Consider the following 115343-nt stretch of genomic DNA (forward strand, 5'->3'; position numbering starts at 1 on the left):
AAGCTAATGTTGTAAAACACATGGCTAGTAAAAATTTATTACCAGTCCTCATACCACTTTGCTCAAGGGTTAACTTTCTCTTATTTTTAGACATGAAATAGCCAAAAAATAACATACCAAAACTTTGAATGCTTACATAGTAGGGCGGGGGGAACTTTATGCCCAGTAAAGTAGGTTTAACAACGCGAGCAATAAATAAAGTTAAGGATAAAAACATTTGAAAGTAAAAAGCCCAAAACATGACCGAAATAAAACAAAGCAGACCTATCACCATTGTTTGATTGGCTTGCTTCGTGGGTTCATGAATATAAGTTAATACGAGATAACTTAATGATAATAAAACAACAAAGCCAAATGCTAAATCAGCAAAATGTGGATAAAATAAGATAAAGAAGGAAAGAGACCAAAGAATAGCAATCAATAAAGCAGCTTTAATTATCTTATTTGGAGAATATTGATATTGTTGATAATCTCTAATTTTATAGTACTTAGAGCCCATAATAAATACTAAAGCTGCAATAACCATACCGATAGCAGCACTTGTAAAAGCAACAGGCCAACCAAAGTAGAGATTTAAGTAACTTGGTAGGGTGGTGCCTAATATAATCCCTGAAGTTATACCCATGTAAAAAATAGTAAATCCACTCTCTCTTTGTGGTGAATCAGTATCATAGGCGTTTCCTAAAAGAGAAGAAATATTAGGTTTAAGTAATCCGGTGCCGACAGCGACCCCTGCTAAAGCTGTAATTAAGCCTTGCGTAGAAGTAACAAAAGCTAAAGCAATATAACTAATAAATAAAAAGAAAGCACCGGTAATGATAGTTCGTTTTTGACCAAGCAATTGATCAGCAATCCAACCACCAATAATGGGTGAAAGATAGGTAAGTGCTGTAAACGAACCTACTAAGGCGTAAACCTGTTTGTCTGGCCATTTAAAATGTAATGCCATATATAATGCAAGCAGAGACTGAACAACATAAAAGCCGTAACGCTCCCACATTTCGGTTGCAAAGAATACGCGTAATGCTGGTGGTTGTTTAATAGTATTTTCCACGTAAGTTTATTTTTATAACTGGAATAATGTTATATTAACATAAATGTTTGTCTATTTTGTACGCTGCTTGTAAAAAATAATTATCTCTTTGATGCCTGAAAATATTCTTTCTAATGCAAAGAGAAGGTTAGCTATTATGGTAAATTAAACATTTTGATATCTTAAGTTTATTTTTACGACTTATTTCGGTTAAATGATTTTACTTTTCTCTTTAAAGGAATCTTTTTAATTAATAATTTTCAATTGATCTCTTATGCGAATGAGTCAATAATTTGCAACTAATGAAAATAAGGATGATTTATAACTATGGAAAGTGAAAAAAGGCAGATAAAAGCTAAAACTGGCTTAACACTAGAAGCTAAAAGTTGGCTAACAGAGGCTGCTTTAAGGATGCTTTGTAATAATCTTGATCCAGACGTTGCTGAAGCGCCAGAGTCTTTAATCGTCTATGGAGGTTTAGGACGTGCAGCACGTAATTGGGAGTCATTTGATAAAATTGTTGAAGTACTTAAGCAATTAGATGACAACCATACTCTCCTTATTCAATCTGGAAAACCTGTAGGCGTATTTCCAACTCATAAAGATGCACCACGTGTTTTAATTGCTAATTCTAATATTGTACCTCATTGGGCAACTTGGTCTCACTTTAATGAATTAGAACATAAGGGCTTGATGATGTATGGGCAAATGACAGCAGGAAGTTGGATTTACATTGGCTCCCAAGGAATTGTTCAAGGCACATATGAAACATTCAGTGCTGCGGCTAAAAAACATTTTAATGGTGATTTAAAAGGTCATTGGATACTCACGGCAGGACTCGGTGGCATGGGAGGCGCGCAACCTTTAGCAGCTGTTATGGCTGGTGCTAGTATGCTTGCTGTTGAATGTGATTTAAGCCGTATTAAAAAACGCCTACAAACACGCTATCTTGATTGTTATACAGATAATCTTGATGAGGCTTTACAATTAATCGCTGACTCTTGCCAGAAAAAAGAACCCTTATCAGTAGGGTTATTAGGAAATGCTGCTGAAATATATCCAGAGTTATTGCATCGAAAAGTAAAGCCTTCTTTAATTACAGATCAGACAAGTGCCCATGACCCTCTAAATGGTTATTTACCTAAGGGTTGGTCATTAGAAAAAGCAGAATTTATGCGCAAAACATCACCTGATGAAGTTGTTAGCGCTGCAAAGCAATCTATGGCTCTACAAGTAAAAGCCATGATTGGTTTTAAAGAGCAAGGTGTCGCTGTATTCGATTATGGCAATAATATCCGTCAGATGGCTTATGAAGAAAATGTTAAAAATGCATTTGATATTCAGGGCTTTGTACCGGCTTATATAAGACCCTTATTTTGTGAAGGCATTGGACCTTTTCGTTGGGTAGCACTTTCTGGTGATCCTAATGATATTTATGCAACAGATAAAAAAGTAAAAGAATTAATTCCGGATGATAAGCATTTGCATCGTTGGTTAGACATGGCTCGAGAAAAAATTGCCTTTCAAGGCTTACCCGCAAGAATTTGTTGGTTGGGTCTTAAAGATAGAGCGCGTATAGGGCTTGCTTTTAATGAAATGGTAAAAAATAAAGAAGTAAAAGCACCAATTGTTATAGGGCGCGATCATTTAGATTCAGGCTCGGTTGCCAGTCCTAATCGTGAAACAGAAGGGATGCGAGATGGTAGCGATGCTGTTTCTGATTGGCCATTTTTAAATGCGTTATTAAACTGCGCAAGTGGCGCAACGTGGGTTAGTATTCACCATGGTGGTGGGGTTGGTATGGGGTTTTCTCAGCATGCAGGGGTTGTCATTGTGGCTGATGGCACTGAAGAAGCAGCAAGACGTCTACAAAGGGTGTTGCATAATGATCCTGCCACCGGTGTTATGCGACATGCTGATGCAGGTTATGAAATAGCTAAGCAATGTGCCAAAGAAAATCAATTATGGTTACCAATGTTATAAAGGGAGTTATCAGGATGGCAGAGTCTTTTGAGCTGAATCCGGGGCAATTAAATTTACAAGATATTTATTTCTTGCTAAACACTAGGGCAAAAATTACACTTAGCCCATCCTGCTTGCAACCGATTGAAAGCTCTAATAAAACGGTTAAAAAAATTATTGCTGATGAAAAAACTGTTTACGGTATAAACACGGGTTTTGGATCACTTGCTTATCAAAGAATATCCTCAGAAAAATTATATCAATTACAACGCAATATTGTTTTATCTCATGCATGCGGTTGTGGTGAATTATTAGATGATGATATTGTGGCCCTCATTTTATTATTAAAAATAAATGCCTTAGCTTGTGGTTATTCTGGGGTACGTAAAGAATTAATAGAAGCATTGCTAAGCCTTTATAATCAACAAATTTATCCTTGCATTCCTGCGATGGGATCAGTAGGCGCTTCAGGAGATTTAGCGCCTTTAGCACATTTATCTTTGCCTTTAATAGGCGAAGGAGAAGTGCGTTTTGAAGGCGAAATTTTATTATCAAAAGATGATAAAATAAGAGAGCGTATACCTGTTTTAGCTTTAGGCCCTAAAGAAGGTTTAGCGTTATTAAATGGTTTGCAAGTATCAACTTCTTTATGCCTTAAAGCGCTGTTTGATACAGACTTATTATTTAAAACTGCATTAATAGCTGGTAGCCTTTCTGTGGATGCTGCTAGAGGTAGTGATAGTCCTTTCGATGATCGTATACATCTTATTCGTGGTCATGAAACCCAACGTCTTGTTGCAAGTCTCTATCGATTATTTTTATCTGGCAGTCAAATTAGAGAGTCGCATCGATTATGTAATCGGGTCCAGGATCCCTATTCTCTTCGCTGCCAGCCCCAAATAATGGGTGCTATTTTACATCAAATACAATTTGTAGCGCAGACGTTGCAAATTGAAGCTAATGCGGTAACTGATAATCCTCTCGTGTTTGCAGCAGAAGGTGATATTTTATCAGGAGGAAATTTTCATGGTGAAATCATTGCTATGGCAGCTGATAATTTAGCTTTAGCAATAGCTGAGATTGGCGCAAATGCTGAAAGGCGTATAGCACTTTTAATCGATCATCATTTCAGTGGCTTACCTGCTTTTTTAGTCAAAGATTGTGGTCTAAATTCAGGTTTTATGATAGCTCATGTCACAGCCGCTGCTTGTGCTAGTGATAATAAAGCTTTAGCACATCCTCACTCAGTTGATAGTTTGCCTACTTCAGCCAACCAAGAAGATCATGTCTCAATGGCCACAAATGCAGCTAGACGTTTAAATAATATGATCTCTAATACCGCAACCATTTTAGCAATTGAATTATTAGCAGCCTGTCAGGGTTTAGAGTTCCATGCACCCTTACAAACCTCACCACTTCTTAAGGAGGTTTACGAAAAAGTACGTATACATGTTTCAGCTTTTGAGCAGGACCGCTATTTTGCGCCAGATATTGCCATAACTAAAGAAAAAGTTTTACAGGGCGAATTTAAAAATTATGTGACCGAAAATTTCTTCTAATAGAATTAAAGGATAATCGTGACTGATCAAGATGAGTTACTATCTAGTTTTGAAAATCATCAACGTTTATTTGCTAGTCATCCTTATTTACCGGTGGCAACTAGATTAAAGCATTTGCGCTTATTAAAAAAAATGTTACAACATCATGCCCTTGGCTTAGCAGAAACTATTAATACAGATTATATGCATCGTGCCCGTGAAGAAACGTTACTTCTTGAAATTTTCCCAACCATTAATGCTATTAATTATTGTTTAAAAAACTTAAAAAAATGGGTAAAACCTAGAAAAAGGAAAATAGATTGGTACTTTGGGACTGGAAAGGCACACATTATAGCGCAACCCATTGGTGTGATAGGAATTATTGCACCTTGGAATTATCCTATTTTTCTATCCATGGTGCCACTGGCATATGGCTTGGCTGCTGGTAACCAAGTCATGATTAAAATGTCTGAATTTACGCCCAATGTAGGACAAAAACTGCAAGAACTTATTGAGCTTATACCAGGCTTAAATGAGTATGTTAGTATCCATAATGGGGATATTGCTTATGCAGAAAAATTTACTAGCTTGCCATTTGCTCACTTATTATTTACTGGCTCTACATCAATTGGTAAAAAAGTAATGGCTACGGCCAGTAAAAATTTAACGCCGGTTACCTTAGAGTTAGGTGGAAAATCACCGACAATTATTTCTTCTTCCGCTAATGCTCGTTTTTTAAATAGAATTTTTATGGGTAAATTGTTTAATGCTGGTCAGACTTGCCTGGCACCGGACTTTTTATTAATTGCCAGAAAATGGGAAAACGACATAGAAAGATTAGCAACTCAATTTATGCAAAAGCATTACCCTGATATGACTGATAGTAAGCAGTATTCTAATATTATTTCTAATAAACATAGCGAAAGGCTTTTAAGTTTATTAGAAGATGCTCGCGCGAAAGGGGGCAATATTGTTCAACTGGGCGATTTAAAAGAAAGTAGGCGTGCTTTACCTCTTTACTTAATTTTTAATGCAAATTCAACCATGCAGCTTATGAAGGAAGAAATATTTGGGCCATTATTGCCTATCATTGTTTATGATACCTTTAAAGAGGCTGTAGATTTTATATCATCCTTACCCAACCCATTGGCTATTTATTATTTTGGCAATGACAATTTAGAAGTTAATCAATTACAATATGAAACATTATCAGGTGCTCTCGCTATAAATGATACAGTGACGCAAGCGGCTATTGATGATTTGCCATTTGGCGGCGTTGGCCAAAGTGGAATAGGGCGATATCATGGTCAAGAAGGTTTTGATACTTTTTCTAATTTAAAACCCATTTTTAAGCAGGGCAGGTTATCAGCAATCACATTCTTTTACCCACCTTATGGTAAATTATTGTATTATTTTCTTAAGCTTTGGGCTGGTATCCGTTTTTCAAAAAATAGTTTAGATAAGTAATTAAGCTATTGACATAGGTGTATGTTAATTATTATGACAGTTGAAATATTTACTGATGGCGCATGTAAAGGTAATCCCGGTCCCGGTGGCTGGGGCGCTTTGCTTAGATTTAATGGCCAAGAGAAAAAAATTTATGGTGGCGAGACCCTTACCACCAATAATCGTATGGAATTAACAGCGGCTATAAAAGCCTTACAAGCATTAAAACGACCTTGTACAGTAGAGCTATATACAGACTCGCAATATCTACGCCAAGGCATGACCACATGGCTTATGGGCTGGAAAAAAAATGGTTGGCGCAATTCTAAAAAAGAACCTGTCAAAAATGCGGATCTTTGGCAACAACTTGATGAATTAGCAAATCAGCATAAAATTAATTGGCATTGGGTAAGAGGACATAATGGTCATTATGAAAATGAATTAGCTGATGCTTTAGCAAATCAAGGCATACTTGAAGCTGTAAAATAACTAATTTAGGCTATTATTTAAATAAATATTTTTATTAGCAATGTAAAATTAGGTTATTCATTGCTAATCAATTAATTAATTTTTATCTTAGGATGTCTAATGCGGCAAATAGTTTTAGATACAGAAACAACTGGGATTGATCCCCAAAATGGGCATCGAATTATTGAAATAGGTTGTGTAGAATTAATTGATAGAAAGCTGACTGGTAATAATTATCATGTTTATTTAAATCCTGAACGAGAAGTAGATGAGGGGGCGTTTAAAGTTCATGGTATTAGTACGGAATTTCTTGCTGATAAACCAAAATTTTGTGACGTTGTCGAAGAATTAATTGCTTTTATCAAAGATGCAGAGCTTATTATTCATAATGCGGCTTTTGATATTGGCTTTTTAAATGCTGAGTTGACTTTACTTAAGCATCCTCACCAAATGCATAAGTATTGTAAAGTGCTAGATACTCTTTTGTTAGCTCGCGAGAAACACCCCGGGCAACGCAATAGTTTAGACGCCCTTTGTAAACGTTATGAAATAGATAATTCAAATCGTCAATTGCATGGCGCTTTGCTTGATGCTGAGATTCTAGCACTTGTCTACTTAGCGATGACTGGCGGTCAGACTAGTTTGTTTGAAGATAACCTTGAGCGCGTCGAGTCAGCAATTGTTGGTGCTACAGTTAATGAAGCAACACTTAAGAGCTCTTCACCCATTATTTATGCTACTGAACAAGAAATAGCTAACCATCAAGAATTTATTGATTTTTTAGTGAAGAAATCTGGTATTAATCATTGGGAAGATGAAAAGAATTAATTCAACTAGTTGTCATAAGAATTAGCAAAATAGTTGTATAGCCGGCTTTTTGACTAATTAAATCTATAATTTAGCTCCGTAGTTTTCCATTGTATTCATTTATTTTAATTCGTATAAAGAAGAGCAATCTTTAGCTTTTTTACTAGTGGTAGAACTATTGATTTAAATTAAAATTTTATGGATAGAGTAGAAATAAAAGTAGATATAGCCTATTTGCTATAATTCTTATATTGTTCCAATCTTAAAATACGGATATCTACTATGTCAGATATAACTATTATTGAGTTTTTGACTGCATTAGAATTTGCTCCTAGTATTTCTAAAATGGCTAAAAATTTAGGAATTTCTGGACCACGAGTTCAAGCACTACTTTGTCTTTTAGGAAATAATTTAGAAGGAGTAATGAAATTAAGTGAAGGCAGGATAGATGCATTGAAAGGGAACTTTAAAAATAAAAATTTATTTGATTATTTATTAAATAGGGATGATTTTGGTTTATTAAGTCAACAAGACTTATTAAAAATTTCACCATATGTGAATAAAAGTTTATTAGCAGCAGTGTTTTCATGCGCCCATGACACACTAGAAGGGGAATTAAAAAATAAAGGTTTAAGTATCGATAACCTTCAAAAAAGGTCTATAAATGGGAATGATTATATCCAGGTTCACAAATTTATTATATATGTAAATAATTTACGTATAACCAACCAATTATCAAATAATACTCTTAATTCCCAGTCTAGTTCTTTTGGCTCTAGAGGGTCAATTGTCTCATTTCAATCTACAAATGTGGAAGGAGTAGATTTAATTGAGGATAAGCTGGACTTTTTATTAAATCATTTATTAGATATAAATCTAGATGATATCGCAGCATTAGAATTTTGGATTGCAGATTTGACTAAAGCTTTAATACCCATTACTCAAGCAAATTCAACGCAGGCAGGTATTGTTAGGGAGATTTTTAAAGCCTTTACCCGATCGTCGCATGATCCTAATCCATTTATTGATAAGTTATTAAGGGATATTACCAGTAAATTAATTGCTCCGGCTCCGATCTTAAGTGCTTTAGGTGAGGGGTATGATCAATATGTAAAAACTTATAAGCGTCCATCTGGATTACCATTCCCCAATAGCATTTTTTTTATGAATAGTCAGACGAAAAATTATTCAAAAGGTGCTCCAGAAGATACCCCAGATTCATCTTCTTTTGAGCCTCCCGCGCAACTAATGCCAGATGCCTTTTCGGAAAAGGAGAGAAGACCTTCTAAGGTTAGGCGTTTTGATTCTTTTTTTTCGCCATCAACAGCTAACAATATTCTTTCAACACTTGCAAAGCTTGCATTGAAATTTTCAGCTATAAAATTTACATCTCCAAGCGCAGATGAGGAATTTGAAACTTGGCTTAAAGATTTAGGAGGATTATTGCAATCATTTGATATAGTTGAAGAAAAAACAAAAATTGAAATATTGGCTGCTGCTTTACCCTATAATTTCGATAACCCTGAATTTAGAACTTCATTACTTTTAGCGAATACAAAAACAACTGATGAGAATTTTTATTTATTAATTGAGGCGATGTTCTTTAAATATCCTTCTTTTAACAAGACCCCACCTCGTTGATATTATCGTTAATGAGATCGCATCACCTGTAAAATATTTCGGTTAAGTAGTATTAAGATCTAGTAGGGTAAATATTTAAGTGAAGCATTTCAAAATTAATTAAGACAAATACGGCATGAATAAATTTTCATCCTACCTAAATGGCGATTTGTTATTTAAAAATGAACTAAATTTAATTAAAAATTTTATAGATTGTTATATATTTTAAACTGAATTAAAACCAAGGAGGAAGTATCATGCTAACTGCAGACGAAGCAAAAAAGTTGTGGGATTTGGTGGAGCCTTTAGAAACAGCAATGTTGGTAACGTTGGAAAATAATATTTTACAAGCTCGCCCTATGTATTTAGCTCAAAAAGAGTTTGATGGAACATTTTACTTTTTTACAGAGCATCCCTCTGAAAAAACGGAAGCTCTGGAGCATAAATCGGAAGTATGTTTAGCTTTTAGTTCTCCTAAGTCACAAACGTTTGTATCTGTTTCTGGACAAGCATCCTTGTGCCAAGATAGAGGGTTAATTGCTAAATTATGGAATCCTTTTGTGGCTTCTTGGTTTCCGCAGGGGAAGGAATCACCTTTAGTCGCTTTGATAAAAGTTGAGTCTTTTCAAGCTGAATATTGGCAAGGAAAGGGTACAAAGGTTATACAGTTATTTAAATATGGCAAAGCTTACTTAACTGGCAAACGTCCTGATGTTGGAGAGCATGGACATTTGTAATGAATTAATTGTCATCAAGTAGCTTAGAAAGGCTACTTGATGGTTAGCTAAATTGTATAGTTGATTTAATTATGACGGTAAATCTGTCATTTCTTTAAAATAAGAACACGTGTATTTTTATAAATACCTATCGCTAATTAGCAGTTTCCAACTTATCAAATAAGTGCCAGCATAGACATATAAATTTTTAATACCTAATAGGAAAATTAAATTTATTGTTAATTCAATAACTTATTATTCATTATCTAAAAATAAATTATAAATTGAATATAAAGTAAGCAAATAGATTAAAAAATGTTCTATATTTAAGATAACTTCAATAAAGATAGGACTCATTATGGAAGCTGAGTTAAGAATAAGTCGTTTTGTGGTCTATTTTTTTTCCTTTTCTCTTATTTCCTATTCATCAGTAAGTTTTGCTAATACATTCATATTTAACCCGAAAAAATTAAGTTGGTCTGCTGTTAATCATAATGGTAAAGTAGTTCGCAGTGGTAAAGCCTCGGGAGGTAGTCGATATTGTAAAGATGTAAAAAGAGCCTGTAAAACCCCATCAGGTACTTATAGGGTTATTAGTAAACAAGGGCCAGAATGTCGCTCAAGTCGCTATCCTTTAGGTAAAGGCGGATCACCCATGCCTTACTGTATGTTTTTTTCAAAAAACTATGCTATTCATGGCTCCTATGATGTACCGAATTATAATGCTAGCCATGGCTGTATACGTGTAAGGCCTCATGATGCTAGGTGGTTAAGTAACAACTTCATTCAAATAGGCACAAAAGTTGTTATACATCCTTATTAACCTGGTAAAAATCATTAACTATTCATCTTCAATGCTAAAGGAAGAACCACAGCCACATGTGGTTTTAGCATTGGGATTGCGAATTACAAATTGCTCGCCTTGAATGCCTTTTATGTAATCTATTTCTGCTTCGTGTAGGAATTGATAACTCATTGAATCAACAAGTAATTTAACAGAGGATCTTCCATCTGAGCAAGACTGTGTAATCACTGTGTCATCAGGTTGAATCGTTTCATCAAAAGTAAATCCATACTGAAATCCTGAGCAGCCACCGCCTGTAATATAAACCCGTAAATTTAAATTAGGGTTATCTTCTTCCGCAATTAAAGAAGCGACTTTATTCGCAGCATTAACAGAGAAGTGGAGGCCTGCTTTAGGATGCTCTAGTGCGGTAGGTGATGCAGTAGCATTACTCATTATCTACTCCTGAAAAAAATAATTAGGAAAATTGCTATTAGGTATTAATTAATTCTTGTCAATTAATACTAATATACAGAACCAAAGTAATTAATAATTAATTATATTGTAACACTTAACCTGGATTTTTGTGCTTGTTCATCAATTATTTGCTTTTTTTATTAACGAATAACTTTCTCTATAATGGCGCCTCCTAAACATTGGTTACGGTCATAAAATACAATGTATTGCCCCGGTGTTACTGCTCTTTGGGGTGTTGAAAACATAACACAATGACCTGTATCTATAGCAGGTGATATAACGCAAGCCTGGTCAGGTTGCCTGTAACGTGTTTTAGCGTAGCAGGTTAAAGGAAGTTTATCTTCATAAAGGGCTAACCAGTGAATATTGCTACAAATTAATCCTTGTGCATAAAGCATAGGATGATCTTTACCTTGTGCGACAATTAATGTATTCGTTTCGGTATCCTTATCAACAACATACCAAGGCTCATCACCACTATCATAGCGTCCGCCAATACCTAAGCCTTGACGCTGGCCAATTGTGTAAAACATCAATCCATCATGCTGCCCTAACATCATTCCATCACTACTCATTATTTTGCCTGGTTGAGCTAAAATAAATTCATTAAGGAAGGATTTAAACCGTTTTTCTCCGATAAAACAAATACCAGTAGAGTCTTTTTTTTGAGAAGTCACTAAATTAAGGTTAGCAGCAAAAGAACGTATTTCTGATTTTAAATAATCCCCAACTGGGAATAAGGTTTTAGCCAAGGCTTCTTTATTAACAGCATTTAAAAAATAGGTTTGATCTTTATCTCTATCTTTAGCCTTAAATAAATTTCCATCTTCCACTTTGGCATAATGACCTGTAGCTATAAAATCGGCACCTAACGTAAGTGCATGATTTAAAAAAGCTTTAAACTTAATTTCTTTATTACATAAAACATCGGGATTAGGGGTGCGTCCAGCTTCATATTCCTGTAAAAAATGCGCGAAAACTCTATCCCAATATTCGGCAGAAAAATTAATAGTGTGCAGGTGAATACCTAATTGATTAGCTACGGCTTGTGCATCAGCTAAATCAATGGCAGCAGGACAGTAATTATCCTCGTCGTCTTGCTCCCAGTTCTTCATAAACAAACCTTCAACATGGTATCCTTGTTCCTTCAACAACCACGCTGCAACTGAAGAATCAACACCACCAGACATACCTACTATTACTTTTACTTTCATAAATTATGACGATTCTTAAGGGTTATATTTATACCCAAAACTATATTTTGATAGATTGTGGGCATATATTTAAGTTTCAACTCAATGAGGTTAGATATATACTATATTCTAAGTTGTTATCTAATTGTCATTTTGTCAAAAAAGAGAACATTAAATAAAATTAAATGTGTCATTATATAATATTTGAGACTTAATATGCTAATTGATCTTAAGACCCAAGCTAAACAACTTGAGAATCAAACTGTTGAAGTGTATGTAACGAAAAGATTACCCAATAGGATTCCTACCCCTTGTTCACTAAAATGTATTTATGAAGTTAAGCCGATAGATAATTATTTTCTCTTATCTATGCAAGTGAGTGGCACTATCGAAATCGAATGTCAACGTTGCTTAAATATGTTTTTATATGATTATAAAAACATAACAACGCTCGCCATTTGTAACTCAGAAGCTTCTGCTGAAAAATTAATGGAAAAATATGAGTGTATTGTAGCTAATAATTTTTTTATAGATCTGGTAGAATTAGTTACTGATGAATTACACCTTTATAGTCCGGAATATCATTTAAATATTGATGATTGTGATGCAGAAGTGAGCAAATTTATCCGATTTTCATCAATAAGTGATGATAAAGAGTAAGTAATACTTGGATTACAGTCAAAAAATATGTAATATTTCGCACCAATAAATACAAATTGCCTAGGAGTAACGCAATGGCCGTACAACAGAACAAAAAAAGTCGCTCTCGCAGAGATATGAGACGTTCACATGACGCTTTAAAAGCACCTACTTTAAGTGTTGATAGTACCACAGGTGAAACCCATCGTAGACATCATATAACTGCTGATGGTTACTATCGTGGTCGTAAAGTTTTAGATACCGATAACGTTTACGAAGACGAAAAAGAGTAACTCGCTTGAAAACTATTACCATTGCTATCGATGCGATGGGTGGGGATCATGGCCTAAAGGTTTTGATCCCCGCTTGTGTTCGCGCAGTAAAAAACAATCCTGACCTAAGATTATTATTAGTCGGTGATCAATCTCAAATTACAGCCCAACTTAAGAAGCAAGGGCATTTTAATCACGATCAATTTGATGTAATTCATGCTTCTGAAGTGGTAGCCATGGATGAATTACCTTCACATGCCATGCGTAATAAAAAAGATTCCTCAATGCGAGTAGCCATAAATTTAGTCAAAGATGAACGTGCAGCAGCTTGTGTTAGTGCAGGTAATACAGGTGCCCTAATGGCCACTGCCCGCTTTGTTCTAAAAACGCTTCCTGGCATTGATAGACCGGCCATTATTGCAGAGCTACCTACTTTACAAAGTAAGACCCGAGTAATTGATTTAGGTGCTAATGTTGATTCCTGCGCGGAACATCTTTTTCAATTTGCTGTGATGGGATCAGCGCTTATTCAAGCAATTGATAAAAAATCGAAACCTAAAATTGCTTTATTAAATATTGGTGAAGAAGAAATCAAGGGGAATGATAAGATTAAGCGTACTGCTCATATGTTAGCTAATTGTAGTTTATTAAACTATGTAGGCTATGTAGAGGGAGATGGCTTTTATTCTGGGGAAGTAGATTTGGTTGTTTGTGACGGCTTTGTTGGTAACGTTGCCTTAAAAGCAAGTGAAGGCCTTGCCAAGCTTATGTTAGCTATTCTAAAAGAATCCTTCGTAAAAAATTATTTGACTCGCCTAATGAGTATTCTAGCTTGGCCAGCCTTAAAGGGCTTAAAAATGCGTATGGATCCCGCACGTTATAATGGTGCTAGTTTGATAGGTTTAAATGGAATCGTAGTCAAAAGCCATGGTAGTGCGAAAGAACTCGCTTTTCAACATGCTATTGAAGAGGCTATGCTGCAGGTCAAAAATAATGTAGTTGATTTAGTACGCGATCAGATAAATGAGTTTATTAATCAAGGTTTACTATTATGATGCATGCAGTTATTAATGGCACAGGTAGTTATTTGCCTGAAAATAGACTTACCAATTATGATTTAGAAACTAAACTTAATACTTCACATGATTGGATTATCTCTCGTACCGGTATTAGTAGTCGACATATTGCATCTGATTATGAAACGACTTCTTATATGGCAGCCCAAGCGGCTAAGCAAGCTCTTAACTCTTCCACCATTAATGCTGATGAAATAAATTTAATTATTGTTGCAAGTTGCACCCCCGATAAATTTTTTCCTGGTATTGCTTGTTACGTACAAAATGCATTAGGCATCAAATCTTTTATTCCTGCACTTGATATTGGTGCTGCCTGTAGTGGGTTTGTTTATGCCATGGATATTGCTAAACAATATATTCAAACAGGCTCAGCAAAAAATGTGTTAGTTATTGGTAGTGAAGCCATGTCTCGTGCTGTTGATTGGACAGATCGTTCCACCTGTGTACTGTTTGGAGATGGCGCTGGCGCGGCTATCTTAAGTGCTCAAGAAAGGACGCCAGAAAACTCAGGAATAGTGGCGAGTGTTCTACATGCTTCTTATGATGCCAGTTCATTATTAACCTATCCAAATAGCACTTCTCTTGATAAAAAAGCTATAATTGGTATGCGAGGCAATGAAGTATTTAAAATTGCAGTTAATATGATGGGTGATATTGTTGATGAAGTTTTAGAGGTCAGCAATTTAACTAAAGCTGATATTAATTGGTTAATTCCTCATCAAGCTAATATCCGTATTATTCAAGGGATTGCTAAAAAACTAGAATTATCTATGTCACAAGTAATTGTCACTATCGAAAACCAAGGGAATACATCAGCTGCTTCTATACCCTTAGCGCTAGACTTAGCGATTAAAGAACAGCGTATTAAACGTGGTGATCTATTATTACTAGAATCTTTTGGTGGTGGGATGACCTGGGGTGCAATGGTTGTTCGCTATTAATAGATCTCTTTTAAAATGGGTCATTAAGACCAGTTTGAAAAGAAGTCTATTATAAAGTGGGTTAGATAAATTAATTTTTAAATCCCTTAAAACAGAGTAAAGATTGGTGAGGGATACCAATTAAAATTGAGGCTTTATATGTCAAAACTAGCATTTATATTTCCTGGCCAAGGTTCGCAATCTATAGGAATGTTAGCAGAGTTAGCTGAAAGTTACTCAATCATTCAAAAAACTTTTAGTATCGCTTCTCAAGCAGTGGGTTATGATGTTTGGCAGCTCATTCAACAAGGCCCTGAAGAAAGATTAAATCAGACCGAAATTACTCAAGTTGCTATGTTAACTGCAGATGTTGCTATCTTTAATTTATTATCTAGTTTAGAGATAAAGCAACCTACATGGATGGCCGGCCATAGTTTAGGTGAATATGCAGCTTTAGTCTGCGCTGACGCTCTTAACTTAGAGCAGGCTGTAAAATTAGTGGCAAAACGTGGTCAACTAATGCAAGAAACTGTCCCTCTTGGCCGAGGTGTTATGGCAGCTGTAGTTGGCTTGACTGATGAGCAAGTGAATCAAATTTGTGCAGACGTTAGTACGGACAAAGAGCAGGTTTCTGTAGCAAATTATAACTCTATAGGACAAGTTGTTATTGCGGGCCATCGTGCGGCCGTAGAGGAAGCTATTATTAAAGCAGATAGTCAAGGAGCAAGAATGGCTAAAATACTAGCTGTGAGTGTTCCTTGCCATTGCTCACTATTAAAAGATGCTGCTCAGGCATTCGAAGTATACTTAAATGAAGTATCTTTTAAATCGCCAAGCATAAATGTAATTAGTAATGTTGATTTAAGTGTTTATAAAACACCTTCACAAATTCGTTCTTTGTTAAAAGAGCAGTTATTTAAACCTGTAAGATGGGTTGAAATAATTCAACTTTTGAAAAGAGAAGGGGTGAGTCAATTTGTTGAATGCGGCCCAGGTAAAGTACTCTCAGGTTTAATTAAGCGTATTGATCGCGACTTAGTTGCATTTAATACTCTAGATAAAAATTCAATTGATTATGCTGTATCGCAAATTGAAGCTTACAAGGTCAATTAGTGATAAATGATTTATAAAACTTAATTTTTTAAGTTTAAATATACTTTGTATAGTAGGGGTTTATATGATTAGCCTAGAAGGAAAAATAGCTTTAGTAACAGGCGCTAGTCGAGGAATTGGAAAGGCTATTGCTCAAACGTTGGCGCAAAGAGGTGCCTATGTAGTAGGCAGTGCAACTACTCAAGAATCTGCGCTTACTATTAGTAAACATTTTAATGAAAGTAATTTAGCAGGTGAAGGGGTCACTCTTGATGTTACCAGCGCTGAGAGTGTAGAAAGCCTTATGGCGCAGCTTTCTGATGAGAAAAAAATTCCATCTATACTTATAAATAATGCTGGTATTACTGCTGATAATTTATTATTGCGTATGGATGATAATGAGTGGTATCGCGTCATTGAAACTAATTTGAATTCCATTTTTCGCATGAGTAAAGCTTGTGTTAAATCTATGTTTAGAGCAAGATGGGGCCGAATTATTACGATTGGCTCTGTAGTTGGTTCTAGCGGCAACTCAGGGCAAGCAAATTACACAGCTGCCAAAGCAGGCGTAATAGGCTTTTCAAAATCTTTAGCCCAAGAATTAGCAAGCCGCGGTGTTACTGTTAATGTTGTAGCCCCTGGGTTTATTGAGACTGATATGACTGATGCTCTACCGGATTTGGTAAAAGAAGAAATGCTTAAACGCATTCCGATGAAACGCTTTGGGCAAGTAAATGACATTGCTGAAGTTGTTGCATTTTTAGCATCTGATAGTGCAAATTATATTACTGGCGAAACTATTCATGTTAATGGTGGCCTATATATGGATTAATTAAATTTTAATGGGTAATCTGATAAACTTATATTAATTAAGCTTGCGTTCTGCAAAGAATTGAATAAACTACCCACCATATATTTTTTTAACCTTAAGAAAGGAAATACAAGTTATGAGTACAGTTGAAGAGCGAGTTCGTAAAATTGTTGGTGAACAATTAGGTGTTAAGGAAGATGATTTAAAAAATGATGCTTCTTTTGTTGAAGATTTAGGTGCTGATTCTCTTGACACAGTAGAACTCGTTATGGCTCTTGAAGAAGAATTTGAAACTGAAATTCCAGATGAAAAAGCAGAAAAAATCACGACTATTCAAGAAGCGATTGATTATATTGAATCAAATATGAATAAAGAAGAAGCTTGATAATTAAGGAGCTATTCGTTGAGTAAGAGACGTGTTGTAGTAACCGGGATGGGGATGGTAACCCCACTTGGCTTAAATGTAGAAGATACTTGGCAAGGTATTTTGGCTGGTAAAAGCGGTGTTGTGCCTGTAGAAGGGTTTGATACAGCTGATTTCTCAACCAAAATTTGGGCTAAAGTAAAAAATTTTAACATTGAAAATTATGTCCCTCTCAAAGAAGCTCGGAAAATGGATATGTTTACGCAATATGGGCTAGCTGCAGCCGATGAAGCTATAGCCAGCTCTGGTCTTGTTATTGATGATGATCTAAGCTTGCGTGCAGGTGTGGCTGTTGGGGCAGGTATTGGTGGTATAGAAACAATTACTAATAATCAAGAAAAATTGATGGCAGGCGGGCCCCGCAGAGTTTCTCCCTTTTTTATACCTGCTGGTATTATTAATATGGTTGCAGGCCAGATATCAATCAAATATAAATTAAAAGGTCCTAATATATCGGTAGTAACTGCTTGTACCACTGGCACACATAATATAGGCCTTGCAGGTAGAATGATTGCTTATGGTGATGCTGATATTATGATTTGTGGTGGTGCTGAAATGACTACCACTCCTTTGTGTTTAGCTGGTTTCTCTTCTGTTAAAGCGCTTTCGAAAAGAAATGATGAGCCAGAAAAAGCTTCACGTCCCTGGGATAAAGACAGAGATGGTTTTGTCATGGGAGAGGGTGCTGGTGTTTTAGTTTTAGAAGAATATGAACATGCTAAAGCACGTGGTGCAAAGATTTATGCTGAATTAGTAGGATTTGGCATGTCTGGTGATGCTTTCCATATTACAGCCCCAGACGATGATGCAGATGGCGCATCTCGAGCCATGTTAGCGGCTATTCAAGATGCCAATATAGCGCCTAGTGAAGTCAACTATATCAATGCGCATGGAACATCAACTTATTTAAATGATTTAAATGAAACTAAAGCTGTAAAGAAAATATTTGGTAATCATGCTTATAAATTAGCGATTAGCTCAACTAAATCTATGACTGGACATCTACTTGGTGCTGCTGGTTCTGTGGAAGCTATTTTCTCTATATTAGCAATTAGAGATCAAGTTGCGCCGCCTACTATTAATTTAGAGCAGCCTGATGAAGGATGTGATTTAAATTATGTTCCTCATAAACCGCAGTCAATGAAAATTGATTATGCTTTGAGTAATTCCTTAGGATTTGGCGGAACTAATGGCACCTTGCTATTTAAACGACTTGCCTCTACTTAAGTTAAATATTGGTACTAAGTTAAGCTCTAATTCTTTTTCAGTTTATTAGATAATCTAATAGATCTATAATCGTCGTGGTAACTTTAGCTAAGCTTAAATATTTGCGTGTGAGCGCCAAAGAAAGCCGTTCGGTAGAAAGTATTAATCATTTACAAATGAAGTAGTATTTTTTTAATTGAGGACTTTTACTAAAAGATAACTTTATACTTAATTTTTTAACTGGTAATGCAATATGTCAATAATATTTAAATATCAAATATTTCCTAATGGTGTAATCAATGCACTCTGATGAGCCCCATTTTAATAATCATAATACTAGCTTGAAACATAGACATTTAATTAAATTTCTTATTACAATTTTAATAATTTTAATGTTAATAAGTATACCTTTAGGTTGGTTTATCTACCGTCTAAATAAACCCATCGCTACTGAAGGTAAATCACTTATTATAGAGGTAAAACCGAATTCAACAGCCAAACTATTAGTCCAGAAGTTATATGAAAATCATTTTATCGATTCAAAATTTATTATAGAAAATTATATTAAATATAAAGGGCTAGCTAATCAATTAAAGGCTGGTGTTTATCAAATTCAGCCAGGTGAAACAGCAATAAATTTAGTTGACCGAATTGTCAAAGGTGATGTTTTAATCGCTGCATTTCGTATTATTGAAGGGACTAATATTTATCAAGTTAAGCAAAAGTTGTCGCAAGCGCCATACTTGCATTATAAAGCAAAAGATTGGACTGTTATTTCAAATCAGTATCCAAATGCTGAGGGATTATTACTAGCCGATACTTATTATTATAATGCAGGTAGTGATGCCAAGCCGCTTTTGCTCAACGCGAACAAAAAACTATTAGCTGTTTTAAATTCTAATTGGGAAAAACGAAGCTCAGCATTACCTTATAAAACGCCCTATGAGTTACTTATTGCTGCTTCTATCATTGAAAAAGAAACTTCTCTACCTTCAGAGCGAAGAATTATTAGTGGTATTGTCGTTAATCGCATAAAAAAGAGAATGCCTCTACAGATGGATCCGACGGTTATTTATGCTTTAGGCCCTACGTTTTCTGGCAAACTAGGACATCATAATTTAGATTTTGATTCGCCTTATAATACTTACCTTTACCGAGGGCTTCCGCCTACTCCAATTGCTATGGTTGGCCGAGACGCAATTGAAGCGGCAGCTCAACCCCAAATTTCAAATTATCTGTATTTTGTAGCTAAAGGCGATGGTTCTCATATTTTCTCGGCAACTTATGAGGAGCAAAAACAGGCTATTGCTCGTTATATGAATAAGGAAAATCAATAATGTTGGGACGATTTATTGTAGTCGAAGGCCTTGAGGGAGCGGGTAAAACGACAGCTATTGAAATAATTAAACATTATCTAGAAGAGAGAATAAAAAAGATCATAGTAACTCGTGAACCAGGTGGAACTTACATAGGTGAAAAATTAAGATCTTTAATTAAAGAGTCTATTCCTAATGAGCCTCTTAATAGTCTTAGTGAATTGCTAATGATATACGCAGCAAGGGTGCAACTAATTCAAAATGTTATCCAGCCCGCTATAGCTCAAGGTGAATGGGTAATAGCAGATCGTTTCGAGCTGTCTACCTATGCCTACCAGGGAGGTGGGAGAAATATAAATCAAGCTATTTTAGATAATCTATCTAGTTTTTGCCTGGCAGGGTTCAAACCTGATTTAACGCTCTTTTTAGATATTGCGCCTGAGCAAGGCCTGCAAAGAATCCGTAATCGAGGAGAAATTGATCGTATTGAGCAAGAATCGTTGGTATTTTTTAATCGTGTTTATAAAGCTTATCATCAAAAACTGAAACAGACTGAAAATGCAGTAATTATTGATGCAAGTATGCCTCTTGAAAAAGTGCAACAGTCTATTTGTTTACAGCTTAAAACATTTTTGGATGAAAATGCATACTCCTAATCTCATTAATATCGAGTCTGAATACCTAACATACTGGCAACATTTTAAAGACGCTTATAATAGCAAACGTCTAGCTCATGCGCAGTTGTTACGAGCTTCATCCATAACTAAGTTAACAACGCTGTATCATCAAATAATAACAACTCTTTTATGTAAACAAGATAATCAACCTTGTGGTTCTTGTAAGTCATGCATATTAAATAATCAAGGAATGCATCCAGATTTATATCAAATTAAACCTGAAAAAGTAGGTGGCGTAATTAAGGTCGAGCAAATTAGAGATTTACATCTTACATTGTATACTTCACCTCAAGTTTCTGAAAATAAAGTAATTTTAATTTTAAACGCTGAAAGAATGAACCATGCTGCAGCCAATTCTTTATTAAAAATTTTAGAGGAACCGCCTGCTAATATTTATTTTATTTTAACAATAGAATCAATAAGTACACTTCCTGCAACTATTTTTAGTCGTTGTCAGCACTGGTATTTTCCCGATCCTACCCATGAAGGTGATTATTTTTTACAAAATGATAAGAGTTTCTTGGAAAACCATCAAAATGAACTATTTAAGCAAAAAGAAGTCTTTATAGATGATTTAATAGCTATTAGAAAAGAGCGTGTTTCCATCAATATTATTGCTGAAAAATGGGCTATTTATGAATTAGTTGAGTTAACACGGTTACTTTATTTAATAACGGCACAAATGATTCATAACTATTTTTATAAGGATGGCAGCAAGACAGCCTTAGCTGCTAAATTAAATGAATTAAACCAGGATGTAAAAGTTACCCATTTATTTTCATTAATTGATAAGTTAAATCAACTTAGTAAAAATTTAAGCTATAGTATAAATGTAAATCAGTTGCTCACTTTAGAAGATTTACTGCTAAGCTTTCTGTAAAGATAGGAGCGCCAATGATTGATGTGCCTATTGTAAACGGAGATTTTCCTACAGAAGCCGCACTTTATATGGCTTATATGCCATTTATTAAAGATGGAGGGTTATTTATTCGTACTAACTTAACTCTACCTTTAGGTGGTAAAGTTAAATTGTCTATTAAATTAATTGATGAACTGGAACCTTACGTTATTTCTGCCAAAGTTGCATGGATAACACCTAGAGGCTCTCAAGGTAACAAGCCTGCAGGCTTAGGTTTTCAGTTTCAAGGAGAAGAGGGTCGAGTTTTAAAAAATAAAATAGAAACCTATTTAACTACCATGTTAAAATCGACACAAATCACTGACACATTGTAATTATGTTAACTGACTCGCACTGTCATTTAAATTTACTCGATTTAAATGATTTTAATAATCAATTAGATAATGTCATTGTTGCTGCTACTAATAACGATGTTAATTCACTTCTGTGTGTATGCGTCGATTTAACAGACTATCCTATACTCTGTGATATTGCAGATAAATATCAACAGGTTAAAATATCTGTGGGCTTACATCCTAATAATCCTGTAGATAAAGAGCCTAGCGCAGAAACACTTGTAAAATTAGCTAAACAACATCCAGCTTGTATTGCGATAGGCGAAACAGGCCTTGATTATTATCGAGTCCATGATGTTCAGGCACAAAAACAGCAAAGGGATCGTTTTCGCGAGCATATTTATGCTGCTGTTACTTCTCAAAAACCACTAATCATTCATACCCGTCAAGCAGCAGAAGATACCTTACAGGTTATGGCAGATGAAAATGCAAGTGAAATTGGTGGTGTTATGCATTGCTTTGCTGAAGATCTAAGTATTGCTAAGCGAGCTATTGATCTAAATTTTTATATTTCTTTTTCAGGTATTGTTACCTTTAAAAATGCTGCGACTTTACAAGAAGTGGCACAAAAAATTCCCTTGGAACGATTGTTAATTGAAACAGATTCGCCCTATTTAGCGCCCGTACCTTACCGAGGCAAACAAAATCATCCTGCTTTAGTCAAGTATGTCGCGCAAGCTATAAGTGAACTTAGGCAAATTAGTTATGAACGAGTTGCTAATCAAACGACTGAAAACTTTAAACGTTGTTTTAAATTAAAATGAACAAGCCTAAAGGTTAAATATGGAAACAGAAGCTCAGGTAGTCATTATAGGTGCGGGTCCTGTAGGCTTAAGTACAGCTATTGGCCTAGCTAATCAAGGCATTAAAAGCATTTTAATTGAACGTCATGCTTCTACAACTGATCATCCTAAAGCACGTGGTATTAATACAAGAACTATGGAAATTTTTAGGTTATGGGGCATTGAGGTGCCATTACGAAAACATCAGCTACCACGAGAAGCCCACCGCTTTATTTGGCTAGAATCTTTACAAGGTAAAGAATTAACGCGTATTAGCGCCAAGCCTAGACCCAACTTAAATAGCCCAACAACAAATGCCTCTATTTCTCAAGATTGGGTTGAGCAGGAACTTTTAAAAAAAGCACAAACCTATTCTGAGATTACTTGCCATTTTAATATGGAGATGCTTGATATTCAGCAAACAAGTAATGAGGTTATTAGCACTGTAAAAGATAAATTATCAGGTAAACAATATCAGTTAAAATCAGATTATTTAGTGGCTGCAGATGGGGCTTCAAGTTTAACCCGTAAGTTACTTTCCATTAATATGGAGGGTCAGGATAATTTGGGTGAGTTTTGTAATATTTATTGTGAAATGGATTTATCAAAATATGTGCAAGATAGACCTAGCATAGGTTTTATCTTTACCCGTAAAGATATTATGGGCACTACACTTTTGTCAAAAGATGGATTACGTAAATGGTTGGTTGGTATCCGTTATGATGTAATTCCTGAGTTCACAAAGGAAAGTTTCACAGATGATTTTTGCCTAGAAGTGGTTAAAGAAGTTATTCAAGATAAAACTATTGAGGTAAAACTCATTAATAAAGGTTTCTGGACAATGGCAGCCCTGGTCGCTGAACGCTTTCGTGACGGTCGAATCTTATTAGCTGGTGATGCAGCGCATAGATTACCGCCAACAGGTGGTTTAGGTATGAATACCGGTATTCAGGATGCGCATAATCTTGCTTGGAAGCTAGCTTATGTTATCAAGGGTTATGCTAATGAAAGGCTTTTAGATACTTATTTTACCGAACGCGCACCGGTTGCTGTTAAAAATATTGAGTGGAGTGCTAAAAACGCTAACCGTTTTAATACGATTTTTACCGCGCTTTATAATAATGATTATCAAACTATGATGGCAGCAATTGAAGAACAAAATGAGCACGTAAATCAAATAGCCCTTGATTTAGGTTTTTGCTATGAAGAGGGGGCGCTTATTGCAGAAAATAATCCAATGCCTAGTTTAAATCTAGATACTTATATTCCATCTACTTACCCGGGTTGCAGAGCGCCACATTGTTTGTTGCAGAAAGGAAAGCAGCTCTTATCTGCACTTGATTTATTTAATAATAAATTTGTTTTATTAAGTTCTGATCAAACAGATACTTGGCATAAAGCAGCTTTAAAGCTTTCAAATTTACCTTTGGTTAGTTATCGTGTGGGTAAAGCAGGCGATTTAGACGACCCAGAAGGACAATGGTTAGAGCTATATCAAATTAATGCTACGGGAGCTGTTTTAATAAGGCCTGATGGACATGTTGCTTGGCGCAACTTTAATAGTGATGATAATCCAGAAAAACATTTAAAAGAAATTTTTCAAAAGCTCTTATGTAGACAAATTTAAGCTGAAGCGTATATAAATTTTTATTATTAAAAGCTTCAATAAAGGCTATATGACAAATAATAATGAGGATTAAATTTAAATAAAGGTAAAGAAATGAGTTTTTATATTGGAATTATGTCAGGCACTAGCATGGATGGCATTGATGTTGCGCTTGTTGATGTAAGTAAAAATGAATTTATTTGTGGTATTACCTTTCCTTACAATAGTGTTATTAAAGCAATGCTTAGAGAATCTATGGCGCTTCAACCGCATGATTTAGGTTATTTCAGCCAGTTGCATACATTATTAGGAAGAGAATTTGCTAAAGCAGTTTTATTATTATTAGAGCAAAGTAAACAATCAGCGCAAAGTATTATTGCTATTGGCAGTCATGGACAAACAATATGCCATGATACTATGGCTGCCATTCCGTATACGGTCCAATTAGGGTGTCCGCATACTATTGCTGAGATGACAGGTATTACGGTAGTTGCTGATTTTAGAACCCGTGATTTAGTTGTTGGTGGACAAGGCGCTCCTTTTGCCCCAATTTATCACCAAGCTATTTTTAAAGATTTTAATTTTCCTTTAGCTGTAGTAAACATTGGTGGTATAGCCAATTTAACCTATCTTAAGAATGAAACTGAGGTGATTGGGTATGATGTAGGGCCAGGAAACTGTTTGATGGATGCATGGATTTATAAGTGTCAAGGCCTTGAGTATGACAAGGATGGTCATTGGGCAGCAAAAGGAAATGTTGTAGAATCCTTATTAAACCTTTTACTGCAAGATCCTTATTTTTCTCGCCAAGCACCAAAAAGTATAGGTAAAGAGTATTTTTCGCTTGACTGGCTAGCTAATTATGGAAGTCATCTTTTTAAAGCGATTGATATACAAGCTACCTTGTTACATCTAACGGCTGTGTGCATTGCCAACAATATAAAAGTATTACCTACTCAGCCTACCCATTTATTTATTTGCGGGGGAGGTGCTCATAATAAAGCTCTTTTGCAAGAACTTACGCGTTTATTACCGCAAGTGAATGTTTTACCAACTCAAGAAATTAATATTAATCCAGATTTTATTGAAGCTTCTATGTTTGCTTGGCTTGCTGATAAAACATTAAATAATGTTGCCTTAAATCTTAAAGGTATTACAGGAGCTACTCGACCTACAATTTTAGGTGCAATTTATCCGGCAGGGATTGACAAAGGAAATTAGCTTAGGGTGTAATGCGTGTTTTAATTTGAACACAGATCCTATTTTGCAAACAGTAAAATCACAATTAGAACGTCCTTCTAAATTAAGTGCTTACATCATTTTTATTTTGTCAGCCACATTTTATTTGTATGAATTCGTTTTACAAGTTGCACCTAGTGTTATGGCTGATTCCATGATGAAAACATTTAATGTTGGCGCCGCGGGATTTGGTATTGTTTCTGCTTTTTACTTTTATGCCTATGCACCTATGCAGCTACCTGCTGGTCTTTTATTTGATCGCTATGGGCCAAGAAAACTAATGACTTTTGCTTTAGTATTATGTGCATTAGGTTCGTTTTTTTTTGCCTCTACAGATAGTCTTTTTACAGCAGCCATGGGACGTTTTTTGATAGGAATTGGCTCAGCTTTCTCATTTATAGGTGTTTTAGTATTAGTTTCACGTTGGTTCCCTGCTAAACAATTTGCATTGCTTGCGGGAATTGCTCAACTGATGAGTTCAGTTGGTGCTATGTTTGGTGAGATGCCTTTAGCTGCTTTAATTCAAGCAGTTGGTTGGCGGCAAGCTAGTTTTATTCTTGCATTAATAGGTTTTGCATTATCTTTATTAATTTGGTTAGTGATTCGAGACTATCCTCATCAACCAACACAAATTGTAACACGGCGACATATTCGTGATGAATGGAATCGGCTTGTAGAAGTTTGTACGCGTAGTTACACGTGGATTATTGGCACTTATTCGTGTGCAATATGGACGCCAATTGCTGTTTTCGCTGCCTTATGGGGTGTGCCTTATCTACAACAAAAATTTCAAATTAGTGTTCTTCAAGCTTCTGGACTTTGTAGCATGATTTGGTTAGGCATAGGTGTTGGTAGTCCATTATTAGGATGGTTAAGTGACAGAGTTTCTAGTCGTCGATTGTCACTTATTATAAGTGCAAGCTTGGGTTTACTAGCAACAGTTTTATTGTTATATACCCCTGGTATTTCAATAGGTTGGATATATCCAATTTTATTTATACTTGGACTGGGTGCTGGTGGCCAAACAGTTAGCTTCGCTGTAGTAAAAGATAATAATCCGCCTGAGCTAGTAGGAACTGCATCGGGTTTTAATAATTTATCTGTTCTTATTGGCGGTGCCATATTCCAACCACTCGTAGGAATTTTTTTAAAAAATAGTAATAATCCGCTGCAAAATAGTGTGAACTTTTATAGTTTGGCTAGTTACAACAAAGCATTAATAGTAATGCCCTGTTGCTTTTTTATAAGTTTAATTATAGCTCTTCTGATTTTAAAGGAATCTCATCCGAGTTATATAAAATACAATTAAGATTGAATTTCACAATTAGCTGTCACTGAAGTAGAGCCTTGGTTTGTAATTTCAACCATTGCACTACCTGCAACACTAATGTTTAAACTACCATTGTTTTTAACTCTAAGCGATACACGCTCACCTTCTTTAAGGACATGATTGTTCACGGTACCTGTATATTTCAACATAAGGGCTGACAGTATATTCTTATTGGACTTAGTAGATAATTTACATTTCATTGTCAGTTGCCAAATAAAGGGATTAGTCAATACCTTAGCTTCATTAGGTTTGAATTCATAATGTCTAGATGCGAGATCAGTTGCGAAACAGGAACTTGATAAAGCAATAGCTATTAAGCTAAGCAATCCTTTTTGTTTTATCTTCATAGTTTTCCCTATAATTAAATTTAAACATGCCAACTAATCATTTCATAAATTTAAAGGATTGTGTAGTTTAAATTTTTCAGGAATTGTTGAAAGTTAGCGAATGAATTTTTAAAAAAAATACGCTAAGCTAAATAAAAAATAATAAAGACAACTATGAACCATCAAGCAAAAATAATTAAAAAGCTAGACATACATAAAGGTTATCTAGAAGTGGCTAAATATGATTTTGAAGTTTCAAGTCTATCGCCTAACCAAAAAGTCACTTTTGTCACTAATCGGGAAGTAGTTAAAACAGCAAATTCCGTATCTATTCTTCTTTACATTCCAAGTCAAGATAGTTTTATATTTTGCCAGCAATTTAGACCAGGCGTTTTTTTAAATAGTGATAAAGAACATTGTTTTACTTTGGAATGTGTTGCAGGGACTATAGATAATGCTTCTGATAATCCAGAGCAAACCGCTTGTCGTGAAGTTAAAGAAGAAACAGGTATTGAAATTAACGAATTGCGATTAGTTGCAAAAGTATATAAAAGCCCGGGTCTCTTAACAGAAATGAATTACCTTTTCTTTGCCAAGATAGAAACGCCTCCTCAAGGAAATATACATGGGGTTGATGATGAAGAAATAGTAACACATGTTATTAAGCGTGAAAAAGCTTATGAATTAATGAATGATCTGCAGATAGTTGATGCAGCTACATTAATAATGCTTAATTGGTTTCGTGCTAACTATTCTTAAAAAATATAAATTTTTTGAGCCTTATCAAAATAAAATTTCAGTAAAACCGTCTGCTAACAAAACTATAAATTTCTTTTAAATGGATGTAAATGAAATAGGTGAATAATATGCTTTATGTTTTGTTATTTATAATTCTGATAGGCTTTTTAATTAAATATAAAACTATAATGCAAGGAAGCTTTACTACTATCATTAAGGGTTTTACCAGTGTAGATGATACTAAATCTAAAATTAGCAGTGGTTTAAAGCACCACGATTTACTGCAATTGATGGAGCGTTTTAACTATAAGCCTGGTGAGGGGATCTGTTTTGGTTTTACCATTACTTGGGCACAAGAGTCCGTATCACACAGAGAAAGTATTTTCTATGAAAGAATCAATTTAATTCGTAGAGAAAAAGAAAACTTAGTTGCTAAGATTAGAAGGATTACTAATAAAATCAAGCGTAATCAGCAGGTTAATTACCAAGAAAATCAACTGCTTGAAATAAACGCGCTTATTGAAGCAGTGTGCATTGCACAGTCACCAGATAGCTATGAACATCTCTATAACGGACGTATAACGCAAACGAATATTGAGAATATTCTTAATATTGCTCAGCAAAGTTTAGGTTGTGGAGGTGTAATTAAAAAACTCTTAACCAAAACTGTTGCCATGACATCTGTAAACCAAGTAGATAATTATTTTAAGTATGTAAGCTCTTTAATTCATCCTTACGACAATGTAGCCATGGTAGTTAGTAATGAGCAGCACTCTATAGGTTTAAAACGACATCCATACGGTTGGCTATTACTAGATACTAATTACTTATATAAGCAATCTTCTGACTACCCGTATCTTCTCTTAAACGACAGACAATTAAGTAGACAATTAAATGACAGTTTTGAAGAACAAGGTACACTTATTATAAATATTGATTTTATTGCATTAGGTAATTTAAATTTAAAACAGCGTCTACAGCAATTAAATAGTAGCTATCCAGTAACCTATCAACATTTTCGATATAAAAATTGTCGGAATTTTAGTTTTATAGAAATCTGTGTTCAAAGTGGTGATGATCAAAGTATTAGAGAAATGGTTCATTTACATAATAAAAGAGGCAATCTGCTTATTCAAACCCAAGTTAAAGATAGTTTACGGTTAGCAGTTGACTGCAACCAAAGTAAAATTTTAGCTATTTTAATGGAAATTCAGGATTTAGATATTAATATAGCTTGTCAATCTGATGGCAAAACAGCACTAGGTCTAGCCTGTAGATTTGGAAATTTATGTTTAGTTAAATTGCTGTTAACACATCCACGTATTGATATTAATCACCTTAGTGATAAGGGTGATACGCCTCTTATGATCGCTTGTAAATACTCTAAACAAAGTATGGAGTTAATTACTCTGTTACTGCAAGCTGGCGCTAACATAACAATACAAAACTATGATAGAAAAACCGCTTTAAGCATTGCTAGAGAAAATAACAATAAGACCGCTATTGCAGCGATTAGAGATTTTAATCGATCTCAACGTTTATTAGTGGCTAGTGATAATAGTAGTTTAGCGTTTTTGGAAAGACGGTATAGTCTCTCTCATACTACGTCCTATGGTCGTACCTTTTTTACTACAAAAAGAGCGATGTCTTCCAGTAAAAATATGCAACCAGAAACCAGTTTACTGTCTATTAGAGATATGTAGCATCTCTTTGTTCTAGATGCTACATAAACAAAATGACAATTAAGGCACATCTCTTTCTTTTTCGCCTGTATAAAGTTGGCGTGGGCGGCCAAGTTTAGACCGATTGGCAACCATCTCCATCCAATGAGACATCCAGCCTACCGTTCTTGCTAAGGCAAAAATAACTGTAAACATATTAGTTGGGATACCAATAGCACTTAAAGTTAGCCCTGAATAAAAATCGACGTTAGGATAGAGTTTTTTCTCAATAAAATACTCATCTTCAAGGGCAATACGTTCAAGTTCCATAGCTAATTTAAATAAAGGCGAATCAAGTGCACCAACCGCTTGTAGTACTGCATGACATGTTTTACGCATGACTTTGGCACGAGGATCATAACTTTTATAAACTCGATGGCCAAAGCCCATTAAGCGAAATGGATCGTCTTTATCTTTAGCACGTTTAATATAGTGGTTAATATTTTTGATATCACCAATTTCATTTAACATGTTAAGGCATGCTTCATTAGCACCACCATGCGCAGGCCCCCATAAAGCGCCAATACCTGCTGATATACATGCAAACGGGTTAGCTCCTGTTGAACCAGCTAAACGTACGGTTGAGGTCGATGCATTCTGTTCATGATCTGCATGTAAAATAAAGATAGTATCCATGGCATTAACAATAATAGGATTAGGCGTAACATTCTCAGATGGGACGCCAAACATCATATGTAAAAAGTTTTCTGCATATGACATTTTATTTAAGGGATACATATAGGGTTGACCAACTGAGTATTTATAACTCATAGCAGCCAACGTTGGCATTTTTGCGATTAATCTTATTGCTGATATATACCTATCTTGTTGGTTATTTAAGTCCATTGAATCATGATAAAAAGCAGATAGAGCGCCAACGATACCTACCATAATTGCCATAGGGTGTGCATCGCGACGAAAGCCATTTAAAAACTGATACATTTGTTGATGTACCATAGTATGGTTATTAATAAGGCTTACAAAGTCCTTTTTCTCTTCTTCATTAGGTAGTTCGCCATTTAAGAGAAGATAGCTTACATCTAAAAAGTCCTTCTTTTCAGCTAATTGCTCGATAGGATAGCCTCGATAAAGCAATATCCCATTATCTCCATCAATAAAGGTTATTTTGGATTCACAAGCAGCTGTTGAAACAAATCCTGGATCAAAAGTAAATAAACCAACTCGGCTTAAATTATTAATATCAATAACATCATTACCAAGTGTAGGACTATAAATAGGTAATTCTACCGGCTCATGGCCCTCTAGGCTAAGTTCGGCATACTTTTTGGTCATAGCGTCTCCTAAGTAATGGCTTGAGAGCCTCGCTGCGTAAAAATGGAAAAGACTATATAAAAATGATTCCTACGAGTCTACAATTATTTTTATACTAGCTGTGTAATTATAATACATATTGGCTTTTTTAAGGGGTAGATGTCTAAATTAAATAAGCACAAAATCGATTTTTTAGATACAATAATATAATTAGATAAAAAGAAAAAGCTTTCTTGCTATAAAGTCTTAATACCTGTGTTGCCTGATTCAATTTAAGCTATCTGTATGGTATCCTTACAGGCTCTTATTTTCTAAAAATTGCATAAGGATCTTTCTTCGCCATGGTTTATTCTGCCAGAGAAATTATATCAGTAAATATTGAAGATGAATTAAAGCAGTCCTACCTTGACTATGCAATGAGCGTCATTGTTGGCCGTGCTTTGCCTGATGTACGTGATGGATTAAAGCCAGTTCATAGGCGTGTCTTATTTGCGATGAATGAACTAGGTAATGACTGGAACAAGGCATATAAGAAATCAGCGCGGGTCGTGGGAGATGTAATTGGTAAATACCACCCACATGGCGATACGGCAGTTTACGATACTATTGTACGTATGGCGCAGCCCTTTTCTATGCGTTATCTATTGATAGATGGTCAAGGAAATTTCGGTTCAGTAGATGGAGATAGAGCTGCCGCCATGCGTTATACCGAAATACGTATGTCAAAGCTTGCCCATGCCTTATTAGCAGATTTAGAAAAAAATACAGTTGACTTTGTTCCTAACTATGATGAAACAGAATTTGCTCCTTCTGTGTTACCAACGCGTGTTCCTAATTTATTAGTAAATGGTTCCTCAGGTATTGCTGTTGGGATGGCTACTAATATTCCTCCGCATAATTTATCAGAAGTCATTAATGCCTGTATTGCATTAATTAAAGAGCCTGGTTTGACGATTGAAGATTTAATGGAATATATTCCAGCACCTGATTTTCCTACAGCCGCTATCATTAATGGCAGAGCAGGCATTGTGCAAGCCTATCAAACAGGCCGTGGTCGAATTTTTATTAGAGCGCGCACTGAAATTGAAACAGATTCTCATAGCAATAAACAAGCAATCATTATTACGGAGCTTCCTTATCAAGTAAATAAAGCACGCTTAGTAGAAAAAATCGCTGAGTTAGTCCGTGAAAAGAAGATAGAAGGTATTTCGGGTTTAAGAGATGAATCGGATAAGCAGGGGATGCGAGTTGTTATTGAATTAAAGCGTGGTGAAGTAGCTGAAGTTATCCTAAATAACCTGTATGCCCATACACAAATGCAAAATGTGTTTGGCATTAATATGGTTGCTTTAGTAGATGGCCAGCCCCGTACTTTAAATTTAAAGCAGGTTTTAGAGCATTTTATCAAACACCGTCGCGAAGTAGTTACTAGACGGACTATTTTTGAACTTAAAAAGGCACGAGAACGAGCACACCTATTAGAGGGTTTAGGTATTGCTCTAGCTAATATTGATGAAATGATTGAATTAATAAAGGAATCACCCACGCCTCAAGATGCAAAGGAGCGATTACTTGCTAAAACCTGGAGTTCAGGCTTGGTAAAAAGTATGCTACAAGCTGCAGGTAGTGATGCCTGTCGTCCAGACAATCTATCTGAAGATTATGGCCTAATAGATGATGTTTATCGGCTTTCTCCTGAGCAGGCACAAGCAATTTTAGAGTTGAGATTACATCGTCTAACCGCTTTAGAACAAGATAAAATTATTAAAGAATTTGAACAACTTTTAGAGCACATTAAAGATTTACTCGATATACTTGCCTCACCTGAAAGGTTGTTGCAAGTTATTCATGATGAGTTTGTAGATATTAAGACTCAATTTGGCGATACTCGTCGTACAGAAGTTATTGCTTCTCAAGAAGATTTAACAATTGAAGATTTAATTACTGAGGAAGATGTTGTTGTAACTTTATCGCATGAGGGATATGTAAAATATCAACCGCTCTCTGCTTATCAAGCCCAACGGCGAGGTGGTAAAGGTAAGTCAGCAACCAATGTGAAAGACGAAGATTTTATCGAGAAACTTATCATCGCCAGCACGCATGATACATTGTTATGTTTCTCCAATCATGGCAAGCTTTATTGGTTAAAAGCCTATCAATTACCATTAGCCAGTCGAATTTCTCGTGGTAAACCTATTATTAATATCTTGCCACTAGCAGCAGGTGAGGCAATCAATGCAATGCTACCTGTTAGAAGTTATGATGAAGGTTATTTTGTCTTTATGGCAACTAAGCATGGTACTGTTAAAAAAGTACCACTTAACGCCTTTAGCAGACCACGTTCTAATGGGATTATTGCAGTTGATTTAGTTGAAGATGATTGCTTAGTTGGTGTTGATATTACTGATGGCAGTAGGGATATCATGTTATTTACTGATGCTGGTAAAGTTATTCGATTTGATGAACAATTAGTTAGGCCTATGGGTAGAACAGCACGTGGAGTAAGAGGAATTCGCTTACATAATGATCAATCGGTAATTTCTATGGTAGTTGCAAAATCTGAAGGTACCATTTTAACAGCTACAGAAAATGGCTATGGTAAGCGAACAGAGATTGGTGAGTATCGAGTTTCTGGTCGAGGTGGCCAAGGGGTTATTTCTATCCAAGTTAATGAAAGAAATGGCAAAGTAGTTCGCGCTTTGCAAGTAGAGGACGGTGATGAGGCCATGTTAATCACAGATAAGGGCACGTTAGTCCGCTTTAGAATTGACGAATTATCAATAATTGGTAGGAATACTCAAGGTGTACGGTTAATGAATCTTCATTCAGGCGAGCAAGTTGTAGGCATGCAGCGTATTGTTGAGCTTGATGATACACAAGATGAACTCGTTGACGCTGACGAAATGACTGATGAATAGAGGTTACAATTTTGGTGCGGGCCCTGCGATGTTGCCCACTGAAATATTGCATGAAGCTCAACAGGAGTTATTAAATTGGCATGATTCAGGCATGTCTGTTATGGAAATAGGCCATCGCACTACTGAATTTCTTACACTTATAGAAGAAGCTGAGTATCGCTTACGTCGGCTTTTAAAGATTCCTTCTAATTATTATGTTCTATTTTTAGGCGGCGCTGCACGCACTCAATTTAGTATGATCCCTATGAATTTACTAAAAAAAGGAGAGCAAGCAGGGTTCTTTCTCACTGGCATATGGTCAACTATGGCCTATGAGGAAGCAAAGAAACTTAAGAAAGCTTATGTGATTGGTTCTAGCGAGTCTAATGGGTTTACATCTATACCTAAAAAGCCTTTATGGCAATTTAAAGAAAATACTGCGTATATTTATTATACTCCTAATGAAACAATTAATGGCATAAAATTTCCCATACCGCCAAAGCATAATCATATTCCTTTGGTTGCTGATATGACTTCATGCCTATTAGCAGAGCCTATTAATGTTGATGATTATGGTTTAATTTTTGCTGGTGCGCAGAAAAATATTGCAAACTCTGGACTAACAGTTGTCATTATAAGACAAGATTTAGTAGAAGAGATTAAGCATAAAAAGTTGCCAACAATGTTCGATTTTCGAGTTCATGTTGAAAATAAATCGGTTTATGCAACCCCTCCAACCTTTAATTGTTATTTAGCATTGAAAATGTTTAAGTGGATCGAAGAACAAGGTGGGGTCGAAGTGCTTTATAAGCAAAATTGCCAAAAAGCAGCAAAACTTTATAACTATATTGATAATAATCCGTTTTATCAGTGCAAAATTGCTAAAGAAGCGCGCTCAATTTTAAATATTTGCTTTACTTTGGCACGTGAAGAACTTGAAGAAAAATTTCTTGCTCAAGCTGCGCAAAGAGGCTTATTAGCGTTGAAGGGGCATCGAACTGTAGGCGGCCTACGAGCAAGTATGTATAATTCTATGCCTTTAGAAGGTGTTGAATGTTTAATTGAATTTATGAGTGATTTTGTCAAGGGACAAAGTTTATGAGTGTAGTTGATTTTATTAGTAACCCAGTTATTGAGAAACTGCAGGGCGATATAACTGTTCCTGGCGATAAGTCAATCTCGCATCGAGCGATCATGCTTGGCGCTATTGCCCATGGCACAACAACTATAAATGGCTTTTTAGAGGGGGAGGATTGTTTAGCTACCTTAAAAGCTTTTCGCTTAATGGGCATTTCTATTGAAGGTCCTATCTCTCAGCGAGTTATTATTCATGGGGTAGGTAAGTATGGTTTACAGCCCCCTAAAGATCTTATCGATTGTGGAAATTCTGGGACCAGTATACGACTTTTAGCAGGTCTACTAGCTGCACAGCCATTTGATAGTTCATTAACAGGTGATGCAAGTTTACTTAAAAGACCAATGGAGAGAGTTAGCCGGCCACTTACTCAGATGGGCGCTAGTATTAATACGACTGAGGGCAAGCCTCCACTCTTTATTAAGGGTGGTAAGGAATTAATAGGTATTACTTATGAGATGCCAGAGGCAAGCGCACAAGTTAAATCAGCATTATTATTAGCGGGTTTATATGCATCTGGTGATACAACCATTATAGAGCCAGGTTATACTCGCGATCATACAGAACGCATGTTAACAACTTTCTCATACCCTATTCGCAAGTGCGAAAATAAAATAATAATTAACTCAGATGGAGAGTGCATTGGCACAGACATTATTATTCCAGGGGATATTTCATCTGCAGCATTTTTTATTGTTGCTGCTACTTTAATTCCTGGTTCTGATGTTTTAATAAGAAATATTGGCATTAATCCTACTCGTACCGGTGTAATTCAAATTTTACAGCAAATGGGTGCTCATATCGAACTAAAGAATAAACGACTGTATGGTGAGGAATTAGTGGCTGATTTACATGTTCGTTATGCAACTCTAGAGGGAATTGATATCCCATCTAACCTAGTTCCCCTCGCTATTGATGAGTTTCCAATTATTTTTATAGCGGCTGCTTGTGCAAAAGGGCAAACTAGATTAAACGGTGCCAAAGAATTGCGAAATAAAGAAAGTGACAGAATTAGCGCTATGGCTGATGGTTTACAGCGTTTAGGTATAGAAATACAAACATTTAGTGACGGTATATTTATTAATGGCGGTACTTTGAAAGGTGGTGAAATAGATAGTTATCACGATCATCGAATAGCGATGGCTTTTTCTATTGCAGGTGCTGTTGCTAGAGATGAAGTTAGAATAAAAAATTGTGCTAATGTAGCTACCTCATTTCCAAATTTTGTCAAAATGGCCAATATGATTCATTTAGCTATTAAGGAACAGCATTATGAAGCTAGATAAAGTTATTCCTATCCTCACTATTGATGGGCCAAGTGGTACTGGCAAAGGGACTTTATGCTATATGTTAGCTAATCATTTAAACTGGAATGTGCTAGATAGTGGATCAATTTATAGAGTACTTGCTTATGCTGTAAGACAAAAAGGAATAAATTTTAATGATATTCCTAGTATGGTAGCGCTCGCTCATAGTCTAAATGTAAAATTTGAAACGGATCCACATTTAAAATGTACAGTTATTTTAGATAAACAAGATGTTTATAAAGAAATACGTAGTGAGCAATGTGGTCAAGATGCTTCGAAAATTGCAGTTATACCAGAAATTAGAACAGCTTTATTAGCTCGACAAAGAGCTTTTGCTCAGTTGCCAGGGCTCGTTACTGATGGTCGAGATATGGGCACAGTTGTTTTTCCTGATGCATTTCTCAAGATTTATTTGCATGCAACACCTGAAATTCGAGCAAATAGACGGTATTTACAGTTGAAAGAAAGTGGAATTGATGTTAGCCTCGCCGAGGTCATCAATGAATTAACTATGCGAGATGAGCGTGATATAAGCCGTCAACACGCGCCTTTAACACCTGCTGCAGATGCAATTCTTATTGATACAACTGGCTTAACTATTGTACAAGTGTTCAATAATGTTTTAAAATTAGTGAACAAGCAATTAAATTCTGAATGATGTTCAAAATTTGATTCAAGCTTAAGCTCTTTTATATTAATGCTAAATGAATTTACTTAAGTATAAGAGAAATATAAATAATTATTGGGAGGCTTTGTGATCCGGATATCACATGGCTATTTTTTTTACTAGAGAGTTAATTAACATGTCTGAAAGTTTCAAAGAGTTGTTCGAGCAAAGCATCGCTGGTGCTCAATTTTACCCTGGCGCTATAATTACCGCAAAAGTTATTGATATCGATGATGATTATGTAACTTTAAATGCTGGCTTGAAATCTGAAGGTATTGTTGCTGTAGAAGAGTTTCAAGATAAAAACGGTAAGTTAGAAATCCATGTTGGGGACACCGTCGAAGTTGCTCTAGATTCTGTTGAAGATGGGTATGGTGAGACGTTATTATCGCGTGAAAAAGCGAAGCGCCAAGAAGCATGGCGTAAATTATCAAAATCGCATGAAAACAATGATACTGTAACTGGTTTAATTTCAGGTAAAGTTAAAGGCGGTTTTACAGTTGAAATTGGCTCGATAAGAGCATTCCTACCTGGTTCTTTAGTTGATGTCAGACCTGTACGCGATCCTTCTTATTTAGAAGGCAAAGAGCTTGAATTTAAAGTAATAAAAATGGATCTGAAACGTAACAATATTGTTGTTTCACGTCGTGCAGTAGTAGAAGAAGAGAGCAGTGCTGATAGACAAGCATTATTAGATTCTTTACATGATGGACAAATCTTAAATGGTATCGTTAAAAACCTTACTGATTACGGTGCATTCATTGATTTAGGTGGTATTGACGGTCTATTACATATTACCGATATTTCTTGGAAACGAGTTAAGCACCCAAGTGAAGTGCTTACTGTAGGTCAAGACGTTAAAGTAAAAGTATTAAGTTTTGATAGTGAGCGTAATCGTGTTTCTTTAGGCATGAAACAGCTTGGCAATGATCCATGGGTTGATCTTGTTGAACGTTATCCTGTTGGTAGAAAAATGAAAGGCAAAGTAACCAATATTACTGATTATGGTTGTTTTGTAGAAATTGAAGAAGGTGTAGAAGGTTTAGTTCATATGTCTGAAATGGATTGGACTAATAAAAATGTTCATCCAAGTAAAGTAGTGTCTATGGGCGATATGGTCGATGTGATGGTACTTGAAATTGATGAAGAACGTCGTCGTATTTCTTTAGGCATGAAACAGTGTGTAGGTAATCCATGGCATCAATTTGCTCAGACACATAGTAAAGGTCAAAAAGTATCCGGTAAGATTCGCTCCATTACTGATTTTGGTATCTTTATTGGACTTGAAGGTGATATTGATGGCTTAGTTCACTTGTCTGATATATCTTGGACTATTCCAGGTGAGGAAGCAGTCAAGCAATTTAAGAAAGGTCAAGAGCTCGAAGCAATCATTCTTGCCATTGACCCTGAGAGAGAACGTATTTCTTTAGGTCTAAAGCAACTTGAAGGTGACTCTTTTACTACTTTTGTTGAAGAGCATAGTAAAGGCACGATCGTTAAGGGTAAAGTACTTAGTGTTGAGCCAAAAACTGTAACTGTCGACTTAGGCCGAGAAGTTATAGGAACTATTCGTGCTAATGAGTTATCAGAAGATCGAGTTGACGATGCTAATACCCTCTTTAAAGAAGGTGATGAATTAGAGGCTAAAATCGTTAATATCGATAAGAAAAACCGTATTATTTCACTCTCAGTGAAAGCAAAAGATGCTCATGAGCAAGCAGAAGCAATTAAAAAATACTCGCGTAGTGAAGTAGCTTCAACTACATTAGGCGATCTACTTAAAGAAAAAATGGCTCATAGAGAAGCAGAATAACTTAAGGTTATTTCTTATAAATATAAAAAAGCGTAGTTAACTACGCTTTTTTTATCTCTAAATTTAACTAAGTCAATAATATTATTAGAATAAATTAATTGAGTATAAAAGAATTTTTGTGGATTTATAAATAAATGATATTTTTTCAAATTAATAAATTGAATTAATGCTATTTATAACTTGAAATTTGTTAAAGTTTAAATCTGCTTTAGATTAAGTAGATAGATTTTTTTATTCCTTATAAGGACTAATCAATGCGTCTTGTAATGATAATAATGTATTTATTTTTAATAATACTAGGAGTAAGCTTTGCTGCCTTAAACGCAGTGTCAGTGCCAATAAATTTATATGTTACCACTTTAACATTGCCACTCGCTGTATTAATTGCTGTGACTTTGGGTATTGGGCTTATAGTAGGGTTTTTAATTTTTTTAGGTCGATATTGGCGCTTAAAAGTAGAGTGTTTTAAAATTAGAAATCAATTAAAGCTTACAGAAACTGAAATTAAAAATTTAAGGACAATGCCTTTAAAGGATCAACCTTAGCATGGGATACATTAAGTTTAAAATAAATTTAAAAGGGAATTTACTTTAAAGATTAAAATTCTAACACAAGTGATTAGAACCTATACTAAATTGAATATTATGCACAAAATTGATGCTATATCAAACTATTGATATACCTTCTTAATCTATTATTTTTAAAGTATTAATTTATATCTAGTATTAGATAGTACTAGCAAAAAAGGTTCAGTTAGCATTACAATAACTTGCTCTTATTGATTCTGGTAGGGAATCTTTCAATGATCAACTTATGGCCTTTACTATTACCCGCTGCAGCATTATCAGGCTGGTGGGCTGCTAGCCGTAATTATTCGCATAAGGGATCCAAAAATAGTAATTATCTATCACGAGAGTATGTTGTCGGTTTAAATTATCTTTTAAATGAACAGCCTGATAAAGCAGTAGATATATTTATTCAATTGCTCGATGTCGATAGTGAAACAGTTGAAACTCATTTAGCCTTAGGCAGCTTATTTAGACGCCGAGGAGAAGTTGATAGAGCAATTCGTATCCATCAAAATTTGATTGCCAGGCCTCAATTAAGCCTTACTGAACGAAAAGAAGCCCTAAGAGCGTTAGGTCAAGATTATATGAGTGCAGGTGTATTTGATAGGGCTGAGCGAATTTTTTTAGAGGCTGTCAAACTTGGTGGCAATCAGGAAGTTCATAGTTTACATGGCCTATTAGCTATTTATCAGCAAGAGAAGGCTTGGGAAAAAGCGTTAGAAATAATTCAAAAACTAGAAAGCTCTACTGGTCAGAGTTTGCATAATCAGGCAGCTCATTATTATTGTGAAATTGCTGAACAGGCATTAAAAGCTAATTTACTAGATAAAGCACAAAATGCAACGCGTCAAGCTCTGCATATAGATAAAAGATCAGTTCGGGCTAGCTTGTTACAAGCTTCATTAGATATAAAAAACGCCCGCTATAAACAAGCTTTACGTTCTTTAAAGCGTGTTCCTATTCAAGATCCAGATTTTTTAACAGAAATTATTGAACCATTGGTTTTTTGTTATCGTCAATTAGAGGAAATGGACGAGTGTATTGAGTTTTTACAGCAGACCTTGGTGACCAATCCTCGCGCGTCAACCATTTTTGTTATAGCTGACCAATTGCAAAAAGAAAAAAATATCGATACCGCAATCGATTTTGTTTCAGAAAAATTAAGTACTTATCCTTCGATTAAAGGTTTAAATCGACTTATTTATTGGCATTTAGAGAGTGCACACGGTAAAGTAAAAACTAAACTACAGATTTTATATAATATAACCAGTAAATTTTTAGAAAATAAACCTAAATATCGCTGTGAACAGTGTGGCTTTGGTGGTAAGCATTTGCATTGGCATTGCCCAAGCTGTAAACAGTGGGGTAAAATGAAGCCCGTCTATGGGTTAGAAGGCGACTAGATATTTTTATTCAATGAATAATTACTAACCTATTTTAGAAATTTAGTTTAAGTTTATTTGCTCTGGTTATTGACAATTGGTTTAAAAATTCTCTGTAGTGTGGTTTATTAATCATAGAACAGTCTAGGAAAATTATTAAATTTTAGAGAACTTTATGCAATTTATCGATTTAAAAAAACAATATAAATTAATCGAAAAGGATATTTTAAATAGTATTCAAAACGTGCTTAATCATGGTCAGTATGTTATGGGGCCAGAAATTGTAAGTTTAGAAAATAAGTTGGCTGATTTTATTGGTGTAAAGCATGCTATTGTCAATTCGAGTGGTACAGATGCTTTATTTATGGCGTTATTAGCGTTAGATATAAAGCCAGATGATGAAATTATTACTAGTCCTTTTAGTTTTTTTGCAACTGCAGAAGTTATAGCATTATGTCATGCAAAACCTGTTTTTGTGGATATTGATCCTCTTACCTACAACCTCGATCCAAATAAGATCGAAGCAGCAATTACTTCTAAAACCAAAGCTATTATGCCTGTAAGTTTATATGGTCAATGCGCTGATATGACAGCAATTAATGCAATTGCAAGTAAATATCAAATCCCTGTTATCGAAGATGGCGCGCAAAGTTTTGGGGCGACTCATTTTGGCCAATATTCGTGTGCCTTATCTATAATAGGTTGTACAAGCTTTTTTCCATCAAAACCTCTCGGCGGTTATGGTGACTCAGGTGCTTGTTTTACAAATGATGATAGTATTGCAGCTAAATTAAGAGAAATTCGTAACCATGGGCAAGAGGTACGTTATCAACATAAATGTATTGGGTTTAATGGGCGTATGGATACTTTACAGGCAGCAGTTTTACTAGAAAAAATGCGATTATTCTCTCATGAAATTGATTTACGCAATACTGTAGCTAAACGTTATAATGATTTATTAGCAAATATGTTAAAAACGCCCTATATTGAACCAGGGAATAAAAGTGTATTTGCACAATATACAATTGAGGTGCCTAATCGAGATGAGTTCCAAGCTGAATTAAAAAACTTAGGTATCCCAACAGCTATTCACTACCCTATAGCATTACATTGCCAACCGGCACTAGATTATTTAGGCTATCAGGAGGGTGATTTTCCAAATGCAGAACGTGCAAGTAAAAGGGTGATAAGTTTACCTATGCATCCTTATTTAAGTGTTGATGAACAACAATCAATAGCAAAAGCTATAAAATATTGTCTTAATGATATACGAGTGATAAGTTAAATGAATCCTAGAATTATTGTAGCGTTGGATTTTTCTAATCAAAATGATGCTTTAAGCTTGATTAATGAGCTTAATCCTAAAGAGTGTGCTTTAAAAATTGGTAGTGAAATGTTCACTTTATTTGGCCCCGATTTTGTACGCACTTTAGTAAATAAAAATTATAATGTTTTTTTGGATTTAAAATTTCACGATATCCCTAATACTGTAGCTCATGCATGTAAGGCCGCTGCTGAACTTGGCGTATGGATGATTAATGTACATACCTCGGGCGGATTAAAAATGATGCAAGCTGCCCGAGAAGCGCTGACAAATTTTGGTCCTCATAAACCTCTTTTAATTGGTGTAACAGTATTAACAAGCATGGCTAGCCAAGAATTATTAACTATTGGAGTTAATTCTTCGCTTGAAGAGCAAATTAGCCTTCAAACTAAACTTGCAGAGCAAGCAGGACTAGATGGCGTGGTATGCTCAGCTCATGAAGTACAGTTAGTAAAATCGCTTTGTGGACAATCTTTTTTAACAATCACACCTGGCATTCGTCTACTAACTGATAATTCAAATGATCAAGTAAGAATCATGTCACCTAAGGAAGCTTTAGATTTGGGTAGCGATTATTTAGTGATAGGTCGCCCAATTACTCAGGCTAAAAACCCTCAAGCAGTTGTTAACTCAATTATTAGCACGATAACTAATTTACCGACTTAAGAAGTAAGTAAAGTTAAATTTTCCTCCAAAAAAGCCGCTAACTAATTATCAGTTAACGGCCTAGCTATTCATTTCCATTAAAAATTATGTTAGTTATAAAAAAGGCAAAAGATTTATCAAGGAGTATTTACTGACAGAAATTATTTTATAGCGCAAGCCATTAAGTTTTAAATAGGACGCAAGTGATTAAGACGAAGCAGTATATAAATAATACATGGCTGAAGCCGCATAAACTTGCAACGCAGTATAAAGCTTAGGGCGTAACGCTAGACATAAAGGATTTTCCTATAAAGGAGCAGATGATCTAGGGCTGGAAGCAAGAACATTATGAGCTTTGCATAACCGCAAAAGATGGATCTGACCTTTTTAAAGACTGTATGTTTTTAAAAAGTCTATTGGGAGCAAGCTATGAGACAAGGAAAGGTACTAGATGAGCTATTGAGTCAAAATGATCAAGGAATTCCTAATAGTATTTTATTAAAAAAATACTTACTTTGTGTCTATTATGGATGGTTTAGAATTAATGGACTTTCCCCAGATAAGCAACTTTCTCTAAGTGATTATTTATTTGATGACGAGCGCCTTGTTTTTGACTTTACACATTTAAGTAAACCTGCGCGAGAAGACTTTTTAAATTGGTTTTTATCAGCTCATTTAATGAATGCACAACGTACTTTTTTAGCAGGTGCAAAGACAAATGATTATCGAGGGTATACAGCAGAAGTTGGCATTAATTGGTGGGGAAGAGTAACAAATTTATTATTTTATCGTAAAAAAGCTTATAAGTGGCATTTAGAAAAATCTAAATTGGCACAAGCACATCAATTAAATAGTATTGAAATAACTGAAGGAGAGAATGGTTTACTTATTGGTCTGAATTTAAGTAAGGCTAAAGAAACTGGAAATAAATATCATCTTGATAATGATAATCAAGAGAAACCGTTACGTAATACTAAACGTGTGTTTTTAAATGATGCTCTAGTTAAACAATTAATAAGCACAGACTTAAAGGAGCATGATTATGCTAGTATGACATTAAAATCACACCCTTTTTCGACTTATGTCAATTCACCTGCTCAGCGAATTCAAGCTATGCTTGAATATCGTCAAGTTCAAGGTCTTATTTCTACGCTACCTTGGTTTATACGTTTTTGGCGATGGCTAAAATCTCATTTTATTAATACCTCGCCAATTGAAAACAAGGTTACACAGCCACAGCCAGAGCGGAAAAATTTTACCAAACATCAACTTTTAACGAAAAAAGATACAGTCCAAGTATATCGCCGGCCTGATACAGGTGAAATTTTAATTATTGAAAAACGGCCTGATTTAGATACTGGCGTTTATTGTGGCGGCGGAGTAAGGTTTTTTGGTCATATTGGTGCTTATAAGGCATTTGAAGATGCCAAAATTAAATATAAAAAATTTGCTGGAAGTTCTGCTGGCGCAATCATGGCAACACTTTGCTACTTAGGGTTTTCATCAAAAGAAATTTTCGAATTCTTTAAAAATTTTCGTCAAGAACACTTTGTTTTCTATGATATCGATCGCTACGGTATATCGGATAAACGTGCTTTAAAAGCGGCACTTGATTTTATGATTTTAAAAAAAGTTAATGAGATTATTAAGCAATATAACTTAGATCAAACTAATGAAGGTAGGGAATTTTTAGCGGCGCAGATTTTTAAAAATGGCAAGATAACATTTGAATCACTTAAAAATTTGAAAAAAGCATATCCTGATTGTAGTCTAGGTGAAGAATTGATTGTTACCGCAACTAACATTGAAAAGCGGGAAACACGATATTTTTCTTCTAGTTTAACTCCTACGGTAGAAATTAGTGAGGCTTGCGCGATTTCTGCTAGTTTTCCAGTAATTTTTAAGCCGACCATTTTTGAGGGAGAAAAATATAATGATGGCGGTATTTTAAATAATTTACCGATGGAAGTTTTTTATGATGATTATTCTACCTTTTTAGAGTCGCCTTATAATAACAGTTTAAGCTTAATTGCTTTTCAGTTTGATAATGGTCAAGAAAGGGGTATTGTAGATAACTTTTTTACTCAAGTTTATCGAGAAAATTTTATTTTAAATTGGGTTTATGGTCTTTTAACAGGCGTAAAAGATCCAGTGAGCGCTTGGGAACGGGAGCGCATTAAACTAAGAAATTATGGTAATCAAGTGGTTTTAATTTCATCTGCAGATGTTGGCTCTACTCAATTTAATTTGGATGCACAAGGGCAAGCAAAATTATTTAAAAGTGGTTATGAAGCAGCAAAAAATTATATTAATACACGCTATAGTCAAGATGATTTAAACTCACCAGCAGTAAATGAAGAGTATTTATTTTCGACTTTTACGAATATTTACGAAGCAATGTATTATGCATGTTATCGAGGTCATAAAGATTGGTTTGAGTATTTTGCCAATCTTTGTTTATCAGAAGGAGCAGAAGAGTCTGACATCAATCAGCTTAGAAACCGTTATTTTATAAAAAAGGATAATAAAGCAGATAAAGATGAGGAAGATGTTATTGTCGAAAAAGTTGATGCATCAATTGAAATTAAAGACCTAAGTATAAATAGAATTCTATTTACAGCCATATATCCAATTTTTTTAAAGTTGCCGAGTAATTTTATTAATAATGCTTTTGATTTAAAGCTATTTAAATGGGCGAGACATTCTTTTTCTACTATAGAGCCCTTAGAATGTCTTACGTATCTTCAAAAATTACAAGGTGAAACTCATCTTTTAATGAACATCTTTATTCATTTACTTTCGGATTTTAAAGCGGCAATTATTGACATTGAAACACTATGTCGGAGGTTGGGAATTTTTGAATCCTTACTAAGCGCTGAAGATAAACTTTACGATCCCAGTTTTTATGGAAGTTGGCACTCGATGAGTAGTCAACTCCAACATATATTGCATGATTTTGAGAAAATCGAATGGCCTACGTTAGTAGATTTTTGTAGCTCAGTTAAAACAGTTGAAAAAAGTAGCCCTTTGCCGGCTACCATAGCAGCAAATGAACCTCTAAATGACGCAGGCACTGCTAGTCTATCTCCTATTGACGATCAATCTATGAGTATGGTTAGGCAATCGATTCATTAAGGTATATAATTGATAATTTAATTGTTGTAAAACACCTATGGCAAAGAAGGATCATGTATATTATTTGCAACAAATGGGCATAGATGTTTGGACTTCACGTCAAACTAATACTTGTTCAAATAAATTAATTGATTTAGCAGAAACTGTAGCTAATTGCACGAAGTGCCCAACCTTGTATCAAAATCGCACTCAAACAGTATTTTCTCGCGGTAATCCATCTGCAAAATTGATGATTATAGGTGAGGCACCTGGTTTTAACGAGGATAAGCAAGGTCTTCCCTTTGTAGGTAGAGCAGGTACTTTGTTAAATCAAATGTTAAATAGTATTGGCCTTAACGAAGACGATGTTTATATAGCCAATGTTATAAAATGCCGGCCTCCAGAAAATCGTGACCCTCGCCCTGAAGAGATCGCACAATGCAGCGGGTATCTCATCCAGCAAATCAAACTAGTAGCACCTAAATTATTATTAGCATTAGGACGTTTTGCAGGCCAATTTTTATTAAAGGAACTACAAGCGCTTAATCGAATGCGTAATACAGTACACTCATATAAAAACATTCCTTTTATTGTAACTTATCATCCTGCTTATTTGCTACGTAAGCCTAGCGATAAAAAGAAAGCGTATATAGATTTGCTTGCAGTCCGGGAATTATTAGACGGTAATGAAATTTAAAGTTGGTTTTACACTACTAGAATTGTTAATTGTAATAAGCATTGTTAGCCTTTTATTATTATTTTCAATGCCTAGTCAACGACAATTATATGAAAAAAATCAGTTAAAAATTGTTAGTAATAAGCTAAAAAATGCTGTTCAATTTGGGCGTAACATGGCTTTTGTTCATAATGTAGCGTTAGCTCTTGCCCCATTAAATAATCAAGATTGGTCACAAGGGTTGGTGTTATTTATTGATAATAGCAACCATAAACCTTATAAAGATAAAATTATACAAATATGGCAATGGTCTTCCCATATGATTCAAATTAATTGGCAAGGTTTTCAATCTGCAAAGTATCTACTTTTTTCTCCAAATCTAAAAAGTGCTAGTTGTAATGGTTATTTTTTGCTTACAACCCAAAGTAATCTGTCTAAAAAGTTGATCCTTAATAGATTTTGCTATGTACATAACGATATGCAACCACTTGATTTATAAAAGTAAATAGCTATAAAAAAATTTTATTAGTATAAAATCATCTATACTCATCATTAGGATTAATAATAGGAGCAGGGGATGTGCAAAAAATAGCTGGTTTTACTCTTATCGAATTTTTAATAGCAATGGTACTGACAGCTATTTTTTTGGCACTAGCTGTTCCTAGTTATTACTCAACAATTCAAAATAATAAGGTCGTATCTGTTGTAAATGAAATGTCTGCAGGTGTACACTTAGCTCGTATGGAGTCGATTCGGCGGGGTGTTCGTGTTATAGTTTGTGCAGCAAATTCTTCTTTAACTGGCTGTGGTAGTGCAGCACAATGGACACAAGGCTGGCTAATTTTTATTGATCCAAATAACAACAATAATATTGACACTCAAGCTGATATCATTCGTATTCATGAAGCTTTGCCAACTAATGTAGCCATAACTGCCAATAATGCTTTAGTCAGTTTTGATAGTAGCGGCTTTTTAACAAGCGGCGCTTTTACAATGACTGTCAATGCACCTGGATGCCGTGGTGATAATGTGCGAATAATTAATATTTCAGCAAGTGGTCGTTTAAGCCTTTCCAGAGGATTATGTAGTTAATTATAAATTTATGCAACGAAGGTAGATACTCAGAGTAGGCAAATTAGTTCAGTTATAAGCCAGATTAATTAAAAATGATAATATTTATGCAAAGTTAGTTATAAAAACTAACATTATGAAGTTAAAAAGCTTATACTATCATCTACTATATTTTATTTAAAATAACATGTCCTTTATTTTCAAAGATATAGCATCCAAAAATATACCCCCGGCTCCTTTGCTTCCATGGCTTACTTATGAGCAATCATTAACTAAGCGTTTAAAAAATATAACTAGTGAAGCTCCTAAGTTAACGGTACTTAAACAACACTGGTGTTATGCTGATTGGTGGGATAAAAACGTTATAGGTCTTAAAGAGAGGGAGTCAGTTATACATCGAGAAATTACTATTTCTGCGAAAGATAAGAAGTGTTGGTATGGACGAACAATTATTCCGGGTTCTACTTATCAATCTAATGAGGCTTTGTTTATACGTTTAAATCAAGAAAATTTAGGACAACTTATTTTTGGTAATAAATCAATCACTCGCCTTTACCATAAATTTTATGCCATTACGCCTGAAACAATAGAGTATTATTGGCTAAAGTCTCTAAATTATAAAGATGATATTTTGTGGGCTAGGCTTGCTGTGTTTTCAATAAATAATAGCGCGCAATTTTATTTAATTGAAATATTATTACCAGACCTATTAAGGGTAACTAATGAATTGGTCTAGCTATTATCAATTAGCTCGTTTTCATAAACCAGTAGGAACTTTTTTGCTTTGGGCACCCACGGCTTGGGCATTATGGGTTGCTAATCAAGGCAAACCGTCTCTGTCTTTAGTTATTTTATTTTTTCTGGGTACCGTGTTTATGCGGGCAGCGGGCTGCATCATTAATGATATGGCTGATCGTCATATCGATTTGCATGTAAAGCGTACGAAAGATAGGCCGATTACATCAGGTAAGGTATCGCTTATAGAAGCATTTATCTTATTAATCTTATTTCTGACTGCATCACTAATTATTTTATTAAATTTACCCTTTAATTGTTTTTATTATGCTTTATTCGCCTTATTTATAACATTCGTCTATCCATTTTGTAAGCGGTTTATTCAGGGACCACAACTCATTTTAGGTATCGCATTTTCTTTAGGAATCCCTATAGCGTTTATTGCTTCTAATACCCCTTTTGACAAAAGTATATTTTATCTATTGCTAATTAATTATACTTGGATAGTGGCTTACGATACGCAATATGCAATGGTTGATCGACAAGACGATTTAAAAATTGGTGTAAAATCGACAGCCATATTATTTGCTAATTCTGATCGTTTAATCATAGGCTTATTACAGTTCTTTTTACATTTTCTTTGGATTTTATTAGCAAATTATCTTAATTTATCCAGTTCTTTCTTCTTTGTTTGGGCTATAGGTGCCTGTATTTTATTATACCAACAATGGTTAATATTAAATCGGGATGCAAAAAGGTGCTTACTAGCATTTTCATGGAATGGTTGGTATGGCCTTTTAATGTGGTTAGCTATTATTTTGGGATTTAATTGCTAATTCATTTAAGTAGCTCCATTTATAAAAAATATTTATCGTCATTATTTCTTTGTCAAATTCTGTAAAAAATTCTCACACTTAGTTGTAAGTTATTAGGAGGTAGCTGCAATTACTTAGGGGGATTAATAAAAATTAGTCGTTGTTCTTAATATTTTTTTAATCTAAATGATTTATAATGGTTTAAATTTTGATCAATTTGTTAAATATATGACTAAAGTAATAGTTTTTACAGATTTTGATGGGACAGCGACAGGCAGAGCGGGTGGTAATACGCCTGATATTGTTGGTGCTGTTTTTAGTGACTTCTATAGGTCCTTGTTAAATGCTGGCCTTGATCCTCTTAAGTATAATTACAAAACTGATCCTATGAAAAGCGAAGAGTTTGTACAAAAGGCATTTGAAGTTAAATTTGGTAAATATAGTAAGGATTTCGATTATAATATGCCTGATGCAGATTTATTAATGACTGCAACAGCTGTTAAATTCTTTCAGGAAATGCTTAAATTAGATGATGTTGAAATTAAAATAGTTACAAGAAATCGCGCGGATTATATTATCAACGTATTAAAATATCATGGCTTTACCAAACAAGAACTTGATAAAATAATAATAATGGATAACTATGCTAAAGATTATGAAGTAGAGAGGTCTTTAAAGATAGGGAACCATAAAGTATATATTCTTGATGATAGTGAACAAGATTTAAAAAAAATGGTTGCGGGTACACAAAAAGTCGGTTATTTACCAGAAGATGTTAGTTATGATCTTGTGGATGATGATCAGAAAGTTTATTCTGCAGAAAAGCCAATTCAAGCAATTCAACGTAAGCCTGGCAAATTTGACTGGGAAATTTATGAAGAAGAAATTAAAAATATTGTTAATCCGAGCATGCAAACTGAAAGTTCAGCAGAAAGCAATTTAACAGGCAGTTACCCTAAAACAATGTTTGATAACCACACTTCTAGTCAAGTGAGCGAAGGGCCTTATATGATAAGGAATGAAATAACACTTAGCTAAAAATATTAGTTAGAAACCTAGTAAGTTCATGCTCATCCTTAAAGATGAGCATTTTTTATAAAGTATTTTACGCAAGTCCTGAAATAAACTGACATACCAAGCGATTTAACTTTTCAGCAGCTTTTGAAGCCATAAGTACGACTGCCTCATGGCTATGACTACAAAACGTTAAGCCAGTAGCATAATTGGTGATAGTCGCAATCACTGCTACTTTCATACCACAATGATTAGCTACTAAAACCTCAGGAACCGTCGACATGCCAACCGCATCTGCTCCTAAAATTCTAAATGCCCTGATTTCAGCTGCCGTTTCATAATTAGGACCTAAAACAGATAAATAAACGCCTTGGTGTAGCGTAATATCTTCTTGGTGGGCCGTGTTTAACAAATGTTCACGCATACTTAAATCATAAGCATTATCTAAAGGAAAAAAGCGGGGGCCAAATTCATCATCATTGGGTCCAACTAATGGATTACCGGGTTGCATATTAATATGATCGGTAATTAGCATTAATTCACCTGGGCCCACATCTTCACGTAAAGAGCCCGAAGCGTTTGTTGCCAAAAAATAATCGCAACCTAATAAACGCAATGTTCTAACATAAGTTCTAACTATCTCGTAATCAAATCCTTCATAACTATGCGCTCTACCTTGTAAGCATACAACGCCAACGCCACCTAAATAGCCTAAAATTAAATTACTTTTGTGGCCATAAACAGTTAACCTAGGAAATCCTGGTAGGTCATCATAGCTAATTGTTATGGCATTTTCTAATTGTTCAGCAAAGCTTCCTAGGCCTGAGCCTAAAACCACACCGATTGTAGGTTTAAAGTTAGGGCAGCGTTCTTTAATGGTTTTAGCAGCTTGGTGGGAAGGTGTTTGTTTTACCGAAGTCATAGAAAGTCCAAATTATGTATAGCTATTAAGGTTAGCAAGAGGTCTAATTTTATATGAAAGTAGGAATTGTACCAAATGGAGATTAAATAAGTTAACAATTTTACTTAAAAGAATAGACAAATTTTTGACATTTTCTGCATAAAAATTACCTTAATCTTTGTCCCGATCTGTAAGCTTACAGATCTGGGTAAGAATTGAGTTAGATTGCATCAAAAAACTTTAGGAACGTTGCCTAGTTAATTTAAAAATAAGATCAAAGTTGACAAATGGCTAAATCTAATTCGGCGTTTGTTTCTTTTACCTCACGCATAGTGGCTGCCTCACAAAGTCTTACACTTAGCCCATGATAGCCTAGTTGCATTTGTGGCACTATCCCAATTGATTTATTCATACGCAGTAAAATTAAATGACAAGATGTTTTGGCTGGTAATGGACATTGATAAAAGCCATTATTAGTTTGGATTTGTTTGAATTGAGCCGTATCGCGTAATAATTGTAAATATAAATTTACAACGGAGTAAAGTGTATGCAAATAAGATTGCCATAATAAAAGATCACGTTGTCTTAGGGCTGAATTTGATTCTAACCATAGTAATAATTGTGGTGAGAAAACCTCCGCGTCCACATGAGGTTGAGCAATTCTTATAGAATGTAAAAATGGGTCAATATGGATCTTTTCACCAAATCGGCCAGCGACATGGTTTAGTGTATAGATTTGGGCATGTAATCGCTTATTTAAATCATAAGAAGGTGCTAAATTTGATTTGTTGAAGAGGTGTTCTATCCGCATTAATTCCTTTAAAAAGCGACTTTTCAGCTCAGGTTTTTCTATAAGTTGAATAATTTCAATAATATTTTTTAATGCATAATGATGAATAACAGGATGAGTTTCCTCACAAGCTTGATTAATAGTTTGATAAAGCGTTTCCAAGCGTAGAGCAATTTTGGGCAAATAATGAGTAGCTAACTGAAAAATTATAATATCAGATGACATAAGATGTTATTCTTTTAAGCACTATTATTAAATAATAATTACAGGTGATATATTAACTTTTATGATGACTTTTCATATGCTAATTGTAAATACTTTCCATGCAATTTTCTAATATTTGCCTCTAATTGCTCTAGACTGGAATCATTAAGTAGAATGTCATCAGCAAGTTGCAAACGTAAGGATTCCTGGGGTTGTGTTGCAAGCATTGCAAAAACTTGTTCCTTTGAGCATGAATCACGATTAACAACGCGATTAACTTGCATGGTGGGAGAGGCAAAAATAACTAAGATACGATCTAAATAGGGATAGTCTTTGCGGTTAGTTAATAAAGGGATTTCTATAACGCAGTAAGGGCCTTGGCTATTTTTTATTTTATTTTCTATAGTTTGCCGAATTAAAGGATGTAATAAGCTCTCAAGCCATAATCTTTCTTCTTTATTATTAAAGATAATTTCTCTTAATTGAGCTCTATTAAGTTGCCCTTCAGACGTAATAACGCTTAATCCAAAATGTTCTATAATTTTCTGCAAAGCAGGCTGAGCAGGCGCTGTAATTTGGCGAGCTATTTCATCAGCAATGATGACTGTTGCGCCTAATGATTTAAAAAAAGAAATTGCTGTTGATTTCCCGCTACCGATATTACCTGTTAAGCCTATACAAAACATTATCTTATTTCCGTAAATTAATATTTTTACAAGTTAATAAATTGACATAGCAAGTATCAGGAAACCCACTACGCTGTTGACAATATTCCCTGGCTGCAATTGCAGCATCATCTCGATTTGCATAGGAATTACTTCGCCATACTTGTGCCATTTGATCAAGTGCTGTACATTGCCAGGCAGGCGTTGTTGAAACGCCATTTACATACAATTCGCAATTGCTTTTTGAAATTTTACAGGTTTCAGGATATTGGCTCTCGTTTTTGCATACATCAATTGCCTTATTTATAGCGGCTCTTTGATAACTGCTAATAGCAAGCCATTGACGATTTGCACCATCTTCAGCAGTGCAGTGCCATTGAGCTAAAGAAATCTGTGAATAAATAGAAAGGCTAACTATACAATAAAAAATTTTTTTATTCATGCTGTTTCCCTGTATTAATTAGCAGCTCTTGTAATTGCTTAATATTCATTGCTTTCGCAATAAACCATCCTTGTAAAAACGAAACATTTTTTAAGGTTAAATAATTAAATTGTTGCTCAGTTTCTACACCTTCAGCAATAATTTTTAATTTTAAAGTATTAGCCATATTAATAATGGCATCGTTTAACGTTTCAGTTATAGCGCCTGTTCCAATTGATTGAATAAAAATTTTATCTATTTTTAGATAATTAAATGGAAAATGTTGGAGATAATTGATACTTGCATGTCCTGTGCCAAAATCATCAATAGCAAGCGAATAACCTTTACTGCGTAATTCTTTCATTTGATTAATGACTTTTATTTCATGTTCACTAAAAAGCTCACGTTCTGTAAGTTCTAGCATGATTTGTTGAGGGAGTACATTGTAATAATTGCATAGAATTTCAAAATCATTAAAAAATGCTTCGCTTTTAAAATGAGCTGGGCATAAGTTAAATCCTAGATGAAAGTTTGGATTTTTTGCTAAAAGAGGAGCGCACTCAGCTAAAGATTTTTCAATTAATTGCAGTGTAATAGGTACTATGAGACCAGAAAATTCTGCTTCCTTAATAAAATTATCTGGCATGATAAGCTCGTTATTATTTAGCCAGCGAATTAATACTTCAGCGCCATAAAATTGCTTGGTTTTTATGCAAAAGATAGGTTGATATACTGGATAAAATTGCTGTAACTTTAAAGCATCATTTAAAGCAGTAATGATAGAAAAATGTTTTGTCATGGTTTGTTGAAAGTAACGATGTAATATCCAAGAAAGAAATAAAATTGGCAATGTTGTTAATAACAGGCGGATTAATAATTTGCTTTTAAAATTAGCTTCACTGGTATTAATAACTAAATTAATATTTTTTACAGATTCAAGTGGTAGATTTAATATTTCATTTTTTTTCTTATTATTCATATTATCAAAAGAATGTATATCTTGATCATTGCTAAACGGACGACTCGCTAAGATTATTTGCTTTTCGCGCGTATCATATAAATAAATTGATTTAAAATTTAAATCATCGATATGAATAATGAATTCAAGGGATGATTTTAGTAAATAAAAACCCACATAAAAATTCTTATAAGGTTGCTGTAGTAAAAAAAAATCTTTATTAACTTGCTCGGTTTTCATTGGACCTAATAAGACTGGCTGCTGAATATATGGATTAGGAAGAGAGGCTTTTGGATCAAAAGTTGTGCAAATGGATTTAGATCTATTGTAATAAACAACAATCCCATCGATGAGAGGATTATTGAAAACAATACTTTGCAGTTGAGGCATAAGAAAATTTTGACACGCCTGTTTTTGGGTTTCATCAAGTGGAAGTAAATCAATCGATTTAAAAATTGAATCAATAAAGTTATCAATTTTATAGCCTAGATTGCTGGCTTGAAGTTGAAGACGGCTGGTTTGTTCATATTCTAGGTGTTCCCATTGATAGTAACCAACAAATAAAATTAAAAGCAAGGTTAGAATAGCCCAAGCTACTTTAAATTTTTGTTGTAAACTATCAAGAATGGGGTTAAGCATACCTTAAATCATTTTATAAATCGCATAAATAGAGTTTAGAGTGATCTCTGCTAAATGCATAATTGTTTTTTCATCTGTATTTAGAGGAGGAAGCCAATAAAGGGTTTTTCCCAGAGGCCTTAAAAAAGCACCTTGTTTTAATGCCTGCTGATAAAATTTAAAACCTACCCGTTGATTTGGTAAATCTTCCAGATCAGCAGCAACCATTGCTCCAATTGACCTTATATTACTTAATTTTCCTGTTTTATCATTAATTTCTTGAAAAAGGTTAAGCATTTTTTGTCCTAGCAGGCTTGCTTTTTGATTAAGGCCTTCTTCCTCAATTGCTTTAATAGTTGCTAAGGCAGCACTTATAGCTAACGCATTACCACTATGCGTGTGTGAATGCAAAAATGATTTGCCTGACTCATAATCATCATAAAATAATTCATAAATAGCATGATCAATTGACACACAACTTAACGGAATGCTGCCTGAGGTTAGACCTTTTGAAAGACATATTAAATCAGGCTTTATCTCGGCATATTCACTTGCCAACCAATGACCGGTACGACCTATTCCAGTCATGATTTCATCAACAATTACATAAATACCTTGGCTTTGAGCCCAGTTTGTGAGTTTTTTTAAAAAATCTGCACTATAGCAACGCATACCGCCAGCGCCTTGTAAAATAGGCTCGACAATGACCGCGCAGGTTTCATCTTTAATTTGTTCTAAATAAGTCATGGCTGATTCCCATTCACTGGACGCATCATGCCAACGTGGATCGTCTATACCACTAACATAAGGAACATCTTTAATGAAATAGCAAGACAAGCCAAGGTTATTATAGGGTTCTTTGTAGATTCCTAAATCGCTTACACTTAAAGCGCCTATTGTTTCACCATGATAACTATTTTCTAAAGAGATAAAGGTCTTACGGTGCTGTTTACCAAGTAATTTTTGGGCATGCAGTGCTAATTTAAGTGCAATTTCAACAGCGCAAGATCCATCACTGGCAAAGAACAAATGTTGATTGCGCGTAATCGCTGCTAATTTTTCACCTAATTCAGCTAAAGCTTCATGTGTAGTATTTGCTGCTATCACATGTTCAAAAGTGCTAAGTTGTTTTTGAATGGCATTAATGACTGCAGGATGGCCATGCCCTAGTGATTTACACCACCAACTAGAAATTCCATCAATTAGCCTCCCATGGTTTGTTTCTAAATAACTGCCTTGTGCACTAAAGACTACCACCGGAGGACTTTGTTCAAAATCTTTCATCTGCATGCAAGGATGCCAAATATGATTTAAATCGTTATTAATTATTTTTGTTGTGTTAACCATAATTTAATTTTAAGTTGACAATTAAAAACGACAATTTATCATGTTACAAAAAAATAATAAAAATAAATTTTGTGAATAAAAAAATGATAAAATGGACAAAGGAAGAAATTGAAAAAATATACACACAACCTTTTAACGATTTAATTTATGCAGCGCATACGTGTCATCGCGAGCACCATAAACCTAATCAGCTTCAGCTTGCTGCTTTATTAAATATTAAAACAGGTGCTTGTCCTGAAGACTGTGGTTATTGTTCTCAAAGCGGCCATTACAAAACACCTATTCAAAAAGAAAAATTACTTTCAATTGATGAAATTATTGCGACAGCAAAACAAGCAAAAGCCTCAGGCGCTACCCGATTCTGTATGGGCGCCGCCTGGCGAAGTCCGCCTGCTAAAGCAATGCCTAGATTAGTAGAGGCGATTAAACAAGTAAAAGAACTGGGACTTGAAACGTGTATGACCCTAGGTATGCTCAGTACAGAGCAATCAATAGCATTAAAAGAGGCAGGTCTAGATTTTTATAATCATAATATTGATACGTCACCATCCTATTATGACAAGATTGTAACAACGCGAACCTTTAACGATAGACTTCAAACGCTTGAAGAAGTACGTAAGTCAGGTATGAAGGTATGTTGTGGGGGTATATTAGGTTTAGGTGAAACAAGGGATGATAGAATTGAGTTCTTAATGACACTAGTTAATTTACCCTCGCCCCCAGAAAGCGTACCAATTAATAGTTTAATTCCTGTAGAGGGAACGCCTTTAGCTAAAACTAAGCCTATAGACAGTATTGAACTGATACGCACTATTGCAACTGCACGTCTACTTATGCCTAAAAGTATGATAAGGCTTAGCGCTGGTCGAGCCAAAATGAGTGATGAGCAGCAGGCACTTTGTTATTTTGTAGGCGCAAACTCAGTTTGGGCGGGTGAAAAATTATTAACTCAGGAAAATCCAGAGCTTGATAAAGATCAACAATTGTTTAATAAATTGGGACTACAAGCACAGTTAGCATGATTACTCAATTATTAAAGCAACATAAACTTCTTTTACAACAGCAAGGTTTATATAGAAAGCGACTTGTTTTAGACACCTTAAAAAAAGATATACTTAATTTTAGCTCTAATGATTACTTATCACTAAGAGATAATAGAGATATTAAACAAGCTTATAAAAAAGGAGTTAACTTATATCCTGTCGGTAGCGGAGCTGCTATGTCTGTTTGCGGTTACCACAAAATACATCGTGAACTTGAAAATACATTTGCCCGTCATTTAAAAGCGGATGGTGGTTTGTTATTTAGCTCGGGGTATGCTGCTAATTTGGGTATCGTTCGGTTACTTGCCCGTATAAAATGTCACTTATTAATTGATAAAGCAGTTCATGCGTCTGTTTATGATGGTATTAAATTAACAGCAATAAATTATAAGCGGGTTTTACATAATAATTATGATGATTTAAAAGGAAAAATAGATAATACAATTGCTACTTCTGTCTTTATGACAGAAGGTATATTTAGTATGAGTGGCCAACAAGCAGATTTAAAAACCATTGCCAACATTTGCGCAACAAAAAAAGTACCTTTTATTGTTGATGAAGCGCATTCATTTGGTGTAATAGGTCCGTGTGGGCTAGGTGCTGTAACTTATTATCAATTGAATCAACACCAAGTTCCCTTGCGCTTAATCACTTTTAGTAAGTCTTTGGGTGGGCAGGGCGCTATTGTAGTTGGGCAAGGTGAATGGATAGAAACGTTGTTTCAGTGTGCACGCTCTAATATTTATTCAACAGCAATAAGTCCTGCCTTAAGTTATGGGGTATTAGAGAGTCTACCTATCTTGATGTCCCTTGATCATGAACGTAAAAAATTAGCGGAGTTGATTGCTTATTTTAACCTGTGTGTAAAGGATTCTCCTTTGCAATGGCGCCAATCAAACACACCTATTCAGCAATTGCAATTAGGTTGCCCGCGTCGAGCGCTCTTTTATGCTTTACAATTAAAACAGCAAGGCATAATTTGTCAAGCAATACGCCAGCCTACTGTATGTCGACTTACAACAGGACTGCGAATAGTTTTAAATTCACGCCACGAACAAAGTGATATAGATAAATTATTTAACAGGTTGCATCAAATTGGGTATCTTAAACATTAACAAAATTGGCCAGGGTAGCAAAGCGCTAGTTTTATTGCATGGCTGGGGTTTTGATCAAAGAATTTGGCATGCGCTACTGCCCCAACTTAGTAAAAATTTTACTTGCTATCTTATTGATTTACCCGGTTTTGGACAGAGTAACTTGATGCATTGGGATGAATTTAAAACACAACTTTTAAATTATTTACCCCAACAGTTTGCTATTTTAGGCTGGTCTTTAGGTGGGCTTTTTGCCACCAAGTTTACAATAGAAGCTCCCCAACGTATAACTCATTTAGTAAACGTTACATCGTCACCTTTTTTTGTTAAAGACATAGAGTGGCCGGGGATAGAACGGCAAACGTTAGAACGTTTCTTTATTAATCTAAGTTGTGATCCAAAAAAAACTACGATGGAATTTATTGCTTTACAATTAAAAAATTTTCCACTAAAAAATCTAAATTTTAAGCTAAGTGAGTTTTCTTCGTCTGAAGAAGCTCTTACAAATGGGTTATTTATTCTTGCTAATTGGGATTTACGTGCTGATTTAACTAAATTAAAAATACAGACTTGTTATATGTTTGGCCGTTTAGATGCTATTGTTTCGCGGCAATTAGCATTACGAATGCAGGAGCTATATCCCTATTTTAATTATATTTTATTTCAGAAAGCTGCACACATGCCATTTATTACCCATCCAGAAGAATTTATTTATGAGCTAGAGAGTTTCTTATTATGAAACATTTTTTTATTACAGGTACTGATACTGATTGCGGTAAAACTTATGTAGTATGTAGATTATTAGCTTATTATAATCAAAATTTTAAAGCACAAGCCTTAAAGCCTGTGGCTAGTGGATGTGAAAAAGTAAATGGGCATTTAATAAGTCAGGATGTAGAAAGATTGCAAGCTTATAACAATGATTCCTCGCTTTGCATTAATCGTTGGTTATTTGAGCCTCCTGTTTCTCCTCACCTTGCAGCACTTATGGCAAATAATGAGTTTGATATTAATGAAGTTGCTCAATTTTGCCAGCAAAAAGAGTATAGTCATTTTGACTATTTGCTTATAGAAGGGGCTGGCGGGTTGCTTGTTCCGCTAAATACACATCAAACTTGGCTTGATTTTTTAAAATTAACGGGCATACCAGTTATTCTAGTTGTGGGTATGCGTTTAGGTTGTATCAATCATGCTTTATTAACGGATGCAGTACTTAAAATGAATGAAATCCCCTCTTTTGGTTGGATTGCAAATTGTTTAGATAAAGAAATGCTACTTCTTGAAGAAAATATTAGTACTTTAAAAGCTAAAATGCATATGCCTTTTATTGGTAGGGTTCCATATAATTTAACAGGCGGTGAGGATATAGAGTTTGCTAATCATATCTTATTAAATAATCTTAAATAGTTAATTTCTACTAGTTTGAAATGGCTTTTTAAAAAATTGAGTTGCTGTAACTCAATTTTATGAAAAATGCTCACCGCCGATTCCGCCGCAGGGAACCGGTAGTGATTTTTCATAAAGCCGAGTGTAAGTAATGCATTGTTTATATTCGGTGAGTTAGTTATAATTTAGTATAATTTTTTGCTGTTTTTTACTAAAAATCGCGTATTTTGCTAATTTCACTGAAATTGTTAGCTAAACGCATTCTATAAAAGGTAGATTGCGTTGTAATTTTACATTTTTCTATTATTAAACGGTTTTCACGGGGAGTCTCGGATGCCAATTTATGAGTATGAGTGTTCAAATTGCCATCACAAATTCGATTTGATACAAAAAATACATGATGCACCTGCAACACAATGCCCGCAATGTTTTCAGGATACAGCCGTTCGACTTGTTTCAGCTGCTGGCTTTCAATTAAAGGGTAATGGTTGGTATGTCACAGATTTTAAAAATAAAGGTACGCAACCAGTTCAGGCTAATAAAGACAAAGATAAAAGTGCAACTGGTGACAAAAAACCTGAAGTAAAAACAGATTCAAGTTCAAAAGGTGAAAAAGATTGAAATCTAAATCATTTCGTAGCTTTTTATTTGCCGGGTTAATAATTTGGCTGCCCATTTTAGTTACCTTTGTTGTTTTAAGATTTATTATTGATATCTTAGATTCAACAATAGCGCTGTTACCTAGTGCTTATCAACCAGAGCAACTAATTGGCATGCGTGTGCCAGGTTTAGGCGTTGTACTTTCATTATTGTTGTTAATTATAACTGGTATTGTTGCAACTAATATTCTTGGCCAGCGAATAATGGGCTGGGGGGAAGCTATACTTGCACGTATTCCTTTAGTTCGCACAATTTATAATACTTCAAAACAAATTATTCAGGCGGTTTTTGCAACCAACAGCCAAGCATTTCGAAAAGTCATGTTAGTTCAATACCCTCGCAAGGGGATATGGTCTTTAGCATTTCAAACGGGCATGGCTAATGCTGAGATTATTTCTCATACGGGTGATGAAATGGTAAGTTTATTTATACCTACAACACCGAATCCCACTTCAGGTTTTCTGATTTTAGTGCCAAAACGCGACGTTATTGAGTTAGCTATGACAATTGATGAGGCATTAACATTTATTATTTCTTTAGGTGTTATGCCATCGCCAGATAGTAAAGCGCCCGTTACTTATACTTATTAAAATAGGTGCCCCATGCGATCACATTATTGTGCAAAAATTAATGAAACAATGATAGACCAATCTGTAAGTATTTGTGGTTGGGTTCATAATCGTCGTGATCATGGTGGTGTTATTTTCTTAGATATTCGGGATCGTACTGGATTGGTTCAGGTTGTCTATGAACCAGAGTTAGCAGAAATATTTAAAATAGCCGAAAAATTACGGCATGAATTCGTAATTTATGTAAAGGGTAAAGTACGAGCTCGCCCTGCAGGCATGATTAATCCTAAGATGGCTACAGGCCAAATTGAAATTTTAGGTTTTGAGCTTGAGATTCTTAATCAATCTCAGATACCGCCATTTCTACCTGATGAGTATCAATCAATAAGCGAAGATTTACGTTACCGATACCGTTATTTAGACTTGCGTCGGCCAGATATGCAGAAGAATTTAATTTTAAGACATAATTTAATTAAGTGTATTCGTGAATATCTAAATAACCAAGGTTTTCTGGATATCGAAACACCTATGTTAACAAAGGCTACTCCTGAAGGTGCTAGAGATTATTTAGTACCATCACGCGTTCACCCAGGGTCCTTTTATGCTTTACCGCAGTCGCCTCAGTTATTTAAACAGTTACTGATGATGTCAGGATTTGATAAATACTATCAAATTGTACGCTGTTTTCGTGATGAAGATTTAAGAGCAGATAGGCAGCCTGAATTTACTCAGCTTGATCTTGAAATGTCATTTATTGATGAGCAGGCAGTACAACATATCATTGAAGAAATGCTAGGGAAAGTATTTAAGGACATTTTACAAATTGATTTACCAATGCCTTTACCTAAAATGAGTTATGCCGAGGCTATGCGTCGTTTTGGCAGCGATAAACCAGATTTACGTATTCCATTAGAACTTATTGATATTGCTGATTTAGTAAAAGATTCTGCATTTAAAGTGTTTGCCAGTGCAGCAAACAGTGATGATGGCCGCGTTGTTGCACTAAGGTTACCAAATGGTATTAAATTAAGTCGCAAAGAATTAGATGATTATGCAACTTTTGTAGGAATTTATGGCGCTAAAGGCCTGGCTTATATTAAAGTCAACGATAGAGCACAGGGTATGGCCGGATTACAGTCACCCATTTTAAAATTTTTATCTGAAGATATAGTTAATTCAGTTTTAGATAGATTAGATGCGCAAACGGGTGATGTTATATTTTTTGGTGCTGATAAGTCGTCGATCGTGAATGAGTCTATGGGAGCATTGAGGATAAAGGTAGGCCATGATTGTGGATTAGTTCAAGCAGGCTGGCAATTACTTTGGGTAGTTGATTGGCCAATGTTTGAAATTGATCCAAACACACAATCTTTACAACCTATGCATCATCCTTTTACATCACCTAGAGAGCTCGACAAGGAAGCTTTAATGAATGCCCCAACCAAAACGTTGGCCAAAGCTTATGATATTGTCATTAATGGCTATGAAATTGGTGGCGGCTCTATTCGGATACATCAGCCTGAATTACAACAAACTGTTTTTGATTTAATAGGTATTACAGAACAAGAAGCTAAAGATAAATTTGGTTTTTTGCTTGATGCATTACAATTTGGTTGTCCTCCACATGGCGGTATAGCTTTAGGAGTTGATAGGTTAGCTATGTTGCTAACCAATTCTTCCTCTATACGAGATGTAATTGCATTTCCGAAAACACAATCGGCTTCGTGTCTTTTAACTAATGCGCCTACACCTATAGGCCAAGCTCAACTTACGGAATTGGGAATTCGTCTTGCACCTAACGTATCAATATCCAAATAAAATACCAAAAGGATGTTATAGGGTACTAAGGAATTGGTTATGCATTGCAGTAATCTTATTAATGAGTACTGCAATTGCTTGCGCACGATCATCCACAACTAATTCCAGCAAACTCATTGAATATTTAACGCAAGAAAAAACAAATTTAAGTTTAGTTATTAGTGAGGCTAAATTATTTACACCACCTACAAATGAAGAAGAATATACAAAACGGATTCAACAAAATGAAGCATTAATTGCTTTAAATAAAGCTAAAATTACCAGTCTTGAGAGTTTTTTAATGACTCAAAAGAAGCTGCAAGCAGATTTTGGTTCCCGTCTTAAACAGCTTCAGCAATTTCCTGTCTCTGATTCACCTCAAATCAATTCGCAAGCTAAAATTGAAAGAATTAATGCATTAAATGAAGTAAATAAAAAGACAATAGAACTTATTAATGAAAACTTAAATTTAGCAACGCGTTATCAAGATTTATTACTAGAACAAAGACAAAAGCTTGATCTTTGGAAGTCGAAAGCAGAAATGCGGCAGCATTTAAATGACTTGCACGCGCAAGAAGATAAATTAAATCAATCCCTTGATAAACTATATGAAAATAGCTTAGCGCTGCAGCAAAAAATTAAAGCTGAAACTAATAGTAAAGTTACCTATTTGCTTGAAGCAAGGTTATTATTAAACAACCAAGTTATTAATCTTACTCAGCACAAAATAGCAAGCCTCAATTTACAGAGGAAATTAAGCAAAGCAGATTATGAATTGTTAAAAACGCCTGATATTCGTACTTTACAAACGGTAACCGATGTTTATAAAAATACTATCTCGCAGCTGTCAGATATGGAGCAGGCATTAAAAAAGATGGTGAATATGTTAGATGTTGAGCAGCGTCATCTTACAGAGTCAACTATTAAGCAGCAATTTACCACCTTGATTAAAATTATTAATAAGCGTATTGCTGATATAACGATCCAAGAGCAAACCTTACAAGAGGACTTAGAAAATCATCAGCAAGAACTCAAAAAACAATTATCAGTAAGACAAAGCTTATCAGAATATAGTATTGATAGTTGGCCAACAATTATGCATGAGTTATCCCGTATACCCATGCAATTTTATAATTATATAAAATCGTTAACTTTAAAAACGCGTGATAATTACTTATGGCAAGATACTGTTCCAACCGTACTTATCTGGATTACTTTACTGGTTGCAGGAGCAGGATTTTATTTTTTACATCGCTTATTAAAACGTTTAACACAAGATAAAGAGCGCTCTAGACTTTCGGGTCATTTATATGACGGTATTCTAACCTTAGTTAGTCGCAACATGCCTTATTTAGCTTTAAGTAGTTTTTTATTTGTTGTGCTCTATCTTAATAAAGTTCCTTTTAGTAATTACCAACTTTTATTTAATCTAATTTTAGTCTGGTTATCCTTTCGAACTGTCTTGTTAGTTGCCCGTTTAATATTACTAGAACGTATAAGTGATTCTTCTGGTAAAGATGTCAAATTATATTATCGAGTTAAGTGGTTATTATTGGCGGGTGGCTGGACAACTGCTTTTATGGTATTTAGTTACCAATTGCCTCTACCTCTAATTTTGCAAGATATTTTTAATCAACTATTCATGTTGTTTTTGGTTGCTGTTTCTCTTTTAGTTTTAAAAAGTAAAGAAGTAATATCCCATTTGCTTTATCCTGTTTTAAAAACTAAAAAACGTTATGTACGCAATGCTGTTATGATATTAATGGTATTAACGCCACTAACATTACTCGTTACCGCCATTATAGGTTTAATTGGCTATATTAATTTAGCTTGGACTATGAGTAGGTATCAAGTTCAAGTGCTTTTTATTATTACTGGTTATATTGTAATTCGTGGTTTGTTATTTGATGCGTTGGAACTTATATCAGAGTGGATGATTTCTCATTCAACAAACGGCTGGTTATGGATAGAAGTTATTCTGAAACCTGTTGATAAAGTTTTAAGAGTACTTCTTTTAATTTGTTCGCTTATTGTTTTTTGTCAATTGTTTGGTTGGCTATCTGATTCTATGATGCTGGCAAAATTACAGCGTATTAGTGAATATCCGTTAGTTAATATCTCTGGTATTCATATTACTTCAGTAAGTCTAGTTGAATTCTTTATTGTGCTTGCTGTTTTTTATTGGGCCGCTAAATGGACGCGGGAATTTTGCTATCGCTGGTTATATCGTAATACTCGTGATGCAGGTATTCGCAATAGCTTAGCTGTCTTTACTCAATATGCGGTTATTTTAATAGGTAGTATTATTACGCTACGAGTTTTAGGTTTTGATTTTAGCGGCATGTCCATGGTTATCGGTGGGCTTGCTGTAGGTATGGGCTTTGGACTGCGTGATTTTGCGAGCAATATTGTCGGCGGTATTATGTTGCTTATTGAACGCCCTGTAAGGGAAGGTGATTTAATTACCTTGGGAAATTACGAAGGACGAGTGTCACATATTGGTATACGTTCAATGCGCGTTTCTTCTTGGGATAATATGGAAGTGTTAATTCCTAATGCAGAAACATTTAATAAACCTTTTACTAACTGGACTCATCAAGATAGTATTATTAGAACAGTCGTCCCTATAAAAGTCAGTCGTGCTGATGATCCTAGTGTTGTACAACAATTAATTTTAGATGTATTAGCAACGTCTCATGAAATTGTTAGCGAACCGCCAGCGCAAGTTTTTTTGAAAAAAATTGATGAAGCTTTAATTGAGTTTGAAGTACGTTATTTTATTAATGTACAAACTCATACACGTTTTGAAGTACGCTCTAATGTGTTGTTTGCTATTATGGAACAATTTAGAAAGGCAGGTATTAAGCCACCTATACCACCTATTAGTGTGCAATTAAAAGAATTAGAAGAACAAGAAGCAAAAGAAAAGAAATATGAACGGGCGCTTACTAAAAGTACCACCGATTAATGAAAAAGAATTACTTGCTCGATGCCTTCAAATTGAAGGCATCAGTTTTGCTCAACTTGCAAACTTAATTCAAACTACTATTCCTAAAGACCAGTCAAAACGAAAAGGTTGGGCGGGACTTGCAATTGAAATTATTTTAGGTGCAACGGCAGGCACTAAGGCATTGCCTGACTTTATACATCTAGGCGTGGAGTTAAAAACAATACCTTTTAATGGACTAGGTAAACCTGCTGAGTCTACCTTTATTACAACCATTCCGCTTTTAACAGTTCATCAGCAAAACTGGCTTAGTTCAGAATGTTATAAAAAACTGAAACGTATTCTTTGGATTCCAGTTGAAGGTGCCCGCGAAATTCCTTTTGAAGAACGTCGTATTGGTCATGCTTATTTATGGTCTCCAACAGCAGAAGAAGAAGCAATTTTAAAAAATGATTGGCTCGAATTAACAACCATGATAGGGACGGGACGTTTAGAAAATATTGATGCATCTCTAGGTCAGTATTTGCAAGTGCGTCCTAAAGCTGCAAATGCCCGATCTCTTTGTTATGGCTTTAATAGCGAGGGCAGTAGAATTCTTACTTTACCCCGCGGTTTTTACTTGCGTCGCCAATTTACTGAGGCAGTATTTGCCATGAAGTGAAAAATAAAGTCATTGCAATAAGTTTATTAAATCAAATGCTTACAATAAAAAATAAAATATTTTTCGAACACAAAATTTAATTGATATTAGAATTTAGTGCTGCTATTATTCAAACGTGCAATTGCTTCATCAAGCTATAATTTTTTCATAAACAAGGATGAAAGGATGAAAACAATTTTATCTAAAATAATAAATAAGTTCACATTAGGATTATTCATTGCTCTAACTAATTCTGTTGCTTTTGCTGCTGGCCCCGTACGTAGCTGGTCTTGGTCGCCTGGGTGGATAGCAGGTGGTGTATTAGTGGCAGCTGTCATAGGTGGTATTATCGCATTTGTTGGCCATGACGACGATGATGATGAAGCTAATATCCTTTTTTGCCAATAAATTAAGCTGTTCATTTTTATATAATGCTAGTAGCTCATTGCTATTAGCATTATAGTTCTTTAAATTGTTTGAGAACTTAGCTATGACTAGTCACTCGATGCGTTATTCATGGCAAGTAATGTATGCTTCAGTTTTTGCTTTGGTTATACGTGATATTCAAAAGAAATTTATTAAAACCATCAATACAGAACGATCTTTTGGTCTCTTGTGGGTGGTTTTAGAGCCAACTGCTCATATTGCTATATGGATGGTTCTTCGCATATTTTTAGGTGGAAATAGTATGCTTACTGTTCTTCCTACTCCTTTATTTATACTACTAGGTGTAATCCCCTTTTTATTGTTTCGTAATATTATAAGCAGTAGTAAAGGTGCTATTAAAGGGAACAAAGGGTTTTATTTATTTCGGCAAGTTAAGCCTATTGATCCAATTATTGCAAAATTAATTAGCGAATTCATGATTACGGTGTTTATTTTTTTAATTATGTTGGCAATATTAAGTTGGTTTGGTACAAGTTGCAAAGTTTATAATTTTTCATTTTTACTTTTTAATACAATTATCTACTTAGGTTTTCTTCTAGGTGTTTCAATAATCATTGCTATTCTTTGTTTCTTTTTTAATTTTATGATAAGTATTTTAGGAATGATAAATCGTCTTTTCTATATTTTTTGTGGGATTTTTTTTAGCGCTGATATGTTGCCCAAATCATTTAGAGCAATTATTTTATATAATCCCGTTTTTCAATTTATTGAGCTTGCTAGAGAAAGCTTTAGGGTACCTTTTTCTTATATTCCTTATGCTTCATCTGCTTATCTAATTAAGTCATCCGTAATAACGTTATCAATTGGGATAGGATTATACCTAGCATTATATCAAAAAATAATGATTGAGATTGAACAACGATGATAGAAGCTATTAATATTAGTAAATATTATAAAGTACAAGGAAAAAAATATACGGTATTTCGTAATTTATCTCTACAAATAAAGCCGGGCGAAAGAATTGCTTTAATGGGACGAAATGGCGCTGGTAAATCCACTTTATTACGTATTTTATGCGGATTAGAAAAACCAAGTAGTGGACAAATAAATATTACGAGTAGGTTGTCTTGGCCTGTAGGGGTTGCTGGAGGTTTTATCGGTACCTTAACAGGTAAAGAGAATGTAAAATTCGTTTGTCGACTTCTAATGAAAGACAATGAAGAAACTAAGGAGAAAATTCTCTTTGTTCGGGAATTCGCAGAAATTGGTCATTATTTTGAATTACCAGTTCAGACATATAGTTCAGGAATGCGCTCCCGCTTAGCTTTTGGTCTGTCAATGGCCTTTGATTTTGATTTTTATATAGTTGATGAGGCTTTAGCAGTTGGTGATATTGAATTTAAAAAAAAATGTAAGGCTGCTTTTTGTCAGAAGTCTCAATCTAAAGGTATAATTATGGTTTCACATAGCATGAGTGATATACGCGAGTTTTGTAGCCAAGGTATCTTTTTACATAATAATTCGATAACACATAGTAATGATTTAGAAGAGATTTTTAAATTATATAAATCTTCTTAATTTAAGGAGCAATTATAATTTAGTAACTAAATAATTTAATTTCTAACAACTTATGAAAATTAAATTATCTAATTTTTCTTAATAATTTTATAAGGCAAAGGGATGTGAATGTTTTAATTAGGGTTGACTCATCTAGATTAATGGGGTCAGGTCATGTTTTACGTTGCCTTGTATTGGCTAGCTTATTAAAAAAAGAAGGCTGTAATATATCTTTCTTATGTCGTGATTTACCTGGGAATTGTTATAATTTTATCACTGAGCATGGATTTGAGTATCATTTACTTCCTTTCACAGCAAAACAAAAAAATTTGTATTTACAGCATTTACCATGTGATGACTATCAACTCTGGCTTGGTGTCAGTGAGGAACAAGATACTTTAGATACTCTTTCTTATCTCAAACATAATGCAACTGATTTTATGGTGGTCGATGTTTATGGTTTAAGTATTTTATGGGAAACAAAGATAAAATCTGAAGTCAGTAAATTAATGGTTATAGATGATTTAGCAAATCGTCAACATGATTGTGATATCTTACTCGATCATAATTTTTATATAAATTATGATAAACGATATAATCAATTAGTTCCGAAGGAGTGTCTAAAATTATTAGGACCTCGATACGCCTTAATTAATCCCCAAATTTATGAACTTAAAAAACAACAGTGTTTACCTTTTAAAATTCAAAGAATTATAATATTTTTAGGTGGCACTGATCTTAAAAACTATACGGACATAATTATTGATAGTTTTTTAAAATCTACTTTATCAGAATGCCAGGTTGATATTGTCTTAGGGAAAGCAAATCCCCATGCACGAAATTTAATACAGAAGTATAGCAATGTAGCTAATTTGAGCTTTCACATACAGCCTTCTTATTACTATAAATTATTACATAAAGCAGATTTATCAATTAACGCAGGAGGAGTCAGTGCTCTTGAACGTTTATATATAAATCTACCATCACTAATCGTTTGCATGGCTGAAAATCAAAAACAAATTTGTCTCGATTTACACCATTGTAACTTAGCTTATTATGTAGAAAATATTAATCAAATGACAGAAATATTAAATAATATCAACATGATTATGTCTATTTTAAAAGATAGTACTGACATGTTTCCAGAACTAAACTTATCTTTTATAAAGGAATTATTTAATGGAATCAACGTACGTTCGTTATGTTAGATCTATTAATCTACCAATTTATGAATTTAAAAATAAATTTATTCAGATACGCAGATTTACAATGGAAGATGCAGAAATAGTACTTAAATGGCGTAATCATACAACAGTTAGATCGCAGTTTATCGACACTACATTTATTCCATTAGATGAGCATAAAAAATGGTGCCAAAAAAAGCTAGAAGATAATCTTACTTTATTACTCATCGGTGAAGATTTAAATCAACAAGCAATTGGTACTATACGATATGATGTTGTAGAGAGAGAAGCAAATATTAGTATATATATCGATCCTGATTTAACAGGTAAAGGTTATGGAGAAGCTATTTTATTACAGTCAATAAAATATGTTCAGCCATTAAATATATTTGACAATATGATTGCTCAAGTAAAATCTACAAATATTGCTTCTAGACGGTTATTTGAAAAGTGTAATTTTTTACTAACACAGGAAACAGTAAAAATATGAAGAAAATTTTATTTACTGGTGGTGGTGGAGCTGGGACAGAAGCATTATGGCGATTTTTATCTCAAAAATATGATCTTTTTTTTGCGGATGCTTCTTTAGACTCAATTGATAATAGGATTTCTAACGAGCGTAAATTATCTTTACCTATGGCGCATGATAAAAATTTCATTAGTGAAGTACAAAAATTAATAACAAACAATAAAATAAATATTTTAGTGCCTGGAGTGGATGAGGAGCTTATTCCGCTTGCTAAAAATAGAGGCATGATTACGTCTAAAATATTTGCACCGTCTATGGAATTTATTCAATTAATGTTGGATAAGCTTGAATGTTTTATTGTTATGAATAAACACGGCCTACCGGTTCCAAAAACAGTTCCTTTGGCAGATGTATCTGAACTTAAGTTTCCATTAATTGTTAAGCCTAGAACTGGAAGAGGCTCTCGAGGAGTATGTTTAGTCCAATCAATTAGTGAGATTGAAGCTTACAAGGTTCTTTATAAAACGGATCTAAAACATTTAATTGCACAAGAATTTATTAGTGGTGATGAATATACGGTAATGGTCGCGGGTGATGATAATGGTAACTTGAAAGCAATTGTTCCTGTTAAAGTCAAGCAAAAAAAAGGTATAACTATTCAAGCCCATATTGAATTAAATCAGTTAATTTTAAACTATGTACATCAATTTCATAAGATATTTAGACCAAGCTGTATATACAATATTCAGTGTATATTAACACCAGATAATATCGTTTTACCTTTTGAAATAAATCCGCGAATATCAACTACCTTTTGTCTAAGTATAGCTTCTGGTTTTGATCCCTTTAGCAGTGAACAAGAAAAGAAAACTTTGTTTTTACCTGAAGCTAAATTATTTTTAAAGAGAAATTGGACTAATTGTATTTTTAGTGAATAAAAGGATATCAAACATGGAATTTGCAATAGCTCATAAAAAAGTAGGGATAAATCATCCTACTTTTATAATTGCGGAAATAGGTTCTAATCATAATCAAGATTTTAAGCTTGCTTTACAGCATATTGATGCAGCGGCAGAAGCTGGCGTAGATGCAGTTAAGTTTCAGACTTTTAAAGCAAATACCCATGTATCAAAATACGCAGTAATGCCTAATTACTTGCAGGGCTATTCGAGTATTTATGATCTTATTAAAACGTTAGAGCTTAATCGTGATTGGCAAAGACCGCTTATGGAGTATGCCACAGAAAAGGGGATGATTTTTTTCTCTTCAGCCTGTGATTACGACGCTGTAGATAGTTTAAACGAGATAAATGTACCTGCTCATAAAGTTGCTTCGTTTGACTTACCTGATCTTGATCTAATTCGGTATATTGCAAAAAGTGGCAAGCCAATTATCTTGTCAACAGGTTTAGCAAATTGGATGGATATTCAAAGAGCAGTAGAGGTTTGTCTTGAGGAAGACAATAGTCAAATCGCCTTGCTACAATGTACATCGCTTTATCCAGCACCTGCCCACCTTTCTAATCTCAAAGCTATGATAAGCATGCGAAATATTTTTAATGTGGTGACAGGATATTCGGATCATACTCTTGGAGATACAATACCGACTGCAGCTGTTGCAATGGGTGCAGCAATTATTGAAAAGCACTTTACTTTGGATCGCACCTTACCAGGCCCTGATCACGGTTTTGCTATAGAGCCAGCTGAATTAAAAGAAATGGTAACCAAAATTAGAACAATTGAATTGGCTATTGGTAACGGAATCAAAAATGGACCTCGTGAAGAGGAAAAAGATATGTATAGTAAAGTTCGAAGATCATTACATGCTAAACAAGATATTAAACAAGGACAGATTATTACTGAAGCAGATATTGTATGTAAAAGGCCTGGGTTTGGGATTCAGCCATATCAAAAAGGAGAAGTAATAGGAAAGATAGCAAAAGTTAATATTAAAGCTGATCAATGGATAGAATGGGCAATGATATAATGCAAACAGTGTTAATTACGGGAGCCCATGGATATTTAGGACACCATTTGGTTACAAAATTTAAGCAAAATAATGTTCAAGTTATTGAAGTTTTACGAACTCCGGATGGCAATAAACTTGGATGCGATTTAACGGATAAATCATCTGTTTTACGCACTTTTAGTAAACTAAAACCTGATATTATCATACATTGTGCTGCTTTTGTTCCAAAGTCTTTGAGTGAATATAATAATACTCGTCTCTCACTACTTAACTCAGAGATGCTTAAAAATATTTTAAATGCTTCTAACTGTCCAATTATATATATTTCGTCTATGACAGTGTATGGACCCTCTACTAATATATTAAGAAAAGAAAGTGATGCAGGAAAACCTCAATCAGAGTATGGTAAAAGTAAATATCTAGGAGAATGTATACTAAAGGAAAGCAAAAGAGATTCAATTGCCATACGAATACCTGGATTATTTGGGGGCAATCGTACTGATGGACTAATCGCTAATTTACTAAAATCTTTAATGCAAGGTAAACCACCTAATTTGCCGCAGAGTCCGTTACTTTGGGCTGGCATCGATATAGAGGATGCAGCGGACGGGATTTTTCAATTATCTAAAATTAATTTTTGTGGGTATAATGCTATTAATTTAGGTTATAACGATATTTATTCTATTAATAAACTCCTCAGTATTTTATCAGAATTCTTTTCTATAAAATTAGATTATAATATACAGCACCCTTCCTTTGCTTTTGACTTATCTTATTTGTACTCACTTTCTATTTATCCACACTCTAATTTACGAACATCTCTACTTAAATTGAAAACTAATTATGGATTTATATAAACTAAACTTTTTTGAAAAAAAATTAATGTTAATTGGTGATATGATTGAATCATGGCGTAATGATCAAACTGCTAAAAATATTATAGAACCTACAGAATTTAAAACCCAAGCTGATTTAAAAGCTCACGAATTATTATCTGAGCTTATTCAAACAATTTTTCCAAACACTATAATTATTTCAGAAGAAGATTATACTCACGATTTTAGACCAACTAATTATTGGTTAATTGATCCTATTGATGGAACTGCAAGTTGGTATAATGGTTTTGATGGTTTTGTAATACAGGCGGCATTTATTGAAAATAATATACCACTTTACGGTGCCGTTTACGCTCCAGTTTTAAAAAAATTATGGACAGCAAGGAGAAATCAGGGAGCTTGGCTTAATAACTGTAAATTACCGAAGCTTATTGCAAATGAAAGGATAAATTTAATTGATAATTATCCTGAGCCTAAAAATATTGCTGGCAAAATTTTTAATAAAATTCCTATAACTCAATATATTGAGTGCGGATCACTGGGATTGAAGTCTTGTTTAGTTGCTGATGGTACGGCTGATTTATTTGTTAAAGATGTAGTCATTAGAGATTGGGATTTGGCGCCAGCGGCTGTAATAATTAATGAAGTAGGTGGAGTATTGACTGATTTAACAGGAGAAATTATTTCTTTTACTGGATCATTCCAAAAAAATAAGGGTTTAATTGTTGCCCGAGATAAGTACTTACTCAAATCTATTGTAAAATTGACAGAGAATCAAACTGTTAAATAAAGTGCTTGCATTGTTTATACTGCCTCGATAATATGCATTTGATTTAATATTCAGGGATTGATTTTTAATTATGAATAATAGGGTTTTAGTTATTGCTGCACATCCTGATGACGAATTGTTAGGTTGTGGTGGTACAGTTGCAAAACATGTCTTACAAAGTGATATAGTTTCAACTCATATTATTGCCGAAGGTTTCACTAGTCGTAACTCTTCTAACTCTTCTAATTCTTCACTAGCATTGTTACATCAAGAGGCTATTCAAGCTAATCATATTATTGGTGTAACTGATGTCCATATTCATCAATTTCCTGATAACAAATTAGACACTATATCTAGACTAGAGCTTATTAAAGTTATTGAAGCGATTATCGATAATACTCAACCTGATATAATTTATACTCATCATATCGGTGATGTAAATATTGATCACCGCCGTATTCATGAGGCTGTTATTACAGCAACGAGGCCTATGCCACATAGTTTAAAGCCCACCCTATTATTTTTTGAAACACAATCAAGTACCGAATGGCAGCCAATAGGGTCTGCACCGCCATTTATCCCTAACTGGTTTGTTGATATTAGCGAAACGCTTGAGCTAAAAATGAGGGCTTTAAGTACTTATGAAAGTGAAATGAGACCTTGGCCGCATGCTCGTTCTTTGCAAGGTGTAGAATATTTAGCGCGCTGGCGTGGTTGTAGTGCTGGTATAAATGCTGCAGAGGCATTTTTATTAGGAAGAAAAATTTTATCTATTTAGATATAAATTATTTAAAAGGGAGCCTCTATAATAATGAATCAAAATAAACCATTTTTTATTGCTCTAGCGACAGATTCTTTAAGTATGCCAAGGCCATGGAATCAAAAAAATATTAATTTAAATCCCGAGTTAGCTACAACTATGTTTGATACTTATCCATATAAGTTAAAAAAACTAATTATGAAGCGATTTCCAAGTTTGGATTTAGAGTTAAATAATTATGCTACTAGAGCAGGCGGGATTGGTACTATTAATACAAGGATTAGAGATATTGTTTCATGGTTAGCAGCAGATATTGGTATTTTACACTTTGGAATAACTGACTGTTGGCTTAGAGGCGATAATCAAATTCCAAATGTTTCCTTAGAAGATTTTAGTATTCTTTTTGAAAAAATAATGGAACTTAAGGTGCAATTAAATTCATCAATGCCGTTATTTATCATAGGTATAACTCCTACTAATCAGCATATGCTTTCAAAAGCGCCTAGACAAAATGAAGTAATTAAAGAATATTGCAAGATAATGAAGTCGTATATAGTTGAAAATTGTTTTTATATAGATATGCAAGAGCAATTTGAAAAGCATGGGGAAACAATTTTGCATCCAGATGGACATCATTTAAGTAATACTGGACATAATGTATTAGCAAACCTTCTAAGTAAGCAAATAGAAGACTATATAAAAATTTATTTAGCTAACTTGCATGAGACTTTTGTAAATTGACTTTAATTTAGCAAGGAACAAAGGTCATTTTATTAAGATAAAATACGGAATATTGTTAATAGAATTCTTAAAAAAAATTAATTTATAAATAGGGATGTAATATGTTTAATAATAAAAATATTCTTATCACGGGTGGTACTGGCTCTTTTGGAAAAAATTGTGTTCATTTTATTCTTAATAGATTTAAACCCAATAAGGTGATTGTTTTTTCTAGGGATGAGTTAAAACAATCTCAAATGATGAAAGATTATAATGATGATTGTATGCGTTATTTTATTGGCGATGTGCGTGATGAAAGCAGATTAAATTTTGCTATGAAAAATGTCGACATCGTTATTCATGCTGCTGCTCTAAAGCAAGTTCCTGCAGCTGAGTATAATCCAATGGAATGTATTAAAACAAATATTCATGGTGCTGAAAATGTTATTAATGCAGCTATTAGAAATGGAGTTGAAAAAGTTATTGCTTTATCCACAGATAAAGCAGCAAATCCGATTAACTTATATGGTTCTACTAAGTTAGCATCAGATAAGTTATTTATCGCTGCTAATAATATTTCTGGAAAAGATGGCACCATTTTTTCAGTTGTACGTTACGGTAATGTTGTTGGATCACGAGGCTCTGTTGTGCCATTTTTTGAGCAATTAATTAAAGAAAATGCATCATTCTTACCTATCACAGATGAACGAATGACGCGTTTCTGGATTAGTTTGCCACAAGGTGTCGAATTTGTTTTTAAAAGTTTTCAACGTATGTATGGCGGAGAAATTTTTGTACCTAAGTTACCCTCTGTACGAATCATAGAATTAGCAGAAATAATGGCACCTCAATTAGAGAAGCGAATTGTTGGAATACGTCCTGGTGAAAAGTTACATGAAATTATGTGTCCTGCCGATGATTCACGGTTAACAATAGAATTTGAAGATCATTTTGTAATTAGACCTACAATTAAATTCCATCACTCTCAGATTGATTATCAAGTAAATTGCTTAGGTGAAACAGGAACACCTGTAGTTGATAGTTTTGAATATAATTCTGGTACGAATACAGAGTTTTTAAAGGGTGATGCAATTAGAGTGTTCAATGAAAATGCGCTTATGGCTGAAGGTATAAGGCTTATTCCTATTAAAACAAAGTTGCTAAACAATAATAGTCAAATTAGTGAATTAGAAATGGCCTAATTTTAAATTAGCGACCTACAGATATGTAAAGCTAAAAGTAACTTGATTTTTGGAAGTTCAATCTGTTTCTTTGGAGTTCACGAACTTTTAATGCAAAAATTTAAAAGATAATACTTCTTTGAAGAGCTATTAAATATTAAATTGCACTTTAAACATCAAATGAACTTGAGATAATATAATCTTGAATAAGCGAGTTAAATTATGTTTTATAAAGGGAATAGAACGCGCAATTTGGTTAAGAAAATTAGATTATTTATAGGCCGTGCAAATAAAAATTCAAAGAAAAGTTCAGTTAAATACGCTTATCCATTTGAGTTAATTGATTCCTATTTTGTATTTTGTAAAAGAAATGCCTATTCTAGATTGTCCTTAGTAGGTAGGAATTGGAAAGAAAAGGATAAATTAAAACCGATTGCTTTAATGATTGGGTTTAACTATTGGAAATTCGGTTTTATAAGTGCCTATCTTCCTGAATATTGTACAGCTTTTTCCCCGATTAAAAAATTAGGATTTAATGTAATAAAGTACTTTTTATTCGAGAAAAAGAAACCTCACGTTATTATTGTTTGGAGTTTCAAAGAAAAACTATCTGTGAGATTATTTTCAAAATTTTTTAAAATACCTATTTATAGAATGGAAGATGGCTTTATTCGATCAGCAGAAATGGGCGCTTTACACACAACACCATATTCCATTATTTTAGATAAAAAAGGGCTTTATTTTAATGGCGCAAAAACCTCTAACATAGAAGAAATATTAAACAGCTATAACTTTAAAGAAAATAACGCTTTAATTGAGAAGGCTAGTGATGTATTGCAACTAATCACAAAATCAAAGATTTCAAAATATAATCCTGCGCATTTAACTAAGAAAAAAGAAAATAGTCTTGTACAAGTAAATAAGCAGGTTGTTATTTTGGGCCAAGTAGAAAACGACGCTGCTATTCGTTTTGGAAATCCTCAAAAATGGGTGCCTAGTCGGCTAGTTTTATTAGCTTATTTAGAAAATCCAGGGGCAACTATTTTATATCGCCCACATCCGCAGACTTATGCAATTTATAAAAAGAAGAAATCAGAGCTAAGAGCTATAAAAGAAGTCGCTGAAATTATCGATCCTTCTGAGCCATTACCTGAATTATTACAAACTATAGATCATGTTTATACTATTAGTTCACTATCTGGCTTAGAGGCCTTAATAAGAGGTATTAAAGTTACTACAGTTGGAACACCATTTTATGCAGGTTGGGGATTAACTGATGATCGGTGTACAATACCTAGACGAAAAGCAAAATTATCTATTTTAGAATTAGTAGCAGGTGTTTATTTACTATATCCTCGATATTTAGCTGATTTACAAGATAGTTTCCTTGGAATACAAGCTGCTTGTATAAAGATAAAAGCAGATCATAAATATGATTTATTTGAGAAGAGTAAATTATTAAAATTAGATAAAGAAGAAAATTTAAGGGAAAAATTAAGTTCAGATTATTGGCCACAATTATTTTTCGAAAATTATACAGATAGTGGTATTCGAGATTTTATAAATAATAATTTAAGTTGTATTGATTTTACACGTGACATTAGCAAAGCACCGGGAAGGTTATATCAAATTGTTTATACTTTTAGTTTAGCTGGTGCTATGGATGATATTAGTTGCGATTTCTTTTTAAAAAAAGTACGTGAATATATTGATAAGGATATTTTTAATGATTTGCTTTTAAAGCTTGCTGACGAAAGACCTGCCAAATATATTATTCAGCATCTTTATTGGATGATAAATGAATATGCTGATGTTAATAATATAGACAGAACTGCAGTATTAGAAAAGCTAGATTATTTAAATAAAATATTCGATCGTGGTGATAAATTAGATTACCGCGCTCAAGAAAATAATATACAATCAGATGATAAATTTAATAAAAAAATCGATAAAGATTCGCTTAATAATTATATGCAGCTTTTGGATGTGTTATTCAAGAATAGAGCGTATGAACAATTTATCGAGGTTGCAAAAAAAATATTTATATCAGGCAATACTTCAAGTATCTTATTCATAAAATGTGCTGAATTAGCTTCATTAAAATTTGATTCCCGTTCTGCACGACAAATAGCAGCATTTCAACAAAAAATTTGGTTTAAACTACATAACCGTGCAGGGCTGCATATTGAGATTGAAAATACTTCTTCAAATCTTATAAGTAAGTATGATAAAAAACTCATTAGCAAAATTGTTTTGCAATTAAAAACTAATCCTGATCGAATCAATAAAAGCTGGGCTATTTTTAAATCCTATCTAGATACTAGTTATTATAAATTATTCCAAGCAATACTTAACTTAGATAATGATCAAACTATTCAGAAGGCTTTAGCTTATTTAGAGATAAATGATACTAAGCGCGCCTTAGAAATTGTGGAAAATTTAGTTTGTCATAAAGAGTTATCAGATAAATTATATATTACAGCTTCTAAATTGTACTCAGTAACAGGTGAAGTTAATCGTGCACTTCAATTAATGAGACAAGTTATTAAAAAAAGAAAAAATCATGATATTTATACTGAAATGCTTCGTTTACTAAAAGCTTTAGGTTATTTTGGTGAAGCCTTAGAAAGAATCGAAGAGTCAAAGCAGTATAAAATTGATTTAACTGAGGAAGGACATATTATGCCAATTTATTTTGGCTTAAAACGGATTGAAGAAGGCTTTAAATGCTTTTGTGATACAAAATTAAAGTCCTTACTTATTAACTATTATGGCTTTCAAAAATATAGGCGTGATGATAACTATAATGTCTCCAACCTTTTATTGATTTTTAGCTCAGGGCCAGCTGAAGAAATTAGATTTTCTTCAATCTATGATGAAGTATGTAATGCTTTTGGCGCTAATAATTTTAAAATTACTTGTGATTATCGTTTATACGAACTCTTTAAACGTTCATTTCCAATGATTAATTTTGTGCCGGTTAAACGTAGCCGATTTATAACTCCTCAATATCCAAGGAAAATTTATAATCTTTTACCAGGCTCTGATTTAATTAATGCACTTGATAATAATGGCCACCAAGCAGTTGAAGATGCTAATCAAATTCAGTTATTAACTGAGCTTCTCTGGCAGTTTAGGAAAAAATTTAATGATTTTCCTGGAAAGCCTTATTTAAAAGCTAATGCGTCAAGAATAAATGAGTTTAAATCACATTTACCACGTAACGTGGTATTAATAGGATTAAGCTGGCGAAGTTTTTTATCCAATGCAATGAGAAATATTCATTATTTAACTTTGAAACAATTAGAACCCATTTTTAAAATACCAGGTGTTGTTTATATTAATTTACAAAATAGTGATGAAGATAAAGAAGATGTGCAATGGGTTAACTCTTTATATCCTAATAAATTAATAACTATTGATCAATTAGATCAATTTAATGATTTTGATGGTGTTGCATGTTTGATGAAAAATTTAGATTTCATTGTATCTGCTAATACAGTAGTTAGCGATTTAGCAGGCGCACTAGGATGTTTTGGTTTAATTTTTTCATGCCACGGCGAGTTAAAATGGCGTTCTATAAACGAAGAAGGCTGTGATGTTTGGTTTAATTCAATGCAGCATGTTCAAGCAGAATATGGATGTCAAGATGAATTAGTACAAAAAATAGCTAAAAAAATAGAAGCAGTCATGTTTAATAAAACTCAAGCTAAGATTTCATCTAATCAGCAAGCAATAGCTATTAATTAATAATCAGAGGATTTTTGTTTATGACAAAGGGAAGATTAGTGATTCCATATGCAACACAGTCCATCCAGCAACAAGACATTGAGCATGTTGTCGAGGTACTTAAATCCGATTTTCTTACTCAAGGACCTGTAGTTCCTAAATTTGAACAGTACATCGCAAAATATTGTGAAGCTAAGTTTGCTGTAGCTACAAATAGTGCAACCTCAGCACTTCATATTGCTTGCTTGGCATTAGGTCTTAAAGAAAGAGACTATTTATGGACAAGCCCAAACACCTTTGTTGCTTCTGCAAACTGCGGTTTATACTGTGGCGCCCAGCTTGATTTCGTTGACATTGATCCTTTAACTTATAATTTAAGCGTTGAAAAACTTGAAGAGAAACTCATCTTAGCAAAGAAAACAAATAAATTACCTAAGATTTTAGTTGCTGTTCATTTTGCAGGTCAATCTTGTGAAATGAATAAGATATATAAGTTATCTAAAGAATATAACTTCAAAATAATTGAAGATGCTTCGCATGCAATAGGTAGCAGATATTTAGATAACCCAGTTGGTAATTCAAGTTTTTCAGATATTACTATATTTAGTTTTCACCCGGTTAAAATAATTACTACAGCAGAAGGCGGTATGGCTGTTACTAATCAACAATCATTATACGAAAAAATGCAATTACTACGTAGTCATGGGGTTACTCGTGATCCTAAGCTAATGACTGTTAATAATGACGAAGGCTGGTATTATGAGCAAGTAGATCTTGGTTTTAATTATCGTATGACTGAATTACAGGCAGCATTAGGTATTAGCCAGCTTGAGCGATTAGATTTTTTTATTAATAAACGACAAATATTGAAAGAAAAGTACGATACCCTTTTACAAAATCTTCCAGTAATTATACCTTACCAAGACAACAAATCTTACTCAGCTTTGCATTTATACCCTATTCAATTAGAAATTGAACGGTTGAAAAAAAGCCGAAAGCAAATTTTTTGTGAATTACGAAATGCAGGTATTGGTGTTAATGTTCATTACATACCTGTCTATTTACAACCTTATTACCGAAGCTTAGGTTTTAAACAAGGCTATTGTCCAGTAGCTGAAAAGTATTATCATCGAGCAATGAGTCTGCCTATGTATCCTGATCTTTTAGAGGAGCAATTGAATTATGTATGTTCTAAGCTTGAGGAGTGCTGTCAATGAGTCTCACTGAAAATAGTTACCCAGAAATTATAATAGAATGTGCAAATTCACATGATGGTAATAGTAAGAAGCTTATAAGCTTAGTGAATACTATAGCAAATTTTGACTATCCAAATAAATCAATAAAATTACAAGTGTTTTCCCCTGATACCCTTGCTTTACAAGATTATCCTTACTATAAAATTTATCAAGAGATATCATTTAAACCTTTATTTTGGAATCAAATAATTGAAGAGTCAAAAGAGAAAATTGGTAAGGTATGGTTAGATATCTTTGATTTATTTGGCATTGAGATCCTTAAAAATAATATTGATTTTATTGACGGAATAAAATTACAAGCATCTGTATTACAAAATTACGAGGTAAAAGCTGGCCTTAAGAAAATAAACTTATGTAATCTTAGGCTATTAATAAATATTTCAGGCTATGATCTTAATGATATAAGTAATTTTGTAAGCGAGTTTAAATTATTAAACTTTAAAGAAATTATCCTACAGCTTGGCTTTCAGTCATATCCAACAGAAATTAGCTCTACGGCTCTTCAAAAAATAAAAGTTATTCAATCTTGCTTTAATAATAGAATATGTATTGCTGAACATTCCGATGCAAATGAATCTTATTCAATTGATTTACCAATTTATGCGCTTGCTTATGGTTGCAAGCTGATTGAAAAACATATTTGTTTAGATAGAAAAAATACAATATACGATTACTTTTCATCACTTGAGCCACATGAGTTTATTTTGCTTTTTAAGAAAATAAATAATTGGTTACATGCTTCAACAGGTCCTTTTATTAATGAAGCAGAAAAAACGTATTTAGCAAATAGTATACAAATTCCTATTACTAAGAGAAATATTGAATCTAAAAAGTTTATCAATAATAAAGATTTCTTATTTAGAAGGACATCTCAATTGGGTTTATCATTAAATGAGATAAAAAAAATACAAGAAAAAAAAATGATAATTAAAACAGTAGTACCTATAGGTAAAACTATTACCGAAGATATGTTTAAAAAAGCAAAGATTGGGGTTGTCGTTGGCTGCAGATTAAAAAGTTCTAGATTAAAAAGAAAAGCATTATTACCAATTGGCGGACAACCCTCAATCGAAATGTGTCTAGAAAATTGTTTAAAGATACCGTGCCAAAATATTGTTGTTCTAGCAACTTCTAATTTGAGTGAAGATGAAGAATTAAAAAAATTTACCTTAAATGATAAGGTTCAATTTTTTCAAGGCGATCCTAATGATGTACTTTCTCGTTATGTGGCTGCTGCTGAAAAATATGATCTAGATGTCATTATAAGAGTAACGGGCGATTGTCCTTTTATTTCTCCAGAAATTGCTGAAATTTTATTAAATAGTCATTTTGAAGCTGGTGCTGATTTTACTATGACACTTGATGCTGCAATAGGTACTAGCTGCGAAATTATTAATGTACAGGCGTTACAAACTGTTTTATTTCATCTAGGTAGTGCTCCCTATTCAGAATATATGACTTGGTATTTTAAAAATAACCCTGAAATATTTAAATTAAATTATGTTAACTTGCCAGATAAGCTGGTACGTGAATATCGTTTAACGTTAGATTATGTGCAGGATTTAGAAATGTTTGAAGCATTATGTAGGGTAATTAAAGAAAAAAAACTACCAAGAACAATTGAGAGCATTTTTAAAATATTAGACGAAAACCCAGATCTTGTTAGCTTAAATGCATCAATTCAGCCAAAATATAAAGCTGATGAAGCTCTAATTAGAGAATTGGATTTAAATACTAAAATTTCTGTTACTAGTTAAGAAAAAACAGCTTAATGGTATTAAGTAGATAAGCTCCTTAAATATCATATTTGGGTAACTATCCATTTATTTTATATTAAGTGATTGGTTATATGTTTTTAGCTATATTTTTGTTTGATTTATCAAGTTGTATTTCAAAAAGTATAGCAAGACATTATTAAATAATAAGGTTACATTAGGTATAAAAATTATCGCAAGCGAAACGTAAGTCCGTTATATGCTAGTAAGTTTGACAGCTATTTGTGATAAGAAATCATATCCATATATTGTACTTATTGCATCTAAATACTATTTATATAAAAATTAAATGTAGTACATCATATGAAGTACTAATACAGTTTTATTTCAAACAAAGATATAGGTTGTTCTAGAGATAATTAATCAGAGAAAATCTAAAGAGAAAGCAAAAAGAAAGTTACTATTTAGTTAAGTTCTCTCTAAGTTATATACTCATTATTAGGCAATTAGTAATCCTGAAAATTCTAGTTCTTGGGAATCTAATTCACACAAAGGTTTTGCTGGATAGGCTGTAATATCTAAAGGATATTTAGATAAGTCTTCCATAGTAACATTAGGGGTAATGCGCACGTTAGTATAAGTTTTTGCCTGTAAAACTTCAGAGAATTGCCTTAAAAAAATTCTGGGTTTTTCTTTATCTGCGGATGCACGTTCAGCATAGATATTTTTTATAAATATTTTATCCTTGCCAAAATATATTTTGATATACCCTGTGGCAATGGTTGAGTTAATCATAATACCTAACAACATCTGGCCAGGTTTAAGGCTAAACTCAATCAAACCTATTTTCTCAATTTTTATAAATTGAGATTTTATTATTTGAGTTTCTCGATAAACTTCTACGCTTTTTCCTTTTATTGTAACTTGGTTTGGTTTAATTAAATTAATACCATGTAAATTAAATAAGTTTTTATTTTTTTTAGGGATAAATATAGGATGATGAAGCGGTTCAGTTAATATCTTTTTAATTAATTGATTACTAAGCTTATGCGCAAACCTTGATGTGTAATGCATATCATCTGTATACAATTGTTCTATATTCGATCGAGAATAAAGCTCGCTTTTAATAAAATCAGTAGCAGAAAAATAATTAATATTATATTTGCATGCCGTTTGCTTGTAAATATTTGCAATCACTGATGTATTGTAAAGACTCTTATCTAACTCACTTAAAGGCGATAATTCTAAGAAAATTAATTTACAATTTGTTTTTGATGCTAAATACGCAAGTTCTTCAGTCATGGCTCGAATCAACTGTTCAGAATAACCTCCTAAGCTATGAAAATATATATCGTTTAGCGTATATTCAAAAATAAGTAAATCATAATGCTCAAATAGATGTTTATCTTTAATTAAAGTTAAACCGTATAAGCTAGAAATACCTCCTAATCCATAATTATCTGCATTAATTCCATATAATCGAAGCATGGTTTCTCTAAATGCAGGCCACCAGTCTTTCAGCATAATACTATTTGAGCCACCTACTATAGCAATTTTTTTTAAGTTTTGTTTATAGTTAGGTAATTCTTTTTTTATCTTTTTCTTGGTGCGTAAGGCAAGATGAGCTATTTCTTTTTCAGAAGAATAACTTTGTGCTAATCTCTCTAGACTAAGTAAGGATAAGTCAAAAAATTCGCTGTTTAAAATATTCTCCCATAAGTAAAGTGCATTAGTAAAACTTCCCATTGCTAATGCAGACTGAATAAGTGCAACTTTAGGTTCTATATATTCAGGAAAGACTTCCGTAATATGCCTATATTTATCAGAAGCAATTTTTATATCATAAAATTCATAATAAGTGTCTGCGTTTGTTAAATGATCGAGATAAGTTACAAGTGGCTTATGTTGAGATTGTTTAATATGTCTTAAGGTATTTTCATGACGTATAGACTCAATATTCACTTCCCTAATCAATGTTTCGATACGAGAATGAAATTGATACTTAATTCTTAACTGCTCTAGCAATTGCTTTGCGATATCAAACTCTCTTAACTTAATAAGAACGCTACAATATGCAGTTTCTACAGCTAGATTTTCGGCATAATTATCTCGGTATAAGGTAAGATATTTTTTAGCAACTGGCCAATTTAATAATCGTATAAATAGATCTGCTTTGGTATACAATAGTCTTGAATTCATACCAAACTTATCTTCATAGCTTTTTAATATTGAAAAAGCTAAATCATATTGTCCTAATCTAGCAAGTACAGTAGTATAAGTTGAAATATTAGCTACGTTATTAGAGTCTTGCTTATAGAAAAATTCTAGATGTAATGCAGCTTCCTCAAGTTTTCCTTGCCTTAGATAAATAGATCCTATTCGATATCTTAAAGTTAAATTTCCCGGTTTGTCTGCAAGAGCCTGCAAAGCTAAGTGTTCTGCTAAAAGATACTCACCAGTTTTTATGGCTTTATCAATGTCTGCCATCATATTTAACATCCTTTTAAATATCTCTTTTACTTAAAAAATATTTGTTATTTTATAATAAAAGTATATTTTATATTTAATTATATTGAACTCAATATTCTTCGTAGGTAAATGATAAACTTGAGCTTCTTTTCTTGTCTAGATAATTTACTTACACTTTTTTATGTGGCTCTACTTTTTATCACTGACAATTCAAGGCTGAATACTAAATAAGTAAATGTAATCAATGCTAATGTAATCCAATCGGTAATTTCCTAGAAATATAATCTTAAGCTTTAATAAGAGTGAATCCCGCTATCGATTTGATATTTTAATAGAGGCCTCATCAATTGTTATGCCTGGCAAGTGATAATTAGATCTATTATTCTATTAATATTAAAAACTAAAAGAAATTATATAAACTATTACTATAAGTATGTTAAAGATATTATTTTTATTATAAATGGCACACTTTTGGTATGAGTCATCTATTTATGTTCATTTAGTAGCCTAGTTCCTCCTTGCAGATAATAGGTAAATCTATTAAGATGTAATTTAATGTCATTTTTCTTTAATTAAAGCTAGTGAAATGAGGCTGACTTTAAATTAATGTGCAGCACCCTTGGATGAAATAGTTTTTTATGGATTGAGCTTTGAAACAGCTGCGACGAATTATTAAGCGTGGGACCGACTTAATACCTCTTGAAATAAAGTCCTTACAACATCATAAAACTTATTTGGCTTTTAAATTGCACCCTGTAAGGGAACGTCTTTTACTATTTGTTAGTACTCAAAAACTGTTTTCTTTTTTAGTTTTATTTCCCTGGCTTATTGCTGCATTTTATATTCTTTGTATTCAAACACCTGTTTATGAAAGTAGTGCAAAGATTTTAGTTGAGCAAGATGATCAGCGCGATTCTGTCAATGGTGTTATGGGCATATGGAGAGGGGGTAATGCCGCGCCCTCTGAAATCTATTTAACGCGAGAATATATTATCTCGCGAGAAATTTTATCTCACATTGAACAGCGTTTTGGAATACGGGATCACTATCAGTCTAAGAAAAATGATTTTCTTTCTCGATTAGATAAAAAAGCCACGCAAAGTGAGTTTTTAAAATATTATCGCAATAAAGTAACAGCGGTAGTTGAGCCCGAAACATATGAAATTATTATTACCGCTGCTGCTTTTACACCAGAAGCAGCTAAAAAAATTGTGGCAGAAATTATTCGTGACACGAAACAATTCGTTAATAAAGTTTCAAATACATTGGCTAAAAAGCAGTATGCTTTTGCAAAAATGAAGCTGGGTCTTGCTAAGGATAAATTATTCCAAGCGGGTAAGGACGTTATGGAGTGGCAAAATCAAAATGGTTTGTTTGATCCTAAAGAGACCGCACAAGTTGTATCATCAGTAATGGCAAAACTTAAAGGAACGTTAGTCGAGAAACAAACGGAGTTAATTACTTACTCATCTTTTATGCAGCCTAACTCAAATAAAATAGTGACTCTCACAGAAGAAATTAAAGCCTTAAAAGAGCAAATTGAGCAGCAAACAAACTTACTATTAGGTAATAAAGAAAAAAATGGTAAATTAAATAAAATTATGACAGATTTTGAGTGGGTGCAACTTCAACTTAAATTTGCCCAAGCAGAATATCAAGCAGCACAGCAAGCCTTTGATGCAGCTGCTGTTAACCTTGCTAAAAATCAAAATCTATTAATTGAAATTGAGCGACCTAATTTACCTGATGAGCCAAGCAAGCCATTGCCTTTTTATGATTTAGTCAATTTATTATTTTTTCTTTTAATTATTTTTGTTTTAACAAAGATGGCTATCATCATTGTTAAGGAGCATAGGGATTGAAGAAGTTTGTATTTGCCATATTATTTCTGCCCCTGTCAGTCTTTGCAGTAGAACAAAATTCTACTAGTCGCTCTCCAGGCACAATATCTTCTTCAATGGAACAAGTACAAAAAACTTCTATTGAGCAAGCTAAAAACACTGCTACGCCAACATTTAGAAATTTTTCAAGTTCAAATAATAGCGAAGATAAAAATAATGATCCTATTGATGATGAAGAATCAAATATTCATTTAAAATCTACCACGCACATGGGCGCTGTGTTAAATCAGAAGCTCCCAATATTTGGCCGTAATCTGTTTGGTCAGCAATGTGAACGGCTACATCAAGCGCGATTTTTTAATCCTGAATATCGCATCACAGTTGGTGATGAAGTAAATATCCAATTATGGGGCGCTTATCAATTATCACAAAAATTGACGGTGGATAGTCAAGGTAATATTTTTATTCCTGAAGTAGGTCCTGTTAAAGTTGAAGGAATTGAAAACCAAAAATTAAATGATGTCATTCAAAAAAATGTGAAAAAGAGTTTTAAAAAAGGAGTTAACCTTTATGCAGATTTAGTCACGGCCCAACCAGTGCAAATATATGTCGCAGGCTTTGTTAACTCACCAGGTCTTTATGATGGCCTGTCATCTGATTCAGTCATTTATTTTTTATGTGCTGCCGGTGGAATTAACTTAAGTGAAGGTAGTTTCCGAGATATTGCAGTCATACGTGATGGTCAGCCACTGAGGCAAATTGATCTTTATGATTTTCTTTTAAAAGGTAATGTTAATGCTTTTCAATTGCATCAAGGTGATACTATTTTAGTGCGAGCGCAAAAATATATAGTCTCAGTAGCAGGTGATGTTAAAAGCCCTTATCAATATGAACTCTTAAAACAAGAAGCGCCGCTTTCTACTTTGATGCGCTTAGCTAATGTTGAACCCACCGCTACCTATGTGCGCATTCAACGTAACCAAGGGATGGAACCAACTTTTTTGTATGAGCAAATCCATGCCTCAAAACCTGTAATTATTAAAGCAGGTGATAGAATTACCTTTATCGCTGATAAAGAAATTGAGCAGACTTTAATTACCGTAAAAGGGCAGGTCAAAGGCCCACACCAATATGTAGTAGAACAAGGCACTTCTTTAGGCCAATTCTTAAAAACCTTACCCCTTGCTCCAAATGCAAATATTGATAATGTTCAGTTATTTCGTGAATCTGTAGCTAAGCAACAAAAGGAAGCTCTAAATGCAAATCTCACCCGCTTACAACGTCAGACAATGACAAGCGAAACGTTAACAGGTGATGATGCAAAACTTCAAGCAGCGCGCTCTGAACTGATCAGTAAATTTGTCCGAGAAGCTAAACAAGTGGAAACGAAAGGTCAAGTTGTTTTAGGCTCTAGAGATCAATGGGATACTATCTTATTACAAAATAATGATGTCATTAATATCCCTATTAATTCTTCAGTAGTTACTGTAAGCGGGGATGTGGTTAATTCTATTTCACTGTCGGTGAATCCTAACTATCGACTCATTGATTATATTAAAGCAGCAGGTGGTTTTCAAAAAACTGCTAATCAATCTGAATTTCTGCTAATTAGACAGAATGGTCAAGTACATCTAATAAAAAATTCTTGGCAATCTGGAAAAGTTGGCTTACAAGGTGGTGATCAACTGATTATTTTACCAAAGCAAACAGAAAGTGGCGTTAAACTAACTGGTATGATGTCATCAATGCTTTATCAATTGGCTGTTGCTGCGAAAGTGGCAGTTAATATTTAAATTTAATAAAAATTTATTAAGTATGAGTAATATTATTACTCAAAGAACTTTAAAAGTTAGCTATAACCAAAATGATACTATTTAGCGTAAAATAAAAGCAGTACTTCTATGTATATTTTTTTAATTACTAAAAAAAATTTATTAAGACTTGATGATTTGAGGGTAAACAATCAGAATAAATAAATGGTTTCTCTCATTACATATTATGTGGCTAATAAAAATTTATAAACTCTGCATCGGATTACTTTTTTCCAATCTATTATATGCTCAAACACCGCTCTCTACTGAAATAGATAACTTAATTAATAAAACGCTCCCTTTGGCCAACGTTGGTGTTTATATTAAAGACTTAAAAACGGGTGAAATTGTTTATCAACGGAATGCTAATAAAATGTTTTATCCTGCAAGTAATATAAAATTGTTATCAGCAGCCGCCGCATTGTATAAATTAGGGCCAAATTACCGTTATAAAACTCAATTAGGAAAGGTAAATAAAGATATATTTCTTATTTTTAGTGGCTCTCCTTCATTAACTGCGGAGAAATTACAAGATTTACTTTTACAGCTTCCTAAGCTTGGTATAAATAAAATTGACGGTAATTTAATTGTCGATGCATCAATTTTTAAACCACCATTTTATGCTCCAGGTATATCTTATGATGATTTAGGATGGTATTACGCAGCACCTAGTAGTGCTATCATAATTAATGAAAATGCAGTTGCTTACGATGTGAGGGCAACTAAGCTTAATAAAGTCCCTGAGTTCACCACCAAAGTACTTCATAATCCCTTAACGCTTATTAACGATGTAACAACAGTTAGCAAGGCAGAAGAAAAAGAGCATTGCTCACTAAATATTCAATTGATTAAAGAAAATCAGATTCGTCTTTACGGCTGTATTGCGCAAGCTGAGCAAGCTAAACGTATGCATTTATCTGTACCTGATCCAGAATTATTTGCTCAAGAGATTATTCACCAAACATTAGCCAAAAATGGTATTGAATTAAAAGGAAAAGTCATTTCTGGTAAAGCTCCAAAAGAGGTGCAAATTATCGCCCAAGTAGAATCTGACGAGTTAACTAAATTGCTAGCACATATGTTGGAAGAATCTGATAATCTTTATGCAGATAGTATTACAAAATTATTAGCCGTTACCTTAACCGGCGATGGTACTTATAAGCAAGGTGCATATAGTATAAAAACTATCTTGACTGAGCATACACATCTAGATATGAAACAATTAGAAATAGCTGATGGAGTAGGTACTAGATATAATTTAATTACGCCTGAGCAACTCGTTGTTTTACTTTCAGACTTATATCATGATGAAGCTATTGGTCCAACATTTTTAACTATCTTACCAAAAATGGGTCGCTCAGGTACCTTAAAAGATAGAATGAAAAAAACATCATTGGCAGGAAAAATTGCTGCCAAGACAGGTTCAATGCATGATGTATCTTCTTTGTCTGGTTATTTAGCTGCACCTGATGGTAAAGAATATATTTTTTCCATTATTAGTAATGGCATTAATACAAATATTTTAAAAGCTAAGGATTTAGAAGAAAAAATTTTACTAGCTATTGCTAAAGAAAAAGAAATAAAAACGGAACCACTAAATAATAATTAAATTCTTTCATATTTTATTATTCCCTAAAATAAGGAGAGGTAATGAAGCTTTATTATACGCAAGGTGCATGTTCTTTAGTTGAGCGAATTATTATTAATGAATTAGGTCTTAAAGCACAGTTTGAATCAGTTGACTTAAAAGAAAAAAGAACAGAAACAGGGAAAAATTATTTAACAATCAATTCTAAAGGGGCAGTACCTGCATTAGAATTAGATAATGGTGAAATTCTTACTGAGAATGCTGTAATCTTACAATATCTTGTGGATGAAGCTAAAGCAACTGATTTATTACCAGAAATTGGTGACCTAAAGCGTTACAGAGTTTTAGAATGGGTGAATTATATTACTACAGAAGTTCATAAAAGTTTTGGCGCTTTATTTAATCCTAAATTATCTGAGCAAGTAAAAAGTAACATTTTTATTCCTATCATAAAATCCAAATTATCATTTGTAAATCAGCATATGCAGCAGCCTTATCTAATGGGTAATCATTTTACTATTGCTGATGCCTACCTCTTTGTTATGCTACTTTGGGCAAAGAAATTTCAATTAAACTTAAGTGAATGGCCTAATTTAGAGCAATTTGCAAAAGAACTTAATCAGCGTGCTTCAATTAAAAAATCACTGCAAGAAGAGGGCATAGCTTTTTTATAAATAGCTAAAATTAATATTTAACAATTTAAATATTAATAAATCACAGGTATACCATTACTTTAAAATGTGTTAGGAATTTAGCTTAATGATATTTGATTTTTTATCTGCCCTTAATGAAAGTCATGATTTAATTTATATTTTCTTAAGGGCAATTCTATTGTTTCTGTTTTCTGTTATTTTTTTTCGTTTTGGAAACCATCGCTATAATTTAAATACAGTGATGGATACCTTATTAATTATTACTTTAGGGAGTTTAATAGGTCGAGGTATTAATGGTCCTGCAACGCTTATGTCTACCTTAGTAGCAACCATTACTTTAGTAATATTACACAAATTGCTAGCAAAATTGACTTTTTGCTTTCCTCAAATAGAAAGTTTGTTTAAAGGGAAAGCTCATTTACTTATTGAAAATGGCAAGGTGTGTGAAAGTAGTTTAGCTTGTTATAATATTACATATAGCGATTTAGAGGGTGCAATACGAGAACAGCTTAATACAGATGATATTAAATGTGTAAAATATGGTTTTTTAGAAAGAAGTGGTAAAATTACTTTCATAAAGTATGAAAATAAGTAAAATTGTCATTGTACATTTGCTATCGATGATTTTTGTTGACTACACTATTATCATTGCTTGCTTTTAATCCTAGTATGCTAATTTACCTCTTTAGGCTATAAAATTTTAATAAATTAAGGACTTAATGATAATAGGGAGTGCTTATAACTACATATTTACTATGCTGATAAAATTATGAAAATCGTTATTAAAATTGGTACACAAAGCATATTAAAGAGCGATGGAACCCCTATAGAGTCCATACTAGTGACAATTGTTGATCAAATTGCTAAATTATTAAATGATAAACATCAGGTTATTTTAGTTAGTTCAGGCGCAGTAGGCTCAGGCCGTAAAATTTCTAAATCTTTTTTACAAAAATCTAGTAATACTGTGGGAGAAAAACAGCTGCTTGCCTCAATTGGTCAGCCTGAGTTGATTAATATCTACTCATCTTTATTTAAATCTGAAAATATTTTAGTGTCGCAACTTCTCTTAACTAAGCAAGATTTTCAAACCCGCCAACATTACTTAAACATTGCCCGCTTATTACAAGAACTGTCGAAACATCAAAATATTATTCCTATTATTAATGAGAATGATTCTGTAGCTATTGAAGAATTAATGTTTACTGATAATGACGAATTAGCAGGTCTTATTGCAGCTCAAGTTAATGCTGATCAGTTGATAATCCTAACTAATGTTGATGGTGTTTTTACAGGCGATCCTAAGCATCCGGATTCAAAATTAATTCACTTTATTGATCCTAATCAAGGATGGCCTACTGTTTCAACCTCTAAATCTTCTTTAGGGAGAGGAGGGATGTTATCAAAATTAAGTACGGCTCGTAAAATGTCAAGCTTAGGAATAACAACAACAATCGCTAATATCAATACAGACTCAATTATTAGCCGACTAGTTAATAAAGAATCGCTTGGCACATCTATTTTAGCTAAGAAAAAAACATCTAATATAAAAAGGTGGATTGCACTTCATAATAAAAAGCAACTACCTGCTATTATAATTAATGATAATTTACTATCTTTACTAAAAGAAAGTAAAAGAATAATTAGTATTCTTCCTGTTGGCATTATGAACATTACAGGGGAATGGAAAAAAGGTGATTTAGTTGATATCTTAAATTCTCGAAATGAAAAAGTTGGTATGGGCCTTGCCCGCTATGATGATAAACGTTTAGAAGAATATCTAGGTGAAAAAAATAAGCCCGCCTTTATTCATTATGACTACTTACATATTTTATAGCGAAATAAATTATTATGAATTCTGAAATTACTAGTCGGTTGGATGCAGTTAAAAAAGCTTTCTATGAACTTGAAAACTTAGACTTTTCTACACGGGTAGATGTTTTAAATAGACTAGCGACGCTTGTTAGAGATTTTAGTAAAGAATTAATAATAGAAAATGAAAAAGATCTCTTACGTATGGATACAGCTGATCCTAAATATGATAGGTTATTGTTAAATGAGGAAAGAATTAGAGCCATTGCATCTGATATTGAAGCGGTTGCTAAATTAGCAAATCCATTAGGAAAGATAATTGCAGAAAATAAACGGCCGAATGGTCTAGTTATTCAAAAAATAACAGTTCCTATTGGTGTGATTGCTGTTATTTATGAGTCCCGCCCTAATGTTACCCTAGATGTTTTTAGCCTCTGTTTTAAAACAGGAAATGCTTGTATATTAAAAGGGGGGAAAGAAGCATTTTACTCAAATCAATATTTAATTTCTTTAATTAAAACGGTGTTAAATGAGTTTAATTTAAATTCCAACATTGTTTATCTTTTCCCGCCAGAGCGTGAGTTAACCAGTGAGCTTCTAAAAGCGAATGATTATGTTGATTTATGCATTCCTAGAGGAAGTCAAGAATTAATAAATTTTGTAAGAAAGCATGCACAAGTGCCTATAATAGAAACAGGTGCAGGTATAGTTCATACCTATTTTGACAAAAGTGGTAACTTAAAAAAAGGGCAAGTTATTATTGATAATGCGAAAACGCGCAGAGTCAGTGTTTGTAATGCTTTAGATACCCTTATTGTACATCAAGACCGACTAGATGATTTACCTTTTTTAATACAATTATTAGCAGATAAGCAGGTAAAGATTTATGCCGATGAGCAGAGTTATCAGGCTTTAAATACATTTTACCCAAAGCATCTTTTATTTCAAGCGAAGGAAGAAAACTTCGGCCAAGAATATCTAGACTATAAACTTTCAATTAAGACAGTATCTTCCTTGCAAGAGGCTATTACTCATATTCAAAACTATACTTCTCATCATAGCGAAGCTATTATTACAGAAGATCAACAAACGCAACAGCGTTTTATGGCTGAAATTGATGCTGCCGTAATTTATGTCAATACATCAACAGCATTCACAGATGGTGGACAGTTTGGCTTAGGAGCAGAAATAGGGATTAGTACTCAAAAAATTCATGCTCGCGGGCCAATGGGTTTAGAAGCGCTAACAAGCTATAAATGGCTTGTTTATGGTGATGGACAAATAAGACAATAATATTATCAAGATACCTTTATTAACAAGAAAAACTAATATGTAATTTAGCACATTACCTAATTTAATTAAAATATAAAATCTTTATCCAAGAAATTTTAATTTAGTTCAGGGGCAGTTAATTGTTCGTCTTCAGCAGTACTAGATTTTCTTTCATCAGATGTATTAGAGTGAGAAAATAAACCTTTCCGTTTTATTACAACTTGAGCTGCTTTTTTTAAAGTTGGCTCTATTTCCTCTTGCTTTTCTTCATTCTCATCATGCTTTTTTTCTGGTACGCCTGCAACAGGGGCATAGGGCTTAGAATCAAGTAGGCAAGCATCAGAAAATAAACGTTTTGAACCTAAAATTTTCTCACAGAATATTAAATTAGTATTTTTATTCGTTTCAGCAGCTTCACCATGACTTTGATTTTCCAAGGAATACCTTGCTTCTACATGGGTTTGACTCGGTTCTTCAGGCTGAGCAGCAAGGATAGGTTCAGAAAAACTGATATCTGAAAATGTTCGCTTTGAGCCTGCCGCTTTTGGTGATTTGATTAAATCTTCAACTCTTGCAACAGCGGCAGGCGCTGCTAACGCGGCTGCTACAGCAGTGCTGTCCTCCATTCCTCCAACTGAAAGTTCACTAGGGGCCTGAAGCGCTATTTCACTTTTAGAAAATTTAGTTTCATCATCTGCAACAGCGGCAGGTGCTGCTAACGCGGCTGCTACAGCAGTGCTTTTCTCCATCCCTCCACCTGAAAGAGCGCTAGGCGCCTGAAGCGCTATTTCACTTTTAGAAAATTTAGTCTCGTCATCATCTCTTGATTCAGGAAAGATCATTTTTTTTTCTAAAAATTCATCATATTGAGGATTGAATCGCATACAATCTCTAGGTATATAGCAATCCACTTGGGGGCTTGTTTCTTTCCTAAAATCGTCCGTTTTGGTACCGCGTGTATCAAAAATAAAATATTCTAATTTTTTATTAAGTAATGAAGCAAGCGATCTAACTTCAAGACTTATTTTAAATTCACCACTAAAATAATAATATGGTTTACCATCTTTTATATCTATATTTAATTTAATGTTATAAATATTACATATATCTTCAATCTTAAAATTGTCTATGGCAACTTCATACACCTTAGGATGCAGGCTATCCTCACTACCAAAATATCTTCTTTTCATAAATATTAATTGAATTGGGATTGAAGGGTAAGAGGATGCCATCTCCCCACGAAAAACTATATAAACGTAAGAAGAACCTTTTTCCTCGGTTTCTGATTCTTGTCGCAAAAAAGCAACTTTTTGTAAGGGGTTATCTAATTCACTTGTTGCTATAGTAATACCCTTTTTATTTAAGATTAAATAAGCAAAAGGATTCTTGCTTTGTAGCTTCCATGCTAAAGTATTACTATTAAAGCAAGCATCTTTACTACGTGAGGGCGTAGTAACAGGAGAAGATTCTGACTTAAGGTACATGATTTAAATGTTTAAATTCTTTGCAGTTAGTTTATCTTAGCAAGAATACCTTAACTTAATATTAAGACTAATATGGTAGCTACCATTTTTATTAAAAGAGAAGCTAAGTGAAAATTTTCTCCAAAATTAAATACTAACTTTTGCGATCATCAAATAAAAAATACAAATTAGCATGAAAAAAGCTGGAAAACCTAAGAAAAACCATATTTTAAAAAGTTTATAGTACTGAGAGGGTAGGTCGCTATGTGTTTCTATACAGGATGCAAGTATATTACGAAGTTTAATTTGAATCCCGACCACAGGTAACCAGAAACAACCAATTAAACCATATAAAAAATAGCTCATTATAAGCCAATTAGCATTCCAAGGATAACCAAGCAACCAAATTAACCAAATGCCGGTTAAAGGTTGCACAATTACAGCAGGGGTTGTAAACAAAAAGTCTGCTAAAACTGTATTACGTATTGCATAATACTTTTCGTGCAAATTATTAGTAAACTTTGAACGGAACATAAAAAAAGCAATACCCATTCCGGTACCAAATAGGATAGTTGAACTAATAACATGTAATGTTTTAACAAAAAGATAAGTATTCATATCTGAATAAAGTTTTTTATGCCATAAAATCCTAACTGAATTTATACTATTATACTTTAAGTTTGTAAGCGTGGGGTAATTATGATTATAACTTTTAAAGATTTTGAAAATGTTGACTTACGTGCCGGAACAATTGTTAAAGCAGATTTATTCCCACGAGCTAAAAAGCCTGCCTATAAAGTCTGGGTCGATTTTGGGCCAACCTTAGGTATCTTACAAACATCTGCACAGATTACTATTCACTATACGATGGAAAATCTTATAGGGCGGAAAGTAATAGGTTGTGTAAATTTAGGTGAGAAAAATATTGCGGGTTTTACCTCACAATTTTTACTAGTAGGTTTTGCTGACAAACAAGGCGCAATATATCTAGCTACAACAGAATCTAACGTCCCTAACGGCCAAAAATTACATTAATAAACCAGATTTAAATTAATTTAAATTAATAATTAGTAAAAATCATAAGAATTTATTATCTAATTGTCAAAATATTAAACTATATTTATATTTAGCACATTACCTAAAAATTTTATATCAATTGCACAAGGTTCAAAAAATAACTACGCAATAAAAATATTAAAAGTAATTGGTAATACATAAGTATTTTAAAATTAACCATTAGAAAATTTTATGACTTAGAGCCGTTAACTTAATTAGGCCTATGGAGAAAAGTACTTTATATTAGGTAGAACTATTTTTGGAACGCAAAAATACTTTAAGGAAAATGACAAGTCTAGTATTTTTATTTAAGGTCTTTTAATTTTTTGTATACTTAAATTTAACTTTAATCTAAGGAAATATACAAAGCCTCTGGTTCTTAAATTAAGGAGTGATTATGGGACATAAGTTGAAGAACTTAATTCTTGAAATGAACATGGACAAATTCTTATTACAACCTTTAGGAAGCATAGTAGCCTTGATATTTGGTTTAATTTTTTTAACATCCATTCTTTACATGGCGGGCTTTATTAACGCTGCAGGTATTTCACTCGAAATATTACCTATTTCCTTTGTAGATATAATAGGTGCAGTAATTAAATTTACACCAGATATAGTTAGTGATTTTATGCCCATAATAATGGGGTATTTCTTTTTTGAAGTAATTTTTGCAAGTCGTCAGGAAAAAAAACTACATTTTAATTTCAGCAAAGAATTTTGGTTTTTTATTCTGTCATTTTTTATAGTAGGCATTGGCTTTGTAGTATATTACTTTACTGCTAGTCGTTCTTTATTATTAAATTTTCTTTACTATGCCTTGTTTGGCCTAATTATCTTTTTATGGGTACATGTTTCACGAAATAAAAATTTAGTAGATAAATTTGGCAGTATCATTATACATGTGCTTTTCTTAATTATATTTTCTGTAATTTATTATATTCAGGGGTTTACAGAAGGACTGGATGCCAATTTTTATGAGAAAAAATCGATATCTATTTATACAAATAAAACATGGCTACCAGCATATTTTATCTATCAGTTAAATAGGGGGCTTATTATAAGGATAGATAATAAAGTAGAATTTATTAATTACAAATTAATAGAGAAGATTAGATATAATTAATATCTTATCAATAATTTATTACGTTTGTATTTTTTTCCTCGGTTTCCGGAAATTGATCGAAGCAATCATAAACTAATTTTGAAAAGGAAGGTCCTGTAGAAATTAAACAAGCCATAATTTCTTTTCTAGGGATTTCACTATCGCCATATTTCTTTTCTAATTCTTCAAGTTCAATAATATTTTGTACTGCTACGTCCTGACGTAAACCATAGGATAGATAGGATAGGGCGAAAAAGGGAGTACAACAGTATTCTTTAATAGCTTGTTTTAGGGCATTTATTAGTGCTCTTGAACTATCTTTTTCTTCTTTTTTATTTTCAATTGTTGTTCTCATATTAAACATCATTAACCTTTTAAATAAATAATTAAAATTTTATAGCCTATCATAGAAGGAAAAAATAATACTTTATGGAATAAGATTAATCAATAATTTTGCAGTTTTATATCAATGCAATTTATATGAAACTATCTAACTTTTCATGAATGATTTTTAATTTTTTGATTTAAAATTGGCATTGCTAACTAGTTTAGGGAGTGAAATCTGGGTTATATCGGTTTTTTATATCTTTTCCACCATACCAGGAAGGTGCATCACTTGCTGGAAAAGTTTCTTTTAAAGTTTCGTCTATAATCTCTTCATCTGATTTTTTAGAATTCAAATCACTTTTCTTTGGCTGATTTTCTTTATTTTTCAGGTGATTCATAAAAATGCCTCAACTAAGATTTTTTCATTTTTCTATATACTTATTATAACATCTTTTATATACAATCTAATTCGGCGAATAAAGCCTGAATTTTGCGCTGCTTCATTAATGCTTAAGTGCTTGCAAACCTTCATTGTAAGTGCCACTGTTATTCAGATGACAATCGCTCACATAATTGACTTTAGTAAAAGTGATTTAAACAAGGAGTTTTTATAATGCAAAGGATTGTTCTATTATTTATAGGTTTAACCCTTCCTTTCAAAATTTTTGCTTGGTGGGAAATGGGGCATATGCTGGTAGCAAATATTGCTTATCAGCATTTAAGTGTCAAAGCAAAAGAAGACATTAAAAAATTGTTGCCTATTATGGAACAAGAAAATAATCCTTACTATCAATATAATTACGATGCTAAATATCCTAATAGAAGCATGATGAAAATAGCCGTTTGGCCAGATCATCTATTCTCCAAACCAAATTTCCTATTTACTATGTTTAATTGGCATTTTAAAGATGATCCTATTAGCATTGATGGATCTATGCCTGAAAAAATATATAACCAAAATGTAGTATGGGCAATTCAACAGTTAACTGAAAATTTAAGCCACCCTGATGGCAACCCCAGTATTAAAGTAAGATCTTTAGCCATGCTAATACATTTTGTCGGTGATATACATCAACCCCTTCATAATTCAAGTTTATATTCTAAGCAGTTTCCTCAGGGTGATGAAGGTGGAAATAAGTACTTAATATTTTTTAAAGAGGAAAACGGGGATGTTTTGAATAATTTGCATAAGCTTTGGGATAGTGGAATGACGTTATTTGTCGGTTATGGATTTCCATATAATTCAAAAGATCTTATTAATGTGGAATTAATCACGGCTATTATTATGCGTAATCAACCATTAAATCATTTTAATCATAAAGATTTTATATTTGATCCCGAGGAGTGGCATAAAGAGGGCTATGAAATAGCAAAAAATATATATAACTTAGATTTTGCTGGAGAACCTGATGCATCCTATTTAGCTAGAAATTCATTGATAATTGAAAAACAATTAGCTTTAGCAGGTTATAGATTAGCTTTTTTATTAAATAAAACTTTTTCTGATTCTCAAATGGGTTTAGTTAAGCCTGTGAAAGTATAATTTGCAAGCAATATTTTCTTTATAAAATCACCATAGTGAATTGGCTCAAAATGGGCAGGATTTTCTGGCGAGACACATTTTTGTAGCGGAGATACAGTCGTGTCCAAACTACAATTATAAAACAATGGGATAGAATAGCGTTGGTTATTGCTTGTGTTGATGACGCGATGTTTTGTTGCTTTCAACTTTCCATTAGACCAAATCGTCATCATGTGGCCGGTGTTTAAAATTAAGCTGTCTTCTCTTGGCAAAACATCGAGCCACTGGTTATTATCGGTAAGTATTTGTAATCCTCCACTATTATCCTGATGTAATAATGTAATGCAACCGTAATCAGTATGCGGCGCTGAGCCATATAAATCAGATGGTGCATTAGGGGGGGGTGGATAGGTGAGTAATCTAAGTAAAACATTAGGCTGGCGAAAATATCTATCTAAATAATTGGGCGAATAACCTAGCGCGACAGAAAACGCTCTAATTAGCAACTTACTAAGTTTCCTTAATGCTAAATAATAGTTTAATACTTGCTTTTTAAATTCTGGTAATTGGGTTGGCCATACTTGTATACCACCCAATACTGAAAAGAATTCTGGATTATCCTTAGGTATATCATTAAGCAATATAAATGATTCAGATTGATTACTCTTTTTTGCCCACCTAATTCTGTTATTTTCAGGGTTGAACTATTAACGGGTAAAAACCCTCTTAAATTCTTTGTAAATCGGATTTTATTTTTTTCTGCAAAAGGTAGCTGATGAAAATTTTTTGAAGCCTGATATATATCATTAATAGCTTGTTTCGGCACTCGATGATTAATAATTTGCCCAAATCCATAAGTAGAATAGGCAGCATAGATTTGCGATGCAACTTTCTCTAAACCAGATAATTTATCTACAAATAGTGGATCTAAATCTATACTAGGTATCATTCATTTTACCTATTTATTAAATACTAGCCATACAATTATTATAGAGTTTATATTTTAGATAATAGTTTTAATTTGAAATCAACCTAAGTAGATTTGCTGTTGATAATAAAGGATAAACTTAAGTAGCTCTGATTATTTTTTAAAATTCCTTGAATAATCAATAAATTTTTCTTAGCTTCCATCTTAAAAATTCGAATTAACGCTATTTTTAACGAAAAAAATTAAATTGGCTTTCGGCGAGCCTTTTTTGCCTATTTTCCATATTTAATGATCTTTTTTGATCGATTTTTATGCATAGTTAATCTTCTCTTAATTTTATTTTTGTATCATATGTTTAAATTAAAGACAAATTGTATGAAATGCGCAGAAACTTTGAAGGCTTATCTACCCTACGCGTTAATAAGATTAGAAATCATATTAATGCTTTAGAGGTTCAGGAAAGAAATCGGCTAATTACTGATACAGGTAATATGATCAGGGGTAGAATGGCTGATCATAGTGATGATGAAATTGAGAACTCTTTTAAATTAGTCTGTGAACGATATATATCAGAACCAGAAGAAGTAGAGCGTATTTTAGACAGGCTTAAAAATTGCCAAGATAAATCAGAGAAAACTAAATTCATTGCCACTTTTGTAGCGGAGCAAGAATCAATACCTTCGGAAGAGTTTATTGCATTTGTAAAAAAATTTTTAGAAATTATAAAAAATGATTCTGAATTAAATAGTTTCTTGGCCAATCCACAAGAATATATTAATAATCAAAAGCATAGATCAGCTTATGCTCTACAAATTCTTCAGTTCGTAATTAATAACCCGCGCTTTAATAGTTTGCCTGACGTAAATCGTAAAATACCTTCTGATACTTTTATTTCTACCTGGTTGACTAGTTATCTTTATCAATTAAACCTATTAGAATATGGCGCTAAAGATGCAATAAGATTTCCTGAATGTATTCATCCGGATTGGAAGGAACAAGTATTAGCTAAAGCGAAAAAGAATTATAATGGTCCACAAACAATAGGCACAGGTGCTCTTCCTTATTATACACGTAGAAATATTGCAGAAACTGCAAAACATGTTGCTCAAATGAAAATGGGCGAATGTCATAGTTTTGCCCAATTAGCAGCTGATCATCTTCTAAAGTTTATTGCAGCCGATAAATTTACTTCTATCGATATAAAAATGGTTAGTCATGTCAATGGCTTAGGGACGCATACTTTTCTTTTGATTGGGCATCAGTCAGATAACTTAGAAGACTTAAATAACTGTTTAATCGTTGATCTTTGGGCCGTGGCTATGGGGCATCTATCTACTTATGGTGTTTATACTCAAGAAAATTACCCTTTTCCAAGTATGTTAACAAAGTTAGTGTGTTGTTATGATAGTAGAGCACCATTACCCTTACCGCAACATTCTCAATCCAACAGTAGTTCATCAATCCAGCAAGACATTAAAACTACAGTTTTATCTGGAAATTTTTTCACTAAAAAATTAACACCCCCAATAAAAAAACATTTAACACCTCTGCAACAAGCGGTAATAGATTTTTTAAAGGCCCTTGATAAACATGCGGTTAATCGCGTTAAAAAAGATCTCCTTAAGGATCTTATCAAAGCTGTTGAAGATAAAAAAATAAAACCTGAAAAAGTACTTAATCTGGCTGTTTCAGCTTATTATGCAAAGTTAATTGAAAAAATTAGGGATAAGGATAAGTATGTATGGAAGCAAATGAGTGCTATCGATAATGCTTTAGTAGAGGCATTTAATAAACCTTATATTAAAGAGATCTGGCAAAGTTATATCAATGAAAATAATATAAGAGATACATTAGGCTCAGATATTAGTATAACTACCATTAACGCAATAGTTCATTGCTTAAATAAAAATGAAGAGCATGAATTTATTAACCAATCAATATTAAATAGTAATAAGATGTGTTTTTCAGGCAACTAATTTATAATTCTACATTTTTAGTTGTCTAAAATATATGCCTGTTTCGGAAAAGTTTAATATTTTTGAAAAGCTACCCATAGAAATTTTATTTCAAATTTTTGCTAATTTACCCTTAGCTGAAGTCGTTAAATTTAAGCACTTAAATAAGCAATTAACGCAACTTGTTAATAATTATTTAGCCGAGGAAATTAAAGTAAAGAAGATTGCTTGCGGGTATAATTTTAGTCTTATTTTATTAGAAAGCGGCCGGGTTTTTGCTATGGGTGCTAATAATTATGGCCAATTAGGTTTATTAGGTGAGGAAAAAAGGTTAGCGCCTTCTGAAATAATAGGAATAGAGCCCATTGCTTATTTAAGTGTCGGATTTACACATGCAATTATGCTTAGTCAAAAGAAAAGAATTTGGATAATGGGCAATAATGCAGAGCAACAATTATCCTTTAAGAAAGATGCTTTAAAAAAAATCCAATTACAGTGTGTATCTACTAAAAATGATGTTGAAAAAATCATAGCTTGCGATTTTACGACAGCATATTCTGATAAAAATGGCATTTATCAACTTGGTAACAATCATTTAAAGCCTTTAATCATTAATAATAATTTAAAATTATTACCCCGGTGGCTGCAAATACCAGTAAACCTCAATATCGCTGACATATCAGCTGGTAAAGAGCATGTCTTATTATTAACGGCTGAAGGTAGTGTTTATGGTATAGGGTCAAATAAACATGGCTTATTAGGTTTAGACGATAAAATTACTCATTGTGAAAATTGGACTCTATTACCAATTAAACAGGCTATTAAAATTAAAGCTACCGATTTAGCGAGCTTTATTTTGATGAGTAACCAAGACCTTATGGCTGCTGGTATTAATTCAGCAAGACAGTTAGAAGTTTCAGATATCCCTTATTTTAGTTTTTTTAAAAAAATAGCGGTAGATATAATTAATTTTGATGCGCATGAATTCCATACAATTTATATTGATTCTTCAGGAAAGTTATACGCGCTTGGTAATAACGACCAAGGCCAGTTAGGTATAGGGCTTGCTGATTGTTCTAAAGAATTATTGCAAATTGATAAACCTAAATCTACTTTACCCATGATTAATAAAAACAGTGAAAATTCACCATTAAGCTTAATATCATTGGTAAAATCAACGAGTCCTTTTTTTAAACCAAAAGAGAATAAGGGAATAAAAGACAGTATTAACCGTAATCGAGATAACTCTCATGTTTTTAATTAAGAAGAACTTAGTAATTTAAAGGTTAATAGTAATGGCTCGTCAATTTATCATCATTCCCTATTAACCGCTTAAAAGAAAAATATACATTCATAAAAATCTACTATATATTACCTCCTTCTTTTAAAGCAATGGACTAGATATTGTGGCTTGGAATGTACAACGTGAAGCCTTTTTAGATCAATTAGAGAATCGACTCAATGACTCACTATCAGTTAATAATATAGCGCTAAAAAATAAGTTTTTTGATAATTATATGGTTATCAAAGGACGAAAATTTTTACAGGCGCTTGAAGGTTTAAGAAATATTTTAGATAAAAAAAGCCATAACGTAATAACATATCTTTTATTAACTGCGACACGGTGTGTTAAAGATCCGACTGCAGACAATATTGCTACTTTAAAAAGTCATTATCATCTTTTACAGCAATTATTAAATGAAAATAAAAAATATAACAAGACTGTAGTTGCCACTAATTTATTTTTTAATTCTATTTTTACAGTTGCTGGTTTTGTTGCCAGTGTGGCTGGCTTTGCGTTTATGAATCAGGCGATAGCAAGCCTTGCTGGGATAACAGCGGGTGCTATGTTTTTATCTATAGGACCATGGGGATTATTGGCTTTAGGTGTGGGTTTAGCTATTTTAGGTACGGCAATCGCTGTCATTGCAGCATCAGAAGCTATTGAAGATGGTCGTTTTCTAAAAGATAAGCAAGCTAAAAATATTGGCGAGTTTGTCAGCTTTTTAGATAATCCTAATAATACACTTGAAGAAGAAATGCCTGAACTTAATCATGTAAGCTTAGGTGGTAGTTAAAGAGGTTAAAATGCGTCGAAGTCCTTTAAACGTGGCTCGTCCGTGCATCGTTAAAATATTATCTAGTACCATCATATTCCCTTTTTGCCAAGGAATAGCAATAGTACAATTTTTTAAAGTATCCATAATATGGTAAATATCTTTACGAGGTATTTTTTTCCATCTGCAAAGAAAACTTCGTGTAGGCGCGTTAAGCGGCGAAAATAAAAAAGCTTCGTTGTTAAAAATCCCCAGATACCTAATAATTTTGGGTTAAAGTCATATAAATGCGCTTGATTAAACCAAACTATTTCCTTACTAACTGGATGTTGCAAAAGAGGGGATAATGATTGCTTCATTTCGAGCCAGTCATTTTTTAGCCAGCGCAACTTAATGTTATGCTCTGTACAAAATTTTTCTACTTCGTCAGGGTTAGCAGTTTCAAAAACTTCTGACCACGATTTATGCGATCGCGCTAGTTGATTAATAAAATCCATTATCTTACTTTTATGATAATAATGGGCTACATAGATAATTTTCTTTTCATTAAAACGTGCAACAAGTTTGGGATTAAGTTGTCTATAAACTTCTCTTGCATCACCAATAATTGTCTCACCGCCATTGATAGGCTCAGTTTCAAAAAAAAGTAAATATGTTTAGGATAGGTTGGCAGATAAGAAAGCTCTTGATGGAGAGGAATATAAATATTAGCAGGTGCTTCAGTTGAGGTATAAATACCATCCATAATTTTACTTCTTGGGCTATCGCCTCCTATATAATTAGCAAATTTACCTAATTTCATTTCTTTAATTAACGTTACAAATTCTTTAGGTTCTTTTAATGGAAAACCGCGAAAAAGGAGAGCGCCACGCTTTAAAAGTAATTGTTCAAAAGTTGGCATATGGGCGGGTAAAACAGTTAATAGCTCGCTAAATGTTAACTGTTTTTTTAAAGTGACTAAGGCTGGAAAAGTGTCACTTATATTAAAAACTTGCATATTATTCTCGTCCATGAAGAAAAATACATACCCCTTTACTATAGATAAATAATTAAAGATTTCAAATATAACAAACTCGGATCGATTTTTTAGGGCTTGCATTACAAATTAAATTAGTTAAAGTAATTGCAGTTATCTATTTACCAACAAGGAAAAAGTTATGATGTTACGAGGAAGCAGAGTCTCTGTCTTTGGTTTAATTTTTTTATCAACACTGTCTATTGCGCATGCGGCAAGTATTCCTCCTTCTACTCCCCAAACAGCAAATGCCCAAATTATGCAATTGAATACTCAGATTCAAAATCAAATAAAGCAGTTACAAAATCAAAATCAGCAGCAAATTACGACACTAAATAACCAAATACAGCAGCAATTTAAAGATATCCATGCAGCGTTTCAAACACAAATACAACAATTAAATACTCAAACACAAAATCAAATTAAGCAAATTCAGAGTAACTTCCAACAACAGATGCAACAATTACAAAAACAAATTAATCAAATAGGCAAAACAGGTACTTAAATTTTAATACCGTAGTCATCTACGGTATTAAATAAGGTTAAAAGGTTAATAATACTTGTTTACAAAGAACTGCTCATTTCTCATTTTTTCTAAAAATTTTGATATTATTTGACGTTAAAAAAGACTGGGTATTAATAGACGTTTTAAAAGCAATTTGTTTTTTATCTAGTCAATTGTATAGTATTGTATAGTGAAGTTGTTTATGAAAAAGATTGTTCTTGTTGCAATTAATTTAACTCATAATAGAGAATTTGAAAAAAAGAGTTTTCATGATCAGTTACTAGTATTAGCGTTATCTACTGTTCATGCTTACAATAAAGCGAAACGACTACATCCTGATGCTTATATCATAGCCGCTTGGCGAGAATATGGTGTAAGCAATCAGCTTGCCGTTAGTCAAGACAATATTCATGATTTCAAAGAATTATTGTCTATAGTGACAGAAAATAGAGATCTATTAATTATTGCAGGCAGCCTTACTTCACAAAAAATAGTCATGGTTAATAATAACCAAGAAAAAATAAGAGAGATTCAGGCTGCTTATGATAAGTATCAATTTATTAAAGACATAGAATATAAAAATATCAATAGTGATTTGTTTGTAAATTATAAAGCGCAATTTAATCAAGCAAGTTTACAAGCTAAATTTTCTATTATTAAAAATACATGTTATTTTTTTAAGCAAGGAGCCAAGGTTTACCGTCGCTCTAAAATTGCACCCCATGAAGAAACCATTATAAATATGCTAAGACCATGGGCCTATACTTTTAAGGAGCAAGAATTTCTATTTACATTAGATGCAGACAACGAGATAACCATTGGTATTGAAATATGCTTTGAACATTCAATAGGTGTATTAAAGCATTTAATAAAAAATGAAGGCTTAAAAGCACCAACCATACACATTATTATTGCTGATACCAATACGATGGTGCCTGAGCATGCTTGTGGAAATTATACCGTTCGAATTGATTCCGATCCTGATGATGCAATCAGTTTTGGTAAAAATTTAGCAGCGCAGGATAACTTCTTTTATGTTTACCAATTTGATCCTTATCAAACTAAAAACCAAATGCTTAAGTTAATTAAACCTGATAATTATAATGTATTTGATTCGTCATCTACGCCCTCACTAACAAGCTTGAGTCCCTGACTCTACTTTTTGGATATAAATTTATTGTCTTGAATATAGAAGCGAAAGGGCTTATCTGCCCACTCTTTAGCATATGCAACGCCAATACGTGGCCGACTAATAATAGTAAATGCTGCCTCATCATCGCTTGCTAAATACAAATTATCACTTAACAAGTCATGTCCATTTAATGATTTATTAATTTGCATGGCTCGGCAAAGTAAGCCTGGCCCTTGTGTGCGTTCAGTAATATTTATAATGGGTTCAAGTGCGCGAATTAATACTGCAGATCCATAGCTGTCTGGACCGGTTACCACATTCATACAATGATACATACCATAAATTAAGTAAACATAAGCATAGCCTGGCGGGCCATACATAATTTTAGTACGTGGCGTAATACCTTTAGAGGCGTGTGACGCTAAATCATGTGGGCCGATATATGCTTCAACTTCAACGATTTTTCCTATTTTTTGTTGTCCATTAATAACATGCACTAAATATTTGCCTAAAAGTTGTTGGGCTACCGTTAATGCATCATTGGCATAAAAATCACGATTAAGCTTTTTCATTTTAAATACTAACCAGTGGTCGTTTTTATATGTAGTTTAAACTCAGTATAACGGTAATTATAAAATTCTTTAAATTGTAAAATAACTTCATAATAAAAGAGCTGCCTCCTATTTAGTATTAAGGAAGGAGCTCTTTTTTAAGTAGCTAGTTAGAAAAAGTGGAAACAGCAGCTATATATTCTTTAGCCTCATCATTTAAAGCAATCTTAGATTTGTTTACTTTATCCTTGTTTAAAGCAGCGAAAATTGATGCTTGTTGCAGGAGTGAAGGGGGCGATGCTTTTAAACCTAAAGTGTGCGTTAAGCGAACTGTTAACATTGGATTTAAAAGTTTACCATTTTTATCTATGAAAACCGCCTTTTTAAGATTAGGGAAAAGTGAGGCTAATGCTAAACGGTGATTAGCTGACATTTTCTCTATTTCTTCCCGACTTAGTATGACTGTTTGTATATGCGGTAATGTATCTTTTAATTGGTTTAATTTCTTTATAGAGAGTAGATTTAAAGAACTTTTACTTAGATCAAGATCAGTTACGCTTTGCGGAATAGCTTTAAAAGCGTCCTGTAAATCTGGTATTTTTTTAAATTTAAATTGATTGTTGCTTAGTATTAGTTTTTTTACATTAGGAGCAAGGGCAGAAAAAACACTTGCTAAGTCATAGAGATTTTTATTCCCAAGATTATTTCTTCGCAAGCTTATTGTTTGAATGCTCTCAGGAACAGCTGCAACTAACTTAACTAAGCTTTCCGTAGCCATGTTGCCAAGCATGTTCCCACTTAAGTTTAGAACGGTAACGGTAGGAGGGATTAATTTAAAAGCGTTAAGCAAATCCTCAATTTCTTTATTAAAAAGTCTACTACAGCTTAAATTTAATATAGTCGTAGTGGGAGGTATGGTTGTAAAAAATTTACCTAAGCTGGCAGAAGGCGCATGTTTTAGCCCCTTTAATTTAAATTTCATTTAAACCTCATATTAAAAAATAGACTTAGAAATTGCGGATAAATTCTACAGTAAGTTTTATAATTATCAATCTATATATTTAATGATCACTGAGTGTCAGTTGATATTGTTATGAGCTATGATTATTGCGAGAATTTTGCTTTTTTTGAGAGGAAAATGTTATTCTACTAAGCGAAAATTTTAGGGGACGTTATGAAGCAAAAGTATTTCACTAGCCGCTTTATCAAAGAAAGTGTACATTTTTTATTGCTCGCTTTTTTTCTTTTTGCTGGTCGTTCTGCAATTGCTGATTGGAATCGCATTCCTTCAGGTTCCATGGAACCTACCTTATATATTGGCGATTTAATATTGGTAAATAAATTAGCTTATGATTTAAAAATTCCCTTTACAACGACGCATCTTGCCACATGGTCTGAGCCTAAGCGTGGCGATATTGTAGTTTTTTATAAACCACAAGATGGGCAACGTTTAATTAAACGGGTTGTAGGTACACCAGGGGACACCATTGCGATGAAAAATAACTATCTCATCATTAATGGTCAAGTCACTCATTATCAATTACACAACCAATCCTTACCCTACATATTGCCTGCAGATGAGCAGCAACAAGCTATTGTTGCCACTGAATATTTGGATAAAAAAGAACATACTGTAATGGCTTTGCCCTCTAGGAATGCATTGCGAACATTTGGACCGGTTAAAGTACCAAAAGGTCAATTTTTGATGCTGGGTGATAACCGCGATTATAGTGCTGATTCACGCTATTTTGGTTTTGTACCGCGTAAGCAAATTATAGGTAAAGCAGAGCGTGTGCTTTTATCATGGGACAAAGAAAATCTTTATAAACCAAGATTTAAACGTTTTTTTCAGCAATTAATTTAGTAAGTAATGTAAGTAAATGATGCCAATTAAATGCTCAGTGTTTATTGCTACGAGTGTGGATGGGTTTATTGCGCGACAAGATGGTGCTATTGATTGGCTTATAGAGGCTAATACCCAAGCTGCAAGTGCTGAGGACGGTGGGTATAGCGCTTTTATTCAAACAGTTGATGCTCTAGTGATGGGTAGAGAATCCTTCGCCAAAGTATTAACCTTTAATAAATGGCCTTATGATAATTTGCCAGTCATTGTTTTAAGTAGTAAACCAATTGTTATCCCTCCCCATTTACAACACAAAGTGTCTAACTCTTCTGAGCCGCCAACTGTTTTAGTAAACCGTTTAGCAAACCAAGGATTTAAACATTTGTATATTGATGGTGGTAATACTATTCAACGCTTTTTAGCTGAGAATTTAATTAATGAGCTTACTATAACCCTCACGCCTGTTTTAATTGGTTCAGGCCGCACCTTGTTTGGATATTTACCACAAGATATGCCATTAAAACATATAATAACAAAGAACTTAAGTGGTGGATTTGTACAACTAAAATATCGTATTTAATACCTTATTTCACAGTTATTTGAGTGTTTGGCAAGGGGGGCAGTGTCAGTATGTCTATTTTTAAAAGACTTATTAAAAATTATCGTAAGTCTTCCGAAAATCGTATTCAGTTTATTATTTTTTTAGGGTTTGTTATTGTACCTATTATTGGTATGGCGTTACTCTACATTATTGTCAATATATTTTGGCTGTAGTTCCTATGTATAGCTTTGTTTGCGCTAATCTAGTTGGCTTGAGCTAATAAGCTCTGGTTGCCTTGCCAAAGAATAGGTAGCGCTATAGGGTTCAATCCAATTTATTACTTGTGCTCGCTTTCTTTTCTTCCTGTTCTGCTGATAACACTACAAGCTGCTTGGGCTGTTGGCAAAATAGTCATTTCAGTAATGTCTATATGTAAAGGGCGGGTTAGGGCATAAAGTACGCCATCAGCAATATCATCTGCAATGAGAGGAGTAAAATCCTGATAAAATTCTTTTGCGCGTTTTTCATCATTCCAACGCACGATACTAAATTCAGTTTCTACGGCGCCTGGAGCTATTTCAGTGACACGCACACTCGTCCCTGCTAAGTCAAGACGCATTGATTTGGTAATAGCCCTGACCGCATGTTTTGTAGCTGCATAGACATTGCCATTTGCATAAACATCTTGTCCAGCTATAGAGCCAATATTCACGATATGGCCTTGATTTCTTTTGACCATATTGGGTAATACCTGGCGACTTATATAGAGTAAACCCTTAAGGTTGGTATCAATCATGGTATCCCATTGACTCGAATCGCCTTTGTAAATGGGATCCGTTGCTAAAGCTAAACCGGCATTGTTAATCAGAATATCAATGAGTTGCCATTGGGTAGGCAAGGATTGATAAAAATTTTCAACTTTATCTTTATCGCGAATATCCAACTCAATCGGTAAGACATCAATAGAATAATTATTTTGCAATAACGTAGCTAACGCTTCTAAGCGGTCTAACCGTCTTGCTGTTAAGATTAAATTAGCGTTTTGGGCAGCTAAAATTTTAGCACAAGCTTCGCCAATTCCACTTGAGGCGCCGGTAATTAAGACAGTCTTATTTGCTAAAGAAATGGCCATGGTCACTTTAAATTCACAGTTCCCGCGTAAGCTGGGATGATAAAAATTGAAAAGAATTATAGCGTATCTTTCTTGGCGTGCAAAGAATGCTAAGTAGTTGCCAGATAACAATTAAATTCATACTATCTTATTTTAATTTTTTAAGAGCATGGCTATGCAACTCTCAAAATCCTTATTTTTAACTCTTATATTATTTTTTAATTTTACGGTAAGCGCTGCTTCAGCGGGTATTTTAGTATTAGAAACAGATTTTGGATTAAAAGATAGTGCAGTTAGTGCAATAAAGGGTGTTGCTTATTCCGTTGATGAACGTTTAATTATTTCTGATTTAACCCATGAAATCCCGCCTTATAATATTTGGGAAGGTGCCTATCGTTTATATCAAGCAGCGCCTTATTGGCCAAGTAAAACAGTTTTTGTTGTTGTTGTCGATCCTGGGGTGGGTAGTAAACGACATTCAATCGTTGCTAAGTTAAATAATGGCCAATATTTTGTCGGCCCGGATAATGGTTTGCTTACGTTAATTGCACAAAAAATTGGTATTCAATCAGTGCGATTAATTGATGAGTCGGTTAATCGTTTAAATGGTTCTGAAACCTCACATACTTTTCATGGACGTGATGTTTATGGATATACGGGCGCACGTTTGGCATCAGGTAAGATTACTTTTGCTGAAGTTGGGCCACTTTTTACCCAACCATTAGTAACATTTCCTAATCCAGAAGCAACCCTTATTAACGATAAATTGAAAGGTAAAATCATGGTCTTTGATCCCCAATATGGCAATGTGTGGACTGATATCAATCAACAATTAGCTAAGCAATTTGGTTTTGCCCCAGGTCAAACATATAAAGTAACCATTTGGCATCAACAGCAAAAAAAATACGAAAAGGAACTTACTTTTGAAAATACCTTTAGCGCCATGAAAGATAATCAAGAATTACTTTATTTAAATAGTTTAATGGATATTGCTATAGGCATTAATCAAGGTGATTTTGCAAAAAAATATCAGTTAGGTACCGGTCCTGATTGGCAAGTGGTGATTGAAAAAGTAAATAGGTATGCTTAAAAAGAAATTTAAGATGCATTTTGAAATCAAAAGTAATAAAAAATTTAGCACATTTATTTATAACAATAGATTTGTTATGGTTAAACAAAAGAAATGGACTTATTGCAATAATGTTAAAACAAGTAAGTACTGTCTGTTTAGGTATAATTTTCTACACTATTTATAATATAGGTTATACTGATTCAAATCCTTGCGTCGGTGAAAATGCTTTTATAAATATCGTTGATAGACCTAATAATGCAGATAGTGCGTGCGTAGTTCCTTTTAAGCATTTTGATTTTGAATCAGGTTATGATTATCAAAAAATAGCGCCAGGAACAGGCTATTCACATGATTTTTCGCAATCGGAATTACGTGTTGGCCTACCTTTGCAAAGCGAAGTTTTTTTTGTTTTGCCTAATTATAATTATCAATTTTCACCGAAAACTTCTGGCTTTTCGAACTCAACAATAGGTCTTAAACATCAAGTAGGTTATAACAATAAATGGATGCTTACTGCGGAAGGGGCCTTTGAATTCCCAGGTGGCAGTAAAAATTTTGGCACTAAAGCGCTCGGTGGATTTGTAAATGCCATTATCAATTACACCATTAATGATAAATTCACTTTTACTTTTGTAGCAGGGGCAAGTATTGAATCTGATCCTGTAAACGCGGGTGGACATCATTATAATAGTTTTAATCCGGATGTTATTTTATCCTATGCGTTTACTGAGAAGTTATCACTCTATGGTGAAATTTATGGTCAAACTAAAACAGGTGCCAACGTACGCAACGGATTTAATGCTGATGCTGGGGTGCTTTATTTATTACATCCTAAGGTAGTGATTGACATGAGTGCCGGCCAAAGATTGCGAGGCTATTTATATAATATTGAACATTATTTTGGCACTGGTATCTCTTTTTTAGTGTAGTTGTTTATAACTCAATTTTATTTAACTGAGGTTTACCAATGAGATTACATAATAAGGTAGCCGTTGTCACGGGCGGCAATAAAGGCATTGGCCGCGGAATTGTTGAACATTTTTTAGCAGAAGGTGCAATTGTGGTAGCCTTTGCGCGTGATAAACAAAGTTTAGCTGAGTTAAAACAAACGCATCCACAAATCCTGGCTGTGAATGGCGATGTGACAAAAGAGCAAGATTTAAAGCGATTATTTCAAGAAACTGAACAAAATTTTGGTAAAATTGATATTTTGATTGCAAACTCAGGCGTGGGAGAGCGCGTTTCAGTGGCTGACATGAAAGAAGCAGATTTTGATTATATGGTGAATATTAATTATAAAGGCACTTATTTCACCGTTAATCATGCACTCTCTCATTTAAATGATGGGGCAGCAATCATATTAATTGGGTCAGTTGCGGCGTACATAACATTACATAGCCACAGTATTTATTCCTCCACGAAGGCAGCTATTATTAAATTAGCTGAGAATTTTGCTCGTGACTTAGCAGTACGTCGTATTCGAGTTAATAGTATTTCACCTGGTATTATTGAGACCCCGATCTTTAATAAAGCCTTAAAAGAAGATCCAGATTATTTAAAAAAATGGCAATCATTAGTGCCCATTGGGCGCATTGGTACGCCATTAGATATTGCTTATGCTGCTTGTTTTTTAGCCAGTGATGAAGCTACATATATTACTGGTTCTGATTTGGTTATTGATGGCGGCCTTTTAGCCAATTATCAAGATCCTCTGGCAAATATAATTCCTTAACTTACTGGCATAAGCCCTAGATTAAATATTTTAATTTAATGAAAAACTAAGTCCTAAGTCTTGTTTTAATGCATTTTGGTAAACGACTTCAGCAACGCTTAAATCTTGAATAGCAAGACCAACCGATTTAAACACAGTCAACGAGGACTTATAATTTTCATTTCTATTTACTAGCCAGTGGCCAATTTCAATGAGATCTTCTTGTTTTAATTGCTGTTGGTTAATGGCTGTAATGATTTCACCGGCTTCCTTTAAAGCTGCTTCTATTTGATCAACAATAACCACCGCTTCTTGCAAGACATTGAAATTGATTTCTTGCATGAACGGCGTATGCGAGCCAATTGCATTAATGTGAGCATTAGATTTTAACATTGATAAATCAATAAGTGCCTTTGTGCTGCTGGTAACTGTACAAATCACATCGGCGTCTTTAACCGTATCTGCTACGTTAGTGTGTACTTGTACTTTATATTGACTAGGGATCCGTTCGGCAAAGTGTTCAGCATTAGCTATAGAGCGAGACCAAATAGATACCTGTTTAATTGGACATACAGCAGCTACCGCTTCTAATTGCATATAAGCTTGGGCACCTGAACCGATAATAGCTAAATGTTCTGCATCTTTTTTAGCAAAATACTTAGTGGCTAAACCAGAGACGGCGCCTGTACGCAAGGCTGTTAAATAACTGCCATCCATTAATACTTTAGGCTCGCCAGTTAGAGCATCAAGTAACATAATAAAGCCGGTAATGGAGGGCTTATGTTTAGTTAAATTTTTTGGAAAGATAGAGACAACTTTAAGCCCTAATGCTTTATTGTGCGCTAAATAAGCAGGCATGGCTAACGTTAATGCATCCTCTTCTGCAATATTAATACCCATTCTTAAAGGCAATTTAACTTGTTGACGAGCTAGTTGAATAAAAGCATCTTCAAGAGCATCAATAGCTTCTGGCATCGATATAGATTGTTTGACTTCATTTAAAGACAGTAATTTTAAGCTCATGGATTAATTTTAAATTGAGAGTATCTTAGTTAGTTATTGTGAGTTTTATTATAAAGAAATGCAATGCCGATCATATAAATGCGCAAGGTAACTATACTAATAATAAAATAAACGATTTAGGCTGCTTCATTTAAGTAACTTAATAAAGGATTATTTTATGGAAAAATGCATTCATATTGGTTGCATTATCGGCACGCGCCCTGAAATTATTAAAATGTTTCCTATTATTAAACGCTTAAAAGCGTGCTCATGGGCTAAAGTTACTGTGATTAATACAGCACAACATCGCAGTCTTTTAGATGATATCTTAATCTCTTTCCAAATTACACCTGATATTGATCTAAATACCATGACTATTAATCAGTCATTAGGTACTTTAACCAGTAATTTGTGTAGTAAACTTGAAGCACTTGTTTTGGCGCATAAATTTGATGTTTTGTTAGCCGCAGGCGATACAACGACGGTTTTTGTTTCAGCCCTAACAGCTTTTTATCATAATATTT

General features: G+C 33.7%; 109 protein-coding genes and 3 pseudogenes (2 of these 112 running past the window's edge). 88 read left to right on the forward strand and 24 right to left on the reverse strand.

Annotated features, from left to right (window positions below; genetic code table 11):
* Nucleotides 1–1054, reverse strand: the 5' portion of a protein-coding gene (locus DYH30_RS06995; RefSeq protein ID WP_115330964.1) for a peptide MFS transporter. Its footprint begins 440 nt before the window's first position; 1054 of the gene's 1494 nt are visible here — the first part of the coding sequence; its start codon is at nt 1052–1054; the stop codon falls past the left edge of the window.
* Nucleotides 1055–1360: 306 nt separating this feature from the next.
* Between DYH30_RS06995 and hutU the strand changes: the two genes are divergently transcribed.
* From hutU to DYH30_RS07035, 8 genes are all read left to right on the forward strand, one after another.
* Nucleotides 1361–3016, forward strand: a complete 1656-nt coding sequence (hutU, locus tag DYH30_RS07000) for a urocanate hydratase (protein WP_115330965.1) — start codon at nt 1361–1363, stop codon at nt 3014–3016.
* Between the two features lie 14 nt (nt 3017–3030).
* The gene (gene hutH, locus DYH30_RS07005; RefSeq protein WP_115330966.1) at nt 3031–4554 is read left to right on the forward strand and encodes a histidine ammonia-lyase; all 1524 of its coding nucleotides are present in this window, start codon (nt 3031–3033) and stop codon (nt 4552–4554) included.
* Nucleotides 4555–4572: 18 nt separating this feature from the next.
* A complete protein-coding gene (locus tag DYH30_RS07010) occupies nt 4573–6000 on the forward strand; it encodes an aldehyde dehydrogenase family protein (RefSeq protein WP_115330967.1) in 1428 nt (475 codons plus the stop codon).
* Nucleotides 6001–6033: 33 nt separating this feature from the next.
* Nucleotides 6034–6468, forward strand: a complete 435-nt coding sequence (gene rnhA / locus DYH30_RS07015) for a ribonuclease HI (RefSeq protein ID WP_115332522.1) — start codon at nt 6034–6036, stop codon at nt 6466–6468.
* Between the two features lie 99 nt (nt 6469–6567).
* Nucleotides 6568–7275 (forward strand): DNA polymerase III subunit epsilon, encoded by a 708-nt coding sequence (gene dnaQ / locus DYH30_RS07020; RefSeq protein ID WP_115330968.1) that lies wholly within the window; start codon nt 6568–6570, stop codon nt 7273–7275.
* 324 nt (nt 7276–7599) lie between these two features.
* Nucleotides 7600–8895, forward strand: a complete 1296-nt coding sequence (locus tag DYH30_RS07025; protein ID WP_147285957.1) for a hypothetical protein — start codon at nt 7600–7602, stop codon at nt 8893–8895.
* A 236-nt stretch (nt 8896–9131) separates the two neighbouring features.
* On the forward strand, nt 9132–9611 hold the full coding sequence (locus DYH30_RS07030; RefSeq protein WP_115330970.1) for a pyridoxamine 5'-phosphate oxidase family protein: 480 nt from the start codon (nt 9132–9134) through the stop codon (nt 9609–9611).
* Nucleotides 9612–9948: 337 nt separating this feature from the next.
* Nucleotides 9949–10413: a L,D-transpeptidase gene (locus tag DYH30_RS07035; RefSeq protein WP_115330971.1), complete on the forward strand. Its 465-nt coding sequence runs from the start codon at nt 9949–9951 to the stop codon at nt 10411–10413.
* A gap of 18 nt (nt 10414–10431) precedes the next feature.
* On the opposite strand, the gene erpA is transcribed toward DYH30_RS07035, so the two are convergent.
* Both erpA and mnmA read right to left on the reverse strand, forming a co-directional pair.
* A complete protein-coding gene (gene erpA, locus DYH30_RS07040; RefSeq protein ID WP_115330972.1) occupies nt 10432–10830 on the reverse strand; it encodes an iron-sulfur cluster insertion protein ErpA in 399 nt (132 codons plus the stop codon).
* A 161-nt stretch (nt 10831–10991) separates the two neighbouring features.
* Nucleotides 10992–12065 (reverse strand): tRNA 2-thiouridine(34) synthase MnmA, encoded by a 1074-nt coding sequence (gene mnmA, locus DYH30_RS07045; RefSeq protein WP_115330973.1) that lies wholly within the window; start codon nt 12063–12065, stop codon nt 10992–10994.
* 195 nt (nt 12066–12260) lie between these two features.
* Here mnmA and DYH30_RS07050 point away from each other — a divergent pair, with 195 nt between their 5' ends.
* The 16 genes from DYH30_RS07050 to DYH30_RS07125 all read left to right on the forward strand — a co-directional run bounded on the left by DYH30_RS07050 (nt 12261) and on the right by DYH30_RS07125 (nt 26667).
* Entirely contained in the window at nt 12261–12704 is a 444-nt protein-coding gene (locus tag DYH30_RS07050; protein WP_115330974.1) for a YceD family protein, read from the forward strand.
* Nucleotides 12705–12778: 74 nt separating this feature from the next.
* Nucleotides 12779–12976 (forward strand): 50S ribosomal protein L32, encoded by a 198-nt coding sequence (gene rpmF, locus DYH30_RS07055; RefSeq protein ID WP_115330975.1) that lies wholly within the window; start codon nt 12779–12781, stop codon nt 12974–12976.
* A 5-nt stretch (nt 12977–12981) separates the two neighbouring features.
* Nucleotides 12982–14010 (forward strand): phosphate acyltransferase PlsX, encoded by a 1029-nt coding sequence (gene plsX, locus DYH30_RS07060; RefSeq protein ID WP_115330976.1) that lies wholly within the window; start codon nt 12982–12984, stop codon nt 14008–14010.
* Nucleotides 14007–14972, forward strand: a complete 966-nt coding sequence (locus DYH30_RS07065; protein ID WP_115330977.1) for a beta-ketoacyl-ACP synthase III — start codon at nt 14007–14009, stop codon at nt 14970–14972. The genes plsX and DYH30_RS07065 overlap by 4 nt, the downstream gene beginning before the upstream one ends.
* Nucleotides 14973–15110: 138 nt before the next feature.
* Complete coding sequence (gene fabD, locus DYH30_RS07070; protein ID WP_115330978.1) at nt 15111–16064, forward strand: ACP S-malonyltransferase; 954 nt, start codon at nt 15111–15113, stop codon at nt 16062–16064.
* Between the two features lie 64 nt (nt 16065–16128).
* Complete coding sequence (gene fabG / locus DYH30_RS07075) at nt 16129–16875, forward strand: 3-oxoacyl-ACP reductase FabG (RefSeq protein WP_115330979.1); 747 nt, start codon at nt 16129–16131, stop codon at nt 16873–16875.
* A gap of 115 nt (nt 16876–16990) precedes the next feature.
* Nucleotides 16991–17239 carry an acyl carrier protein gene (gene acpP / locus DYH30_RS07080; RefSeq protein WP_115330980.1) on the forward strand — a complete coding sequence of 83 codons (249 nt, stop codon included), beginning with the start codon at nt 16991–16993 and terminating at the stop codon, nt 17237–17239.
* Between the two features lie 18 nt (nt 17240–17257).
* Nucleotides 17258–18505 (forward strand): beta-ketoacyl-ACP synthase II, encoded by a 1248-nt coding sequence (gene fabF, locus DYH30_RS07085; protein ID WP_115330981.1) that lies wholly within the window; start codon nt 17258–17260, stop codon nt 18503–18505.
* Between the two features lie 278 nt (nt 18506–18783).
* Nucleotides 18784–19821, forward strand: a complete 1038-nt coding sequence (mltG, locus tag DYH30_RS07090) for an endolytic transglycosylase MltG (protein WP_115330982.1) — start codon at nt 18784–18786, stop codon at nt 19819–19821.
* The gene (gene tmk, locus DYH30_RS07095; RefSeq protein ID WP_115330983.1) at nt 19821–20456 is read left to right on the forward strand and encodes a dTMP kinase; all 636 of its coding nucleotides are present in this window, start codon (nt 19821–19823) and stop codon (nt 20454–20456) included. Before mltG ends, tmk begins: the two co-directional genes overlap by 1 nt.
* Entirely contained in the window at nt 20437–21357 is a 921-nt protein-coding gene (locus DYH30_RS07100) for a DNA polymerase III subunit delta' (protein WP_160116171.1), read from the forward strand. The genes tmk and DYH30_RS07100 overlap by 20 nt, the downstream gene beginning before the upstream one ends.
* 14 nt (nt 21358–21371) lie before the next feature.
* On the forward strand, nt 21372–21710 hold the full coding sequence (locus DYH30_RS07105) for a PilZ domain-containing protein (protein ID WP_115330985.1): 339 nt from the start codon (nt 21372–21374) through the stop codon (nt 21708–21710).
* A gap of 2 nt (nt 21711–21712) precedes the next feature.
* Nucleotides 21713–22495, forward strand: a complete 783-nt coding sequence (locus tag DYH30_RS07110; protein ID WP_115330986.1) for a TatD family hydrolase — start codon at nt 21713–21715, stop codon at nt 22493–22495.
* A 19-nt stretch (nt 22496–22514) separates the two neighbouring features.
* The gene (locus tag DYH30_RS07115; protein ID WP_115330987.1) at nt 22515–24140 is read left to right on the forward strand and encodes an FAD-dependent monooxygenase; all 1626 of its coding nucleotides are present in this window, start codon (nt 22515–22517) and stop codon (nt 24138–24140) included.
* A 93-nt stretch (nt 24141–24233) separates the two neighbouring features.
* A complete protein-coding gene (locus DYH30_RS07120; protein WP_115330988.1) occupies nt 24234–25340 on the forward strand; it encodes an anhydro-N-acetylmuramic acid kinase in 1107 nt (368 codons plus the stop codon).
* Between the two features lie 40 nt (nt 25341–25380).
* Nucleotides 25381–26667 carry an MFS transporter gene (locus DYH30_RS07125; protein ID WP_423202808.1) on the forward strand — a complete coding sequence of 429 codons (1287 nt, stop codon included), beginning with the start codon at nt 25381–25383 and terminating at the stop codon, nt 26665–26667.
* On the opposite strand, the gene DYH30_RS07130 is transcribed toward DYH30_RS07125, so the two are convergent.
* Complete coding sequence (locus DYH30_RS07130; RefSeq protein WP_115330989.1) at nt 26664–27035, reverse strand: hypothetical protein; 372 nt, start codon at nt 27033–27035, stop codon at nt 26664–26666. The two genes, DYH30_RS07125 and DYH30_RS07130, sit on opposite strands and share 4 nt — an antisense overlap.
* Before the next feature lie 153 nt (nt 27036–27188).
* On the opposite strand from DYH30_RS07130, the gene DYH30_RS07135 reads away from it, so the two are divergent.
* On the forward strand, nt 27189–27773 hold the full coding sequence (locus tag DYH30_RS07135; protein ID WP_115330990.1) for an NUDIX domain-containing protein: 585 nt from the start codon (nt 27189–27191) through the stop codon (nt 27771–27773).
* A gap of 107 nt (nt 27774–27880) precedes the next feature.
* A complete protein-coding gene (locus DYH30_RS07140; RefSeq protein WP_115330991.1) occupies nt 27881–29455 on the forward strand; it encodes an ankyrin repeat domain-containing protein in 1575 nt (524 codons plus the stop codon).
* A gap of 39 nt (nt 29456–29494) precedes the next feature.
* Here DYH30_RS07140 and gltA read toward each other — a convergent pair whose 3' ends face one another.
* Entirely contained in the window at nt 29495–30766 is a 1272-nt protein-coding gene (gene gltA, locus DYH30_RS07145) for a citrate synthase (RefSeq protein ID WP_115330992.1), read from the reverse strand.
* Between the two features lie 320 nt (nt 30767–31086).
* On the opposite strand from gltA, the gene gyrA reads away from it, so the two are divergent.
* The 17 genes and pseudogenes from gyrA to DYH30_RS07225 all read left to right on the forward strand — a co-directional run bounded on the left by gyrA (nt 31087) and on the right by DYH30_RS07225 (nt 49933).
* On the forward strand, nt 31087–33663 hold the full coding sequence (gene gyrA, locus DYH30_RS07150; RefSeq protein WP_115330993.1) for a DNA gyrase subunit A: 2577 nt from the start codon (nt 31087–31089) through the stop codon (nt 33661–33663).
* Nucleotides 33653–34744, forward strand: coding sequence for a 3-phosphoserine/phosphohydroxythreonine transaminase (serC, locus tag DYH30_RS07155; RefSeq protein WP_165482110.1), 1092 nt, complete (start codon nt 33653–33655; stop codon nt 34742–34744). The genes gyrA and serC overlap by 11 nt, the downstream gene beginning before the upstream one ends.
* On the forward strand, nt 34741–36063 hold the full coding sequence (gene aroA, locus DYH30_RS07160; RefSeq protein WP_115330995.1) for a 3-phosphoshikimate 1-carboxyvinyltransferase: 1323 nt from the start codon (nt 34741–34743) through the stop codon (nt 36061–36063). The genes serC and aroA overlap by 4 nt, the downstream gene beginning before the upstream one ends.
* The gene (cmk, locus tag DYH30_RS07165; protein WP_115330996.1) at nt 36050–36742 is read left to right on the forward strand and encodes a (d)CMP kinase; all 693 of its coding nucleotides are present in this window, start codon (nt 36050–36052) and stop codon (nt 36740–36742) included. The genes aroA and cmk overlap by 14 nt, the downstream gene beginning before the upstream one ends.
* 145 nt (nt 36743–36887) lie before the next feature.
* Nucleotides 36888–38564 carry a 30S ribosomal protein S1 gene (gene rpsA, locus DYH30_RS07170; protein WP_115332524.1) on the forward strand — a complete coding sequence of 559 codons (1677 nt, stop codon included), beginning with the start codon at nt 36888–36890 and terminating at the stop codon, nt 38562–38564.
* Nucleotides 38565–38818: 254 nt separating this feature from the next.
* Nucleotides 38819–39109, forward strand: coding sequence for a LapA family protein (locus DYH30_RS07175; protein ID WP_115330997.1), 291 nt, complete (start codon nt 38819–38821; stop codon nt 39107–39109).
* Between the two features lie 257 nt (nt 39110–39366).
* Entirely contained in the window at nt 39367–40536 is a 1170-nt protein-coding gene (lapB, locus tag DYH30_RS07180) for a lipopolysaccharide assembly protein LapB (RefSeq protein ID WP_115330998.1), read from the forward strand.
* 154 nt (nt 40537–40690) lie between these two features.
* Entirely contained in the window at nt 40691–41800 is a 1110-nt protein-coding gene (locus DYH30_RS07185) for a DegT/DnrJ/EryC1/StrS family aminotransferase (protein WP_115330999.1), read from the forward strand.
* Nucleotides 41801–42505, forward strand: a complete 705-nt coding sequence (gene pyrF / locus DYH30_RS07190; protein ID WP_115331000.1) for an orotidine-5'-phosphate decarboxylase — start codon at nt 41801–41803, stop codon at nt 42503–42505.
* 408 nt (nt 42506–42913) lie between these two features.
* Nucleotides 42914–45619 carry a Dot/Icm T4SS effector VpdC gene (vpdC, locus tag DYH30_RS07195; RefSeq protein WP_115331001.1) on the forward strand — a complete coding sequence of 902 codons (2706 nt, stop codon included), beginning with the start codon at nt 42914–42916 and terminating at the stop codon, nt 45617–45619.
* A 37-nt stretch (nt 45620–45656) separates the two neighbouring features.
* Nucleotides 45657–46295, forward strand: a complete 639-nt coding sequence (locus DYH30_RS07200) for a uracil-DNA glycosylase (RefSeq protein ID WP_115331002.1) — start codon at nt 45657–45659, stop codon at nt 46293–46295.
* Nucleotides 46285–46356: pseudogene (locus DYH30_RS18695) on the forward strand (prepilin-type N-terminal cleavage/methylation domain-containing protein); the annotation flags it as partial. The gene DYH30_RS07200 and the pseudogene DYH30_RS18695, both read left to right, overlap by 11 nt.
* A 6-nt stretch (nt 46357–46362) precedes the next feature.
* On the forward strand, nt 46363–46773 hold the full coding sequence (locus DYH30_RS07205; RefSeq protein WP_244917899.1) for a hypothetical protein: 411 nt from the start codon (nt 46363–46365) through the stop codon (nt 46771–46773).
* Nucleotides 46774–46853: 80 nt separating this feature from the next.
* Entirely contained in the window at nt 46854–47366 is a 513-nt protein-coding gene (locus DYH30_RS07210; protein ID WP_115331004.1) for a GspH/FimT family pseudopilin, read from the forward strand.
* A 166-nt stretch (nt 47367–47532) separates the two neighbouring features.
* Nucleotides 47533–48081: a chorismate--pyruvate lyase family protein gene (locus DYH30_RS07215; protein WP_115331005.1), complete on the forward strand. Its 549-nt coding sequence runs from the start codon at nt 47533–47535 to the stop codon at nt 48079–48081.
* Complete coding sequence (locus DYH30_RS07220) at nt 48068–48916, forward strand: 4-hydroxybenzoate octaprenyltransferase (protein ID WP_115331006.1); 849 nt, start codon at nt 48068–48070, stop codon at nt 48914–48916. The genes DYH30_RS07215 and DYH30_RS07220 overlap by 14 nt, the downstream gene beginning before the upstream one ends.
* Nucleotides 48917–49123: 207 nt before the next feature.
* Nucleotides 49124–49933 (forward strand): hypothetical protein, encoded by an 810-nt coding sequence (locus DYH30_RS07225; protein ID WP_131740597.1) that lies wholly within the window; start codon nt 49124–49126, stop codon nt 49931–49933.
* A gap of 67 nt (nt 49934–50000) precedes the next feature.
* Here DYH30_RS07225 and DYH30_RS07230 read toward each other — a convergent pair whose 3' ends face one another.
* The 6 genes from DYH30_RS07230 to bioA form a co-directional block, all read right to left on the reverse strand.
* Nucleotides 50001–50831, reverse strand: coding sequence for a purine-nucleoside phosphorylase (locus DYH30_RS07230; RefSeq protein WP_115331008.1), 831 nt, complete (start codon nt 50829–50831; stop codon nt 50001–50003).
* A gap of 253 nt (nt 50832–51084) precedes the next feature.
* Nucleotides 51085–51825, reverse strand: coding sequence for a cell division protein ZapD (zapD, locus tag DYH30_RS07235; protein WP_115331009.1), 741 nt, complete (start codon nt 51823–51825; stop codon nt 51085–51087).
* Between the two features lie 59 nt (nt 51826–51884).
* Nucleotides 51885–52493, reverse strand: coding sequence for a dephospho-CoA kinase (gene coaE / locus DYH30_RS07240; protein WP_165482111.1), 609 nt, complete (start codon nt 52491–52493; stop codon nt 51885–51887).
* 1 nt (nt 52494) lies between these two features.
* The gene (locus DYH30_RS07245) at nt 52495–52911 is read right to left on the reverse strand and encodes a hypothetical protein (protein WP_115331011.1); all 417 of its coding nucleotides are present in this window, start codon (nt 52909–52911) and stop codon (nt 52495–52497) included.
* Nucleotides 52904–54487 carry an EAL domain-containing protein gene (locus DYH30_RS07250; protein WP_115331012.1) on the reverse strand — a complete coding sequence of 528 codons (1584 nt, stop codon included), beginning with the start codon at nt 54485–54487 and terminating at the stop codon, nt 52904–52906. Before DYH30_RS07250 ends, DYH30_RS07245 begins: the two co-directional genes overlap by 8 nt.
* A 3-nt stretch (nt 54488–54490) precedes the next feature.
* On the reverse strand, nt 54491–55813 hold the full coding sequence (gene bioA / locus DYH30_RS07255) for an adenosylmethionine--8-amino-7-oxononanoate transaminase (protein WP_115331013.1): 1323 nt from the start codon (nt 55811–55813) through the stop codon (nt 54491–54493).
* An 83-nt stretch (nt 55814–55896) separates the two neighbouring features.
* Here bioA and bioB point away from each other — a divergent pair, with 83 nt between their 5' ends.
* The 24 genes and pseudogenes from bioB to DYH30_RS07375 all read left to right on the forward strand — a co-directional run bounded on the left by bioB (nt 55897) and on the right by DYH30_RS07375 (nt 82522).
* Complete coding sequence (bioB, locus tag DYH30_RS07260) at nt 55897–56835, forward strand: biotin synthase BioB (RefSeq protein WP_115331014.1); 939 nt, start codon at nt 55897–55899, stop codon at nt 56833–56835.
* Entirely contained in the window at nt 56832–57971 is a 1140-nt protein-coding gene (locus DYH30_RS07265) for an aminotransferase class I/II-fold pyridoxal phosphate-dependent enzyme (protein ID WP_115331015.1), read from the forward strand. The genes bioB and DYH30_RS07265 overlap by 4 nt, the downstream gene beginning before the upstream one ends.
* Nucleotides 57952–58689, forward strand: a complete 738-nt coding sequence (locus DYH30_RS07270) for an alpha/beta fold hydrolase (RefSeq protein WP_242604649.1) — start codon at nt 57952–57954, stop codon at nt 58687–58689. The genes DYH30_RS07265 and DYH30_RS07270 overlap by 20 nt, the downstream gene beginning before the upstream one ends.
* Nucleotides 58686–59357, forward strand: a complete 672-nt coding sequence (gene bioD / locus DYH30_RS07275) for a dethiobiotin synthase (RefSeq protein WP_115331016.1) — start codon at nt 58686–58688, stop codon at nt 59355–59357. The genes DYH30_RS07270 and bioD overlap by 4 nt, the downstream gene beginning before the upstream one ends.
* Before the next feature lie 312 nt (nt 59358–59669).
* A complete protein-coding gene (locus DYH30_RS07280) occupies nt 59670–59957 on the forward strand; it encodes an FmdB family zinc ribbon protein (protein WP_115331017.1) in 288 nt (95 codons plus the stop codon).
* Complete coding sequence (locus DYH30_RS07285; RefSeq protein WP_115331018.1) at nt 59954–60586, forward strand: DUF502 domain-containing protein; 633 nt, start codon at nt 59954–59956, stop codon at nt 60584–60586. Before DYH30_RS07280 ends, DYH30_RS07285 begins: the two co-directional genes overlap by 4 nt.
* 12 nt (nt 60587–60598) lie before the next feature.
* Nucleotides 60599–62383 (forward strand): aspartate--tRNA ligase, encoded by a 1785-nt coding sequence (gene aspS, locus DYH30_RS07290; RefSeq protein WP_115331019.1) that lies wholly within the window; start codon nt 60599–60601, stop codon nt 62381–62383.
* Nucleotides 62384–62444: 61 nt separating this feature from the next.
* Nucleotides 62445–65330, forward strand: a complete 2886-nt coding sequence (locus DYH30_RS07295) for a mechanosensitive ion channel domain-containing protein (RefSeq protein ID WP_115331020.1) — start codon at nt 62445–62447, stop codon at nt 65328–65330.
* Complete coding sequence (gene mutH / locus DYH30_RS07300) at nt 65296–65970, forward strand: DNA mismatch repair endonuclease MutH (protein ID WP_115331021.1); 675 nt, start codon at nt 65296–65298, stop codon at nt 65968–65970. The genes DYH30_RS07295 and mutH overlap by 35 nt, the downstream gene beginning before the upstream one ends.
* A 165-nt stretch (nt 65971–66135) precedes the next feature.
* Nucleotides 66136–66357 (forward strand): hypothetical protein, encoded by a 222-nt coding sequence (locus tag DYH30_RS07305; protein WP_115331022.1) that lies wholly within the window; start codon nt 66136–66138, stop codon nt 66355–66357.
* Between the two features lie 82 nt (nt 66358–66439).
* Nucleotides 66440–67261 (forward strand): ABC transporter permease, encoded by an 822-nt coding sequence (locus DYH30_RS07310; RefSeq protein ID WP_115331023.1) that lies wholly within the window; start codon nt 66440–66442, stop codon nt 67259–67261.
* A gap of 68 nt (nt 67262–67329) precedes the next feature.
* Nucleotides 67330–67914: pseudogene (locus DYH30_RS07315) on the forward strand (ABC transporter ATP-binding protein); the annotation flags it as partial.
* Between the two features lie 104 nt (nt 67915–68018).
* The gene (pseG, locus tag DYH30_RS07320; protein WP_115331025.1) at nt 68019–69101 is read left to right on the forward strand and encodes a UDP-2,4-diacetamido-2,4,6-trideoxy-beta-L-altropyranose hydrolase; all 1083 of its coding nucleotides are present in this window, start codon (nt 68019–68021) and stop codon (nt 69099–69101) included.
* A complete protein-coding gene (locus DYH30_RS07325; RefSeq protein WP_115331026.1) occupies nt 69073–69567 on the forward strand; it encodes a GNAT family N-acetyltransferase in 495 nt (164 codons plus the stop codon). Before pseG ends, DYH30_RS07325 begins: the two co-directional genes overlap by 29 nt.
* Complete coding sequence (locus tag DYH30_RS07330; RefSeq protein WP_115331027.1) at nt 69564–70484, forward strand: ATP-grasp domain-containing protein; 921 nt, start codon at nt 69564–69566, stop codon at nt 70482–70484. The genes DYH30_RS07325 and DYH30_RS07330 overlap by 4 nt, the downstream gene beginning before the upstream one ends.
* 13 nt (nt 70485–70497) lie before the next feature.
* Complete coding sequence (locus DYH30_RS07335; RefSeq protein WP_115331028.1) at nt 70498–71532, forward strand: N-acetylneuraminate synthase family protein; 1035 nt, start codon at nt 70498–70500, stop codon at nt 71530–71532.
* Nucleotides 71517–72371 (forward strand): NAD-dependent epimerase/dehydratase family protein, encoded by an 855-nt coding sequence (locus tag DYH30_RS07340; RefSeq protein WP_160116173.1) that lies wholly within the window; start codon nt 71517–71519, stop codon nt 72369–72371. The genes DYH30_RS07335 and DYH30_RS07340 overlap by 16 nt, the downstream gene beginning before the upstream one ends.
* Entirely contained in the window at nt 72358–73140 is a 783-nt protein-coding gene (locus DYH30_RS07345; protein WP_115331030.1) for a 3'(2'),5'-bisphosphate nucleotidase CysQ family protein, read from the forward strand. Before DYH30_RS07340 ends, DYH30_RS07345 begins: the two co-directional genes overlap by 14 nt.
* Before the next feature lie 70 nt (nt 73141–73210).
* A complete protein-coding gene (locus DYH30_RS07350; RefSeq protein ID WP_115331031.1) occupies nt 73211–73897 on the forward strand; it encodes a PIG-L deacetylase family protein in 687 nt (228 codons plus the stop codon).
* 33 nt (nt 73898–73930) lie between these two features.
* Nucleotides 73931–74620 carry an SGNH/GDSL hydrolase family protein gene (locus tag DYH30_RS07355; RefSeq protein WP_115331032.1) on the forward strand — a complete coding sequence of 230 codons (690 nt, stop codon included), beginning with the start codon at nt 73931–73933 and terminating at the stop codon, nt 74618–74620.
* Between the two features lie 101 nt (nt 74621–74721).
* Nucleotides 74722–75801, forward strand: a complete 1080-nt coding sequence (pseB, locus tag DYH30_RS07360) for a UDP-N-acetylglucosamine 4,6-dehydratase (inverting) (protein WP_115331033.1) — start codon at nt 74722–74724, stop codon at nt 75799–75801.
* A gap of 201 nt (nt 75802–76002) precedes the next feature.
* The gene (locus DYH30_RS07365) at nt 76003–79530 is read left to right on the forward strand and encodes a capsular polysaccharide export protein, LipB/KpsS family (protein ID WP_115331034.1); all 3528 of its coding nucleotides are present in this window, start codon (nt 76003–76005) and stop codon (nt 79528–79530) included.
* 20 nt (nt 79531–79550) lie between these two features.
* Entirely contained in the window at nt 79551–80726 is a 1176-nt protein-coding gene (gene pseC / locus DYH30_RS07370; protein WP_115331035.1) for a UDP-4-amino-4,6-dideoxy-N-acetyl-beta-L-altrosamine transaminase, read from the forward strand.
* On the forward strand, nt 80723–82522 hold the full coding sequence (locus DYH30_RS07375; protein ID WP_115331036.1) for a cytidylyltransferase domain-containing protein: 1800 nt from the start codon (nt 80723–80725) through the stop codon (nt 82520–82522). Before pseC ends, DYH30_RS07375 begins: the two co-directional genes overlap by 4 nt.
* A 456-nt stretch (nt 82523–82978) precedes the next feature.
* Here DYH30_RS07375 and DYH30_RS07380 read toward each other — a convergent pair whose 3' ends face one another.
* Nucleotides 82979–84970 carry a hypothetical protein gene (locus DYH30_RS07380; protein WP_115331037.1) on the reverse strand — a complete coding sequence of 664 codons (1992 nt, stop codon included), beginning with the start codon at nt 84968–84970 and terminating at the stop codon, nt 82979–82981.
* Between the two features lie 629 nt (nt 84971–85599).
* On the opposite strand from DYH30_RS07380, the gene DYH30_RS07385 reads away from it, so the two are divergent.
* From DYH30_RS07385 to DYH30_RS07415, 7 genes are all read left to right on the forward strand, one after another.
* Entirely contained in the window at nt 85600–86811 is a 1212-nt protein-coding gene (locus DYH30_RS07385) for a KpsE/RkpR family capsule polysaccharide export protein (RefSeq protein WP_115331038.1), read from the forward strand.
* Entirely contained in the window at nt 86808–88583 is a 1776-nt protein-coding gene (locus tag DYH30_RS07390) for a polysaccharide biosynthesis/export family protein (RefSeq protein ID WP_115331039.1), read from the forward strand. The genes DYH30_RS07385 and DYH30_RS07390 overlap by 4 nt, the downstream gene beginning before the upstream one ends.
* 205 nt (nt 88584–88788) lie before the next feature.
* Nucleotides 88789–90210 (forward strand): D-alanyl-D-alanine carboxypeptidase/D-alanyl-D-alanine endopeptidase, encoded by a 1422-nt coding sequence (gene dacB / locus DYH30_RS07395; protein ID WP_115331040.1) that lies wholly within the window; start codon nt 88789–88791, stop codon nt 90208–90210.
* A gap of 41 nt (nt 90211–90251) precedes the next feature.
* Nucleotides 90252–90863 carry a glutathione transferase GstA gene (gene gstA, locus DYH30_RS07400; protein ID WP_115331041.1) on the forward strand — a complete coding sequence of 204 codons (612 nt, stop codon included), beginning with the start codon at nt 90252–90254 and terminating at the stop codon, nt 90861–90863.
* Between the two features lie 85 nt (nt 90864–90948).
* Nucleotides 90949–91437: a DUF421 domain-containing protein gene (locus DYH30_RS07405; protein ID WP_115331042.1), complete on the forward strand. Its 489-nt coding sequence runs from the start codon at nt 90949–90951 to the stop codon at nt 91435–91437.
* Nucleotides 91438–91611: 174 nt separating this feature from the next.
* The gene (proB, locus tag DYH30_RS07410) at nt 91612–92679 is read left to right on the forward strand and encodes a glutamate 5-kinase (protein ID WP_115331043.1); all 1068 of its coding nucleotides are present in this window, start codon (nt 91612–91614) and stop codon (nt 92677–92679) included.
* A 14-nt stretch (nt 92680–92693) separates the two neighbouring features.
* Entirely contained in the window at nt 92694–93947 is a 1254-nt protein-coding gene (locus tag DYH30_RS07415) for a glutamate-5-semialdehyde dehydrogenase (RefSeq protein WP_115331044.1), read from the forward strand.
* Nucleotides 93948–94042: 95 nt separating this feature from the next.
* On the opposite strand, the gene DYH30_RS07420 is transcribed toward DYH30_RS07415, so the two are convergent.
* A complete protein-coding gene (locus DYH30_RS07420) occupies nt 94043–95410 on the reverse strand; it encodes a hypothetical protein (protein WP_115331045.1) in 1368 nt (455 codons plus the stop codon).
* 126 nt (nt 95411–95536) lie between these two features.
* Nucleotides 95537–96007, reverse strand: a complete 471-nt coding sequence (locus DYH30_RS07425; protein ID WP_115331046.1) for a DUF2269 family protein — start codon at nt 96005–96007, stop codon at nt 95537–95539.
* Between the two features lie 81 nt (nt 96008–96088).
* Between DYH30_RS07425 and DYH30_RS07430 the strand changes: the two genes are divergently transcribed.
* Nucleotides 96089–96424: a tRNA-binding protein gene (locus DYH30_RS07430; protein WP_115331047.1), complete on the forward strand. Its 336-nt coding sequence runs from the start codon at nt 96089–96091 to the stop codon at nt 96422–96424.
* Nucleotides 96425–96842: 418 nt separating this feature from the next.
* A complete protein-coding gene (locus DYH30_RS07435; protein ID WP_115331048.1) occupies nt 96843–97568 on the forward strand; it encodes a hypothetical protein in 726 nt (241 codons plus the stop codon).
* Between the two features lie 7 nt (nt 97569–97575).
* Here the strand turns inward: DYH30_RS07435 and DYH30_RS07440 are convergent, their stop codons facing one another.
* Together DYH30_RS07440 and DYH30_RS17930 are read right to left on the reverse strand one after the other, a co-directional pair.
* The gene (locus DYH30_RS07440; RefSeq protein WP_131740599.1) at nt 97576–97902 is read right to left on the reverse strand and encodes a hypothetical protein; all 327 of its coding nucleotides are present in this window, start codon (nt 97900–97902) and stop codon (nt 97576–97578) included.
* A 193-nt stretch (nt 97903–98095) separates the two neighbouring features.
* Nucleotides 98096–98272 (reverse strand): hypothetical protein, encoded by a 177-nt coding sequence (locus tag DYH30_RS17930; RefSeq protein WP_160116174.1) that lies wholly within the window; start codon nt 98270–98272, stop codon nt 98096–98098.
* A 215-nt stretch (nt 98273–98487) separates the two neighbouring features.
* Between DYH30_RS17930 and DYH30_RS07445 the strand changes: the two genes are divergently transcribed.
* Nucleotides 98488–99417: a S1/P1 nuclease gene (locus DYH30_RS07445; RefSeq protein ID WP_115331050.1), complete on the forward strand. Its 930-nt coding sequence runs from the start codon at nt 98488–98490 to the stop codon at nt 99415–99417.
* On the opposite strand, the gene DYH30_RS07450 is transcribed toward DYH30_RS07445, so the two are convergent.
* Nucleotides 99384–99902 (reverse strand): 2OG-Fe(II) oxygenase family protein, encoded by a 519-nt coding sequence (locus DYH30_RS07450; protein ID WP_160116175.1) that lies wholly within the window; start codon nt 99900–99902, stop codon nt 99384–99386. The genes DYH30_RS07445 and DYH30_RS07450 overlap by 34 nt on opposite strands.
* Before the next feature lie 32 nt (nt 99903–99934).
* Nucleotides 99935–100345 (reverse strand): 2-oxoglutarate and iron-dependent oxygenase domain-containing protein, encoded by a 411-nt coding sequence (locus DYH30_RS07455; RefSeq protein WP_115331052.1) that lies wholly within the window; start codon nt 100343–100345, stop codon nt 99935–99937.
* A 359-nt stretch (nt 100346–100704) separates the two neighbouring features.
* Between DYH30_RS07455 and DYH30_RS07460 the strand changes: the two genes are divergently transcribed.
* The 3 genes from DYH30_RS07460 to DYH30_RS07470 all read left to right on the forward strand — a co-directional run bounded on the left by DYH30_RS07460 (nt 100705) and on the right by DYH30_RS07470 (nt 104357).
* Complete coding sequence (locus tag DYH30_RS07460) at nt 100705–102300, forward strand: hypothetical protein (protein ID WP_115331053.1); 1596 nt, start codon at nt 100705–100707, stop codon at nt 102298–102300.
* A 34-nt stretch (nt 102301–102334) separates the two neighbouring features.
* Complete coding sequence (locus tag DYH30_RS07465; protein ID WP_115331054.1) at nt 102335–103543, forward strand: F-box protein; 1209 nt, start codon at nt 102335–102337, stop codon at nt 103541–103543.
* Nucleotides 103544–103685: 142 nt separating this feature from the next.
* Nucleotides 103686–104357 (forward strand): hypothetical protein, encoded by a 672-nt coding sequence (locus DYH30_RS07470; protein ID WP_115331055.1) that lies wholly within the window; start codon nt 103686–103688, stop codon nt 104355–104357.
* Here DYH30_RS07470 and DYH30_RS18555 read toward each other — a convergent pair.
* Nucleotides 104343–104483, reverse strand: coding sequence for a TauD/TfdA family dioxygenase (locus DYH30_RS18555; protein WP_115331056.1), 141 nt, complete (start codon nt 104481–104483; stop codon nt 104343–104345). The two genes, DYH30_RS07470 and DYH30_RS18555, sit on opposite strands and share 15 nt — an antisense overlap.
* Nucleotides 104471–105435, reverse strand: a pseudogene (locus tag DYH30_RS18700) (TauD/TfdA family dioxygenase). Before DYH30_RS18700 ends, DYH30_RS18555 begins: the two are co-directional and overlap by 13 nt.
* 58 nt (nt 105436–105493) lie before the next feature.
* Here DYH30_RS18700 and DYH30_RS07490 point away from each other — a divergent pair.
* A complete protein-coding gene (locus DYH30_RS07490; RefSeq protein WP_115331059.1) occupies nt 105494–105856 on the forward strand; it encodes a hypothetical protein in 363 nt (120 codons plus the stop codon).
* A gap of 202 nt (nt 105857–106058) precedes the next feature.
* Nucleotides 106059–107009 carry a hypothetical protein gene (locus DYH30_RS07495; protein WP_115331060.1) on the forward strand — a complete coding sequence of 317 codons (951 nt, stop codon included), beginning with the start codon at nt 106059–106061 and terminating at the stop codon, nt 107007–107009.
* A gap of 2 nt (nt 107010–107011) precedes the next feature.
* Here DYH30_RS07495 and DYH30_RS07500 read toward each other — a convergent pair whose 3' ends face one another.
* Both DYH30_RS07500 and DYH30_RS07505 read right to left on the reverse strand, forming a co-directional pair.
* The gene (locus DYH30_RS07500) at nt 107012–107560 is read right to left on the reverse strand and encodes a DNA-3-methyladenine glycosylase (RefSeq protein WP_115331061.1); all 549 of its coding nucleotides are present in this window, start codon (nt 107558–107560) and stop codon (nt 107012–107014) included.
* Between the two features lie 145 nt (nt 107561–107705).
* Complete coding sequence (locus DYH30_RS07505) at nt 107706–108521, reverse strand: leucine-rich repeat domain-containing protein (RefSeq protein WP_115331062.1); 816 nt, start codon at nt 108519–108521, stop codon at nt 107706–107708.
* 192 nt (nt 108522–108713) lie between these two features.
* Between DYH30_RS07505 and lepB the strand changes: the two genes are divergently transcribed.
* A complete protein-coding gene (gene lepB, locus DYH30_RS07510; RefSeq protein ID WP_115331063.1) occupies nt 108714–109403 on the forward strand; it encodes a signal peptidase I in 690 nt (229 codons plus the stop codon).
* Nucleotides 109404–109422: 19 nt separating this feature from the next.
* Nucleotides 109423–109962 carry a dihydrofolate reductase family protein gene (locus tag DYH30_RS07515; RefSeq protein WP_115332526.1) on the forward strand — a complete coding sequence of 180 codons (540 nt, stop codon included), beginning with the start codon at nt 109423–109425 and terminating at the stop codon, nt 109960–109962.
* Nucleotides 109963–110260: 298 nt separating this feature from the next.
* Here the strand turns inward: DYH30_RS07515 and DYH30_RS07520 are convergent, their stop codons facing one another.
* On the reverse strand, nt 110261–111055 hold the full coding sequence (locus tag DYH30_RS07520; protein ID WP_115332527.1) for an SDR family NAD(P)-dependent oxidoreductase: 795 nt from the start codon (nt 111053–111055) through the stop codon (nt 110261–110263).
* A 154-nt stretch (nt 111056–111209) separates the two neighbouring features.
* Here DYH30_RS07520 and DYH30_RS07525 point away from each other — a divergent pair, with 154 nt between their 5' ends.
* The 3 genes from DYH30_RS07525 to DYH30_RS07535 all read left to right on the forward strand — a co-directional run bounded on the left by DYH30_RS07525 (nt 111210) and on the right by DYH30_RS07535 (nt 113838).
* Entirely contained in the window at nt 111210–112124 is a 915-nt protein-coding gene (locus DYH30_RS07525; RefSeq protein ID WP_242604650.1) for an SAM hydrolase/SAM-dependent halogenase family protein, read from the forward strand.
* A gap of 110 nt (nt 112125–112234) precedes the next feature.
* On the forward strand, nt 112235–113035 hold the full coding sequence (locus DYH30_RS07530) for a transporter (protein ID WP_131740601.1): 801 nt from the start codon (nt 112235–112237) through the stop codon (nt 113033–113035).
* A gap of 38 nt (nt 113036–113073) precedes the next feature.
* Nucleotides 113074–113838 carry an SDR family NAD(P)-dependent oxidoreductase gene (locus DYH30_RS07535; RefSeq protein ID WP_115331066.1) on the forward strand — a complete coding sequence of 255 codons (765 nt, stop codon included), beginning with the start codon at nt 113074–113076 and terminating at the stop codon, nt 113836–113838.
* A gap of 30 nt (nt 113839–113868) precedes the next feature.
* On the opposite strand, the gene DYH30_RS07540 is transcribed toward DYH30_RS07535, so the two are convergent.
* On the reverse strand, nt 113869–114840 hold the full coding sequence (locus DYH30_RS07540; RefSeq protein ID WP_115331067.1) for an ornithine cyclodeaminase family protein: 972 nt from the start codon (nt 114838–114840) through the stop codon (nt 113869–113871).
* Between the two features lie 157 nt (nt 114841–114997).
* Between DYH30_RS07540 and wecB the strand changes: the two genes are divergently transcribed.
* On the forward strand, nt 114998–115343 hold the 5' portion of the coding sequence (gene wecB, locus DYH30_RS07545) for a non-hydrolyzing UDP-N-acetylglucosamine 2-epimerase (RefSeq protein WP_115331068.1). 755 nt of this gene lie beyond the right edge of the window; the window shows 346 of its 1101 coding nt (coding positions 1–346); the start codon lies at nt 114998–115000; its stop codon lies off the right edge, out of view.

The sequence above is a fragment of the Legionella busanensis genome, from assembly GCF_900461525.1.
In the GTDB taxonomy this organism is placed as follows: Bacteria; Pseudomonadota; Gammaproteobacteria; order Legionellales; family Legionellaceae; genus Legionella_C; species Legionella_C busanensis.

Bases quoted from the DNA above. Each gene is read 5' to 3' on its own strand.
- DYH30_RS07540 (WP_115331067.1), bottom strand. From the start codon at position 114,840: ATGAGCTTAAAATTACTGTCTTTAAATGAAGTCAAACAATCTATATCG.
- DYH30_RS07365 (WP_115331034.1), top strand. From the start codon at position 76,003: ATGTTTTATAAAGGGAATAGAACGCGCAATTTGGTTAAGAAAATTAGA.
- pyrF (WP_115331000.1), top strand. From the start codon at position 41,801: ATGAATCCTAGAATTATTGTAGCGTTGGATTTTTCTAATCAAAATGAT.
- DYH30_RS07350 (WP_115331031.1), top strand. From the start codon at position 73,211: ATGAATAATAGGGTTTTAGTTATTGCTGCACATCCTGATGACGAATTG.
- mutH (WP_115331021.1), top strand. From the start codon at position 65,296: ATGAACGGGCGCTTACTAAAAGTACCACCGATTAATGAAAAAGAATTA.
- DYH30_RS07495 (WP_115331060.1), top strand. From the start codon at position 106,059: ATGAAAAAGATTGTTCTTGTTGCAATTAATTTAACTCATAATAGAGAA.
- hutU (WP_115330965.1), top strand. From the start codon at position 1,361: ATGGAAAGTGAAAAAAGGCAGATAAAAGCTAAAACTGGCTTAACACTA.
- DYH30_RS07205 (WP_244917899.1), top strand. From the start codon at position 46,363: ATGCCTAGTCAACGACAATTATATGAAAAAAATCAGTTAAAAATTGTT.
- mnmA (WP_115330973.1), bottom strand. From the start codon at position 12,065: ATGAAAGTAAAAGTAATAGTAGGTATGTCTGGTGGTGTTGATTCTTCA.
- dacB (WP_115331040.1), top strand. From the start codon at position 88,789: ATGTGGCTAATAAAAATTTATAAACTCTGCATCGGATTACTTTTTTCC.
- dnaQ (WP_115330968.1), top strand. From the start codon at position 6,568: ATGCGGCAAATAGTTTTAGATACAGAAACAACTGGGATTGATCCCCAA.
- DYH30_RS07035 (WP_115330971.1), top strand. From the start codon at position 9,949: ATGGAAGCTGAGTTAAGAATAAGTCGTTTTGTGGTCTATTTTTTTTCC.
- DYH30_RS07520 (WP_115332527.1), bottom strand. From the start codon at position 111,055: ATGGCCATTTCTTTAGCAAATAAGACTGTCTTAATTACCGGCGCCTCA.
- DYH30_RS07120 (WP_115330988.1), top strand. From the start codon at position 24,234: ATGAGTTTTTATATTGGAATTATGTCAGGCACTAGCATGGATGGCATT.
- bioB (WP_115331014.1), top strand. From the start codon at position 55,897: ATGATAAAATGGACAAAGGAAGAAATTGAAAAAATATACACACAACCT.
- DYH30_RS07050 (WP_115330974.1), top strand. From the start codon at position 12,261: ATGCTAATTGATCTTAAGACCCAAGCTAAACAACTTGAGAATCAAACT.
- DYH30_RS07415 (WP_115331044.1), top strand. From the start codon at position 92,694: ATGAATTCTGAAATTACTAGTCGGTTGGATGCAGTTAAAAAAGCTTTC.
- bioD (WP_115331016.1), top strand. From the start codon at position 58,686: ATGAAACATTTTTTTATTACAGGTACTGATACTGATTGCGGTAAAACT.
- DYH30_RS07295 (WP_115331020.1), top strand. From the start codon at position 62,445: ATGAGTACTGCAATTGCTTGCGCACGATCATCCACAACTAATTCCAGC.
- DYH30_RS07490 (WP_115331059.1), top strand. From the start codon at position 105,494: ATGATGTTACGAGGAAGCAGAGTCTCTGTCTTTGGTTTAATTTTTTTA.
- DYH30_RS07515 (WP_115332526.1), top strand. From the start codon at position 109,423: ATGCCAATTAAATGCTCAGTGTTTATTGCTACGAGTGTGGATGGGTTT.
- tmk (WP_115330983.1), top strand. From the start codon at position 19,821: ATGTTGGGACGATTTATTGTAGTCGAAGGCCTTGAGGGAGCGGGTAAA.
- DYH30_RS07425 (WP_115331046.1), bottom strand. From the start codon at position 96,007: ATGAATACTTATCTTTTTGTTAAAACATTACATGTTATTAGTTCAACT.
- hutH (WP_115330966.1), top strand. From the start codon at position 3,031: ATGGCAGAGTCTTTTGAGCTGAATCCGGGGCAATTAAATTTACAAGAT.
- gstA (WP_115331041.1), top strand. From the start codon at position 90,252: ATGAAGCTTTATTATACGCAAGGTGCATGTTCTTTAGTTGAGCGAATT.
- DYH30_RS07465 (WP_115331054.1), top strand. From the start codon at position 102,335: ATGCCTGTTTCGGAAAAGTTTAATATTTTTGAAAAGCTACCCATAGAA.
- DYH30_RS18555 (WP_115331056.1), bottom strand. From the start codon at position 104,483: ATGGATACTTTAAAAAATTGTACTATTGCTATTCCTTGGCAAAAAGGG.
- aroA (WP_115330995.1), top strand. From the start codon at position 34,741: ATGAGTGTAGTTGATTTTATTAGTAACCCAGTTATTGAGAAACTGCAG.
- DYH30_RS07115 (WP_115330987.1), top strand. From the start codon at position 22,515: ATGGAAACAGAAGCTCAGGTAGTCATTATAGGTGCGGGTCCTGTAGGC.
- DYH30_RS07230 (WP_115331008.1), bottom strand. From the start codon at position 50,831: ATGACTTCGGTAAAACAAACACCTTCCCACCAAGCTGCTAAAACCATT.
- rpmF (WP_115330975.1), top strand. From the start codon at position 12,779: ATGGCCGTACAACAGAACAAAAAAAGTCGCTCTCGCAGAGATATGAGA.
- DYH30_RS07250 (WP_115331012.1), bottom strand. From the start codon at position 54,487: ATGCTTAACCCCATTCTTGATAGTTTACAACAAAAATTTAAAGTAGCT.
- DYH30_RS07030 (WP_115330970.1), top strand. From the start codon at position 9,132: ATGCTAACTGCAGACGAAGCAAAAAAGTTGTGGGATTTGGTGGAGCCT.
- DYH30_RS07140 (WP_115330991.1), top strand. From the start codon at position 27,881: ATGCTTTATGTTTTGTTATTTATAATTCTGATAGGCTTTTTAATTAAA.
- DYH30_RS07460 (WP_115331053.1), top strand. From the start codon at position 100,705: ATGCGCAGAAACTTTGAAGGCTTATCTACCCTACGCGTTAATAAGATT.
- DYH30_RS07340 (WP_160116173.1), top strand. From the start codon at position 71,517: ATGGGCAATGATATAATGCAAACAGTGTTAATTACGGGAGCCCATGGA.
- DYH30_RS07100 (WP_160116171.1), top strand. From the start codon at position 20,437: ATGAAAATGCATACTCCTAATCTCATTAATATCGAGTCTGAATACCTA.
- lapB (WP_115330998.1), top strand. From the start codon at position 39,367: ATGATCAACTTATGGCCTTTACTATTACCCGCTGCAGCATTATCAGGC.
- DYH30_RS07440 (WP_131740599.1), bottom strand. From the start codon at position 97,902: ATGAGAACAACAATTGAAAATAAAAAAGAAGAAAAAGATAGTTCAAGA.
- DYH30_RS17930 (WP_160116174.1), bottom strand. From the start codon at position 98,272: ATGAATCACCTGAAAAATAAAGAAAATCAGCCAAAGAAAAGTGATTTG.
- zapD (WP_115331009.1), bottom strand. From the start codon at position 51,825: ATGTCATCTGATATTATAATTTTTCAGTTAGCTACTCATTATTTGCCC.
- DYH30_RS07265 (WP_115331015.1), top strand. From the start codon at position 56,832: ATGATTACTCAATTATTAAAGCAACATAAACTTCTTTTACAACAGCAA.
- erpA (WP_115330972.1), bottom strand. From the start codon at position 10,830: ATGAGTAATGCTACTGCATCACCTACCGCACTAGAGCATCCTAAAGCA.
- DYH30_RS07345 (WP_115331030.1), top strand. From the start codon at position 72,358: ATGGATTTATATAAACTAAACTTTTTTGAAAAAAAATTAATGTTAATT.
- DYH30_RS07455 (WP_115331052.1), bottom strand. From the start codon at position 100,345: ATGATACCTAGTATAGATTTAGATCCACTATTTGTAGATAAATTATCT.
- aspS (WP_115331019.1), top strand. From the start codon at position 60,599: ATGCGATCACATTATTGTGCAAAAATTAATGAAACAATGATAGACCAA.
- vpdC (WP_115331001.1), top strand. From the start codon at position 42,914: ATGAGACAAGGAAAGGTACTAGATGAGCTATTGAGTCAAAATGATCAA.
- DYH30_RS07105 (WP_115330985.1), top strand. From the start codon at position 21,372: ATGATTGATGTGCCTATTGTAAACGGAGATTTTCCTACAGAAGCCGCA.
- cmk (WP_115330996.1), top strand. From the start codon at position 36,050: ATGAAGCTAGATAAAGTTATTCCTATCCTCACTATTGATGGGCCAAGT.
- DYH30_RS07335 (WP_115331028.1), top strand. From the start codon at position 70,498: ATGGAATTTGCAATAGCTCATAAAAAAGTAGGGATAAATCATCCTACT.
- rpsA (WP_115332524.1), top strand. From the start codon at position 36,888: ATGTCTGAAAGTTTCAAAGAGTTGTTCGAGCAAAGCATCGCTGGTGCT.
- DYH30_RS07185 (WP_115330999.1), top strand. From the start codon at position 40,691: ATGCAATTTATCGATTTAAAAAAACAATATAAATTAATCGAAAAGGAT.
- DYH30_RS07530 (WP_131740601.1), top strand. From the start codon at position 112,235: ATGTTAAAACAAGTAAGTACTGTCTGTTTAGGTATAATTTTCTACACT.
- DYH30_RS07135 (WP_115330990.1), top strand. From the start codon at position 27,189: ATGAACCATCAAGCAAAAATAATTAAAAAGCTAGACATACATAAAGGT.
- DYH30_RS07505 (WP_115331062.1), bottom strand. From the start codon at position 108,521: ATGAAATTTAAATTAAAGGGGCTAAAACATGCGCCTTCTGCCAGCTTA.
- DYH30_RS07130 (WP_115330989.1), bottom strand. From the start codon at position 27,035: ATGAAGATAAAACAAAAAGGATTGCTTAGCTTAATAGCTATTGCTTTA.
- DYH30_RS07200 (WP_115331002.1), top strand. From the start codon at position 45,657: ATGGCAAAGAAGGATCATGTATATTATTTGCAACAAATGGGCATAGAT.
- fabD (WP_115330978.1), top strand. From the start codon at position 15,111: ATGTCAAAACTAGCATTTATATTTCCTGGCCAAGGTTCGCAATCTATA.
- DYH30_RS07420 (WP_115331045.1), bottom strand. From the start codon at position 95,410: ATGTACCTTAAGTCAGAATCTTCTCCTGTTACTACGCCCTCACGTAGT.
- DYH30_RS07355 (WP_115331032.1), top strand. From the start codon at position 73,931: ATGAATCAAAATAAACCATTTTTTATTGCTCTAGCGACAGATTCTTTA.
- DYH30_RS07025 (WP_147285957.1), top strand. From the start codon at position 7,600: ATGGCTAAAAATTTAGGAATTTCTGGACCACGAGTTCAAGCACTACTT.
- DYH30_RS07220 (WP_115331006.1), top strand. From the start codon at position 48,068: ATGAATTGGTCTAGCTATTATCAATTAGCTCGTTTTCATAAACCAGTA.
- mltG (WP_115330982.1), top strand. From the start codon at position 18,784: ATGCACTCTGATGAGCCCCATTTTAATAATCATAATACTAGCTTGAAA.
- bioA (WP_115331013.1), bottom strand. From the start codon at position 55,813: ATGGTTAACACAACAAAAATAATTAATAACGATTTAAATCATATTTGG.
- DYH30_RS07325 (WP_115331026.1), top strand. From the start codon at position 69,073: ATGGAATCAACGTACGTTCGTTATGTTAGATCTATTAATCTACCAATT.
- DYH30_RS07430 (WP_115331047.1), top strand. From the start codon at position 96,089: ATGATTATAACTTTTAAAGATTTTGAAAATGTTGACTTACGTGCCGGA.
- DYH30_RS07330 (WP_115331027.1), top strand. From the start codon at position 69,564: ATGAAGAAAATTTTATTTACTGGTGGTGGTGGAGCTGGGACAGAAGCA.
- DYH30_RS07280 (WP_115331017.1), top strand. From the start codon at position 59,670: ATGCCAATTTATGAGTATGAGTGTTCAAATTGCCATCACAAATTCGAT.
- acpP (WP_115330980.1), top strand. From the start codon at position 16,991: ATGAGTACAGTTGAAGAGCGAGTTCGTAAAATTGTTGGTGAACAATTA.
- DYH30_RS07375 (WP_115331036.1), top strand. From the start codon at position 80,723: ATGAGTCTCACTGAAAATAGTTACCCAGAAATTATAATAGAATGTGCA.
- DYH30_RS07445 (WP_115331050.1), top strand. From the start codon at position 98,488: ATGCAAAGGATTGTTCTATTATTTATAGGTTTAACCCTTCCTTTCAAA.
- gyrA (WP_115330993.1), top strand. From the start codon at position 31,087: ATGGTTTATTCTGCCAGAGAAATTATATCAGTAAATATTGAAGATGAA.
- DYH30_RS07225 (WP_131740597.1), top strand. From the start codon at position 49,124: ATGACTAAAGTAATAGTTTTTACAGATTTTGATGGGACAGCGACAGGC.
- DYH30_RS07380 (WP_115331037.1), bottom strand. From the start codon at position 84,970: ATGATGGCAGACATTGATAAAGCCATAAAAACTGGTGAGTATCTTTTA.
- lepB (WP_115331063.1), top strand. From the start codon at position 108,714: ATGAAGCAAAAGTATTTCACTAGCCGCTTTATCAAAGAAAGTGTACAT.
- DYH30_RS07215 (WP_115331005.1), top strand. From the start codon at position 47,533: ATGTCCTTTATTTTCAAAGATATAGCATCCAAAAATATACCCCCGGCT.
- gltA (WP_115330992.1), bottom strand. From the start codon at position 30,766: ATGACCAAAAAGTATGCCGAACTTAGCCTAGAGGGCCATGAGCCGGTA.
- rnhA (WP_115332522.1), top strand. From the start codon at position 6,034: ATGACAGTTGAAATATTTACTGATGGCGCATGTAAAGGTAATCCCGGT.
- proB (WP_115331043.1), top strand. From the start codon at position 91,612: ATGAAAATCGTTATTAAAATTGGTACACAAAGCATATTAAAGAGCGAT.
- DYH30_RS07525 (WP_242604650.1), top strand. From the start codon at position 111,210: ATGCAACTCTCAAAATCCTTATTTTTAACTCTTATATTATTTTTTAAT.
- DYH30_RS07435 (WP_115331048.1), top strand. From the start codon at position 96,843: ATGGGACATAAGTTGAAGAACTTAATTCTTGAAATGAACATGGACAAA.
- DYH30_RS07110 (WP_115330986.1), top strand. From the start codon at position 21,713: ATGTTAACTGACTCGCACTGTCATTTAAATTTACTCGATTTAAATGAT.
- DYH30_RS07305 (WP_115331022.1), top strand. From the start codon at position 66,136: ATGAAAACAATTTTATCTAAAATAATAAATAAGTTCACATTAGGATTA.
- pseB (WP_115331033.1), top strand. From the start codon at position 74,722: ATGTTTAATAATAAAAATATTCTTATCACGGGTGGTACTGGCTCTTTT.
- DYH30_RS07175 (WP_115330997.1), top strand. From the start codon at position 38,819: ATGCGTCTTGTAATGATAATAATGTATTTATTTTTAATAATACTAGGA.
- DYH30_RS07245 (WP_115331011.1), bottom strand. From the start codon at position 52,911: ATGAATAAAAAAATTTTTTATTGTATAGTTAGCCTTTCTATTTATTCA.
- pseC (WP_115331035.1), top strand. From the start codon at position 79,551: ATGACAAAGGGAAGATTAGTGATTCCATATGCAACACAGTCCATCCAG.
- DYH30_RS07065 (WP_115330977.1), top strand. From the start codon at position 14,007: ATGATGCATGCAGTTATTAATGGCACAGGTAGTTATTTGCCTGAAAAT.
- fabG (WP_115330979.1), top strand. From the start codon at position 16,129: ATGATTAGCCTAGAAGGAAAAATAGCTTTAGTAACAGGCGCTAGTCGA.
- DYH30_RS07310 (WP_115331023.1), top strand. From the start codon at position 66,440: ATGACTAGTCACTCGATGCGTTATTCATGGCAAGTAATGTATGCTTCA.
- DYH30_RS07535 (WP_115331066.1), top strand. From the start codon at position 113,074: ATGAGATTACATAATAAGGTAGCCGTTGTCACGGGCGGCAATAAAGGC.
- DYH30_RS07500 (WP_115331061.1), bottom strand. From the start codon at position 107,560: ATGAAAAAGCTTAATCGTGATTTTTATGCCAATGATGCATTAACGGTA.
- DYH30_RS07405 (WP_115331042.1), top strand. From the start codon at position 90,949: ATGATATTTGATTTTTTATCTGCCCTTAATGAAAGTCATGATTTAATT.